At 52.4% G+C, this 115343-nt stretch carries 106 protein-coding genes (2 of these 106 only partly in view); 68 read left to right on the top strand and 38 right to left on the bottom strand.

All coding sequences use genetic code 11. The features are described from left to right. A protein-coding gene (locus ACO064_RS00940) for a DNA/RNA non-specific endonuclease (protein WP_421825554.1) crosses the window boundary here: on the bottom strand, positions 1-909 show its 5' portion. 159 nt of this gene lie to the left of the window's left edge; only the first 909 of its 1068 coding nucleotides appear in the window; the start codon lies at positions 907-909; its stop codon lies beyond the left edge, outside the window. A 107-nt stretch (positions 910-1016) separates the two neighbouring features. Between ACO064_RS00940 and ACO064_RS00945 the strand changes: the two genes are divergently transcribed. The 3 genes from ACO064_RS00945 (at position 1017) to ACO064_RS00955 (ending at position 4009) form a co-directional block, all read left to right on the top strand. After that, positions 1017-2252: an NAD(P)/FAD-dependent oxidoreductase gene (locus ACO064_RS00945; protein WP_421825555.1), complete on the top strand. Its 1236-nt coding sequence runs from the start codon at positions 1017-1019 to the stop codon at positions 2250-2252. 117 nt (positions 2253-2369) lie between these two features. Beyond that, the gene (locus ACO064_RS00950; protein WP_421825556.1) at positions 2370-3185 is read left to right on the top strand and encodes a purine-nucleoside phosphorylase; all 816 of its coding nucleotides are present in this window, start codon (positions 2370-2372) and stop codon (positions 3183-3185) included. A 98-nt stretch (positions 3186-3283) separates the two neighbouring features. Further along, entirely contained in the window at positions 3284-4009 is a 726-nt protein-coding gene (locus ACO064_RS00955) for a hypothetical protein (protein WP_421825557.1), read from the top strand. Positions 4010-4076: 67 nt separating this feature from the next. Here ACO064_RS00955 and glgP read toward each other — a convergent pair whose 3' ends face one another. Both glgP and ACO064_RS00965 read right to left on the bottom strand, forming a co-directional pair. Further along, positions 4077-5735 carry an alpha-glucan family phosphorylase gene (glgP, locus tag ACO064_RS00960; RefSeq protein WP_421825558.1) on the bottom strand — a complete coding sequence of 553 codons (1659 nt, stop codon included), beginning with the start codon at positions 5733-5735 and terminating at the stop codon, positions 4077-4079. 135 nt (positions 5736-5870) lie between these two features. Beyond that, entirely contained in the window at positions 5871-6197 is a 327-nt protein-coding gene (locus ACO064_RS00965; protein ID WP_421825559.1) for a tetratricopeptide repeat protein, read from the bottom strand. Positions 6198-6393: 196 nt separating this feature from the next. Between ACO064_RS00965 and ACO064_RS00970 the strand changes: the two genes are divergently transcribed. The 5 genes from ACO064_RS00970 (at position 6394) to ACO064_RS00990 (ending at position 11071) form a co-directional block, all read left to right on the top strand. Then, on the top strand, positions 6394-7131 hold the full coding sequence (locus ACO064_RS00970; protein ID WP_421825560.1) for an electron transfer flavoprotein subunit beta/FixA family protein: 738 nt from the start codon (positions 6394-6396) through the stop codon (positions 7129-7131). A gap of 147 nt (positions 7132-7278) precedes the next feature. Then, on the top strand, positions 7279-8241 hold the full coding sequence (locus tag ACO064_RS00975) for an electron transfer flavoprotein subunit alpha/FixB family protein (protein WP_421825561.1): 963 nt from the start codon (positions 7279-7281) through the stop codon (positions 8239-8241). 113 nt (positions 8242-8354) lie between these two features. Further along, a complete protein-coding gene (locus tag ACO064_RS00980; protein ID WP_114408903.1) occupies positions 8355-8951 on the top strand; it encodes a bifunctional nuclease family protein in 597 nt (198 codons plus the stop codon). Positions 8952-9015: 64 nt separating this feature from the next. Further along, the gene (locus tag ACO064_RS00985; protein ID WP_421825562.1) at positions 9016-10749 is read left to right on the top strand and encodes a glutamine--tRNA ligase/YqeY domain fusion protein; all 1734 of its coding nucleotides are present in this window, start codon (positions 9016-9018) and stop codon (positions 10747-10749) included. Between the two features lie 118 nt (positions 10750-10867). Next, positions 10868-11071: a hypothetical protein gene (locus ACO064_RS00990; protein ID WP_114408901.1), complete on the top strand. Its 204-nt coding sequence runs from the start codon at positions 10868-10870 to the stop codon at positions 11069-11071. On the opposite strand, the gene ACO064_RS00995 is transcribed toward ACO064_RS00990, so the two are convergent. Beyond that, on the bottom strand, positions 11072-12040 hold the full coding sequence (locus ACO064_RS00995; protein WP_421825563.1) for a YihY/virulence factor BrkB family protein: 969 nt from the start codon (positions 12038-12040) through the stop codon (positions 11072-11074). Between the two features lie 250 nt (positions 12041-12290). On the opposite strand from ACO064_RS00995, the gene ACO064_RS01000 reads away from it, so the two are divergent. From ACO064_RS01000 to ACO064_RS01010, 3 genes are all read left to right on the top strand, one after another. Then, on the top strand, positions 12291-12761 hold the full coding sequence (locus ACO064_RS01000; RefSeq protein ID WP_138991601.1) for a Dps family protein: 471 nt from the start codon (positions 12291-12293) through the stop codon (positions 12759-12761). 127 nt (positions 12762-12888) lie between these two features. Continuing rightward, on the top strand, positions 12889-13185 hold the full coding sequence (locus ACO064_RS01005) for a nucleotidyltransferase family protein (protein ID WP_150874523.1): 297 nt from the start codon (positions 12889-12891) through the stop codon (positions 13183-13185). 204 nt (positions 13186-13389) lie between these two features. Continuing rightward, the gene (locus ACO064_RS01010; RefSeq protein ID WP_421825564.1) at positions 13390-14454 is read left to right on the top strand and encodes a hypothetical protein; all 1065 of its coding nucleotides are present in this window, start codon (positions 13390-13392) and stop codon (positions 14452-14454) included. A 5-nt stretch (positions 14455-14459) separates the two neighbouring features. Here the strand turns inward: ACO064_RS01010 and ACO064_RS01015 are convergent, their stop codons facing one another. From ACO064_RS01015 to ACO064_RS01035, 5 genes are all read right to left on the bottom strand, one after another. Continuing rightward, positions 14460-16325 carry a CocE/NonD family hydrolase gene (locus ACO064_RS01015; protein WP_421825565.1) on the bottom strand — a complete coding sequence of 622 codons (1866 nt, stop codon included), beginning with the start codon at positions 16323-16325 and terminating at the stop codon, positions 14460-14462. Between the two features lie 340 nt (positions 16326-16665). Next, positions 16666-19086, bottom strand: coding sequence for an ABC transporter permease (locus ACO064_RS01020; protein ID WP_421825566.1), 2421 nt, complete (start codon positions 19084-19086; stop codon positions 16666-16668). 109 nt (positions 19087-19195) lie between these two features. Beyond that, positions 19196-19480 carry a winged helix-turn-helix domain-containing protein gene (locus ACO064_RS01025; protein ID WP_421825567.1) on the bottom strand — a complete coding sequence of 95 codons (285 nt, stop codon included), beginning with the start codon at positions 19478-19480 and terminating at the stop codon, positions 19196-19198. Between the two features lies 1 nt (position 19481). Beyond that, the gene (locus tag ACO064_RS01030) at positions 19482-20060 is read right to left on the bottom strand and encodes a hypothetical protein (protein ID WP_421825568.1); all 579 of its coding nucleotides are present in this window, start codon (positions 20058-20060) and stop codon (positions 19482-19484) included. A gap of 18 nt (positions 20061-20078) precedes the next feature. Then, complete coding sequence (locus tag ACO064_RS01035; RefSeq protein ID WP_421825569.1) at positions 20079-20594, bottom strand: hypothetical protein; 516 nt, start codon at positions 20592-20594, stop codon at positions 20079-20081. 230 nt (positions 20595-20824) lie between these two features. Between ACO064_RS01035 and ACO064_RS01040 the strand changes: the two genes are divergently transcribed. Next, positions 20825-21151 (top strand): ArsR/SmtB family transcription factor, encoded by a 327-nt coding sequence (locus ACO064_RS01040; RefSeq protein ID WP_421825570.1) that lies wholly within the window; start codon positions 20825-20827, stop codon positions 21149-21151. On the opposite strand, the gene ACO064_RS01045 is transcribed toward ACO064_RS01040, so the two are convergent. Next, entirely contained in the window at positions 21145-22608 is a 1464-nt protein-coding gene (locus ACO064_RS01045; RefSeq protein ID WP_421825571.1) for a leucine-rich repeat domain-containing protein, read from the bottom strand. The genes ACO064_RS01040 and ACO064_RS01045 overlap by 7 nt on opposite strands. Positions 22609-23221: 613 nt before the next feature. Between ACO064_RS01045 and ACO064_RS01050 the strand changes: the two genes are divergently transcribed. The 8 genes from ACO064_RS01050 (at position 23222) to ACO064_RS01085 (ending at position 32913) form a co-directional block, all read left to right on the top strand. Continuing rightward, a complete protein-coding gene (locus ACO064_RS01050; RefSeq protein WP_421825572.1) occupies positions 23222-23611 on the top strand; it encodes a BlaI/MecI/CopY family transcriptional regulator in 390 nt (129 codons plus the stop codon). Then, entirely contained in the window at positions 23598-25496 is a 1899-nt protein-coding gene (locus ACO064_RS01055) for a M56 family metallopeptidase (RefSeq protein WP_421825573.1), read from the top strand. Before ACO064_RS01050 ends, ACO064_RS01055 begins: the two co-directional genes overlap by 14 nt. A gap of 352 nt (positions 25497-25848) precedes the next feature. Further along, on the top strand, positions 25849-27228 hold the full coding sequence (locus tag ACO064_RS01060; protein WP_421825574.1) for a glycosyl hydrolase: 1380 nt from the start codon (positions 25849-25851) through the stop codon (positions 27226-27228). Beyond that, positions 27228-28088, top strand: coding sequence for a sugar phosphate isomerase/epimerase family protein (locus tag ACO064_RS01065; RefSeq protein WP_421825575.1), 861 nt, complete (start codon positions 27228-27230; stop codon positions 28086-28088). Before ACO064_RS01060 ends, ACO064_RS01065 begins: the two co-directional genes overlap by 1 nt. A gap of 120 nt (positions 28089-28208) precedes the next feature. After that, entirely contained in the window at positions 28209-29354 is a 1146-nt protein-coding gene (locus ACO064_RS01070; protein ID WP_421825576.1) for a Gfo/Idh/MocA family protein, read from the top strand. Next, complete coding sequence (locus tag ACO064_RS01075) at positions 29351-30121, top strand: 3-ketoacyl-ACP reductase (RefSeq protein ID WP_421825577.1); 771 nt, start codon at positions 29351-29353, stop codon at positions 30119-30121. Before ACO064_RS01070 ends, ACO064_RS01075 begins: the two co-directional genes overlap by 4 nt. A 124-nt stretch (positions 30122-30245) precedes the next feature. Continuing rightward, positions 30246-31550 (top strand): Gfo/Idh/MocA family protein, encoded by a 1305-nt coding sequence (locus ACO064_RS01080; protein WP_421825578.1) that lies wholly within the window; start codon positions 30246-30248, stop codon positions 31548-31550. 118 nt (positions 31551-31668) lie between these two features. Further along, on the top strand, positions 31669-32913 hold the full coding sequence (locus ACO064_RS01085; RefSeq protein WP_421825579.1) for an MFS transporter: 1245 nt from the start codon (positions 31669-31671) through the stop codon (positions 32911-32913). A 141-nt stretch (positions 32914-33054) separates the two neighbouring features. On the opposite strand, the gene ACO064_RS01090 is transcribed toward ACO064_RS01085, so the two are convergent. Next, the gene (locus tag ACO064_RS01090; protein ID WP_421825580.1) at positions 33055-33600 is read right to left on the bottom strand and encodes an acyl-CoA thioesterase; all 546 of its coding nucleotides are present in this window, start codon (positions 33598-33600) and stop codon (positions 33055-33057) included. A 200-nt stretch (positions 33601-33800) separates the two neighbouring features. On the opposite strand from ACO064_RS01090, the gene ACO064_RS01095 reads away from it, so the two are divergent. The 5 genes from ACO064_RS01095 to ACO064_RS01115 all read left to right on the top strand — a co-directional run bounded on the left by ACO064_RS01095 (position 33801) and on the right by ACO064_RS01115 (position 36578). Continuing rightward, positions 33801-34250, top strand: a complete 450-nt coding sequence (locus tag ACO064_RS01095; RefSeq protein WP_421825581.1) for a DUF2147 domain-containing protein — start codon at positions 33801-33803, stop codon at positions 34248-34250. A gap of 128 nt (positions 34251-34378) precedes the next feature. Next, the gene (locus ACO064_RS01100; protein WP_114408876.1) at positions 34379-34564 is read left to right on the top strand and encodes a CsbD family protein; all 186 of its coding nucleotides are present in this window, start codon (positions 34379-34381) and stop codon (positions 34562-34564) included. 360 nt (positions 34565-34924) lie between these two features. Further along, positions 34925-35311, top strand: a complete 387-nt coding sequence (locus ACO064_RS01105; protein WP_421825582.1) for a hypothetical protein — start codon at positions 34925-34927, stop codon at positions 35309-35311. A 33-nt stretch (positions 35312-35344) separates the two neighbouring features. Further along, entirely contained in the window at positions 35345-35530 is a 186-nt protein-coding gene (locus tag ACO064_RS01110) for a hypothetical protein (protein WP_421825583.1), read from the top strand. 133 nt (positions 35531-35663) lie between these two features. After that, positions 35664-36578: an EamA family transporter gene (locus ACO064_RS01115; protein WP_421825584.1), complete on the top strand. Its 915-nt coding sequence runs from the start codon at positions 35664-35666 to the stop codon at positions 36576-36578. A 95-nt stretch (positions 36579-36673) separates the two neighbouring features. On the opposite strand, the gene ACO064_RS01120 is transcribed toward ACO064_RS01115, so the two are convergent. Beyond that, positions 36674-37435, bottom strand: a complete 762-nt coding sequence (locus ACO064_RS01120) for an SDR family NAD(P)-dependent oxidoreductase (RefSeq protein ID WP_421825585.1) — start codon at positions 37433-37435, stop codon at positions 36674-36676. A gap of 188 nt (positions 37436-37623) precedes the next feature. Between ACO064_RS01120 and ACO064_RS01125 the strand changes: the two genes are divergently transcribed. The 4 genes from ACO064_RS01125 (at position 37624) to ACO064_RS01140 (ending at position 42344) form a co-directional block, all read left to right on the top strand. Continuing rightward, on the top strand, positions 37624-38700 hold the full coding sequence (locus ACO064_RS01125; RefSeq protein WP_421825586.1) for a sensor histidine kinase: 1077 nt from the start codon (positions 37624-37626) through the stop codon (positions 38698-38700). 127 nt (positions 38701-38827) lie between these two features. Next, positions 38828-39895 (top strand): sensor histidine kinase, encoded by a 1068-nt coding sequence (locus ACO064_RS01130; protein WP_421825587.1) that lies wholly within the window; start codon positions 38828-38830, stop codon positions 39893-39895. Between the two features lie 170 nt (positions 39896-40065). Next, the gene (locus ACO064_RS01135) at positions 40066-40608 is read left to right on the top strand and encodes a gluconate 2-dehydrogenase subunit 3 family protein (RefSeq protein ID WP_421825588.1); all 543 of its coding nucleotides are present in this window, start codon (positions 40066-40068) and stop codon (positions 40606-40608) included. 32 nt (positions 40609-40640) lie between these two features. Beyond that, complete coding sequence (locus ACO064_RS01140) at positions 40641-42344, top strand: GMC oxidoreductase (RefSeq protein ID WP_421825589.1); 1704 nt, start codon at positions 40641-40643, stop codon at positions 42342-42344. A gap of 360 nt (positions 42345-42704) precedes the next feature. Here ACO064_RS01140 and ACO064_RS01145 read toward each other — a convergent pair whose 3' ends face one another. From ACO064_RS01145 to ACO064_RS01175, 7 genes are all read right to left on the bottom strand, one after another. Beyond that, positions 42705-43562, bottom strand: a complete 858-nt coding sequence (locus ACO064_RS01145) for a dienelactone hydrolase family protein (protein ID WP_421825590.1) — start codon at positions 43560-43562, stop codon at positions 42705-42707. Positions 43563-43687: 125 nt separating this feature from the next. Further along, the gene (locus ACO064_RS01150; protein WP_421825591.1) at positions 43688-44380 is read right to left on the bottom strand and encodes an NUDIX hydrolase; all 693 of its coding nucleotides are present in this window, start codon (positions 44378-44380) and stop codon (positions 43688-43690) included. A gap of 515 nt (positions 44381-44895) precedes the next feature. Then, complete coding sequence (locus ACO064_RS01155) at positions 44896-46551, bottom strand: sodium/sugar symporter (RefSeq protein ID WP_421825592.1); 1656 nt, start codon at positions 46549-46551, stop codon at positions 44896-44898. A 107-nt stretch (positions 46552-46658) separates the two neighbouring features. Next, positions 46659-47357 (bottom strand): L-ribulose-5-phosphate 4-epimerase, encoded by a 699-nt coding sequence (locus ACO064_RS01160; protein ID WP_421825593.1) that lies wholly within the window; start codon positions 47355-47357, stop codon positions 46659-46661. A 13-nt stretch (positions 47358-47370) separates the two neighbouring features. Beyond that, positions 47371-49014: a ribulokinase gene (locus tag ACO064_RS01165; protein ID WP_421825594.1), complete on the bottom strand. Its 1644-nt coding sequence runs from the start codon at positions 49012-49014 to the stop codon at positions 47371-47373. A 114-nt stretch (positions 49015-49128) separates the two neighbouring features. After that, positions 49129-50628, bottom strand: a complete 1500-nt coding sequence (gene araA, locus ACO064_RS01170) for an L-arabinose isomerase (RefSeq protein ID WP_421825595.1) — start codon at positions 50626-50628, stop codon at positions 49129-49131. Between the two features lie 223 nt (positions 50629-50851). Next, entirely contained in the window at positions 50852-52105 is a 1254-nt protein-coding gene (locus ACO064_RS01175) for a DEAD/DEAH box helicase (protein WP_421825596.1), read from the bottom strand. A gap of 198 nt (positions 52106-52303) precedes the next feature. Here ACO064_RS01175 and ACO064_RS01180 point away from each other — a divergent pair, with 198 nt between their 5' ends. Genes ACO064_RS01180 through ACO064_RS01190 form a run of 3 tightly spaced genes read left to right on the top strand, consistent with a single transcriptional unit; the run spans position 52304 to position 54531 of the window. After that, positions 52304-53461, top strand: a complete 1158-nt coding sequence (locus tag ACO064_RS01180) for a serine hydrolase domain-containing protein (protein WP_421825597.1) — start codon at positions 52304-52306, stop codon at positions 53459-53461. A gap of 34 nt (positions 53462-53495) precedes the next feature. Beyond that, a complete protein-coding gene (locus ACO064_RS01185) occupies positions 53496-54023 on the top strand; it encodes a DinB family protein (RefSeq protein WP_421825598.1) in 528 nt (175 codons plus the stop codon). Positions 54024-54045: 22 nt separating this feature from the next. Then, positions 54046-54531, top strand: a complete 486-nt coding sequence (locus ACO064_RS01190) for a VOC family protein (RefSeq protein WP_421825599.1) — start codon at positions 54046-54048, stop codon at positions 54529-54531. Positions 54532-54842: 311 nt separating this feature from the next. Here the strand turns inward: ACO064_RS01190 and ACO064_RS01195 are convergent, their stop codons facing one another. The 3 genes from ACO064_RS01195 to ACO064_RS01205 form a co-directional block, all read right to left on the bottom strand. After that, on the bottom strand, positions 54843-55907 hold the full coding sequence (locus tag ACO064_RS01195; protein ID WP_421825600.1) for an NADH:flavin oxidoreductase/NADH oxidase: 1065 nt from the start codon (positions 55905-55907) through the stop codon (positions 54843-54845). A gap of 177 nt (positions 55908-56084) precedes the next feature. Then, a complete protein-coding gene (locus ACO064_RS01200; protein ID WP_421825601.1) occupies positions 56085-56420 on the bottom strand; it encodes a hypothetical protein in 336 nt (111 codons plus the stop codon). Positions 56421-56829: 409 nt separating this feature from the next. Then, positions 56830-58299: a M48 family metalloprotease gene (locus ACO064_RS01205; protein WP_421825602.1), complete on the bottom strand. Its 1470-nt coding sequence runs from the start codon at positions 58297-58299 to the stop codon at positions 56830-56832. 245 nt (positions 58300-58544) lie between these two features. Here ACO064_RS01205 and ACO064_RS01210 point away from each other — a divergent pair, with 245 nt between their 5' ends. Continuing rightward, positions 58545-59690 carry a redoxin domain-containing protein gene (locus ACO064_RS01210; RefSeq protein ID WP_421825603.1) on the top strand — a complete coding sequence of 382 codons (1146 nt, stop codon included), beginning with the start codon at positions 58545-58547 and terminating at the stop codon, positions 59688-59690. A 170-nt stretch (positions 59691-59860) separates the two neighbouring features. Here the strand turns inward: ACO064_RS01210 and ACO064_RS01215 are convergent, their stop codons facing one another. Beyond that, entirely contained in the window at positions 59861-61945 is a 2085-nt protein-coding gene (locus ACO064_RS01215; protein WP_421825604.1) for an ATP-binding protein, read from the bottom strand. An 11-nt stretch (positions 61946-61956) separates the two neighbouring features. Next, on the bottom strand, positions 61957-62358 hold the full coding sequence (locus ACO064_RS01220; protein WP_114409469.1) for a response regulator: 402 nt from the start codon (positions 62356-62358) through the stop codon (positions 61957-61959). A gap of 170 nt (positions 62359-62528) precedes the next feature. On the opposite strand from ACO064_RS01220, the gene ACO064_RS01225 reads away from it, so the two are divergent. Further along, complete coding sequence (locus tag ACO064_RS01225; RefSeq protein WP_421825605.1) at positions 62529-64235, top strand: IlvD/Edd family dehydratase; 1707 nt, start codon at positions 62529-62531, stop codon at positions 64233-64235. Between the two features lie 330 nt (positions 64236-64565). Here ACO064_RS01225 and ACO064_RS01230 read toward each other — a convergent pair whose 3' ends face one another. Beyond that, entirely contained in the window at positions 64566-65501 is a 936-nt protein-coding gene (locus ACO064_RS01230; RefSeq protein WP_421825606.1) for a sugar phosphate isomerase/epimerase family protein, read from the bottom strand. A 201-nt stretch (positions 65502-65702) separates the two neighbouring features. Here ACO064_RS01230 and ACO064_RS01235 point away from each other — a divergent pair, with 201 nt between their 5' ends. Beyond that, a complete protein-coding gene (locus ACO064_RS01235) occupies positions 65703-66272 on the top strand; it encodes a DUF4126 domain-containing protein (RefSeq protein WP_421825607.1) in 570 nt (189 codons plus the stop codon). 11 nt (positions 66273-66283) lie between these two features. Here ACO064_RS01235 and ACO064_RS01240 read toward each other — a convergent pair whose 3' ends face one another. Both ACO064_RS01240 and ACO064_RS01245 read right to left on the bottom strand, forming a co-directional pair. Next, positions 66284-67363: a dipeptidase gene (locus ACO064_RS01240; protein ID WP_421825608.1), complete on the bottom strand. Its 1080-nt coding sequence runs from the start codon at positions 67361-67363 to the stop codon at positions 66284-66286. Positions 67364-67418: 55 nt separating this feature from the next. Then, positions 67419-68135: a membrane or secreted protein gene (locus ACO064_RS01245; RefSeq protein WP_421825609.1), complete on the bottom strand. Its 717-nt coding sequence runs from the start codon at positions 68133-68135 to the stop codon at positions 67419-67421. 275 nt (positions 68136-68410) lie between these two features. Between ACO064_RS01245 and ACO064_RS01250 the strand changes: the two genes are divergently transcribed. Then, the gene (locus ACO064_RS01250; protein WP_421825610.1) at positions 68411-68719 is read left to right on the top strand and encodes a GNAT family N-acetyltransferase; all 309 of its coding nucleotides are present in this window, start codon (positions 68411-68413) and stop codon (positions 68717-68719) included. A gap of 22 nt (positions 68720-68741) precedes the next feature. On the opposite strand, the gene ACO064_RS01255 is transcribed toward ACO064_RS01250, so the two are convergent. Continuing rightward, positions 68742-69635 (bottom strand): sterol desaturase family protein, encoded by an 894-nt coding sequence (locus ACO064_RS01255; RefSeq protein WP_421825611.1) that lies wholly within the window; start codon positions 69633-69635, stop codon positions 68742-68744. 233 nt (positions 69636-69868) lie between these two features. Here ACO064_RS01255 and ACO064_RS01260 point away from each other — a divergent pair, with 233 nt between their 5' ends. The 8 genes from ACO064_RS01260 to ACO064_RS01295 all read left to right on the top strand — a co-directional run bounded on the left by ACO064_RS01260 (position 69869) and on the right by ACO064_RS01295 (position 79590). Next, complete coding sequence (locus ACO064_RS01260; protein ID WP_421825612.1) at positions 69869-70426, top strand: outer membrane beta-barrel protein; 558 nt, start codon at positions 69869-69871, stop codon at positions 70424-70426. Between the two features lie 124 nt (positions 70427-70550). Further along, complete coding sequence (locus ACO064_RS01265; RefSeq protein WP_421825613.1) at positions 70551-71582, top strand: threonine aldolase family protein; 1032 nt, start codon at positions 70551-70553, stop codon at positions 71580-71582. Between the two features lie 104 nt (positions 71583-71686). Continuing rightward, positions 71687-73282 carry a GNAT family N-acetyltransferase gene (locus ACO064_RS01270; protein WP_421825614.1) on the top strand — a complete coding sequence of 532 codons (1596 nt, stop codon included), beginning with the start codon at positions 71687-71689 and terminating at the stop codon, positions 73280-73282. 102 nt (positions 73283-73384) lie between these two features. Continuing rightward, a complete protein-coding gene (locus ACO064_RS01275; RefSeq protein WP_421825615.1) occupies positions 73385-75316 on the top strand; it encodes a sialate O-acetylesterase in 1932 nt (643 codons plus the stop codon). 154 nt (positions 75317-75470) lie between these two features. After that, positions 75471-76157 (top strand): NUDIX hydrolase, encoded by a 687-nt coding sequence (locus ACO064_RS01280; protein ID WP_421825616.1) that lies wholly within the window; start codon positions 75471-75473, stop codon positions 76155-76157. 195 nt (positions 76158-76352) lie between these two features. Then, the gene (gene xylA / locus ACO064_RS01285; protein WP_421825617.1) at positions 76353-77684 is read left to right on the top strand and encodes a xylose isomerase; all 1332 of its coding nucleotides are present in this window, start codon (positions 76353-76355) and stop codon (positions 77682-77684) included. 81 nt (positions 77685-77765) lie between these two features. Continuing rightward, positions 77766-78623: a transketolase gene (locus tag ACO064_RS01290; RefSeq protein WP_421825618.1), complete on the top strand. Its 858-nt coding sequence runs from the start codon at positions 77766-77768 to the stop codon at positions 78621-78623. Between the two features lie 10 nt (positions 78624-78633). Next, entirely contained in the window at positions 78634-79590 is a 957-nt protein-coding gene (locus ACO064_RS01295) for a transketolase family protein (protein WP_421825619.1), read from the top strand. Between the two features lie 64 nt (positions 79591-79654). Here the strand turns inward: ACO064_RS01295 and ACO064_RS01300 are convergent, their stop codons facing one another. Beyond that, positions 79655-80521 (bottom strand): glycerophosphodiester phosphodiesterase family protein, encoded by an 867-nt coding sequence (locus ACO064_RS01300; protein ID WP_421825620.1) that lies wholly within the window; start codon positions 80519-80521, stop codon positions 79655-79657. 55 nt (positions 80522-80576) lie between these two features. After that, on the bottom strand, positions 80577-81980 hold the full coding sequence (gene fumC / locus ACO064_RS01305; protein ID WP_421825621.1) for a class II fumarate hydratase: 1404 nt from the start codon (positions 81978-81980) through the stop codon (positions 80577-80579). A 157-nt stretch (positions 81981-82137) separates the two neighbouring features. Between fumC and parS the strand changes: the two genes are divergently transcribed. The 3 genes from parS to ACO064_RS01320 are packed head-to-tail and all read left to right on the top strand — an operon-like array spanning position 82138 to position 83668. Then, a complete protein-coding gene (gene parS, locus ACO064_RS01310; protein WP_421825622.1) occupies positions 82138-82578 on the top strand; it encodes a type II toxin-antitoxin system Xre/ParS family antitoxin in 441 nt (146 codons plus the stop codon). Positions 82579-82593: 15 nt separating this feature from the next. After that, on the top strand, positions 82594-83043 hold the full coding sequence (locus tag ACO064_RS01315; protein ID WP_421825623.1) for an RES family NAD+ phosphorylase: 450 nt from the start codon (positions 82594-82596) through the stop codon (positions 83041-83043). A 7-nt stretch (positions 83044-83050) separates the two neighbouring features. Further along, on the top strand, positions 83051-83668 hold the full coding sequence (locus tag ACO064_RS01320; RefSeq protein ID WP_421825624.1) for an exonuclease domain-containing protein: 618 nt from the start codon (positions 83051-83053) through the stop codon (positions 83666-83668). Here the strand turns inward: ACO064_RS01320 and ACO064_RS01325 are convergent. The 6 genes from ACO064_RS01325 to ACO064_RS01350 all read right to left on the bottom strand — a co-directional run bounded on the left by ACO064_RS01325 (position 83657) and on the right by ACO064_RS01350 (position 92040). Further along, positions 83657-84622, bottom strand: coding sequence for an AAA family ATPase (locus ACO064_RS01325; RefSeq protein ID WP_421825626.1), 966 nt, complete (start codon positions 84620-84622; stop codon positions 83657-83659). The two genes, ACO064_RS01320 and ACO064_RS01325, sit on opposite strands and share 12 nt — an antisense overlap. Then, entirely contained in the window at positions 84619-85287 is a 669-nt protein-coding gene (pnuC, locus tag ACO064_RS01330; RefSeq protein WP_421830974.1) for a nicotinamide riboside transporter PnuC, read from the bottom strand. The genes ACO064_RS01325 and pnuC overlap by 4 nt, the downstream gene beginning before the upstream one ends. Further along, positions 85284-86087 (bottom strand): exodeoxyribonuclease III, encoded by an 804-nt coding sequence (locus ACO064_RS01335; RefSeq protein WP_421825627.1) that lies wholly within the window; start codon positions 86085-86087, stop codon positions 85284-85286. The genes pnuC and ACO064_RS01335 overlap by 4 nt, the downstream gene beginning before the upstream one ends. Positions 86088-86368: 281 nt before the next feature. Next, positions 86369-89266 (bottom strand): leucine--tRNA ligase, encoded by a 2898-nt coding sequence (gene leuS / locus ACO064_RS01340; protein ID WP_421825628.1) that lies wholly within the window; start codon positions 89264-89266, stop codon positions 86369-86371. Positions 89267-89398: 132 nt separating this feature from the next. Further along, the gene (locus ACO064_RS01345; RefSeq protein ID WP_421825629.1) at positions 89399-90970 is read right to left on the bottom strand and encodes a PQQ-dependent sugar dehydrogenase; all 1572 of its coding nucleotides are present in this window, start codon (positions 90968-90970) and stop codon (positions 89399-89401) included. After that, the gene (locus tag ACO064_RS01350; RefSeq protein ID WP_421825630.1) at positions 90967-92040 is read right to left on the bottom strand and encodes a plastocyanin/azurin family copper-binding protein; all 1074 of its coding nucleotides are present in this window, start codon (positions 92038-92040) and stop codon (positions 90967-90969) included. Before ACO064_RS01350 ends, ACO064_RS01345 begins: the two co-directional genes overlap by 4 nt. Before the next feature lie 207 nt (positions 92041-92247). Between ACO064_RS01350 and ACO064_RS01355 the strand changes: the two genes are divergently transcribed. The 13 genes from ACO064_RS01355 to ACO064_RS01415 all read left to right on the top strand — a co-directional run bounded on the left by ACO064_RS01355 (position 92248) and on the right by ACO064_RS01415 (position 105284). Then, a complete protein-coding gene (locus ACO064_RS01355; protein ID WP_421825631.1) occupies positions 92248-93423 on the top strand; it encodes a S8 family serine peptidase in 1176 nt (391 codons plus the stop codon). 131 nt (positions 93424-93554) lie between these two features. Next, positions 93555-94613, top strand: a complete 1059-nt coding sequence (locus tag ACO064_RS01360; RefSeq protein ID WP_421825632.1) for a sulfite exporter TauE/SafE family protein — start codon at positions 93555-93557, stop codon at positions 94611-94613. A gap of 95 nt (positions 94614-94708) precedes the next feature. Then, positions 94709-95902: a trans-sulfuration enzyme family protein gene (locus ACO064_RS01365; RefSeq protein WP_421825633.1), complete on the top strand. Its 1194-nt coding sequence runs from the start codon at positions 94709-94711 to the stop codon at positions 95900-95902. Between the two features lie 104 nt (positions 95903-96006). Beyond that, the gene (locus ACO064_RS01370) at positions 96007-96183 is read left to right on the top strand and encodes a UPF0175 family protein (protein ID WP_421825634.1); all 177 of its coding nucleotides are present in this window, start codon (positions 96007-96009) and stop codon (positions 96181-96183) included. A 300-nt stretch (positions 96184-96483) separates the two neighbouring features. Further along, positions 96484-97587 (top strand): Gfo/Idh/MocA family protein, encoded by a 1104-nt coding sequence (locus tag ACO064_RS01375; protein WP_421825635.1) that lies wholly within the window; start codon positions 96484-96486, stop codon positions 97585-97587. 66 nt (positions 97588-97653) lie between these two features. After that, positions 97654-98367, top strand: coding sequence for a phosphoadenylyl-sulfate reductase (locus ACO064_RS01380; RefSeq protein WP_421825636.1), 714 nt, complete (start codon positions 97654-97656; stop codon positions 98365-98367). Positions 98368-98452: 85 nt separating this feature from the next. After that, positions 98453-99370: a sulfate adenylyltransferase subunit CysD gene (gene cysD, locus ACO064_RS01385; RefSeq protein ID WP_421830975.1), complete on the top strand. Its 918-nt coding sequence runs from the start codon at positions 98453-98455 to the stop codon at positions 99368-99370. A gap of 17 nt (positions 99371-99387) precedes the next feature. Continuing rightward, a complete protein-coding gene (locus tag ACO064_RS01390; protein WP_421825637.1) occupies positions 99388-99675 on the top strand; it encodes a nucleotidyltransferase family protein in 288 nt (95 codons plus the stop codon). A 31-nt stretch (positions 99676-99706) separates the two neighbouring features. Continuing rightward, on the top strand, positions 99707-100105 hold the full coding sequence (locus ACO064_RS01395; RefSeq protein WP_421825638.1) for a DUF86 domain-containing protein: 399 nt from the start codon (positions 99707-99709) through the stop codon (positions 100103-100105). A gap of 1 nt (position 100106) precedes the next feature. Next, complete coding sequence (locus ACO064_RS01400; RefSeq protein ID WP_421825639.1) at positions 100107-101360, top strand: sulfate adenylyltransferase subunit 1; 1254 nt, start codon at positions 100107-100109, stop codon at positions 101358-101360. Between the two features lie 214 nt (positions 101361-101574). Next, a complete protein-coding gene (locus tag ACO064_RS01405) occupies positions 101575-103764 on the top strand; it encodes a nitrite reductase (protein WP_421825640.1) in 2190 nt (729 codons plus the stop codon). 70 nt (positions 103765-103834) lie between these two features. Beyond that, positions 103835-104584 (top strand): uroporphyrinogen-III C-methyltransferase, encoded by a 750-nt coding sequence (gene cobA / locus ACO064_RS01410; protein ID WP_421825641.1) that lies wholly within the window; start codon positions 103835-103837, stop codon positions 104582-104584. A gap of 130 nt (positions 104585-104714) precedes the next feature. Then, positions 104715-105284 carry a precorrin-2 dehydrogenase/sirohydrochlorin ferrochelatase family protein gene (locus ACO064_RS01415; protein ID WP_421825642.1) on the top strand — a complete coding sequence of 190 codons (570 nt, stop codon included), beginning with the start codon at positions 104715-104717 and terminating at the stop codon, positions 105282-105284. On the opposite strand, the gene ACO064_RS01420 is transcribed toward ACO064_RS01415, so the two are convergent. Continuing rightward, positions 105281-105616 (bottom strand): hypothetical protein, encoded by a 336-nt coding sequence (locus tag ACO064_RS01420; protein WP_114409507.1) that lies wholly within the window; start codon positions 105614-105616, stop codon positions 105281-105283. The two genes, ACO064_RS01415 and ACO064_RS01420, sit on opposite strands and share 4 nt — an antisense overlap. Before the next feature lie 135 nt (positions 105617-105751). Between ACO064_RS01420 and ACO064_RS01425 the strand changes: the two genes are divergently transcribed. Both ACO064_RS01425 and ACO064_RS01430 read left to right on the top strand, forming a co-directional pair. After that, positions 105752-106168 (top strand): OsmC family protein, encoded by a 417-nt coding sequence (locus ACO064_RS01425; protein ID WP_421825643.1) that lies wholly within the window; start codon positions 105752-105754, stop codon positions 106166-106168. A gap of 162 nt (positions 106169-106330) precedes the next feature. Then, a complete protein-coding gene (locus ACO064_RS01430; protein WP_421825644.1) occupies positions 106331-107125 on the top strand; it encodes a thymidylate synthase in 795 nt (264 codons plus the stop codon). 4 nt (positions 107126-107129) lie between these two features. Here ACO064_RS01430 and ACO064_RS01435 read toward each other — a convergent pair whose 3' ends face one another. After that, the gene (locus tag ACO064_RS01435; protein WP_421825645.1) at positions 107130-107414 is read right to left on the bottom strand and encodes a 2TM domain-containing protein; all 285 of its coding nucleotides are present in this window, start codon (positions 107412-107414) and stop codon (positions 107130-107132) included. A 143-nt stretch (positions 107415-107557) separates the two neighbouring features. On the opposite strand from ACO064_RS01435, the gene ACO064_RS01440 reads away from it, so the two are divergent. From ACO064_RS01440 to ACO064_RS01465, 6 genes are all read left to right on the top strand, one after another. Further along, positions 107558-109252, top strand: coding sequence for a helix-hairpin-helix domain-containing protein (locus ACO064_RS01440; protein ID WP_421825646.1), 1695 nt, complete (start codon positions 107558-107560; stop codon positions 109250-109252). Between the two features lie 114 nt (positions 109253-109366). Continuing rightward, the gene (locus ACO064_RS01445) at positions 109367-111769 is read left to right on the top strand and encodes a TonB-dependent receptor (RefSeq protein WP_421825647.1); all 2403 of its coding nucleotides are present in this window, start codon (positions 109367-109369) and stop codon (positions 111767-111769) included. 69 nt (positions 111770-111838) lie between these two features. Continuing rightward, a complete protein-coding gene (locus ACO064_RS01450) occupies positions 111839-112870 on the top strand; it encodes a DUF4249 domain-containing protein (RefSeq protein ID WP_421825648.1) in 1032 nt (343 codons plus the stop codon). A 69-nt stretch (positions 112871-112939) separates the two neighbouring features. Continuing rightward, positions 112940-113962: a glycosyltransferase family 9 protein gene (locus ACO064_RS01455; protein ID WP_421825649.1), complete on the top strand. Its 1023-nt coding sequence runs from the start codon at positions 112940-112942 to the stop codon at positions 113960-113962. Between the two features lie 17 nt (positions 113963-113979). Beyond that, positions 113980-114852, top strand: coding sequence for a carbon-nitrogen hydrolase (locus tag ACO064_RS01460; RefSeq protein ID WP_421825650.1), 873 nt, complete (start codon positions 113980-113982; stop codon positions 114850-114852). 8 nt (positions 114853-114860) lie between these two features. Then, positions 114861-115343: the 5' end (the start) of a hypothetical protein gene (locus ACO064_RS01465; protein WP_421825651.1), read on the top strand. The gene runs 1188 nt beyond the window's last position; 483 of the gene's 1671 nt are visible here — the first part of the coding sequence; the start codon lies at positions 114861-114863; the stop codon falls past the right edge of the window.

The following is a 115343-nucleotide window of genomic DNA, read 5'->3' on the forward strand; positions in this document are numbered from 1 at the left end:
GTTTTTCATCAGAAAAGCAATCATGCGGATGTCGGGGTTGTTGCAATACAGGATCACTTTGTAGTAATATTCCGGAATGGCGACCTGGTTTTTCTTGCCGATGGTCGGTAGTCCGGGACGTAAAACCGGACCCGTCACCACATACAGCCCTCTGTCGCGCAGCGCCCAGACCCGCACCTGTTCTTCCAGTTTTTTCCAGATGCCCCGGTTAAAATCCGGTACCTGCGGACTGATGTTGCTCATGTAAAACGTCTGCTGCATCATCTCCTTCGAAAACTTGAAGTCGCCAGCCGGAGCCAGGTGACCGCGGTCGTAGCCCGACCGGGTATAATCCGACGACAGCGCCGAGCCGGTTTCGACCAGCGGATCGGGCTGAAACTGCTCATTTTTCCGGTCGGCATCGCCCAGAATTTCGTCTTCCAGCAACGGATACGACACCCAATCGGCCTGTTCATATTCTTCCCGATAGCGCAGCGTATAGCCGTCGTGCCGAATAATGGCGTCGGTGGGCTGGAAAGCGGGCAGCGTAAAATCAACGGCTTTTTCAAAATCGAATAGCTTCTTCCGGTCACTTTTTTTCGGAACCACCAGCGCCGACCTTCCCTCCGACCGCGCTTTTTCCAGCATCGAGCGGTCGTCACTCGCTTCGGTATCGGTATTGTCGGTGGCAACTTCCGGCGTGGGTTCGGGCGCTTTATAGGGATTCCCCTGCGATTCATGGCGGGGCGATTTGATGCCCACCAGACTTTTGACATCGTTCCAGAACGCCACAACGGGCTCAGTCCGACCACCGTAGTGGAGAAACAGCCCAATCAGAAAAAAGACAAACAACAGCAGCAGCGTATTGCCACGCAGCCGAAATCCGCGCTGGTGATAGCGTCGGGTACGAAAAGACGAACGAAAAAACATGGTGCTAAGTTACGAATACAATCCAAAGAGAACTGACGATAATTGTTACCGAATACAAGATAAAGGTTATTAATTTTGTCTTTCTTGCCCACTCCCAGTTGAACCGCATGCCAACCTTAAAAATTGTCGTTATCGGTGGAGGTGCTGCCGGTTTTTTTGGCGCAATCACGGCCGCCGAAACTTTTCCGGATGCCGACATCACCTTACTCGAAAAAAGTAAAGCCGTACTGAACAAAGTCCGAATTTCGGGCGGTGGACGCTGTAACGTCACCCACTCGTGTTTCGATAACCGCAAACTGGTTAAAAACTACCCGCGCGGGGAGACTTTTCTGCGGCCGCTTCTCAAACAGTTCGATGCCACCGCCACCGTAAATTGGTTTGAGAGCCGGGGTGTCCGCCTGAAAACCGAAGCCGACGGCCGAATGTTTCCGGTTACCGATTCGTCAGAAACCATCATTTCCTGTTTACTCCAGGAAGCCGCCCGGTTAAAAATCCGGATACGAACCAGTTGCGGAGTCAAGTCGATCACCCGCCCGGATGACCAATGGCAGATCGAAACCCTGACCGACGAAACCCTCCTGGCTGACCGCATTCTGGTGGCCGTTGGCGGTTATCCGCAGGCGGTTTCCTACGGCTGGATTCCGGGACTGGATGAGCCCGAAAAGGAAACGCTCGTTCCGCCGGTGCCGTCGCTGTTTACGTTCAATACTCCCGACAATCCGTTGCTGACACTGGCGGGGGTTGCGGTGCCGGACGCCGTCATCCGCATTGCCGGCACGAAGCAGGAACAACGCGGGCCGGTGCTGATTACGCACTGGGGTTTCAGCGGCCCGGCGGTGTTGCGGCTTTCGGCCTGGGCCGCGCGCGATCTGGCGGAGGTGCAATACCGGCACGAAATCCGCATCAACTGGCTCGGTGCCCTGAACGAAAACCAGGTTCGGGAACAGATGCAGGCATTCCGGCAGCAACATCCGAAAAAACAGGTGGCGACGCAATCGCTCTTTGGCTTGCCCGCCCGTTTATGGTCGGCTCTGGCCACGGAAGCCGGTATTTCGCAAACCGAACGCTGGTCCGACCTACCCGCCAAAGCTCAAAACCGGCTCATCAACCTGCTGACCAACAACACCCATGCGGTTTCCGGGAAAAGTACATTCAAGGAAGAATTTGTGACCTGTGGCGGCATTGCCACCGACGCCATCAAGCCCGAAACGCTCGAAAGTCGGACGCAGCCGGGACTGTTTTTTGCGGGCGAAGTCCTGAACATCGACGGAATTACGGGCGGTTTTAATTTCCAGAATGCCTGGACCACGGGCTATGTCGTGGGGAAAAATATCGGATTGTAAGCGTCATTTGTGTTAGAAATTATTAGAAATATCGATCCGCTTTTCGCCCCGTCCTTCAGGGGAACGGGGCAGAAAGCGAAAGTCTTTTTTTAAAGCCTGTTCGAACAATAACCCCTTATGATTGAACCGATTCTGAAAGCCGTCGACCTCATCCAGTCTCTTTATACCGCTCAGCCCACCGTTGGCATCATTCTCGGCACCGGTTTGGGAGCCCTTGCCAACGAAGTAGAAATCGACGTGGCCATCCCGTATGCAACGATTCCGGGTTTTCCGCTCTCCACCGTCGAATCGCATTCCGGCCAGTTGATTTTCGGCAGTTTGTCGGGAAAACCGGTAGTCGTGATGCAGGGACGGTTTCACTATTACGAAGGCTATTCGATGCAGCAGATTACCTTTCCGGTGCGGGTGATGAAGTGGCTGGGCATCAAAACCCTGCTGATTTCCAACGCCAGCGGGGGACTGAATCCGGCGTTTCGGGTAAGTGATCTGATGTTGATCGAAGACCACATCAGCCTGCTGTTGCCCCAGAATCCGCTGACCGGCAAAAACCCGATTGAATTCGGCGACCGGTTTCCCGACATGAGCGAGCCCTACAACCCGGAACTGATCCGGCAAGCCGAATCCATTGCGAAAAAACTGGGTTTCCCGATTCAGAAAGGCGTGTATGTCGGCGTGACCGGCCCGCAGTTGGAAACCAGAGCCGAATACCGGCTGCTCCGCCAGTTCGGTGCCGATGCCGTCGGGATGTCGACCATTCCAGAGGTGATCGTTGCGCACCAAATGGGCCTGAAGGTGTTCGCCTGCTCGGTCATCACGGATTTGTGCATTCCTGAAACACTCGAAAAAGCCAGCCTGCCGAAGATTCTGGCCGCTGCTGCCGGGGCCGAACCCCGCCTGACGGCCTTGATGAAGGAACTGGTGGCAGGTCTTTGACGGGTGTTTTTTTGGGTAACAATGCCTTTTCGACACCATAGCGACCACTTCGTCGTTACTATATCAGTTTCAAGTGTTTATTTCTCTGTCGCAGGAAAATGCCAACGCTATCGCTCCCCCAGGTACTGGGAAACCATAACGTTTATAAAAACGAATCAGAACAGACCCTGACGGTTTTTGCGGAACTGTATCTCTACGGGTCCGTTGCTTCGGACGATCTTGCCCAGCGAATTGCCTACAACGTCGGACGAGTCTGGGACCGACCCGAAATCATTCTGTCGCTGGATGAAACGGATTACCTCATCCGGTTTCAGGTGAGCGGTTTTTACTGCGAAGACCCGCGGCCGCTGCTGCACAAAAACCGCGACTACAAAAAGCTGTTTTTCCGGATTGAAACCGAAACCGACAACCCACTGGGCGGTATTTCCTATATGGATGGCCGCAATAGCAACACCGGCTTTTTCCGGCTCGACAATGTTGGTTTCGAAGGTTCGACCACCGAAGCCCACGAAGTCGGCCACGGCTGGGGGCTGGTTCCGGGAACCCCCGACGGCCACCCGCTCGACCTCAACCTGATCGGAAAAGGCCAACCCGGCATCATGTATCCCCGCGGAACGCTGGTCGATCCTCAGTACCAGTGGAACCCCTCGGCCCGGCCCGGCGAGTTTGGCGGAACGCTCAAACCGGACAAACGGGTCGTCACCCTGGAAGACATTGCCATGCTGGGTCTCGACCAACTGGATTATGACTGGCAGGGCCGCGCCCGACTGGGCGGTTTGACGAATGTCTACCACGAAGGGCAGTCATCCTTGCCGATTGCCTGATCGGATACCCTGTCAGCGCCGGGCCGTCGATACGGTCAAAGACCCTGACAGGGTATCCGATCAGGCATCAATACACTTTTTCGTAATATTCCGTTGCCATGCGGTTCGAGTTGAAAAACGCGTTGACGTCGTTCATGCTTTGCAGCGTCAGTCGCTTCCAGTCAGCCGGTTTTTCGTAGTAGAGCGGCATGATTTCGTGTTCCAGTTGATCGAAAAAGTGGTTCCGGTCGTGCGCATCCCGTTCTTCGGGCGACAATCCGGGTTGGGCCACCGGCACGATGAACGCGTTTTTCTGATGCTCGGCAAACTCGCAAATCCAGCCGTCGAAGGTCGAGAAGTTGATTCCGGCATTCATGGCCGCCGTCATGCCGCTGGTGCCGGAGGCTTCGCGGGTCACCACGGGCGTGTTCAGCCACAGGTCCGCTCCGTCTTTCAACTGCTTCGATAACGCCAGTTCGTAACCCGTCAAAACCGCCATGTTTTTGTGTAGGTGACTCCGATACACCAGCGAATTGAAAATGTGCGTAGCGCTTTCGTCGGTCGGATACGGTTTTCCGGCCCAGATGAACTGAATGGGGTATTTGGGATGATTCATCAGGTGATGAAACCGCTCGTCGTCCTGCACCAGCAGATCCGGACGCTTGTACCCCGCAAACCGCCGGGCCCAGACGATCGTCAACACCTCCGGGTCGAACAGTTTGCCGCACTGATCCGCTACAGTTTTGAAAAGGGTCGATTTCAGGCTTTTTTTGCGTTCCAAAACAGCCTTTCCATCATCCTTTTTTCGGGCTTTTTCGAGTGCTTCGTCGGCCCAATACCGCTGATTCTGGGCGTTGGTGACGTGCGTTATTTCCGGAATGCCGCTGTACGAACCCCACAGATGCCGCGACACTTCGCCGTGCAGTTTCGAAACCGCATTGGCTTTCCGGCTCAGTCGCAATGCCGCCAGCGAGTGATTGAACACATCATCTTCGATACCGGTTATTTCGCGCACGGTTTCCAGCGGCACCTTCCCAAAGAAACTCATGACATTCAGTTGGTTGATGTCATGCTTCTCGTTGCCGGCCTCTTCGGGGGTATGGGTCGTAAAAACCATCCGTTTGCGAACTTCCTCTGCGCTGCCGTATTTCTGGTAGAGGTGAAAAGCCGCTGACACCGCGTGGGCTTCGTTCAGGTGATACACATCCGGTTCGTACTTCAATTCATCCAGCAGTTTTGCCCCGCCCAGGCCCAGCACCATACATTGTGCGATTTTAGCCGACGTAATGCTGTCATACAACCGGTGCGTGATGGAGCGGGCCAGCCAGTCGTTGCCTTCGATGTCCGTGGTCAGAAAAAACATCGGAACCGTGTCGAAGTGTTTGGGATTCAGGTAATACGCCTTGACCCAAACCGGCGTGTGGTGGACATCGATGGTAAATTTGATGTCGGTATCTTCCAGAAAACTGTAGATTTTTTCCCGGAACAGCACATCCATCGCGTTGTCGGTTTTGCGGGTCTGGTCATAATACCCATATTTCCAGAGCATGCCGATGCCGATCACATTCTGCTTCAGTTCAAAGGCACTCCGCATGTGCGATCCGGCCAGAAAACCCAGTCCGCCTGAATAGGTTTTGAAAGCCTGGTCGATGGCAAACTCCATCGAAAAATATGCAACGGATTTCTTGAATCGGGGATCAAATTCGTACGGGTGGCGAAACGCCTGGGGCAAGTTCGATTGGGTCATTCGGTTAAAATTTGGATGGGAACACGGATTGAACGTATCAAAACGGATTTTAATCTGTGTTCATCCGTTCAATCCGTGCTCCCATCCCGTTTAAATCGTTTTTAGTGCAAAGATATTCAAATGATTAACGTATTGTCAGTAATCGTCATCATCCTGAAACGCCCGATAGGCCCGGCTCAATTCCTGAAATGCTTTTTCATTTTTTTGCGCACGGGCCAGTTCAATTCCCTGCTGGTAGGTTTCCTCCGCTGCTGGCCGGTTTTCCTGTTCGGCATAGAGCGCAGCCGCATGGTAATAGGTTGGCAAATAGGATGGATGTTGTTCAAGTAACTGCTGGAAATACTGCAGAGCCTGAGCGGGTTGCTCATCCCGGTATTCCATCGCCAGGGCGTAAACATTGAAAGGATCTTCGGGTTGTTCTTCTATATAGTGAAGCAACAGTTGAATTCGAGTGTTATTCATAGGGATATAGTTTACGGTATACGGTTTTCAGTTTACGCCGGGCCATTGCTCCGGTGTTGACGCGTTCTGTCCGGCTTGCGTCAGACACCGTAAACCCCAAACCAAAAACCGAACACCAAATATTAGTATGCACGCATACGTTTTATTTAGGACAAGTTTGTATTTTTGCCGCCATCACCTCTAAACCACAGACAACATGAAGATTTTAGTGTGTGTCACCAGTGTTCCGGACACGATCACCAAAATTACCCTCACGGACAACAATACCAAACTCAATAAAGCCGGTGTGCAGTTTATTACCGGCCCTTACGACGATTATGCCCTTTCGCGGGCCGTCGAGTTAAAAGAACAACTGGGAGGCACTGTTACGGTTTTGAACGTGGGCGAAGCCGACGCCGATCCGGTGATTCGGAAGTGCCTTGCTATTGGTGCCGACGACGCTATCCGGGTCAATGCCGAGCCAACGGACGCCTATTTTGTGGCCGAGCAAATTGCCGCCATTGCCAAAGAAAACCGCTACGACCTGATTCTGATGGGCCGGGAGTCCATCGACTACAACGGTGGTCAGGTCCACGGCATAGTGGGCGAAATGCTGGGACTTCCGTCCATCTCGCCGGTTATGAAGTTAGCCATCGACGGTTCAACGGCCAAAATCACGCGGGAAATCGAAGGTGGTCACGAAGAACTGGAAGCCGGTTTGCCGCTGGTGCTGGGCTGTCAGGAACCAATTGCCGAATGGAAAATCCCGAATATGCGTGGCATCATGAGCGCCCGAACCAAACCGCTCAAAGTGGTGGAACCCTCTGGCAAAGACACCCTCACCCACATTGCCAACTACGAACTCCCCCCCGCCCGCGGAGCCTGCAAAATGATCCCCGCTTCGGAAGCCGAAACGCTGATCAAATTGTTGCGAACGGAAGCGAAAGTGATCTAAATGAAGAGTTATTACACAGAGTTGATCAGGGGACATCAAAGGTTATCAGAGAAAAAAAACTCTGATTGACCGCCGGGCGGCCCCGTCTGATTTTCTCTGATCAACTCTGTGTGATAACCAATTCCCAACCTTTAAAGCCATACTAATATGTCAGTTTTAATTTTTGCAGAACTCGATGAAGGTGCGTTGAAAAAATCATCGCTCGAAGCCATATATTACGGTTCAAAAGTAGCCGCCCTCACCGGCACATCCGCCACCGCCATTGTCCTGGGCGAAGGCAACGCCGACGAACTGGCGAAAGCCGGGCGGTTTGGCGCGACCAAAGTGCTGCACGCCAGTGATGCCCAACTGAACGAAGGCAACGCCATGGCCTACGCCAGTGTGGTGGCCGAAGCCGCCAACCAGGAAGGAGCCGACGTCATCGTGCTGACGAAATCATCCCTGGCCGATTCGATGGCAGCCCGGCTGGCCGGAAAACTGAAAGCCGGACTGGCAGCCAACGTGATCGAGTTGCCGGATGTGAGCAGCGGTTTTCGGGTTAAACGCAGTATTTTCACCGGGAAAGCGTTTGCCTTCACCGAATTGACGGCGGAGAAAAAAATTCTCGCCATCAAGAAAAATACCATTACGCCGGAAGAAACCGAAGCCACGGCGACAGTTGAAGGGTTCAAACCGGCTCTGAATGACACCGATTTTGCCGTTAAGGTGACCAAGGTTGAAAAAGCCACCGGCGACATTCTGCTGCCTGAAGCAGATCTGGTCGTTTCGGCCGGGCGCGGACTGAAAGGCCCGGAAAACTGGGGAATCGTCGAAGATCTGGCAAAGGCACTGCACGCGGCCACGGCCTGTTCCAAACCGGTTTCGGATCTGGACTGGCGGCCCCACCACGAGCACGTCGGACAAACCGGCATCAAAATCAGCCCGAATCTCTACATCGCCTGCGGCATTTCCGGTGCCATTCAGCATTTGGCCGGTGTGAACTCATCGAAGGTCATTGTAGTTATCAACAAAGACCCTGAAGCACCGTTTTTCAAATCAGCGGACTATGGCATCGTCGGCGATGTGTTCGAAGTGTTGCCCCGGCTGACGAAAGCGGTACAGGAGTTGTAATTTGGGGCGTTGGGGCGTTTAGCGGTTGTCGAATTGGGGATTTTTTAGTTTCTGGTGAAAAAACTCCTAAACCCTCCAACCGCTAAACTCCCAAACTCTATTAACTTTGCGCCGTGGAGAAGATTAGACTTGAAATCTTAGGTTTGTCGCCCAGCCAATCGCAGTCGGGTTCATTTGCATTGGTATTGGGAGAAGAATATGGGAACCGCCGGTTGCCAATCATCATCGGTATGTTTGAAGCTCAGGCCATTGCCATCGAGATCGAGAAGATTGTGCCCAACCGACCGATGACCCACGACCTCTTTAAATCATTTGCTGACAAATTCGGCTTTACGGTTCGCGAAATCGTGATTTCCGACCTGCGGGAAGGGATTTTCTTTGCCCGGATCGTTTGCACCGACGGCACGCGGGAAACCGTTGTCGATGCCCGCCCGTCCGACGCCATCGCGATTGGCATCCGGTTTAACGTTCAGATTTACACCTACGAATCCATCCTTTCAGAAGCCGGCATCACCGCCAGCGTCACCGACGAAAGCGAGGAACAGGAAGAACTGGTTCCCCAGCCCGCGTCCCGCTCGTCCCGCTCGTTGACCGAACAACTCAAGGATATGACGCACGACGAGTTGCAGCAATCGCTGGACGAAGCCCTGAAAAAGGAGGAATACGAAAAAGCCGCCAAGATTCGGGACGAAATGAGCCGTCGTAATTAGTCTTCCTTTTGCCAAAGCCAACCGAAGGCTGTAAATTAGTACTTTCACCCCTGATTCAAGCGGTATGCCTGAAGTACCCAACGATACCAATAACCGTATTTCCAACGAGTCGGAACGCCGGAGCGATGCCCCTGCGGAACGTTCGCTGAATTTTATCGAGCAAATTGTTGAAGAAGATAGGGCCAGCGGTAAAAACGGAGGCCGTGTTCACACGCGTTTTCCGCCCGAACCCAACGGCTATTTGCACATCGGTCACGCCAAATCCATTTGCCTGAACTTTGGTCTGGCGGATAAATACGGCGGAAAAACCAACCTCCGCTTCGATGACACCAACCCCGTAACCGAAGATACCGAGTACGTTGAGTCGATCAAAGCCGACGTCCGCTGGCTGGGTTTCGAATGGGAAAATGAGTTTTATGCTTCGGATTATTTCGATCAGCTCTACGCTTTTGCCGAAAATCTGATTCAGAAAGGCTACGCCTATGTCGATGACTCGACGGCAGAAGTGATTGCTGCTCAGAAAGGTACACCCACAGAACCGGGAAAAGACAGCCCGTATCGGACGCGGTCGGTGGAGGAAAATCTGGATTTGTTTCGTCGGATGAAAGCCGGGGAATATCCGGATGGAGCCAAAGTGTTGCGCGCCAAAATCGATATGGCCTCGCCCAACATGCACTTCCGCGACCCGATCATGTACCGGATCAAACACGCCCATCACCACCGGACGGGCGATGCATGGTGCATTTATCCGATGTACGATTTTGCCCACGGGCAATCGGATTCCATCGAGCAGATTACGCACTCGCTTTGCACCCTTGAGTTTGAAGTTCACCGGCCGGTTTACGACTGGTATATCGAGAAACTGGGAATTTTTCCTTCCCGACAAATTGAATTTGCGCGGCTGAACCTGACGTATACCGTCATGAGCAAGCGGAAACTGCTGCAATTGGTCAACGAGGGCCACGTGAATGGCTGGGATGATCCACGGATGCCGACCATTGCCGGGATTCGCCGTCGCGGCTACACCTCCGCCAGCATTCGGGAGTTTGCCGACCGGATCGGGATTGCGAAACGCGACAACCTGATCGACGTGGGCCTGCTCGAATTCTGCATTCGGGAAGAACTGAACAAAACCACAACGCGGGTGATGGCGGTGGTCGACGAAAAACCGATCAAAGTGGTGCTGACCAATTATCCGGAAGGCCAGGTCGATGAAGTGGCGATTGAAAACAACCCTGAGGACCACGAGAGCGGCCACCGCAACGTGCCTTTTTCGCGGGAACTCTACATTGAGCGGGATGATTTTCTGGAAAATCCGCCCAAAAAATACTTCCGGTTGTCGCCCGGCGGCATGGTCCGGCTCAAGGGTGCTTACATCATCAAATGCGAGGAAGTCATCAAGAATGATGAAGGGGATATTGTAGAACTGCGCTGCATATACATTCCCGAAAGCCGGAGTGGTTCCGATACGTCGGGCATCAACGTGAAAGGGACGATTCACTGGGTTTCGGTGGCGCACGCCGTCGAAGCCGAAGTGCGGTTATACGACCGGCTTCTGACGAGTGAAGATCCCTCATCGGAAGACCGTGACTTTAAGGAGTTTATCAATCCAAAGTCGCTTGAAATAGTCCGGGCTTACGTTGAACCTTCGCTAAAAACCGCCCATGCCGGGGATCGTTTTCAGTTTATCCGCAAAGGCTATTTCTGCATCGATCCGGATTCCACCACCGACAAACTGGTTTTTAACCGGACGGTGACGTTGAAGGATACCTGGGCGAAAGAGCAACGAAAATCATAAGGTTTACGGTTTTCAGTTTACGGTTTTCGGTGGCTGACGCATTCGAACCCGCACGCGTCAGCCACCGAAAACCGTAAACTGAAAACCGTAAACTTAGCCCAACCAGACTTCTACCCCTATGACTCCACAACAGGAAAAACTACAGCAGGACGCAGCCGAGGTGATGGAAAAACGGATGCCTTTTTTGAATAAAGAGAAGAAGCATACCATAACCGTTGAACCGGACGCGTCGGATTTGACCATCGACGGTTTGGACGATGAGGAAGAAACGATTGTAAAGGAAATTCTTCGAAAAGAATACGGGTATACGGACCTGAACTGATTAGTCTTCTTTGACGGGTTCGGTGTTTTTTTGCGGGGGTAACGTTCGGACTTCCCGCTCTTTTTCCTGCTGTTCGACATACACCGCATACTCGGCAGGCTCGATTTTGATGCCGTAATGTTCCGCGTAAACCTGTGTGAACTCCGCCCCGAAATACAGGATGGCGGCCGTATAATAAATCCAGACCAGAATGACGATTAGTGATCCAGCGGCCCCGTAAGTGGAGCCGGTGCTCGTGGTTTCGATGTAGAGCCCGATCAAATACCGCCCCAGCATGAAGAGCAAAGCGGTAAAAATAGCCCCCCAGCGAATGTCTTTCCAGGCAATTTTCGCATCCGGCAGCACTTTAAAGATCACACCGAATAAAACCGTGATGACGCCAAAGCTGATGAGGAAGTTGAGCACTTCCACAAAAATGACGGCCAGCCCCGGAAAATGCCGGGTGAGTGTGTCGCTCAATGCCAGAATGATTCCGTTGACGATCAGCGATACGACCAGCAAAAAACCCAGACTAACGATCAGCGAGGACGATAACAGCCGGTCTTTCAACAATTTCACCCATCCCCGTTTCGGTTTGGCCTTCACCCGCCAGATCAGGTTGATCGAATCCTGAATTTCAACAAAAATGCTGGTGGCACCCAGAATCAGCGTAAAAATACCGGTGACCAGGGCCACGTTCGTTTTTCCGGAAAGCTCCACACTTTTGATCATTTCCTGGATCTGAATGGCCGCCTGGTTACCGACCAGACCATTGATCTGCGAAAAAACCTGCCCCCGGATGGCTTCCTGGCCGTAAAAAATACTGGTAATTGAAATCAATAAAACCAGCAACGGTGCCAGGGAAAAAACCGTATAATAGGCCAGGGCGGCACTGAGCTTTAATCCCCGGTCGTTCATGAAACCGTTGAAAGTCCCCAGTAAAAGCGTCCAGGCGTCGGAGAAGAGTTTTTTGAATTTTAATTGTGCCATATCGTCGGTGGTGGATTTCAGAAGTAAGAGCTGAGAAGTAAAACCAGAGACCAACAAACACCACTCATCTCCTTCTTTTGCCACTTCTTCTCTCCCACTTCTCTTGTCTTTTTTCTTTACCCTTAGTCTATTCTAAACCAGAACGGTAACGCGTTGTTTGGGTCTTCCGATAAACAAACCGACATTTTTGGTGGTTTTAGAAGAGGCCGCTGAAAGAAATCGGCTCTCTCATTTATAGACATCACACAACATGAAACTCAACATTGGTCTTGATCAGGACACCCTTAAACAAGTCAACGAACTGCTGAACGCCCTTCTGGCCGATCAGCATGTGTTATACATCAAAACCCGGAAATACCACTGGAATGTGAGCGGGCCGAGCTTTCTGGAATACCACGAGTTTTTTGAGAAACAATACACGCAGCTTGAAGCCGCCATCGACGAAGTGGCTGAACGCATCCGTACGCTGGGCGGCCGTCCGCTGTCGACGATGGAGGATTTCCTGAAACACACCAGTTTAAAGGAAGACAAAAGCAGCGAAGTGAAAACCGAAGATATGTTCAAACGGCTGCTGGACGATCACGAACAATCGATCCGCGAACTGCGGGAAGACGTCAGCAAGTGCGAGGAACTGGAAGACGCCGGTACCGCCGACTTCCTGACCAATCTGATGGAAGAACACGAAAAAATGGCCTGGATGCTGCGGAAATATTTGTCATAACCCCCCGGCTTCGGAGAAAAACCCCGGTTTCCTGACGGATGCCGGGGTTTTTCATTGGAGGAAACCATTCTAGTGAGCGAACTATCCGTGTATTTTGTTATTTTTGGTAAATACGATTTCCATGAGTATGGTAACGACTGTTAAATCGACATTGGCGGAGGCCCTTCAACCTTACTTTTCTCAACAACCCGTTGTGCGTGTCTATTTATTTGGCTCTCTTGCCCGCGGAGAAGAAAACGAGGACAGTGACATCGATTTACTAGTCGAGTTTGCGAAAGGAGCTACTTTGTTTGATCAAGCTCGAATTTCCTGGCAATTGGAAGAATTACTAAACCACAAAGTTGACGTCATTTCCGAAAGCGGGGTTGCTTCCACAATCCGCCCTTTCATCGACCAGGATCGGATTCTAATTTATGAAAAGTAGTCTTGGCGATCGACAATCCAACCTGAATGAAGTACATTGTCTTTTCATGCCAATCATCCTGATCTGAATATCCCTTACTGCCAGATGCTTTACCATTCCCTTAATCGTTTTACCGTTTCCTAATTAATTCCGTTTCCCAGACGAAAAAGAAGGTAGATTGTACCGATCATACCGGTATGACTTCATCCTAACTCCTTCAAAGCCATGTGGAAACGTCTCGCCATCGTTGCTTCGACTCTTCTGATTCTCACGGTTATTCGTTGCACACCCACGCCACATCAGGTTCCGAATGACTCGCTAAAAGTCTGGCTGGTGGGACTGGATGGAAAAACCCTTCTACTCGATCAGAAATCGGCTGAGTCCGTTCCCCCACCACCGGTTAAAGCAGATAAGAACGGGGTTTATTACGGTACCCGGTTCGCCCTCAGCCCGGAGCAATTTTCCCGCTTAAAACAGGCCAAAAATCCGGCGGTTATCCGGGTTCTCTACGGCGAAAAAGATCAGTTTCTGAGGGCCGAAGCCTTCCCGCTTTCGCAGCTTCTCAAAGAAGGCAATATTGATTTGCCCGACGCCCAGCTCATTTTGCCCAAAGCCGTTCAGATTGATTATCAGGTGCTGGACTACCCCACTCCACTGACGTTGCCGATGCTTATTCAGGAAATAGATTTCCGGAAATATCCGTGGAATGCCTACGGAAGGCTTATCATCCGTCTCCCGCATCGGTTCGTGTGCTACTTTACCACCACCTCCCCCTGCGAACTGGAACGCTGCCTGCGGTATCCGCCGGAATTCAATTTTGAAAGCATCGAAATCCTGGCCAATGCCGGTCCGGCCGTCATCAAAACGCTGACCTCCGCCGATTGTGCCGTTACCCTGGCAGCCTCTCAGGCCTTCAGAACGGCGGGCCCAAGTGCCACCTTTAAAATCCGGGCTACACTCAGACGGTTGCGCGCGGCCCCGGCAAGCCCGGTATATTCGTTCCGCTATTCCAGCTCATCTCTGCCCTCGCGCCTGGAAGCCTCGAACCTGGTAAGCGTCGATTTATCCAGTCTGGCAACCCTGGCAGTTGGTGCCACCCAAACCGTTGATTTTGAGCTAAACTGGGTTCTTCCTACGGGCATTGGGGCCAAAGATTTCTTTATCGTCAACAATGCCACCTACGACGCGATTGTGGCCAAAGGCGGTTGCACCACCCCCAACACCATGCAATATTACGCCGAAGACCGGTTTCGGTTCAATCTGAACGGAGCCGTTGGCGGCTGTTTGTAAAGGCGTTACTCCACCACCCGAACTTTCAAAAAGCTGCTGCCATACACCCGGTGGGTGGCTTTTTGAAAGTCGGCTTCGCTGGCGTTGTGGATGTTGGGAACAAACTTCTGCGGGTTGCGGTCGTAGAGCGGGAACATCGTGCTTTGCACCTGCACCATGATGCGGTGCCCTTTTTTGAAGGTGTGCAGCACATCGATCAGTTCATAATTGACGGCGGTAATTTCCCCCGGCTTAAACGGTTTGGGTTTCGTTTTGTCTTCCCGGAACTTGCCCCGAAATGCGTCATGCCGGATCATCTGCTGAAAACTGCTCATCTTCTCGTTTTTGGCGGTATTGGCGTTGTCCTTCGCGTCCCCCGGATATACGTCGATCAGCTTCACCATCCAGTCGGCATCGGTGCCGGTGGTCGAGACCTTCAGATTGGCTAACATATTCCCCGCCAAGGTAACGTCTTTGTCCAGTACGTCGGTCTGGAACACCAGTACATCGGGTCGGCGGGCGGCAAAACGCTGGTCTTCCACCATATAATCGCGGTTCATGTCGAGCGAAATGGTTTCGGTAAACGGCACGGGTTTCGCCGGATCGGAGACAAATTCCGAAAAACCGGTGTTGCTTGCCGGAGCCTCAAACGCCAGTTTTCCACCCGGCAACAGATACAAACTCTTTTCGACGGCGGCTTTGGGTGGCCAGGCATCGAAGCTGCGCCATTGGTTCGTTCCGGTTTCAAAAACCTGGGCTTCGGGAAATTTGGCGTCACCCTCCCCTTTCAGGAAATAGGCAAAGAATTTCCGCTCAATGTTTTCCTGAAAATACGGCCCGGTTTTTTCACCAAAATTCACACTGCCCAACTGCTCACCCGTGTCGTTCCAGCCGCCATGCGTCCACGGCCCGGCCACCAGAATGTTGTAAATGCCGGGATTCTGTTTTTCAATGGCCGAATAGGTTTTGAAAATACCGTGTAAATCCTCGGCGTCGTACCAGCCACCGACAATCATGACCGCGTGTTTGATGCCTTTCAAATGCGGCAAAATATTCCGCGATTGCCAGAATTCGTCGTAATTCGGATGCGCCAGATTGCCGTTCCAGTACGGATCTTTGCCGCCGTATAATGCCGGTTTCTGCGAATTTTTCATCGGGCCGAGGTTCAGAAAGAATTCATACCCGTCTTCGGTGCCGTAGTTAAACTCGGTCGTAGCTACGGTTTTCGTCGGTTTTCCGTCCGTCCGGTTCGTAAAATAGGGGTAGAAATTGAAGTTATGCGGAATCAGAAAAACGCCGTTGTGGTAGCTGTCGTCCCGCCAGAGATCAGCCATCGGAGCCTGCGGGGAAGACGCGACCAGCGCCGGATGCCCGCTTAACGCCCCGACTGAGGCATAAAAACCGGGATAACTGATGCCCCACTGCCCGACTTTTCCGTTGTTGTTCGGAATATTCTTAATTAGCCAATCCACCGTGTCGTAGGTGTCCGTGCTTTCGTCCACGTCGGTTTTGGCCTTCTTATTGGGAATCTGTGGGGTCATTTCCTGAAAAATGCCTTCACTCATCCAGCGACCCCGAACGTCCTGATACACAAAGATGTATTTATCCTTCATCACAAACTCGGAAGGACCAAACCGACGGGCCGGAAACTGATCCGCGCCGTAAGGTCGGCAGGAATATGGCGTCCGTTGCATCAGAACCGGGTACTTCTTTTCGGCCGAAATGTCTTTCGGCACATACACCGCCGTGAAAAGTTTGACCCCGTCGCGCATCGGAATCTGGTATTCAACCTTCGTATAATTTTCTTTGATGAAAGGATTGGCAGCCGGAGCCTGCGCAAAACTGCCAACGGAAAGGGCCAGGAAACAACCAATCAGAAATTGTATTTTCATAAAAGGACCCACGGATTGAAGTCCGTGATTTTCTAGTGTTTGTAGTGTAATCAATCCATAACCAAGCACGGACTTCCTGATTTAAATAAAATAACCGCCGATGTAAATTTTACCAGCCCACTGCCGCTCTGGCGGCCCCGTTTAGCTGTGGGTAAAGCGAAAAAGCCCCCCCTGCTACCAGAACCGTTTTAACGGTTTCGTCTTCCGGCAAACCGTTAAAACGGTTTCATCTGGATTCGGTTTCATCTGGATTTTCCCACAGCTAAAGCTGTGGGCTGATAAGCCAAACTCGTAATCCGGCGGTTTTTTGGTTTAAATCAACGAGTCCGTGAGTACTTTCCTATTCATTCTGCAACGACTGCGTGGGGTTGGCCAGAGCCGCTTTTACCGTCAGGTAGCTGATGGTTGCCAAGGCGATCACCACCAGAATCAGCATTGGAACCAGCCAGTGAATCGGGTTCAGTTCAATCCGAAACGCGTAGACCGACAGCCACTGCGTCATCAAATACCACGAAACCGGAATCGCCAGCAGGCCCGCCAATAGCAACAAGCGAACGGATTCCCAGGCCAGCAACCGCAACACGCTGGCCACCGACGCGCCCAGTACTTTCCGAACACCGATTTCTTTGGTTCGCCGGGCCGTGCTGTAAGACGTCATCCCGAACAACCCCATGCAGGCAATCAGAACGGCCAACGACGAAAACAGAATGAAGGTACGGCCAAACTGCCGGTCCTGCCGGTATTGCTGGTTGAAAAAATCGTCCAGAAAAAAGTAATCCATCGACGATTCCGGAAAAAACCGCCCCCACACGGTTTGCACTTTTTCGACCAGCCCATCCACCTGATCGGTACTGATTTTCAGCGAATAAAAATCCGTCGGCAACCAGCGGTAATCGGGGTCCATGAACAGAATCAAGGGCGTGAATTGCTTCTGGAGCGACTGCTGGTGGTAATCTTTCACAACGCCAATGATCTCGTTGGGCCGGTCGTGGGTCGATTCCAGCAGCACTTTTTCGCCGATGGCCTGTTCGTTGGACTGAAAACCGAATTGCTTCACCGCCGATTCGTTCAGCACCAGCCCCAGCGAATCGGCGGGGCGGTTGCGGTCGAACGAGCGGCCCGCGACCAGCTTCAGATCGAAAGTTTTGATAAAATCGAAGTCGATCATCAGCATTTCATACAGCCGGTCGGCGCTGGGTTCTTCGTGCAAACGACGGTTGGCCAGCATCTGCCCCACCTCCTTGCCCGGAACCGCACCCGAACCCGTCACCTCCGTTATGCCCGGAATGGCCTTCAATTCGTTTTTCAGCGTCTGGGTTTTCTGGCTGTAGTTCTCGGTTTTCACCGGTGCTTTCAACACCAGCACCTGATCGACCCGGACGCCCAGATTCTGGTTCATCATGAACGACAGTTGACGCCAGGCGACAAACGTGCCCACGATCAACACCATCGAAGCGGCAAACTGAAACACGACCAGTCCTTTGCGCAAAAACGCTCCGCTGCCCGTAAACCGGTATTGCCCTTTCAACGCCAGCGCGGGTTTGACCTGCGACAGCACCAGCGCCGGATAAATTCCGGAAATGGCCACACCAAACCAGAATATCAAGGCAAAAAGACCGTACTGGCCGGGTTCCGACCAGTCGAATGAGGAATTTTGCAGATCCAGAAAGACGGGCAAAACAAAATGAGCCACAAATACCAAAAGAATCGCAAGCACCAGCGCCAGCCCGTTGAGCAGCAGCGATTCGAACAAAAACTGAAACACCAGCAGGGCCTTGTGCGAGCCAACGGTTTTCCGAATCCCGATTTCTTTAGCCCGATCCATCGCCCGGGCGGTCGAGAGGTTGATGTAATTGACCCAGCCGATAATCAGGATCACGAAGGCAATGGCCGACAGAAACTGAACCGCCCGCCGGTTTCCTTTCACCTCGATTTCGTTCTGCGTAGCCGGATTCAGGTGAATGTCGTGCAGGGGAACGAGGTCAATGGCCCAGACGTGGTCGCGAAGGGCTTCGGCGGTTTTGTATTTTTCGGACAAAGCCGGAAACTTGGCGATCACCTTTGCGGGGTCGGTCTGCGGACGAAGCCGCACGAAGGAATAGCTTTCGTGCTGGTACCAGAAATCCCAGTTCCGCCGGTTCGAGGTAGTCCACGACAGCAACATGTCGAACTGCATGGTGGAGTTGGACGGCAAATCGGCAAAAACGCCCGTTACCTGGCAATGGTAGGAACTGGCGATGGTACTGACATCCAGGTATTCCCCCAGTGGATCAGTGTTGCCAAAATACCGCCGGGCCGCCGACTCCGAAATCACGATCGTGTTGGGAGACGCCAGAAAAGTGTTACGATCGCCTTTGAGAACCGGGTAGTTGAAAAACGTAAAAAAGTTGGTATCGGCAAAACAGACGTGGTTCTCCCGAAACTTGGTTTCTTCTTGCCGCACCACGCGGGTCGAACCACGCCAGGCAATGCGGGTGTAGGTTTCAATTTCCGGAAAGGCCTGTTTCATGGCCGGCACATAGCCGTTGGAGCTGGTGGCCCAATGATCGGTTTCGACACCATTCTTGAAAAACACGCTTTCGACCCGGTAAATCCGCTCGCCATCCGGGTGAATCCGGTCGTAGCTCTGTTCAAAGCGGACGTAACCGGAAATGAGCAGGAAAGCCGCCATGCCAAACGCCAGACCGGTGACGACGATGCCGGTGTAGACTTTATTGCGGAGAATGGTTCTAAAAACAACGGTACAGTAGTGTCGGAGCATTGGCCGGAACGGGAGGAAAAGGATTCCAGAACGCTGGAATCGCCTGTTTGTTCTGTAAAGTACAAATTAATGAGAGAAAAAAACGCTGACGCCCGACAAAAGTTGAAGGTCATTTTTTGATGTATTTTTCCAGCGCGTTCACGTAATTTTCAAAAGCCGTAAGGCCCAAACCCGTAATTTTACACAGGGTTTGGGGGAAATTATCTTTATAGCCTTTTGTCACTTCAATGTATCCCGCGTCTTTCAGTTTTGTAATCTGAACGCTCAGATTACCCGCCGTGGCCCCGGTTTTTTCGCGCAGAAACGTAAACTCCGCTTCCTGAACGCTGATCAATAAGGACATCACGGCCAGACGCAACTGCTGGTGCAGCAAGGGATCAAGTTCATCAAACATCTCAGTTCCTGTAATTTAACCGCAGCAAATGCCCGGGAATGATGTAGCTGCAGGTGACGGCTAATCCAAGTAACAACAATTGGTATTCAAACGGCACGAAAAAAGCCACAATGGCAATTGGCCAATTCAGGGCACCCCCAATGATCAACGGTTTGAAACGCAGGGCTCCACCGGACACGAAAGTCCCGATGCCGTACAAAAGGATTAAAATCGGGTACGTTTTCTCCATCCCGAGTTTAGGCATGAAGGCCAGCAGGATGATGATCGAAACGATAAAAGCCGCCCATAAATAGGCCATAAATTCACCAATGTAGGTTTTAACCGGTTGCCGTTTCACCATCCGGCTGACAAAAACCGCATTGATGATCCCCGCAATCGGCATCGTGGCCCAGGGCAGATACGGGTACGCAAAAGTAGTCATGGTCATCAAAAGGTAATGCGTCACACTGGCAAATAACACCAGCCAGCCCCACATCAGATAGAGGGTGCCGTCGTCCTGGATGGTTTTTTTGGCAGAATCGATCATGGCATGAATCACCCGAAGGCTTTCCTGTTCGTTCATTCGCGGTTCGGTTTCCATTCGTTTTCAGGGAGTTCGTTATTTTAGTTTGTCTAAGGTCATTTCAAAATTTTGATACCATTTCTGGCCGTCCGGACTGTATTCACCGATTTCGTGCCACTGCCCTTTTTCGTTCAATTTGATGGTGTACCGGATTTTTCCGCGCTGAACATCAAATCCCCATTCCAGCCAGTTATCCCCTTTCACGTCCAGATAGGCTTCTTTGGCATTGCCCTCGGCGGTATAGGCTTTCATCGAATACTTCCGGTTTAGGGAATCATAAGCCGCAACCGCCAGTGCCTGAAACACCACCTTGTCCTGCTCCCGACCCGTTCCTTCGATCAGCAGCACCCTTTTGTTAAGTTTAAATTGCACATGCTCCGACTGAACCAGGTTCAGCTCTTTTCCCCGGCCGACTATCGCCTTCGCCGGACCTTTCCACTGCCCTTCCAGGAAACTCAGTTTTTGCATCGCATCTCCCGTTTGCGCATACGTCCGGAAGGTGGACATCACTAAAAAAAGCAGCAACACCAATGAAAGTACTAAATTTTTCATGATAAAGTAGTTTATATTGTAAACTAAGTCGGTAAAAATATATCCCGATGCGGGACTGTGGCACAAACATAAAGTAGTTTATAATATAAACCAAATAGCGGCAATAAAAATTATCCGAAATTGCTACTCCTGACCAAAAGTGAATTATTTTTAGCCAATTGATCGTTGTAATAGCAATTAGTGTATATACATCGTTTCATGGCCCATTCGCCAACTGGAAGAAAAACCGCATGAAGCAGTACCAACATCCCACCATCGACCAGATTACCTTAACCGGTATTTTACACGCGCTAAGCGATCCGGTGCGGCTGAATTTTGTGCGAAGTCTGGATCAGTATGCGACGGAGCAACGCTGCGGGGCCATTGCGACGCCCGTTGCCAAATCGACGATGTCGCACCATTTACGGGTTTTACGCGAGGCTGGCATCATTCGTACCCGAACCGAAGGGACGCAATGTCTGACTTCCCTCCGACTGGACGAATTGGAAACAAAATTTCCGGGTGTGGTGAAATCCGTTCTGAGTGCTGTCGATCAGGCCGAGTCCGTTTCTCAATAAAACACCTCCGTTTTGTTGCCTTCCAACTGTTTGATCAGGTTGGCAGAAACGGTTTTTTGCTCGCTGACGGGATTGCCACGGACGAAAAGCTTTTTAAGCGTTTGAATCCGGGTCAGGCTGGAAGGCAGGTCGGTCAGGCGATTGTGACTCAGGTCGAGTTCTTCCAGATAAGGAAGTGTCAAAACCGGGTCGGGAACCGTGACAAAGGCGTTGTGACTGACATCCAGAATCCGTAGATAATAGAGTTTCTGAAGGCTCGCGGGTAAACTGCCCAGAAAATTATGGTGCGTATACAGCACCTGAAGTTTCCGCAACCGGCCCAGATTTTCCGGCAAAGTGTTTAGTTTGTTGTTGGAAATGGCCAGTTGCTGGAGTCGTGGCAAGCGGCAAAGGCGCTCCGGCAGCGCGCGTAAGTTGTTGTAATACAGATCCAGAACTTCCAGTTGGCGCAACCGGCGGATTTGATTGGGCAGCACATTCAGCTTCGCCTTATACAGATTCAGGTCTTTGAGTCGGCGCAACCGGCGGAAAGGGGCCGTATTGAGACCTCCCGAAAAATCATTCAAACCGAGCCAGAGACTTTCCAGCCGCCGGTTGCGGGAAACGGATTTCGGAATCGCCGTGATTTTGGTCGACTGAATATTCAGAATTTTTAAATGTTTGTTGCGGGCCACGTGCAGGCCCTCGTTGCCCAGCGGGTTGCCGGAAACATTAAGTTGCTTCAGGGTCGGAATCAGAAACACTTTTTCGGGAATCACGCTCAGGCTGTTAACACTCAAATCCAGAATTTCCAGTTTCGGAAACCGGTAAATCACCTCGGGCACCTCCTTCAGTTCCAACGTGTTCAATACCAGATTTTTGACGGTATCCGGACGGGCGGTTTTCTCCGCTTCCGCCAGCGTAGTCATAATCCCCGGCCCTTTTCGCAGTTTGCGTTTGGAAGGCAGTTTACCTATCGCCAGTGCGGAGGAAAACCGGTACGGTTTGTCCCCGGTGACGGGGAAACGATAGGTCGAAAACCAGGGGCACAAAACCGGGTCGATTCGCTCTTTCAACCGGAGTGTGGCCATGCTGTCGGAGCGCATAACGGAGAAATTCCGGCCCACTTCATAAAAAACCCGGTTGAGGGAGCCATCGGGGTTGGCATACAGGTTGACGATCAGGTAGCAAGTGGTGTCCTGCAGAACGTTGGCCTGCTTAAGCATCTGGTTGAAGTCTTTCCCAAACTGCTCACTCAGTTCATGCCATTTTTTTTCGTTCGGCTCCATTTCATCAACCGTCCGAAAACCGGGCTGGCGGGTTCGGAAACCCGGATCAATGATCGTTTGCGCCAGAACGTATTCTTTCGCCAGCTTTTTAGAAGCCGCATCGTGCTCCGGTTTGGTCAGGCAAACGGTTTGAGCCGACAACGTCCCGGAGATCAGGATTCCGGCGAATATGACGAGGTAATTTAACATGAGAAAAAGCCTTTAACGTATCGTTTAGGTGAACAACGGTAAATATAGTTGAATTATTGACATCTTCTACTTTTTTACGGTTATCACACTGAAAGTCGTTGCGAGCAGATTGAAACAAGGCCATTTTTAAAAGCAAAGAGGGCTTGTCCAGAAACGGACAACTTTCCGTACCAAACCGGACAGCTGAGTGAGGGAATGGAATGAATGTCTATTGGTAATCTAGCCCACATTTTCATTCTCCCGCAGCCCTTCGACCTGCCCCGCTAGGGGCTCAACAGCGAAGCGTCGGTAGCACAAAGCCAGGAATCCTCCGCCAGCGTGCCGATAGGTACGCGACCCACCGCCAGTTTAATGCGAATTGTCGCGTACCTATCGGCACGCTGGCGTCAAAAATAATCCCATTTTCTACCGACGCTGCGCTGTCCAATCCCTGCGGGACAAATAACCCGGATCAAATACGGTTTTCTATTTTAACATTTATTACGAAAACTTTCGTATCAAAAACTTGACTTCTACGAAACGATTCGTATATCTTTGTTACGAAATAGTTCGTAGGTCTGAATTCGTTGTCGACAACCGCGCAAACTACCGTTTCGAACAGTAAACAAAAACCATGAAACCAACCGAATCTGAACTGGAAATCCTGCAGGTGCTTTGGGCGAAAGGCCCCAGCACCGTGCGACAGGTGAACGAACACCTGAGCCAAACGCGCGACATCGGGTATACCACGACCCTGAAACTGATGCAGATCATGCACGAAAAAGGACTCCTGAGCCGTACCGAAGAAGGCCGTTATCATGTGTATCAGGCCCTGATTGGGGAAGAAGAAACGCAGCAGCATTTGCTCGACCGGTTTGTCGACACGGCTTTCCGGGGTTCGGCCATGAAGCTGGTGATGCAGGCCCTGGGCAACAGCAAGGCCACGCCCCGGGAACTCGAAGAATTGCAAAAACTGATCAACCAACTGAATCCCGAAAACAACGAACCAAATGAACAACTTTAACGTGTTTTCAGAACCCTTTACAACTGCGCTGGGCTGGGCGTTGGTGCACACGCTCTGGCAGGGAACTCTGCTCGTGGCGGCAGCCGCTCTGGCGTTGCGACTGACCCAAAACCGCCCGGCGTCGGTGCGCTACGGCATCGGCATCGGAACGCTCTCTTTGCAACTCCTGGCTTTCATGGCAACCTTCTGGCTGGGTTACGAACCAGTCCGAACCACCCTGTCAATCCAGGGCGACCGGCAAACCGCCATTGTGCGGGATTTGTCCTTCACCAGCGATTGGTCGGCTCAACTGATGAACTGGCTTCATCCGCATTTGCCCCTGCTCGTGACAGTCTGGTTTTTGGGGGCGGTTTTGCTCATGGTGCGGTTGTTGGGCGGTTGGGTGTTCGTCCAGCGATTGACGCGGAGAAATAACCGTCCGGCACCGGAAGCCTGGCAGACGTATGTGCAGAAGGTGGCCGATCAGCTTGGCATCATGAAGGCCATCCGGCTGGTGGAGTCGGCGGAAATAGCGGTGCCGATGACCATTGGCTGGCTAAAACCGGTCATTCTAATTCCCGTCGGTTTGCTGGCCGGTTTGTCGCCCCGGCAGGTCGAAGCGGTGCTGGTCCACGAACTGGCGCACATCCGGCGGTATGACTACCTGGTCAATCTGGTGCAGTCGGCGGTCGAGATTGTTTTGTTTTTTCACCCCGCCATCTGGTGGCTCTCGGCCCGGGTTCGGGAAGAGCGGGAGCATTGCTGCGACGATGTGGCCATTCAGTTGCGCGGAGAACGGGCCAGTCTGGCGCAGGCGCTGGTGCAGATCGAGGAACGTCGGCAGGCGCTTGCTTCGACGCCCACGCTGGCGATGGCTTTTGGTGCCCGCAGGCCATCCCTGGTGCAGCGCGTAAAACGGGTCATTGGCGTGCGTGAACTACCATCGTCCAAACCGAACGGGTTACTGGCAGTGGGTTGTCTGGTGTTGCTCGCCGGTTTGGTAACGGGCCAGCGTGTCGATCGTCCGGCGAACGCCAGCCGTGAGCATGGAGACACCAGGATGATCAATGCCTGGCATTCGGATACGAACCTCCAGCGGTCGGTTCCGGAAGAAGTCAGCATCAAGGTCGTTGAAAAACCGGAACCACTTTCCCTTTCAATCGATACGGATGCGGTTGACCCTGCAGTGCGCATTCGGCTGGAAACAGAACTCGATCATCACCTGGAACAGGTAGAACGGCTGGGGCGCGAAATGGAGAAAATTCACCTGCCCATGCTCCAGCTTGAGAAGCAACTGGAGTTGGAAACCAAACTGGAGCATCTGACCGATCAGGAAATGGAAAAGGTGAACCAGCAGATGGCAAAGCTCCAGTCATTGACTTCAGGACACCTGCGGCTCTTCACCGATTCAATGGCGACTTTTTCGGCGAAAATAGCGGGTATGGCCGAAAAGGCGAGTCTTCACGCCACTGAAGTCCTCCGGTTGCAGGAGAAAGTGCTCCAACTGGATTCAGTGCCAGCCATTGCGCCGGTTCCCGCTGCGCCCTCTCGTCCTGCCCGGATACCCAAACCGGCGGGTGTAAAAGGGCAGTATTGGTACAACGGCAAACGCTACAACCGTCCGGAAGACATGCCGAAAGCACCCAATCCACCGGTTCCACCTGCTCCCGCTGACGCCCCTGATCTGCCAGCAGCGGCAATGGCTCCAGTCCCACCCATTCCACCGGCAGCCCCACCGGAACCACCTGTTCCGCCCGCACCGGCAGAAGGGGATGAAGTCACCACCTGGTCAACGACAGGAGGAAACGTAATACATATCAAAACGAAAAACGCTCAAAAAGAAAAGGCCACGAAACCGGCCAGTCCAGCCAAAGCGAAAACCGCTCCGAAAAAACAGGAAGAGTAGAAAAGAAGAGCGGAACCATTACCGCCAGGCCCCTGAAAAAGTAGACCCCGCTCCCGGCGCACTGCTTTTTCAGGGGCCTTGTTTTAAATTAAATCGAACTATGAGCTGATGCCCTTGCCTAATCGTCGTTTGAGTGCCAGCGGCACGTAATGTTAATAGCAAATGGCTATTCTGAGCACTCCGGCACGCCTGGAGTGCTCAGAATAGCCATTTGCTATTAACATAGGACCCCTCCGGGGTCAATAATCTCATAGTTCACGTTAACTTATTTCCGGCCAAACCGGTAATTCCCGACCCATCCTGTCTTTTACCCGTAGTTCAATGGATTTCCTTCCGTTTCCAGTATCGACCAATGATTCAAATCAACTACGGCCTTCAACCGGCTGACTTCACCACCCGACTCAAGCAGTTCTGGGATTTATCCGCCCAAAAAATTAACCTGATCGACTCCCATTACGATACCGCCAAAGGGTCACCGGTTTTTACGGTGCAGGGACACTACACCACCCGCGGCTGGACCGAGTGGACGCAGGGCTTCCAGTTTGGCTCCTCCATCCTCCAGTTCGACGCCACCGGCGACACCCATTTTCTGGAAACGGGGCGGCAAAAAACACTCGGCGTCATGGCCCCCCACATCAGCCACATTGGTGTTCACGACCACGGATTCAACAACGTAAGCACCTACGGCAACCTTTTGCGGCTGATGCGGGAAGGCAAAGTGGAATTTGACGAGTGGGAAAAGAATTTCTACGAACTGGCCCTCAAAATTTCCGGAGCCGTGCAGGCCAGCCGCTGGACGACCGTCAAAACCGGCGGGTTTATTCACTCCTTCAACGGGCCGCATTCGCTTTTTGTCGATACCATCCGTTCGTGCCGGGCCGTTGTGCTGAGCCACAGCCTCGGTCACGTTTTCCAGGGGGAAGGCGATGTAAAAATCAACCTGCTCGAGCGGGGATTGGAACACATGAAAGCGACGGCCGAATACTCGGTTTTTTACGGCGAAGGACGCGACATCTACGATCTGTGGGGCCGCACAGCGCACGAAAGCGTTTTCAATACCAAAGACGGCAATTTCCGTTGCCCCAACTCCCAGCAGGGCTACACCGGGTTTACGACCTGGACACGCGGCCTGGCTTGGGCCATGTGCGGTTTTGCCGAGCAACTGGAATACCTGAATACCCTCGATGACGTGGATCTGGAACCGTTCGACGGACGGCAGGTGGTAGAAACGTATTTGCTCAAAGCCGCCCGCGCCACCTGCGACTTCTACATCGAACACACGCCGATCGACGGCATTCCGTACTGGGATACCGGCGCACCGGGTTTATCGCAAATGGGCAATTACCTCGAACGCGCATCCGATCCGTATAATGATTTTGAACCGGTCGACAGTTCCGCAGCCGCTATTGGGGCACAGGGATTGCTTCGTCTGGGTAAATACCTGACCGAACGGGGCGAAACCGAAAACGGCTCACGCTACTGGCAAGCGGGATTAACGGTGTTAGACTCGCTCTTTAAAGAACTGTATCTGAGCACGGACCCCAACCACCAGGGACTGATTCTGCATTCGATCTACCACCGGCCCAACGGCTGGGATCATGTTCCGGCTGGGAGCAAAATTCCCTACGGTGAGTCGAGCATGTGGGGCGATTATCACGCCCGCGAGGTTGCGTTATACCTGCAGCGCGTGGTCAATAACGAACCGTATTACACCTTTTTCGGAGCCCTGTGATGAGCACAACACCAATAGCGGAGTCATTTGGGGAACCGGCATTCCGGGATTTTTCAAAATTGTGCATTCACACCATCACCACCCGGCCCTGGGCCATCGAGGAAGCCGCAAAGCACTATTCCCGCTCGGGCATTGGGGGAATTTCGGTGTGGCGGGATGCACTGGCAAACCGCAACATTCGGGAAATCAGCCAATTGCTGCGAGATTATAATTTATCGGTGGTCTCCCTCTGTCGGGGCGGTTTTTTTCCGCACCTCGAAGCCGCTGGCCGACAAACCGCCTTGGACGATAACCGCCGGGCCATCGACGAAGCCGCCGAACTGGGCGCGCCCCACGTCGTGTTGGTGTGTGGTGCCGCACCGGGCCAGTCCCTGACGGAATCCCGCAAGCAAATCCGGGACGGTATTGCCGCGCTGCTGCCCCACGCCGAAGCCAATGGCGTTCGGCTGGCGATTGAACCTTTACATCCGATGTATGCCGATAACCGCTCGGCTGTCAACACGTTAGGGCAGGCCAATGACATGGCCGAGGAGCTAAATTCTTCCTATGTGGGCATCGCCGTCGATGTCTACCATTTGTGGTGGGACCCCGATCTGGAACAGGAAATCGCGCGATGCGGTAAAAACGGGCATCTGTATGCTTTCCATATTTGTGACTGGAAAACCCCGACACTCGATTTGCTCAATGACCGCGGACTGATGGGCGAAGGCTGCATCAATATCCGGCAGATCCGGTCGTGGGTCGAAGCCGCCGGTTTTTCGGGGTTCAACGAAGTCGAGATCTTCTCAAACCGGTATTGGGCGGAAGATCAGGCAGAATTCCTGGAAAAAATTAAACACGGGTATTTGTATCATTCGTAAAATAATTGCCCCTAAATCCCCTAAAGGGGACTTTTTGCATCCTGGTAATTCTGGGTCCAAGTCCCCTTTAGGGGATTTAGGGGCAAAACATTCAACCATCTTTTAGCCATTTATTGAAAAGTGAAAGAACACAAAGTCGGTATTATCATGAACGGCGTAACCGGCCGGATGGGTACCAATCAGCACCTGATGCGTTCCATTGTTGCCATCATCAAACAGGGGGGCGTGAAGGTTGGACCGGACGAGGTGATCATGCCGGACCCTATTCTGGTGGGGCGCGACGTCAATAAACTGGAAAAATTGTGCCAGCAGTCGGGCATACAGAAAATGACGACCAACGTCGATGAAGCCCTGGCCGATCCCCATAACATCATTTATTTCGACGCCCAGACGACGGGCCGCCGGGCCGAGGGTGTTCGCAAAGCCGTGGCCGCCGGGAAACACGTTTACTGTGAAAAACCGACCGCCGTCAGCACCGAAGTGGCCCTGGAACTGTATGAACTCTGCAAAGCCGCCGGTTTGAAGAACGGAGTCGTGCAGGACAAGCTGTGGTTGCCCGGTTTGCTAAAACTGAAACGCCTGATGCAGAACGATTTCTTCGGAAAAATTCTGTCGGTTCGGGGCGAATTCGGCTACTGGGTGTTTGAAGGACACTCCATTCCGGCGCAACGGCCTTCGTGGAACTACCGCAAGGAAGACGATGGCGGGATCATTGTCGATATGCTATGTCACTGGCGCTATGTGCTTGACAACGTGTTTGGTAAAGTAAAATCCGTATCTTGTCTGGGTGCGACCCACATTCCGGAGCGCATCGACGAGCAGGGAAAACCGTATGTCTGTACCTCCGATGATGCCGCCTATGCAACCTTTGAACTCGAAGGGGGCGTCATCGCTCAGTTTAACTCGTCCTGGACCACGCGCGTTCGTCGCGATGATCTGCTGACGTTGCATGTCGACGGCACCAAAGGCTCGGCGGTGGCGGGTTTGCGGGAATGCTACATTCAGCATTACGGCAACACGCCCAAACCGGTCTGGAACCCCGACATCGAGCAGCCCATCAAGTTTTTTGAAGGCTGGGCCAAAGTGCCGGAGCAGGAAGTCGCCGAAAATGCTTTTAAAGTGCAGTGGGAGCTGTTTTTGAAACACGTCGTGAAGGACGAGCCATTCCCGTGGGATTTGCGGGAAGGTGCTAAAGGCGTTCAACTGGCCGAAAAAGGCATCGAAAGCTGGGAAAAACGCTGCTGGGTCGACATTCCGGAACTATGAAGAAAGTAGCATTTGTAACCGGGGGAAGCCGGGGAATTGGATACGGGATTGCGGAACACCTGGCCAAAGCCGGTTTCGATCTGGCCATCAACGGCGTACGGCCCGAAGAAGCGGTTGGGGAGGCTCTGGCTGGTCTTCAGACCCTGGGGGCTGAGGTCATCTATTGCCAGGGAGATATTGCGTCGAAAGAAGACCGCGCCCGCATGCTGGAACAAATCAAGGCCCGTTTTGGTCGGCTGAATGTATTAGTAAATAACGCGGGGGTTGCGCCGAAAGAACGCCGGGATATTCTGGAGGCAACCGAGGAAAGTTTCGAATACGTGTTGTCGACCAATTTGCAGGGAGCCTACTTTCTGACCCAGGCCGTAGCCAACTGGATGATTGCACAAAAGGCTGATCAAACGGATTTTACGGGGTGTATCATAACGATTTCCTCGATCTCATCGACGGTTATTTCGGTGAACCGGGGAGAATATTGTATTGCCAAAGCCGGACTCAGCATGGCCACGCAATTGTTTGCTGCCCGACTGGGTGAATTTGACATCCCGGTTTTTGAAGTACGACCGGGCATCATCCGCACCGACATGACGGCGGGGGTTGTCGGGAAATACGACAAACTGATCGACGAAGGGCTGACGGTTCAGAAACGCTGGGGTTTTCCCGACGATGTGGGCCGGGCCGTGGCGGCTTTAGCCCGTGGCTACTTCCCGTATTCAACCGGACAAGTCATCATGGTCGACGGGGGCCTGACGTTGCCTAGACTTTGAGTTATTACACAGAGTTTATCAGAGGAAACCAGAGCTTATCAAAGGTTTTTTTTCTCTGATAAACTCTGATTTACCCTGATAAACTCTGTGTAATAATTTTTTATTTTCCTAAACCTTCCCATACATGAAAAACCAATCCGATTCCCGGAGGACTTTCCTCAAAACCGCAGCCACCGGCTCCCTGGCCGTGATGGGGTTGCCTACCCTGATTCCAGCCCACGCCTTTGGTGCCAACGACCGCATCCGGGTCGCGGTCATCGGCGTCAACGGACGCGGGAAAGACCACATTTCCAATTTCTCCAAACTGCCAAACGTCGAGGTCGCCACACTCTGCGACGTCGATAACGTGGTGTCGGCCCAGCGTGCGGCTGATTTCGAGAAAACGTATTCCCGGAAGGTGAAAACAGAACAGGATCTGCGGAAGGTGTATGACGACAAAAACATCGACGCCGTCAGTATTGCCACGCCCAACCACTGGCACGCCCTGGCGGCCATCTGGGCGTGTCAGGCCGGAAAAGATGTGTACGTCGAAAAACCGGGTACACACAACCTGCGCGAAGGCAAAAAACTGGTGGAAGCTGCGGCCAAATACAACCGGATTGTGCAGCACGGCGTGCAATTGCGCAGCTCGACGGCCATTCAGGAAGCCATTAAACACCTCCGCGACGGGTTGATCGGGAAAGTTTACATGGCCCGCGGATTGGTCTACAAATGGCGCCCCGACATTGGCAATCAAGGCCCCAGCGCTGTTCCGGCGGGTTTGAACTGGGATCTGTGGCAGGGACCCGCCAAAGCGCGCGAATTCTCCAAAAACTACGTTCACTACAACTGGCACTGGTTCTGGGACTACGGCAATGGTGACATTGGCAACCAGGGCATCCACGAAACGGATTTGGCCATGTGGGGGCTGGACGTCGGTTTTCCGGAAGAGGTGACGTCGGCAGGGGGCAAATACCTCTGGAAAGATTGCAAGGAAACGCCGGAATTGCTGACATCCACCTACAATTATCCCTCGCAAGGCAAAGTAATCCAGTTTGAAGTGCGGCCGTGGATGACAAACCGGGAAGACGGCGTGGAAGTGGGCAACCTCTTTTACGGCGACAAAGGCTATATGGTCATCAATGGCTACAACGATTATAAAACGTTTTTGGGCAAAGAACGGACGCCCGGCCCGGCGGGTCATGCCGGGGGCGACCACTACCTGAACTTTATCGAAGCGGTTCGGGCGCGCGACAAATCGAAGCTGAACGGCCCGGTTGAAACCGCCCACTTAGCGTCGGGTCTGGCCCACATCGGTAACATTGCGTACCGCCTGGGTCGCACCCTGAAATTTGATCCGAAGAAAGAAGAATTCATCAGCGACTCCGAAGCCAATTCGCACCTGAGCCGTCAATACCGCGCACCGTACGCGCTGCCGAAGCAAGTATAATTTACGGTTTACGGTATTCGGTTTACGGTTTACGGTGGGCTGTCGCATTTATAAGCACGCGTCAGCCACCGTAAACTGAAAACCGTAAACCGTAAACGATAAAACTGAAACCGAAAAAATGATTGAGCAACCGAAACCCCAACAAAGCCTGAGTAAACAATTGCTTCAAATTCCGGTGCTGGTGGCCGCGCTGGGCTATCTGGTGGACATGTACGACCTGTTTCTATTCAGCGTCGTGCGGGTTCCGAGTCTGAAAGCCATCGGTGTGCCTGACGACCGGCTGCTTCCCGACGGCATCATGTTGCTAAACTGGCAAATGGCCGGGATGCTGCTGGGCGGTGTTTTCTGGGGCATTCTGGGCGACAAACGGGGGCGGCTTTCCGTGCTCTTCGGGTCGATTCTGATTTATTCACTGGCGAACATCGCCAACGGATTTGTCGATAGTCTGCCGATGTACGCGGCTCTGCGGTTTGTGGCCGGAGTGGGTCTGGCCGGTGAGTTGGGTGCCGGTGTCACACTGGTAACCGAAGTGTTGCCGAAGCAGATTCGCGGATATGGCACCACCATTGTGGCTACGATGGGTGTTTTAGGAGCCATTATGGCGTATTTTGTGGCCGATCTGTTTGCCTGGCGAATCTCGTATTTCGTGGGGGGCGGACTTGGTTTGATGCTCCTGGTGCTGCGGATGAACGTGTTCGAATCCAAGATTTTTGAAGTGGTGAAAGAACGTCAGGTGAAGCGCGGTGATTTGATGATGCTGTTCAACAACCGGGAGCGGTTTCTGAAGTACATTCAGTGTATTCTGGTCGGTTTGCCCATCTGGTTTGTTGTCGGCATTCTGGTGACGTTTTCGCCGGAATTTGGTCAGGCGATGGGGTTGACCGAACCGGTGGTGGCCGGAAAAGCCGTCATGCTCACGTTTACCGGTCAGGTTTTTGGCGACATTGCCAGCGGACTGCTGAGTCAGTATTTCAAAAGCCGCAAAAAAGTCATCGGTAGTTTCATCGCCCTCTCGCTGATTTTCGTGCTGGTTTATCTGCTGGCGCCCATGAAAGACCTCTCGATGTTCTACCTCGTTTGTGTATTCCTCGGCGTTGCCAACGGCTATTGGGCGCTGTTCGTGACCATTGCCGCCGAGCTTTTCGGAACCAACCTGCGGGCTACGGTGGCCACCACGGTTCCCAACTTTGTGCGGGGGGCAGTGATTCCGTTAACGTCCCTGTTTGTTTACGGAAAAGGCCAGGTTGGAACACTGAATAGTGCGCTTGGGGTTGGGTTGTTGACGGCAACACTGGCTTTTATTGCGCTGTACTTTATGGAGGAAACCTTCAAAAAGGACATGAATTATGTAGAAACGGACTAGAGCCTCCAGTTTTTTGGGGGCAGTCTTTCCGGTATTTTTTACCGCATGGAGTTGGACGCAAACCACCGGATCCTTTGAGAACGGTCGGCTGGCTGTGCCGGATGTAGCGAATGATAAAGCCGTTATCATCCGGGCTTCTCTCTAATCTCCTCCGCTCTCGCCTTCCATTTTTTCCTGCACCAGTTCTTCCTTGATCTGCCGGATCCGGTCGTTGAAATTCAGGTTGTGGAAATCGACGTCGCGTACACAAATGGCCGCCAGGAATGCCATGACGTCGGGATCGTGGGGAATTCGGCGACCCGTAACAACGCTGACATACTTAGAAGTCATCCACAGTACATTCTTCAACTGTCGGCCGGAATCGTCGGTCATGTAATACTCCGTGACAATCGTATCGTCGCTGACGTAGATGATGCGGGATACAATCCGAAGCCATTCATTGACCATGGCCGGACGGACGTAGGCAATCTGGTGCTGGTAAACGACCCAACTCGTCTTGTATTCACGAAACAACTGCGCCGGGCTGAAGTTATACTGGGTAGCCACCTGGTCTTCGCGGGCGTTGAAATAGTAGTCGAAATACTTCGCGTTGTTGAGGTGCTGCAACGGATCACAATCCTGAAAGCGGACAATGGTGCGCGATTCCGTTTCGTGCGGGTAAGTTCTGGTTGGATCGAGTTTGATCATAGCGTGGTGGTCACTGATGGACTTTTTGGCAAGTTAGCATGCAAAACCCGGTCGCAACGCAAAAGCAGCCGCCGGATTCTGGCCTGCAAAAATCAGTGTAATTCCGCAAACCAGCGTAATCCGGTAACACACATTTTTAATTATTTTTACGTTCTAGTCAGAACACTGGCCAACGTTTCCATCAACATCTTAAAAATCGAATGAAGTCGTTTTCTTTTCTCGTTCCCCTTCTTCTGCTCGCCCACTCGCTAACCGCATTGACGCCCCAGTTTAATCCGGATGCGGTGGTAGGCACCTGGCTCAACGGCACCAAACAGGGGCAGATCCAGATTTACAAAAAAGGCAACCAGTACTACGGGAAGCTGGTGTGGCTGCGGGAACCCAACAACCCCTCGACCGGAAAACCCAAAACCGACCTGAAAAACAGCCAGGCAACGCTGCGTTCCCGGCCACTCATGGGGCTGGATGTGATGCAGGGCTTTGTACACGATGGCGGTAAAGTCTGGGAAGATGGTCACATCTACAACCCCGAGGACGGCAAAGAGTACAGTTGTAAGATGACGTTAAAAAATCCCAATACGCTCGACGTGCGGGGGTATGTCGGCATTTCGTTACTGGGCAAAACCCAGACCTGGACCCGCGTGAACTAATGATCCCGGTGATAATGCGGCTTATTTTTGCTTCGAAACCTCAAACATTTTCCGCATGTCGCCGGTTTATACTGCATGATTCTTCTGAATCATGTACTAGATCACTCACGTTATAACGATTATCAATCATGAACGAGACAACCCTTAAAGGCGGATGGAATGAGTTGAAAGGCAAAATCAAACAAGCCTATGGTGATTTGACCGACGACGATCTGACGTATGCAGAAGGCAAGGAAGACGAAATGTGGGGCAAACTCCAGCAAAAAACCGGGAAGACGAAAGACGAAATCCGGAAGGCTGCTGCCGACCTGTAATTCATACGAGTATCCGAATTGAAAACGCCGGAAGCCACAAGCTTCCGGCGTTTTCGGTTGACAGGGCTTTATATTCTTTGGCTGAGCAGTTTCCCACAGGAAGTAAACCGGGAAAAACAATGGTCAATTGGTGGTAGACCGAACGAAATACCGTGTTTGTGTTTTGGATGATACTTTCTAATTTCCAGACACTGAGTACACTACTTCCGGATGACGGGCCGCCACCGGAGTTTTATTTAATAAGGCCACCGAAATGCGCGTTACTTTTTGGGGGATGTGACATCTAAATGGGTGACGAAGCGGCACAAAAGAATTTCCGGCCCTCCGTTACCTGTCACAAACCAAAACTCCGTCCACTGAATGAGTACCTATCAAAGCCCTAATCCACTAATTCATTTGAACAACCTGTTGCCCGAATGGGGCCAGGCGGCCGACGAAATCTATCACAATTATCACTTTCTAAACCACGCCCTCAGCCAAACCGACCGCCTGCTCATCCCGGAAGAAGCATTGACCAAACTGGCAGGGCTCAAAGCGGCTCTGGTCATGACCCTGGCCCGACTGATTCAGGATTTACCGCCCTCCACGCATCGCGTTTCCAATGAAGCTGTTGATTCCATCAGCCGATTTAACGCACACATCAACACATTAAAAACCGTTAATTTACAGACAGACACCACGTTTGACGACTTGCTTCAACAGCACCCGCCTTTGAAGAACTGGTTTGAATCAACCGTTCACGAATAAATTGCTGATTTTCTCCTCTAAATCCACGAAATAATGAACGATACCGTCTACGTAACTGAATTGCTCCGGCGTCTGAAAACCACCGACGATCCTACCCTCTTCGACACGCTGTTTACCTTATATATTTACCGATACCGCCAGGTTCTCAGTAACAGCGTCCAGTTTACGGTCGTCGAGAAGGCTCCTTTATCGCTGTATACGACCGGAAGCGACAACTAAACCATTCGTTAATCCCTTTTTCATTCTGACTATTATTAAAATTAATCACTTCCATTAAAAAAATTTGCGGTTCATCTCTGGAAATATTTCTATTCCTTTGGTGTTGTAAAAACAACCAAGAGAAAAGTGAGTAATGAATCCGGTCTACGTTAATAAAGTACAGCCTTCGCGCCTGACGCTTTGGATGGCCCTGATCTCCGTGTACGTTTTGTGGGGATCGACCTACCTTTTTGTTCATTTCATGACCGAGAAGATGCCGCCCCTCTATATGGCATCTTTGCGGCTCAGCACGGCGGGGCTGATTTTATTCCTGTATGCCCGGCTGACCGGCACCCCCGTTCCGGCACCGAAGCAATGGCTGTCGGCCGGAATCATCGGGGTTTTGCTGCTCACGATTGCCAACGGCAGCATGTCGGTTGCGCTGCAATACGTGCCATCCAGCATTGCCGCGCTGCTGGCCGCGCTGGTTCCGCTGTTCATTATTCTATTTAACTGGGTGGGTTTCGGCCACATCCGGCCCACCAATTTATCTCTGGCGGGTCTGGTACTCGGGCTGATGGGGGTTTCGTTGCTGGTGCAGCCTTCCGGTTCCGGGATGGTGTCGACGAACAATACCTGGATAGGCGTTGCTCTGATCATGGTGGCGAACGTCTCTTGGGCGGTCGGCACGCTGCTTTCTTCCCGGCTTTCGCTTCCTTCGCAACTGATTTCCAGTGCCATCCAGATGCTGGTGGGCGGTCTGGTGCTGTTCCTGCTCAGCATGATCACAGAAAACGTTACGCTGACGAGCATCGGACATGCGCCGGTAAAAGCCATTGGATCGCTGGTTTACCTCATCATTTTCGGCTCCATCATCGGTTTTTCGTCCTTTGCGTGGCTGGCCCGGAACGCCCCCCCGCAACTGGTTTCGACCTATGCCTACGTCAATCCGGTGGTGGCCATGCTGCTGGGATGGGCTTTCGCCGGTGAAACCCTGAACGCGTATTCCATCCTGGCCGCTCTGATTATTTTATCGGGTGTGGTATTGATTACCCTGGGCCGGAAATAAATGATTTGCCCCAACCCCCTGAAGGCCGGGCGGCCGGTGCCGGGCTTAAAAAACGGCGGATTCAAGCGTCCTTCAGGGGGTTGGGGACCAACCGATCATTCAACCGGTGGCGGACTCACCGCCGTCCAGCCGCCGTCGACCACCAGGCTCTGGCCCGTAATGTGGCGCGATTGGGGTGAAACCAGAAACAGGGCGGCATTGGCAATATCATCGACGGTGGCGGGTCGGCCCATTGGAGTAATCCGCGACCAGATCGGCACATAGGTTGGATCATCGAGCGTTCGCTCGGTTTGGGTTGCCCCCGGAGCCACGGCATTGATGTTGATTCCGCAGGGCGACAGATCGAGGACGAGGTTTTTGGCCAGCATCTCCAGCGCGGCTTTGGTCATGCTGTAGGCAGCCAGTCCCGGATGCGCCTGATGGCCCGTAACGGACGACATCAGCAAAATGCTGCCTCCTTCGTTCTGGCTCCGCATCTGGCGGGCCGCCCGTTGGGTCAGGAAAAAGCTTCCCCGCAGGTTCAGATCAACCACTTTTTGGAAGGCATCGGGCTGGTAATCGAAGAAATCACCGAAGATGGTAATGCCGGCATTGGCAACGACGATGGTCAATTTGCCGAATTCAGCCACCGCTTTATCGACCATTCCCTGAATAAAGGCGACGTCGGAAGCATCGCCGGGATAGGCTAAACAGCGGCCGCCTTCCTGCTGAATGCGGTCGGCGGCTTGCTGAGCCGCAACCTCATCGAGGTCATTGAGTAAAACGGAAGCACCCTGGCGGGCAAGCTGGCGGGCAATGGCAAAACCGATGCCGATGCCGGCGCCCGTTACGATGGCAGTCTGGGTTTGGAAAGTCATGAAAAAATGCCGGTGGCAAAAAGGTTGCTGCAAAGATGCCCCAAATTTGAAAAAAAAGGCAACCTTCCGGCCGAATACTGTTCAAATCTCGCATCCATTCACTTCTTTTCCGGATTGAAGCATCCTGTAAAAAACCGTACCTTTGGACGAAAAATCAGCAAAACCGATAGCCCCGACGGCTTTTTCGAATGATTCAAAGGTCTCCCCGCCGATTGACTCCTTTCTTCTCCCGCTGGGAGCTTTGGTACCACATCCTGATGATGCCGGTGTTGTTTCCCGTCGGCAATTATTATTTCATTGGCCCCCGTTATTTCAGCGACGTTCGGGTGTTTTTGTTGGGTACAACGGTGGTTTTCGGACTCTACTGGCTTTCGGTCATCACTCTGACGCTGGCCGTTCGCGGGGTGATTCGCCGGTATCCCGACGTGCTCCGGGCCACGCACCGCACCCTGGTGATGCTGGCGGTTGTAGGCCTGATTACGGTCGGATTAGCGGTTTTGGATGTGTTCATCTACAGCCTTTTCCCCCTCCTTAATGTCCCGTTTACGTGGGATGCCGTCCGTCCCATTCTGATTTTGGGGCTCATTTTCGATCTCTGTTTTTGTGTGGCGCTGAATGTTTTTTACACCTACAACCAGTGGCACCGCGACCAGACCGAAAACGAGCTTCTCCGGCAGGCCACCCTTCAACACCAGCTCGACTCGCTGAAGATGAAAATAAATCCGCATTTTCTCTTCAACAGCCTTACCTCGCTGTCGTCGCTGATCGGGGAAGACCAGAAACAGGCTGAGCAATTTGTCGACCAACTCTCGAAGGTCTACCGGTATCTGCTGCAGGCCAACACCCACGAACTGGTCAGTTTGCAAACCGAACTGGACTTTGCCGGACAGTATTCGGCCTTGTTACAAACCCGCTACGGCCCGGCCCTGCACATCGCCCTGCCAGCCGATCCGAATTTCCCCGACACGCAGCTTCCTCCGCTAACACTCCAGCTTTTGATCGACAACGCGATTAAACACAACGTCATGAGTGTCACGAAACCGCTGTCGATCCACATCGAAATGCTCCCCAACAGGCGTCTGCTGGTTCGGAATACGCTCCAGCGAAAATCGGTTAAAATGGATCTTTCGCAGGCCAGGCTGGCTACCCTGATGGCTAAATACCGGCAATTGGGTCTCGAAGAGATCCGGGTGGAAGAAACCGGAACGCATTTTGAAGTATCGCTGCCACTGCTGCGTTTTACGCCCCCACACAACGCCCCCTGATGTCTGCGAAATTTTCGCAATTCATCCCGTTTTTTTCGCAATTCAGGCGGTCAATCAAGCAATTTACGCACTATCTTCGGGTTCCGTTCATTCAAAATCAGTAGATTAAGATGAACACGGTCGGTTTATGAAGTCATTTATTTTCAGCTTGTTTCGTCGTTTTCCGCGTCTTCGGAAACAGAGCCAGTGGCACTTTTTGCTGCTGTTTCCGTGGTTCATCCCGCTTATTTCTTACTGGGTGGTAGGTGATCGCTATCTGACTCACCTGGGGACTTTTCTGTGGGCCACCTTCCTGAACCTGACCATTGGCAGCCTCTGTTTGTTCACCCTCGACCAGTTGACCCAGTGGGTGATTCAACGGTATCCGAACCTGGGCCAGACCTGGCAGCGCGTCTGGCGATTGCTGCTGGTATTTGTGCTCGTAACACCCTGCTTCGTTCTGGGGGGGATTTTCATCTATGAAACGTTCCACTTGTTTGGATATCACCACAATCCGGCCGCCACCGGGCAAATCCTGCTGCTTAATCTGGCGGCTAATCTGGTGTCGGTCGGTATCGATGAAAGCGTTTACTCGCTGAATAAATGGCGCGAGAACACGCTGGAAAAGGAGCAGTTGAAGAAGGTCAATCTGCAAAGTCAGTACGAAAGCCTGAAAAGTCAGGTCAATCCGCACTTTTTGTTCAACAGCCTCAATTCGCTGTCGTCGCTCATTGCCGACGAACCTGACCGGGCCGAGGAGTTTGTCGATGAAATGTCGAAAGTTTACCGGTATCTGCTCCAGACAAACGAAGGCGAACTGACTACCCTGGAAACCGAAATGACGTTCATCCAGTCGTATTTTCATTTGCTTAAAACCCGCTATGGTGCCGGTATTCGCCTGGAAATAGTGATTGCCGAGCCATTTCTTGCCTACCAGCTTCCTCCATTGACGTTACAGATGCTGGTTGAAAATGCCGTCAAACACAACGTGATTCACGCCAGCAAACCGCTGTTGATCGAGATTAAAACCACGCAGGTCGGTCGGTTGGTGGTTCGGAACAACCTCCAGCAAAAAACCGGGCGGGTGGCCTCCAACCAGGTGGGGCTTTCCAATATTCTAGCCAAATACCGCCTATTGTCCCAAAGCGACCCGATTGTCACCTCCGACAGTTCTCATTTTACCGTGGCCCTGCCGCTGATGCCCCCACAGTCCTGACAACGGTAACAGTCCCGAAAGTGGCCTGACAGCGCTGAAATAAACGAAATCCCGAGCCGCTTCACCCCTTCTTTTAAACCCCGGTGAGTAAACCGGAAACATTCCCTGCTTTCCCCAATAGTAGCTCCAATCTTGCTTTTTACCAACTCTCTATTAAATTGATCCAAGTAATGTCTACTCCTTTCATGCCTCGCCGGGAGGCTTTGCAACGACTGGCTCTACTGGTAGGGGCCACCTTATCGCTTCCGGTTCAGGCCGCCCTCCGGGGCGAACCCACCGCCGGGGTTCCCCTGATCTTTTCGGATGCTCAGCAAAAACTCATGGCCGATCTGGCGGACATTATTCTCCCAACCACGGATACGCCCGGCGCGAAAGCTGCGGGGGTTCATCAGTTTATCGGACATGTCATCGGCCATTGTACGGCCCCGGCCCAGCAGGATTTGTTTCTACATGGACTGCAACAAACCGACGCCCTGAGTCAGGCGGCTTTCCAAAAACCGTTTTCACAACTCGGCATCCCGGAACGAACGGAGATTGTCAAACAACTAACCCAGCACGAAAAGCCCTTTTTCCTCATCTTTCGCGAACTCACCATCGTCGGTTATTTTACCTCGGAAGCCGGAGCCACCCAAACCCTGGCCTACCTCCCCGTTCCGGGCCGGTTCCAGGGCGACGTTCCTTTAAAACCGGGTCAGAAGGTTTGGGCCTTGTAAACGAACAAATTGCTCCCTATCAGTAAACTACTATGAATCTCAACATCGATGCGGTAAAAGCCCAAACCTACGACGCCATTGTGATTGGTTCCGGGGTCAGCGGTGGCTGGGCCGCCAAGGAATTGACGGAGAAAGGATTACGGGTCCTGATGCTGGAGCGGGGACGTCCGCTCGAACACGTAACGGGCTATACCGAGGCCCTGAAAGCGCCCTGGGAAATGCCGGAAACAACCCGGCTGGGCGATCTGGCCCTGAAATACCCGCAGGCTCCGCCGGATGCTGCGAAAACCGTTCCGACCTATTGGATGCCCGGTGCCGACGCATCCTACCGGCAGGAAAAACCGTTTCGCTGGCTGCGCCCCGACATCGTGGGCGGCAAATCCATCATGTGGGGGCGGCAGTCGTACCGGTTCAGTGACATTGATTTTGAAGCCAATGCCAAAGAAGGCATCGGCATCGACTGGCCCATCCGCTACAAAGACATTGCCCCCTGGTATTCCTACGTGGAGAAATTCGCAGGAATCTCGGGCGAAAAACTGGGGTTGCCCCAACTTCCCGACAGTGAGTTCATTGCTCCGATGGATATGTTTCTGGTCGAGAAAGAGGTCCGGAAAAGCATTGAGAAAAACTTTCCGGGCCGGGTGATGACCATCGGACGGACTGCCAATTTATCGGAAGCGCAGAAAGTCCACGTTGACAACGGGCGGTCGCCCTGTCAATACCGAAACCAGTGCATTCGCGGATGTCCGTACGGCGCGTATTTCAGCACGCAGTCCTGTACGCTACCCCCCGCCGTCAAAACCGGCCGACTCACCCTCCGGCCCCATTCGGTAGTGACCGAGGTGATTTACGACGCCCAAAAACAACGGGCCTCCGGCGTTCGGGTAAAAGACGCGCAGACGTTGGAAAGTCAGGAGTATTTTGCGAAGGTCATCTTTGTGTGTGCCAGTGCCATGGCCTCCACGGCCCTGCTCATGAACTCGGTTTCTGACCGGTTTCCAAACGGCCTGGGCAATGATTCAGGGCAACTGGGCCACAATCTGATGGACCACCACTTCCTGATCGGGGCCAATGGACAGTGGGAAGGCGGACAGGATCGGTATTATTACGGACGACGGGCCAACGGTATTTACATTCCGCGATACCGCAACATCGGCTCGGACAAACGCGATTACCTGCGCGGTTTCGGGTATCAGGGCGGTGGCGGTCGGCAGGGCTGGCAGCATCAGGTGGCCGAGCTGGCTTTCGGGGCCTCGCTGAAAGAGGAACTCACCAAACCGGGGCTTTGGAACATGGGCCTGATCGGGTTTGGTGAGCAACTGCCCGAATACAAAAACCGGATGTGCCTGGATAAAAGCAAACTCGATCAATGGGGAATGCCGATGCTGGTCTTTGACGCGGAAATCGGCGAAAACGAGAAAAAAATGCGGGTCGATATGCTCAACGATGCGCAGGAAATGCTCGAAAAAGCCGGGTTGATCAACGTGAAAACCTACGACCGGGGCTCGGTCATCGGCCAGGCCGTCCACGAAATGGGAACCGCCCGCATGGGCCGGGACCCCAAAAACTCGGTGCTCAACGGCAACAACCAGATTCACGCGGTCAAAAACGTGTTTGTCACCGACGGTGCCTGCATGACCTCATCGGCCTGCGTCAATCCGTCGCTGACCTACATGGCGCTTTCGGCCCGTGCCGCTCATTTTGCCGTTCAGGAATTGAAAGCGATGCGGATTTGAACAAAATACGTTGATCCGTTTTAGTGTTTTCATTAAAGAGCAATCCATGTTTTGCCCCGTCAGGGGCTCCACAGCGCAGCGTCGGTAGACGAATGGAATTTTACCGCCATTCAGCGTGCCGATAGGTACGCGACCGTTGCGGTGAATGGTTACGTACTTACGGCACGTTACGCGAGAAACATTGCCCGGATTGCTACCGACGCTACGCTGTTGAACCCCTAACGGGGCAAACAATTAGGCTACAACTCCTGTAAAACCGGGCTACAAATGAAAAATGATGAATAAAAAATGTAAAGTGTTGGAATGCGCCAGCCTACTTTTACATTTTTCATTCATCATTTTTTATTTATTATTCATATTTCACCCCAGTTTTTCCTTAAATAGCGCAATGGTGCGGCCCCAGGCGAGTTTGGCAGCGGCTTCGTTGTAGCGCGGCCCGGCGGTGTCGTTGTGAAAGGCGTGTTGCGCACCTTCGTAGACATACAACTGATACGGCACATTCGCTTTCTTCAGGGCTTCCTCGTAGGCAGGAATCCCCGCGTTTACCCGTTCATCCATCCCACCGTAATGCAGTTGAACCGTTGCTTTGATTTTCGGAACATCAGCAACGTCGGGCTGGCGACCGTAGAACGGAACGGCGGCTTTCAGATCGGGGTAATTAACCGCCAACTGGTTTGACATGGCGCCACCCCAGCAAAAACCGACGCAACCGAGTTTGCCGTTGCTGTCGGGGCGACTTTTCAGGTAATCCAGGCCTTTCAGGAAATTCTGCTTCGTTTTTTCCGCATCCAGCTTCCCAAACAACTCCCGCATCTGCGTTTCGTCGGTGGGCGTCCCTCCGGCGGCCGAGAGGGCGTCGGGGGCCATCGCCAGAAAACCGGCCAGCGCGAGTCGGCGGGTGACGTCCTCAATGTGCGGATTCAGACCCCGGTTTTCGTGAATGACGACCACCGAGCCGTATTTTCCATTCGCTTTCGGACGCGCCAGATAGCCTTTCATGGTGGTGTCAGAACCCGGATAGGTGACGCGTTCGGCCATGATCCGGTCATCCTGACCCGCAACGGTTTGCGCCTGGGCATAATTAACTTCCAGGGTTGATAAAACCGCCAGGGCTGCGGTCATGCCGCCGGTCAATTTGGCCAGTCGCGACAGAAAAACATCCCGCTTCAGCGGTACGTGAGTATACTCGTCAAATAAATTGATGATACGCTGATCCATGAGTCAAAGGTTTAGCAGGAAAGATACAAAATAGTTTACGGTATTCAGTTTACGGTTTACGGTGGCCAATCTATTGGGATGAACGCGTCAGCCACCGTAAACGGAAAACCGCAAACCGTAAACGCTTATTTCAAATCAAAACTGCTGCCTTCCTGAAAGAGTTTCTGGTACAGATCCTGATCGAACTGGTAGTAAAAGGCCCCTTTTCGGGAAGAAAGTTTGTCTTTTTCGTTCAGTCTCACCAGCCACTCCATCGAGTTGAGCCGCTTGCTGAAATTGCGGTGATCGAGCGGCTGGTTGTTAATCGCTTCGTAGAGACTGCGCAACTGGGGAATGGTAAATTTCTCTGGAAGCAATTCAAAGCCAATCGGTTGGGTGCGTGCCCGTCGCCGAAGCCGGGCCAGGGCTTTCTCCACCATGTCGTTGTGATCGAAAATTAAATCCGGTCGTTGGGAAACCGGAAACCACCTGGCATTGTGCGAATCGGCGAGGTCTTTGTTGTACTGGTCGGTGCGAATGAGGGCGTAGTAAGCAATCGAGAGCGTACGGGCCACCGGATCGCGCCGGACTTCGCCGTAGGCATACAGTTGTTCCATGTAAACGCCGGTCAAACCCGTCAGGGTTTCCAGAATCCGTTCGGCGCCTTCGTCGATGCTTTCGTCACTTTTCAAAAAACCGCCCATCAGCGACCAGTTGCCCTGCTCGGGTTCAAACCCCCGCTTGATCAGCAACAGTTGCAGTTCCTGCTGATCGAATCCAAAAATAATGCAGTCTAAAGCTACAAAATGCTTTTCGTGCTGGTCGTATACAATTTCCATTCGACGTACCCGCGGACTTTAGCCCGTGAAATCCTTACAATGATAGATCTTAACCTTACTATTAATGTAAACTATGATACTAAATGGTTGATAATTAGCCAAATAAGCGTCATAGGTACGGTATGTTTGCAGCAAAAATACCACCCAAATCCTTCCTGCCTTATGTACATAACCACCGCTAGTACTAAGGGCACGCGGGTCCTATCAATCAGACACTTTTTCTACAAACATTAATATCATGGTACGCGTAAATAGTAAGGGTTTCACGGATTTTAGTCCGTGGGTATGTAATATTAACGCAAACTGTGAGGTTATTGACCCCGGAGGGGTCCGATGTTAATAGCAAGTCGGTGTTTTAAGAACTCCAGGCGTGCCGGAGGCACGCAACTAAGCCTATATTGCGTACCGCTGGCACGCCTGGAGTTCTTAAAACACCGATTTGCTATTAACATTACGTGCCGCTGGCACTTAATCAACTGTTAGGTAAGGGCATCATCTCATAGTTCGCGTTAATATTAATAAAATACCGAAAATACCAAAAGTACCAGTCCGGTAATGACCGCAGCACCAACCAGAAACGATTTGGATACCTTGAACCAACCGGCTTCCACCGCGAAGGCTTTCGGCGAATCGTTGCCTTTCGATTCGAGCAGACTGATCACGACCTGAAGAGCGACACACGCCCAGAAAACCAGCCCCATCCGGTTCAGAAACGGAATGTCCGTCGCATTGAATTTCAGGTAAGCCGACAGCGGAATGCTCAGTAACGCAGCCGCCAGCGCCCCGTTGGAGGTGGCTTTTTTCCAGAAAAAACCGAGCAGAAATATCGCCAGAATGCCCGGCGAAATAAAACCGGTATACTCCTGAATGTATTCGAAACCTTGCCCGAAATTCTTCAAAAACGGACTGATTGCCAGAGCAATGAGGAATGAAACGACAATGGCAATCCGCCCCCGCCACACGGTTTGTTTTTCGGTCAGGCTGGTGTTGAAAAACTTACGGTGAATATCGAGCATGTAAATCGTCGCGATGCTGTTGGCTTTCCCGGCCAACGACGCGACAATGGCCGCCGTGAGTGCCGCAAACGCCAGCCCTTTCAGGCCCACCGGAAGGAGGTTGAGCAAAACCGGGTAGGAATTGTCCGGTTTCACAATACCGCCTTCGGTAATGCCCCGAACAATCGCCGGTTCGGCGTTTTCCTGAAACAGCACATAAGCGGCCAAACCGGGCAGCACCACAATCAAGGGCATCAGGATTTTGAGAAATGAGGCAAACAGCAGACCGTTGCGGGCGGTGTTGAGGTCGGCCCCTAAAGCGCGTTGCGTAATGTACTGATTACAACCAAAATAGTTAAAATTGACGATCCACTGGCCGCCGATGACAAACATCATCAAACCGGGCAGTTGGGTGTAGGCATCCGTAAAACCGCCCTTTCCGTCGTGAACCTGGTACTGCCCCTTGCTGAAAATCATGTGCATGTGGTGGTCCGCTTTTTCGCGAATCAGGCCCAGTCCCTCAAAAACACCCGCGCCGGTTCCGACCCGGTCAGACAGCAGATCGAGAGCCAGATAGGTGGTGGCCAAACCGCCGACAACCAGACAAACGACCTGAATCACATCCGTGTAGCCAATGACTTTCATACCGCCCAGCGTGATGAAAACCGCAAAAACCGTTAGAAAAACGGCGCAGGTCATAAACCCGAAACCGGTCATCTTTTCCAGACTCAAAGCCCCCAGGTAAATGATGGACGTCAGGTTGACGAGGATGTACAGCAGCAGCCAGAAAACTGCCATGATCGTTGCCAGCCGCCCATCGTAGCGTTTTTGCAGAAACTGCGGCATGGTGTAAATCTTGTTTTTAATGTACATCGGCAGAAAATACACCGCAATGATGATGAGCGAAAAACCGCCAACCAGTTCATACACCGAAATCGCCAGACCGAGTTGAAACGCCTGCCCGCTCATGCCAATGAACTGCTCCGCCGAGATGTTGGAAGCAATAATCGACGCGCCGATGGCCCACCACGTCAGGGAACCTTCGGCCAGAAAGAAATCTTTGGAGTCGGCAGTTTGCTTGCCTTTGTGGGTGTATACCCAGTAGCCGTACACCGCAACGATGACGAAGTAGATGAGAAAAATGAAATAGTCAACCGATTCGAGTCCGAGGGTCATGATTGCGGGAAGGTTTAGGGGTAAACCCAGACAGCGGTCGAAGACCCTTTCTGCGGTTGAATTGGAGCCATCAAAACCGCAGACAGGGTCTTCGACCGCTGTCTGGGTTACTGTCCGTAATACGCGTCTTTGCCGTGTTTCCGGAAATAGTGTTTGTCAATCAGGCTTTGCTTGATGCGGGGCGTGTCGGGGTTGATGGTCAGCGTGAGGTAGGCCATTTTGGCGAGTTCTTCCAGAACTGTCGCGTTGTAAACGGCTTTCGCCGGATTTTTCCCCCAGGCAAACGGCCCATGACAGGCCACCAGCACCATCTCGACTTCGCTGGCCGAGAGGTTTTGTTCCCGAAAAACGTTCAGGATCTGGTTGCCGGTTTCGTGTTCGTAATCACCCTGAATCATGGCATCGGACATCACCTCCGTCACCGGAATGGAAGCCACCAGATGGTCGGCGTGGGTGGTACCCAGATTCGGAATTTCGCGCATGGCCTGCGCCCAGGCGACGGCATAGGTGGAATGCGTGTGGCAAATTCCGCCGATGGTTTCGAAATGGCGATAGAGCAAGGTGTGCGTTTTGGTATCGGACGACGGCCGCATTTTTCCTTCCACCAACTGGTTGTCCAGATCCACAATGACGATGTCGTCGGGCGTCAGTTCGTCGTACGGAATACCGCTCGGTTTGATGCCCACCACGCCCGCTTGCCGGTCGATTCCGCTGACATTGCCGAAAGTGTAAATCGCCAGCTTCTGCCGGGGAATTTCCATATTGGCTTCGTAAACCGCTTCTTTCAGGGATTGATATAAGCTCATAAACGACTGGGTATTAACTTTTTTTCTCAATAAATCCGCCCAAACTCAAATACCGCTCGTAAAGCACATCATACACGGCGGCTCGTTCGAGACGGGGCGTATACACCGCATCGAAAGCGGAAGCCATCGCTTTTTGGGCTTCGGCGAAGGTCGGGTAAATACCAGCGGCCACAGCGGCACACACGGCGGCTCCCCGGGCGCAGCACTGGTCGGATTCGGCCACTTTAATCGGTACGTTCATGACGTCCGCCAGCGTTTGCATGACGAAGGCCGACTTCCGGGCCACCCCGCCAATGGCAATGACCTGCTGAATCGGGACGCCTTCTTCCACAAACCGTTCGGCAATCCGACGTGCGCCATACGCTGTGGCTTCGACCAGCGATTTGAAAACGTGGGCGGCACTACTGCCCAGATTCAGACCGGAAATAGCGCCTTTCAGCGTGTGATTGGCATCGGGCGTCCGACGGCCGTTCAGCCAGTCGAGGGAGACAATGTCGGTTTCCTGGACCGGTAGTTGACTGGCCTGTTCGGACAGATGGGGTAGCAAGGCGGCTTGCAGTGCCGGTATCGACCTCGCCTGACCCTGTTGCGTTAACAAGCTCGCAACGGGTTCCAGAATGAGCCTCGTAAACCAGGCGTAGAGGTCGCCAAACGCCGACTGCCCCGCTTCCATCCCGAGCATGCCCGGCACGATGGAGCCGTCAACCTGTCCGCAAATGCCGCGAATCAGCAAATGGCCGACGTCTTCGGAAGGCGCCATGAGCATGTCACAGGTGGAAGTTCCAATTACTTTTACCAGGGCGTAGGACTCAATATTGGCCCCAACCGCTCCCATGTGCGCATCAAAACCGCCAACACCAATGACAACCGTAGTCGGAACACCCAGCTTTTCGGCCCATTCCGCCGAAATCGTGCCCATCGGCTCGTCGGACGTGTAGGTGTGGCGAAAGAGATGGTCGCGCAGTCCCGCCAGCAGCGGATCGAGCATAGTTAGAAATTCTTCGGAGGGCAATCCTTCGAACTCTGCGTGCCAGAGGGCTTTATGACCAGCCGCCGTCCGGCTCCGTTTCAGCGTCAGTGGGTTGGAGTTGCCGGTCAAAACCGCCGAGATCCAGTCGCAGTGTTCGATCCAGGAAAAAGCCGCCGGTCGGATGGATTCATCGACCCGCAGCGTCCGCAGGATTTTGGACCAAAACCACTCGGAGGAATAGATTCCGCCTACGTATTTCGTAAAATCCGTATCCCAGCGGTGCGCCAACTGGTTGATTTCTTCCGCTTCCTGGTTGGCCGTGTGGTCTTTCCAGAGAATGAACATGCCGTTCGGATTGTCGGCAAACTGGGGAAGCAAGGCCAAAGGTGTCCCGTTTTCATCGACCGGGCCGGGCGTCGATCCCGTCGTATCGACCGAAATTCCCCGGATGTCGGCAATCACTTCCGGCGAAACCGCACGTAGCGCGCTCCGAACCGATTGCTCCAGTCCTTCCAGATAATCGAGCGGGTGTTGCCGGAACTGCGAACGGGCGGGGTCACAATAGGCACCGGTTTTCCAGCGAACGTATTCATGAACACCGGAAGCCAATTCGTCGCCGGTTTCGGCATTCACCAAAACCGCCCGCACCGAGTCCGTTCCAAAATCGACCCCAATAACGTATGGCATAATGAGTGATGAGTTATGAATAATGAGTTATGAATGATGAACGATGAATTGGCTGACGCGTTTGTTTCGCTTGCGTCAGCCAATTCATCGTTCATCATTCATAACTCATCATTCTTAATGCTTTAAGTGATAATATGCTTCATTCCAGCGCAGTTCCTGTTTGAAAGCGTGGATGCGGGTTTCTTCATTAATCAGTACGTATTCGACACCCGCGATTTCGGCGAAATCTTCCATGTATTCGGAAGAAATCGCTTTGCTGAAAACCGTGTGGTGCGCGCCCCCCGCCAGAATCCAGGCGGCTGCAGCTGTTTTCAAATTCGGTTTGGCGTCCCACAACACGCGGGCGACCGGCAGTTTAGGCAGCGGTTTTTCCGTTGAAACGACATCGACCTCATTGACGATCAGCCGAAACCGGTTTCCCATATCGACCACCGACGCGTTGATGGCTGCGCCGGGTGCCACATTGAACACCAGCCGAACCGGATCGGATTTGCCGCCAATCGACAGGGGGTGAATTTCGCAGGACGGTTTTCCATCGGCAATCGATTCATCGATTTCGAGCATGTGCGCGCCCAACACCCGCTGGCCGTTGGGCGACAGGTGGTAGGTGTAATCTTCCATGAACGAACTGCCACCCGGAAGCCCCGCTCCCATCACTTTGACGGCCCGGCCCAGTGCCGCCGTTTTCCAGTCGCCCTCGCCCCCGAAGCTGTAGCCATCGGCCATGAGCCGTTGTACGGCAATTCCGGGCAGTTGATTCAGGCCGTGCAGGTCTTCGAAAGTATCTGTGAATCCTTTGATTTGGTGATCGTCCAGAAAACCGCGTAAGCCAATTTCGATTTTGGCAGCATCGCGCAACGAATCGTGGCGTAACCCGGCTTTTTGTAGTTCGGCAACCAATTGGTACCGTTGTTCATATTCGCTTACTAATGTATTGATTTCCTGATCGGTTACCTGGTTGACATACGCTACCAGATCACCGATCCCGTAGCCGTAAACCGCATAGCCAAACTTGATCTGGGCTTCCACCTTATCCCCTTCCGTGACGGCCACTTCGCGCATGTTGTCGCCAAACCGGGCAAACCGGGCGCCCTGCAAATCGTGCCAACCGGCGGCCACCCGGGCCCAGACGTTGATACGTTCGTGCACTTCGGTGTCTTCCCAATGTCCGACAACCACCTTGCGTTCCAGGCGTAAGCGGGCGTTGATGAACCCGAACTCCCGGTCGCCGTGCGCCGACTGGTTGAGGTTCATGAAATCCATGTCGATAGTTTCCCAGGGAATGTCGCGGTTAAACTGGGTGTGGAGATGCAGCAGCGGTTTCCGCAAAATCTTTAGCCCGTTGATCCACATTTTGGCCGGCGAAAACGTGTGCATCCACGTCATTAAGCCAATGCAGTTGGGGGCGGTGTTGGCTTCCAGGCAGAGCTTGTAGATTTCATCCGGACCGGTCAGAACGGTTTTGAAAATAACCCTGACCGGAATGCCCGACGACTGGTTGAAGGCATCGACGATGGTCCGGGAATGTTCAGCGACCTGTTTGAGGGTGTCTTCACCGTATAAATGCTGGCTGCCGGTAACAAACCAGACTTCTAAATGGTCAAAAGAAATCATTGGCGAATGGGGTGTTGAGGTAGCCTTTCAACGATCGATCAGGCTTTGGTGGGCAAATATAAATAATAAATGTATTTTTTACGTTTATGGAAAGAGAAAATTTATACTGGGAATAATCCAGTGCCTGGAAGCGGTGTTTGGAGAAATCAAGGCGTTTTCATTTCGAAAAGGCATAAAAAAACAGGAATGCGACTCCTGTTTAATATTTGCAGTAAATGATCCGTCAGGCGGGTCGTTCCGAGCGCCCCCCACTCCCTTTTGAGCGGTTGGATGGCCCTTTCCGGGGGCCGGGCCGTTTTTTTCGTGGTGGGAAAGCCGCACTTTTCGCCGGATTGTATTCCAGCGTTTCACCCAGATGGGCGGGCAACGGGACCTTGGTTACCGGCACACCCAGTAAGCGTTCAATGGCCGCAAATTTCCGTTGTTCGGTTTCGCTGATAAACGTGTAGGCTATCCCGGTAGTTTCGGCGCGGGCTGTTCGACCAATCCGGTGAACGTAATCTTCGCCGTCGTGGGGAACGTCGTAGTTGATAACGAGGTCGATGTTGTCGATGTCAATCCCGCGCGACAGGATATCGGTTGCCACCAGAATTTTCAGTTTCCGGCTTCGGTAAGCCAGCAGAACCTGCTCCCGTTCATTCTGTTCGAGGTCGGAGTGAATCGCTTCGGCGGCAAAACCGGCCTGTTTCAGTTCGCGGGCCAGTTGCTTGACGTTTTCTTTTCGGGAACAGAAGATGAGCACCGACGGAAAATTGTGCTCTTTCAACAGATATTTAACCAGTGCAATTTTCTGTTTCTGGTATATCACAAAAGCTTCCTGTACAATCTTGGCCGGTGGTTTCGAGAGGGCCAGCGTAATCTCTTCCGGGTTGTGCAGAATTTTCCGCGCCAGTTCCCGAATCTTGGGCGGCATGGTAGCCGACAGCAACAAGCTCTGCCGTTTAGCGGGCAGGAAGGAGATGATTTTCACAATATCACCGTGAAAACCCATGTCCAACATACGGTCGGCTTCATCCAGAATCAGGTATTGCAACTGATCAATTTTAGCATACCCCATGTTCAGGTGACTGATCATGCGGCCCGGCGTGCAAATCACAATATCGGCACCACCCGCCAGGGCCTGCCGCTCCGTGCTATAGGAAGCTCCATCGCCCCCGCCATAGACAGCAATCGAGCTGACCGAGGTGAAATAGGAAAAGCCTTCCAGGTTCTGGGCAATCTGAATCGCCAGTTCGCGGGTGGGTACAATGACGAGGGCCTTAATCTGGTCATCAGGACCAGCCGTCGTTATTTTGTGAAGAATGGGAAGCAGGTAGGATGCGGTTTTGCCAGTGCCGGTTTGGGCCGAGACAATAAGATCTTTACCAGCCAATATGAGAGGGATAACTTGTTCCTGTACAAGTGTAGGCGTATCGTAATTCATGGCGTCGATACCTTCCATCAACCGATCATCGAAGCCAAAGTCTGAGAATTTCAAGCTAAAAAACTAATGGTTAAGTGTAGATTTTGGTCAATATAACACTATTTCAGACATTAAAGCAAATTCAATGCGGATGTCAGGTCCGATTTCACTCCGTCCGGTCCTTCTTCTTTTCCTCCGATTCGCTTACATTGCTGAACAAACCGTACATTCAGCTTCCCAATCCCATCGGGCCATTCGGTTGGCCTAGACCGTATGATTCGTCTCAAATGTTCCGTTTTTGCCGTCCTGCTGGCATTTTCATCCTGCCAACGTCCTGCTCAACAAGCGGTTACCCAGGCATCGGCTTATTACCCGGCTCCCGGTGATGCGTGGGAACGTCGAAAACCGGAGCAGGTGGGCCTGGATGCGGCTTTGCTGCAACAGGCCGTAACCTTTGCCCAACAGCAGGAAACGAAGCAAATGCCGCGCGATTTTTCGACGCAGGAAGAAATATTCGGCACCCTGTTGGGGCCCATTCCCTCGGATCGCGCCCAAACCAACGGTTTGATTCTCAAGCACGGGTATATTGTAGCGGAATGGGGCGAAACCGGACGGCCCGATCCAACCTACAGTGTAGCCAAAAGTGTGCTTTCCACGATTCTGGGCCTGACCATTGACCGGGGCCTGATCAAAGATGTTCATGATCCAGTGGCAAATTCCATTCAGGATGGCGGGTATGACTCCGAACAAAATCGCAAAGTGACCTGGGAACACCATCTTCGGCAAACCAGCGAGTGGGAAGGCGAGTTGTGGGGGAAGAAACACGATTTTGTCGGAACGGCAGCTTACGGACGCGGAGAGCGAAAACCGCGAACCTTGCAAGAACCCGGCACGTTCTACGAATACAACGACGTGCGCGTGAACCGGCTGGCGCTTTCACTACTGCAATTATGGAAAAAACCGTTGCCCAATGTCTTGAAAGACGAAATCATGGACCCGATTGGGGCATCGAACACTTGGCAGTATGTGGGCTATCCGAACGCGCGGGTGAAAGTAGACGGAAAAATGATGTCGTCGGTCAGCGGTGGAACGCGCTGGGGCGGTGGTCTCTGGATCAACACCCGCGACGAAGCCCGGCTGGGGTATCTGGTGTTGCGAAACGGTCGCTGGAATGATCGGCAACTGGTTTCGGCCAACTGGTTTAAGGAGTCGGTCAAAAAGGGGCCAACGGGTCAGGATTACGGCTATTTGTGGTGGCTCAATACCGAAAAGAAAGCCTGGCCCAATGCCCCGGTAACGAGTTTTGCCGCCATTGGGGCTGGCTCCAACATCATCTGGATTGACCCTGAACATGATCTGGTGATCGTCTGGCGGTGGCACAACGGCAACCCCGATGAATTGATCAAACGGGTTCTGGCGGCCGTAAAGTAAACTTCATTCATCCACACCTACTCAACAAGCAAATATGTCTAATCCAAAGCCTGAAGTCTGGCAACGTGGCCCCGTCGCCGGTATTCCCTCCCTGCTGCAACCCGTCGCCCACGCCTTGTTGCAGGCGCGGGAAGAAGTCGATGCGCTGATGAAAGATTTTCCGGGCCGCTATCTGTGGCAAAAACCAGCCGGTGTGGCGTCGGTCGGATTTCATTTACAGCACCTGACGGGTGTGCTGGACCGGCTCTTTACTTACGCCCGAAACGAGGGTTTGTCACCTGAACAGCGCGCGTGGCTGGCTGCGGAAGGCAAGTCGTTCGAGTCCGAAAATCCGGTTCTGGAGTTAATCAACCGGTTTAACAGCCAGGTCGATCAGGCACTTCAGCAACTGGCAGACACCGACGAACAGACGCTGACCGATTTCCGGGGCATTGGCCGGGCGCAACTTCCCTCCACGGTTCTGGGCCTGTTGTTTCATTCCGCCGAGCATACGCAACGGCACGTTGGGCAACTTTTTGTAACGGTTCGCGTGTTGCTTACCTATCCAAAACCGGATCATTAACGGACCTCTTTACCCCACTGACATGGCCTATACCATTCCCGATCAAACCCGCATCGGACACGTTCACCTGAAAGTTGCCAACCTGGAGCGCGCCCTGGGTTTTTACTGCGATCTGCTGGGCTTTACGCTCGTAACGACTTACGGAAAAGATGCAGCTTTTATTTCGGCCGGTGGCTATCACCACCACATCGGTTTAAACACCTGGTACAGCAAAGATGGCCCACCGGCCCCGGTTCGCAGCGCAGGACTGTTTCATACGGCCATCCTGTACCCGACCCGCCGGGATTTATCCGTTGCCCTTCGGCGTCTGGTCGAAGCCAGCTATGGCATCACCGGAGCCTCGGACCACGGCGTTTCAGAAGCCATTTACCTGAATGACCCCGACCAGAACGGCGTTGAATTATACTGGGATCGCCCGCGCGACGCGTGGCCCTTGAAACCCGACGGTTCGCTGGAAATGTATACCCGGCCGCTGGATCTGGAAGCGTTGCTGCGGGAGTCGTTATGATAACTAACCCCCAACCCCCTAATTGATTTAAACTAAATAACCGCCGGATTCATATTTTGGCTTATTAGCCCACTGCTTTAGCTGTGGGAAAAACGAAAAGTAACCCCTGCTTACAAAACCGTTTTAACGGTTTTGCCGGACCATGAAACCGTTAAAACGGTTTCATAATGACTCGGTTTTACTTCAATTTTCCCACGGCTAAAGCAGTGGGCTGGTAAATATTTACTTCAGCGGTTATTTAGTTTAAACCAATAAGGTTTTTTTACATCCGCTTTCTTAGCCACCTTTAGGGGGTTGGGGGTTATGTGTCTTTACTTCGCACGCACGTATTGGGGTGGCCACGGCGTTTCAGCCCCCAGCTTCTGGGCCGCATGGAGTGGAAAATAAGGGTCGCGCAGGAATTCACGGGCCAGCAACACCAGGTCGGCCTGACCGCTCTCCACAATCTCATTGGCCTGTTCGGGCGTGGTGATTAAGCCTACTGCCCCCGTCAAAACTCCGCTTTCTTTTTTGACTTTCCCGGCAAAGGGAACCTGATAGCCGGGACCCAGCGGAATTTTGGCACCCGCCACATTGCCCCCCGTCGAGCAGTCGATCAGGTCAACGCCTTTGTCTTTCAAAACCGTCGACAACGCCACTGAATCGTCGGGTGTCCAGCCGCCTTCGGTCCAGTCGGTAGCCGAAATCCGGACAAACAAGGGGTAGTCTTCCGGCCAAACCGTCTGCACCCGTTCGATCAGTTCGAGCAAAAACCGGATGCGGTTTTCGAACGAACCACCGTAGTGATCCGTCCGGTGGTTGCTGAGGGGCGACAGAAATTCGTGTACCAGATAGCCGTGGGCGGCATGAAGCTCGATGACTTTGAAACCAGCCTCCAGCGCCCGGCGGCTTGCGGCCACAAAATCGGCGATTATTTTCTCAATGGCTTCGATCGTCAGTTCCAGCGGAACCGGCTCGGCCTGAATGAACGGAATCGGGCTGGGCGCAACGGTTTGCCAGCCCCGTTCGGAATCCGGAGCAATGAACTTGCCGCCATCCCAGGGCCGGTTGTGGCTCGCTTTTCGTCCGGCATGCGCCAGTTGCATGGCCGGAACAGCACCGTGGGCTTCGATGAAAGCCGCAATGCGTTTCAGATTGACCAGGTGCTCGTCTTTCCAGATACCCAGATCGTCGGGCGAAATCCGGCCTTCCGGCGAAACCGCCGTAGCTTCCGTCATCACCAAACCCGCCCCACCCACGGCCCGGCTGCCCAGGTGAACGAGGTGCCAGTCGTTGGCAAAACCGTCTTCACTGGAATATTGACACATGGCCGAAACCGCAATCCGGTTTTTCAATTGAATACTACGGATGGTTAACGGACTGAATAAGTTTGGCATGATGCTTTATGATTGTATGCTTTTTTAACCAACACACCACCCAAGGAGTTCTAAAAACCAGCGATTTTTCATATGCACGATCACCGCGCGACACCCGCCAGGTTTTCAAAACCTGGTGGGTGTACTCCTCCAATTGCCCGGCAACGACTTTCTATTACATCAGTAAGGTGCGCCCAATCAATCATGAATCTGAAAAAGAGGACGCTGAAGAATATCGGATTGCAACTGGGCTTCGCTTGGTACCCAGTGATCGTCCCGGTTTCGCAGGTTCTGGGCAATGGTAATCATCTCATTGCCCACCTTGCCCTGCTCCTGCAACGTCAACTGATCAAATTTTTGCTGCCGGATGGGTTCCCAGTAAAAAAGCTCGGTTTTATCGTCGTAAATGCCTAGAGGAACCTTTTTTTTCTTTGTAAACAGTTTCCGTAGTTCGGTATCAGCTTCAGCGTGGGTTTCACAAAGAATATGGTGGTATTGTTTTTTAAATAGATATAGAACTGAAAATCGTTTCATGCTGATGAAAGTTGGTGAGAAGTGGTTCGGCTGATGATCGAATCCAAAACCAATTGGGGATCATCTATCGCTTCCGGGTACTGGCTTCGTATGCTTTTGGGAAGGGGGTCAGCCGGTTGTGTCCCGGAAATGCTGACAGGAGGCTCAATTTTGGATAAATAGAATATGGCAGCCTCAATGCCGGTGTAGTATATATTGTAAATGTATTAACTAATTCGCAGATCGACAAGCAGTTCTTGAAAAGATTATAGTAAAAATATATAAAATTTTAACCAAGTAAATATAATTATTCTACTATATTTTTTATCCAGACAGCGGTACCGAGCCGATTGATTGCAACAGCAGAACTTCCGTCTGATGACTCCGAATTCCGTTTTGGGAACAGGTTCATCAGACGGAAGCGGTAATATTAGCGTCCGATAATTTTAACGAGGGTACCCTGTGCCACCTTGTCGTCGGGACGCAGGCTGTTGAGAACGCCCAGTTCTTCGACGCGATTGGCCGGCATTCCCAGCGCCCCCATCACTTCGCGAAACGAACCTGCACGGGACACCGTCCGAACCTGCACGCGTTCGGGTTTGCGGTTGATCTTTTCCTGATCGGTCAAAGCCCGGAAGTTCTCGGCCACCGGACGGAATGAACGGTAGGCCTTTTCAAAATCGCCGGCTGCCGACAGGCCATGCAGGGCATACACGGCGTTGTTGTACTGAATCAGCCAGGTACCGATTTGCAGGGCGGTTTTGGGGTCCTGCTGTTGCTGGGGTTGTCCCTGTTGCTGCTGGGGTTGTTGCTGCGAAATCAGTACGTAAGCGGGGTTGCCGTTGATGGTGGTACGGTTACTTTCAAGCACTTTTAAACCGAGTTCCTGCACCAGCGTCTGGGACGCTTCTTCCAGCGAATTCCCTTTGGCCAGCATCAGAATCATGGCTGATTTTCCATCTTTGGGAGCCATTTGAAATTGAGACGGCGAATTCTGGTGCTGCCAGCCCCGGGGTACCGGAAATTGAAACCGCAACTCCGGATGGTAGAACATGTCGTTCTCGACAAAACCTTGTTTGGGATCTTCTCCATAGAGAATGCCGTCAATCATCCGCAGATACCGTTCGCGCTCCACCTGATAGGTCGCTTTGTTCTGTGCCTGATAGGCCGTGGCCATCTCCTTCACTTTCCGGTTGCGGTCGGCTGGATCGGGGTGCGTCGACATAAAATCGGGCACCTGCTGCCCCGCATTGTCGGAAATACGCTTGATGGTGCTGAAAAAATTAGCCATCTGGTTGGCATCATATCCAATCTTACTCGAATATTCCACGCCAATTTTGTCCGATTCTGACTCGTGATCCCGGCTGTATTTCATCAAAAACAGGCCCAGACCCTGTTGCAATGCTTCCAGGTTCTGGCCCAGTTGCGGCACCAGAATGGCCCCACCGATCATGCCGATGGTTCCCAGCAACTGGGTAGTTTGCTGCCGGGCCGAGTGCCGGGCTGTGATGTGCCCGATTTCGTGCCCCAATACCCCGGCAAACTCCGCTTCGTTGTTGAAGTGAGCCATGATGCCCCGCGTGAAATATACGTAACCGCCCGGTACGGCAAAGGCGTTGACGACCGGCGAATCGACGATGTAAAATTGGTAAGGCAAATCGGGCCGGTGCGAAATTTTGGCCATCTCTTTGCCTTTCAGGTTGATGAAATCGGTCAGTTTTTTATCGTCGTAAAGCCCCATCGTGGAAACCACCGAGGGGTGGGATTCCTTACCGATAGCAATTTCCTGTTCCGTCGACATCAACGACAATTCGCGTTTTCCGGTTACCGGATTGCGGGAGCAGGCAGAAAATACAAACAGGGTACCGACGAGTACGAGGTTGGAAAATGTTTTGTTCATACCGATGGAGATGGTTTCTTTTCTTATTTTTGAGTTTTTCGGCCCTCCACCAAGGGTTAATCACCCTGAAGCAGAGGTTATTTCAACATGAACCAACAACGCCCCCCCTTTTGTTTTGGGATCGGGCCAATCTATTTTAAAAGGTAATTTTTCCGCATAAGTAACATATTAACATAAATTTTGCGGTGACGACGTATACACATGGCGCCTTTGGCTGACGTCGTTCGCTTAAAAACACCTGAATCATGAAATTCCTGTTCGCTAGTTTGATGTTGTGCCTTTTTTTTGTCGACGGTTTTGCACAGTCGAAGTCTGATAAAAAAAAGGCAAAGCAGCCTGTATCGGGCGGTTATACGATCACCGGCACCTTAAAAAATGCTGCCAATCGGAAAATCATTCTGACCGAAAACTCCTTTTACAAAACCAGGCAGCAGTCCGATACCACCACGGCGAATGCCAAAGGGCAATTTGCTTTCAAGGGCAAACTGGATGAGGCCACGTTTTTCAGCCTCAGCGTTGCGGGCAAAACCAGCCCTCAATACTTTTTTCTGGAAAACTCCCCCATCACCATCACCGGGAATGCCGATTCACTCTGGGCGGTCAATATCAGCGGCTCGAAGGAAGAAAATATCCGGCAGAAAATCCAGCAAATGATGATGGACACCGCCATTGGTAACCGCTACAAACGCGCCGAACTGAAGTACACCAATGCCCGGGCGGTCAATGATGTCAATGGGATGAAAGCTGCCATCAAAGATCGCGAGCAGGCCGTTGCGCAGGAACTGGTGCGGGTTAAAAACATCATTTCAACCTATTCGTCGTCCGCCGTCGGGGTGAATGTCCTCAGCGTGCTGATGAGTTTGGGCGATCTGGCCGGAGCCGATAGTCTGCTGACGATCATGGAATCGAAGGAAATTGGGAAAACCGCCCAGGCGAAATATTTCCGGCAGCAGATCGACGTCATGAGCCGATTGAACATCGGCAGGGTGGCCCCGGAATTTGCGCAAACCGACACGCTGGGCCAGGTGGTCAAACTTTCTTCTTTCAAAGGCAAATACGTCCTCGTCGACTTCTGGGCAAGCTGGTGCGGCCCCTGCCGCGAAGAAAACCCCAATCTGGTGGCCACCTACCAGGCGTTTAAGGATAAAAACTTCACGATTTTTTCCGTTTCCCTCGACAACAACCGCCAGAACTGGCTGAATGCCATTCGCAAAGACAACTTGACCTGGTCGCACGTGAGTGATTTGAAAGGCTGGAAAAATGAAGTGGCGCAGCAGTACGGCATCAACAGCGTTCCTGCCAACCTCCTGGTGGACCCCACCGGAAAAATCGTAGCCCGCAATTTACGGGGTGAAGACCTGAATAAGAAAATCAGGGAGTTGATTCAGTAACGGTTTACGGTTCACGGTTTACAGTTCACGGTTTACAGTTCACGGTTTACAGTTCACAGTTTACAGTTTACGGTTTACGGTTTACGGTTTACGGTTTACGGTTTACAGTGGCTGACGCATACATAAGCGCGCGTCAGCCACCGTAAACCGTAAACTGTAAACCGTAGAAATTACCGTTTCACCGGCAGGTAGATGTGGAAAGTTGTGCCTTTGTCCAGTTCACTTTCGGCCCGAATGATGCCGCCGTGGTTCTCCACAATTTTGCGGCACAGGGCCAGGCCAATACCGGTGCCACTGTAGGACTTGCGATGGTTCAGCCGTTGGAAAATTGTAAAAACCCGTTCAGCATAGGCCTGCTCGAAGCCAATTCCGTTGTCTGTAAACTGAATGTGGACGTAGTCAAAACCCGGATTTAATCCGCGTTCCCGAGCCAGGTCGGTCGGCCGGAAAGCCTGTGAAGCAATGACGATGCGAGGGTCCTTCACGGAGAATTTGAGGGAATTGCCCATCAAATTCGAAAAAAGCTGGATCAACTGCATCGGTATTCCCTCGATCACCGGTAGCCTGTCGCGTTGAATCGTGGCCCGTTTCTGTTGAATCAGTAACTCAAAATCGGTTTCGACATCTTCCAGAATCTGATTGAGGTCGGTTTCGACAAAGGGGTCGGCGTTGGTCGACAAACGGGAATAATTGAGAACGGATTTGATCAGTTCGGCCATGCGCTTCGCCGACGTACTGATTTTAGTCAGGTACTGACGCGCAGCTTCTTCGTCATTCAGATTAGCCTGGAGCAGTTCCGAAAACGATTGAATTTTGCGCAGCGGCTCCTGTAAATCGTGGCTGGCAATGTAGGCAAACTGTTCCAGTTCATGGTTGGTTTTGATCAACTCCTGGTTGCTCCGGTTCAGTTCCTGCGTTCGCTGTTGCACCATTTGCTCCAGTTCGCTCGCCAGCAAGCGAAACCGCTCCTTACTTTCTTCCAACGCCTTCTGCACCGCTAGCTCAGGGCGCAAATCCCGCATCACTGCCCCGATTGCCAGGGGCAGGCCCGTGTTCCGGTCGTCGACCCGCAGGCAGTTATTATACAGCGGAATGGTCTCCCCGGTTTTCACATTCCGGGCGGCAAACCGACCCGACCAGCGGCCCGTCCCCATGACTGACGGGATAATTTCGGCGGCCACGAATTCAAATTGCTCCGGCGTATGCAAATCCGAGATCGGAATCAGCGAAACATCCTGATCACAGTCGATGCCCAGCAGTTCTTTCCCGGCCTTATTGATGTATGAATTGGTGCCATCCAGTTCCAGAATGGACATCAGATCGACGCTGTTTTCAACCAGTGTCAACAATTTATGCTGTTCTTCCCGGCCCCGAACCTCCTCCGTGATGTCCTGCAAGGTTCCGTTAAACCGATAGGCTTTTCCCGACTCATCAAAAAACGCCTTGCCTTTCGCCTTGACAAACCGCTCCCCTTTATCAAGGCGGTTCACAATCGTATACTCAACGTCATACTGTCCCGGCGAACCCGGTTGCAGAGCTGCCTGTATGGCTTCGGCAACCTGCTGCCGGTCTTTGTCAGCGATGATATCCAGGGCCATCGACAAATCGATTTCGGCATCGGGAGCCAGCCCAAACCACGATTTTAGCCGGTCATTTCCCGTAAAGCGGTTTGTGGCTGGATTCAGGTCCCAGGTCCCTAATTCAGCCGCATCGATCGCAAACTGCAATTGATCTTTGCTTTCCTCCGCTCTTTTTAGGGTCACAATCTTCTCCGTTGTTTCCGTACAGGTGACAAAAACCCCGCCCACGGCACCCGATTCCACATTGACCGGGCTGTAACTAAAAGTCCAGTATACCTCTTCGATGCCGCCGTTCCGGTAAATGGGAAGCAGTTGGTCTTCGCGCCAGATGGCTTCACCACCACCCATCACCTGGTCGATCATCGGTTGGATCGACGACCAGATTTCCGGCCAGATTTCACCCCCCCGCTGTCCCAGAGCTGTAGGATGTTTGCCATTGACACCCAGGCTGGGCCGAAAGGCATCGTTATAAAAACCGATCAGTTCAGGCCCCCAGAACAGAAACATCGGAAACTTGGAATGCAGGATGATGCTCAGCGTCGTCCGCAGGCTTTGCGGCCAGTTTTCGATCGTACCCAATGGGGTTTTCGACCAGTTGAACGAATGGATCAACCGGCCCATCTCGCCCCCACGGGCGAGAAACTGGGAGGCAACAGGCAAGGTTTTAAGTTCCATGTAAAGCTCCTTCAAGCCATCGGCTGATTGAACAACAGTTTAGCCAAGCGGGTGGTCAGGGTTGAAATGAGGGGTGGTTTGGTCAAAAAATCGGTTGCTCCCAGGGCTTTGGTTTCGTGAATATCTTTGGGTTCCGACGACGTAGAATAAATGATGATGGGAATGTGTTCGATGCGGGCAATTTTCTTCAATTCCATCAAACACTGCTTTCCGTGCATCCGGGGCATGTTCAAATCCAGAAAAATGAACTGGGGCATAAACGCATCTTCCTCGCGGAGTTTTTGGATGGCTTCCCCACAATCGTCAGCCACCACACACGTCAGCGTTGGATCCACTTTTTTCAAAGCCAGCGTAAATAATTCCTGATCGTCTTCGTCATCGTCGATCAGAAAGCAAGTAACGGGTGAGTTCATTCCATAAACCAATTGAGTAATCTTGCGAAGATATTAAACTTATTGATGAAATGTGCAAAGGCCTTCATTTACCAAAAACTTTCTAACTTACTGCCCCAAATGATCCGATAACTCAAATTTCAGTTCCTAAAAGTCACGAAATCCTTCACTCACTAACCTCCAATTCAACAATGTACCTTCGTTCCCAAGAATGGTTTGGCCGCACCGGCAAAGACGGTTTTATCTACCGGGCCTGGATGAAAAACCAGGGATTTCCACACCATCTATTTGAAAGTAAGCCCGTTATCGGCATCTGCAATACGTTTTCGGAATTAACACCCTGCAACGCTCACTTCCGCGACCTGGCCGAAGCCGTCAAGCGGGGCGTGTGGGAAGCCGGTGGTTTTCCGCTCGAATTCCCCGTCATGTCGCTCGGCGAGTGCCAGATGAAACCGACCACCATGCTGTTCCGAAACCTCGCCAGCATGGACGTGGAAGAGTCGATCCGCGGCAATTCGATGGACGCCGTCGTGCTGCTGTGCGGTTGTGACAAAACCACGCCCTCGCTGGTGATGGGCGCCTGCAGCGTCGACATTCCCACCCTCGTGGTGTCCGGCGGACCGATGCTGGCCGGTAAATACAAAGGCCGCAACATCGGCACGTCGGACCTCTGGCGGTTTGCCGAAGCCAACAAAAAGGGTGAAATGTCGCAGGAAGAATTCGTGGCTGCCGAAGCCTGTATGGCCCGGAGCCAGGGTCACTGTGCTGTGATGGGAACGGCCTCCACGATGGCCGCGATGGTCGAGTCGCTGGGGCTGGCCTTGCCCGACAATGCTACGATTCCGGCGGCTGATTCGCGCCGGAAAGTGCTGGCCCACATGGCCGGGATGCGGGCCGTTGAGCTGGTGAAGCAAAACATCCGTCCGTCCGATATTCTCACCCGCCAGGCCTTCGAAAACGCAATCATGGTCAATGCGGCTCTGGGTGGATCAACCAATTTCATCATTCACCTGACGGCCATTGCCGGACGGATGGGTGTACCGCTGTCGATCGATGATTTTGACAAACTATCGGCCCAAATTCCATTGCTCGCCAATTTGCAGCCTTCCGGGGAACATTTCGTGGAGGATTTATTTTACGCCGGTGGCCTGCCCGCCATCATCAAGGAATTGCGGCAGTTTCTACACAATGACGCCATGACGATCAATGGCCGGACGCTGGGCGAGAACAGCCTGGCAGCCGAATGTTACAACCGGGATGTGATTGCGTCGGTGGCCGAACCGTTCAAACCGGAATCGGGCGTGGCCATTCTGAAAGGAAACCTGTGTCCGAACGGGGCGGTTTTGAAACCGTCGGCGGCTTCTCCCGAACTCATGCAGCACACGGGCCGGGCGGTGGTTTTCGAGAACATCGACGACTATAAAAAGCGCATCGATGACCCGGAACTGGACGTCGATCCGTCGTGTGTGCTGGTACTGAAAAACGTGGGACCGAAAGGCTATCCCGGTATGCCCGAAGTGGGCAACATGCAGCTTCCGGCCAAAATTCTGGCGCTGGGCGTTCACGACATGGTGCGAATTTCGGATGGTCGGATGAGCGGCACCGGTTTTGGAACGGTGGTTCTGCACGTTTCGCCGGAAGCGGCCATCGGCGGCAATCTGGCCCTGGTTCAGGATGGCGACCTGATTACGCTCGACGTTGAAAACCGCCTGCTGAATCTCCACGTCGATAATGAAGAACTGGCCCGGCGGCTGACCCATTTCAAACCCATCGACCTCGGCTACGAACGCGGCTACACCCGGATGTATATCCACCATGTTCTGCAAGCCCACGAAGGCGCCGACTTCGACTTCCTGCAAGGCGGTTCCGGGCCGGTGGTGAAGCGGGACTCGCACTGAGTTGTGAATCAGAGTTTATCAGAGGACATCAAAGTTTATCAGAGAAAATTGATTTAACGCGAACTATGAGATTATACCCTTGACTAACAGTTGTTTAAGTGCCAGAGGCACGTAATGTTAATAGTAAATCGGTATTTTAAGAACTCCAGGCGTGCCGGAGGTACGCAACTAAGCCTTTATCGCGTACCTCCGGCACGCCTGGAGTTCTTAAAATACCGATTTACTATTAACATCTGACCCCTCCGGGGTCAAGAATCTCATAGCTCACGTTAATTTAAACTCTGATTACCTCTGATGTCCTCTGATAAACCCTGATTAATAACTCAATTTTCAAACCCCCTCAGCCACTTTTTTCATTTTCTCCAACCCGGTTTTCGCCACCAGCAGTGCGTCCTGCGCGTAGTAGTTCTTGTTGAAGAGTTCGAGTGACAGCACGATCGTTTTGCCGGGCGTTTTCAGTTGCTTGAGCGTGTCACGAACCGGCCCAATGCCATCGCCCGGATACACGCGGTCGGCATCCACGATGGTTTCGCGGGGCGGATTCGCGGGGTAATCGTTCAGGTGGAAAACCTCGATGCCGGGTTTGCCCACCAACGGCAGGCTGGCAGGACTGGAACCGCCTTTATACAGGTGGTAAATATCCAGCAGCACCCGCGCCGACGGGTGTCCGCTCTCGACGGCGATAAACATCACCTCGCTCAGTTTATTCAGGTTTTTGGAACCGCCCCACAATTCCAGTTGCGGCACCACGCCCGTTTTATCACCCAGTTCCAGAATTGTCCGGTAGCGCTCGGCGGCTTTCCGCAGGTCCAGACCGGGTTGCTGGGTCGCTCCCATCGGCGGTGCTGCGGTGCGTTTGCAGCCAATCTGCGCCAGCAATTCCATTTCCTGCTTCAGTTGTTCCACGCCTTTGGTCCGGGTGGTTTCATCATCCACAATCCACTGCGCAAACCCGATGGCGTTTTCAACTTTGATTCCCAGATCACCCAGCAATTTGCGGACATCGGCGACAGTATGGGTTTTCAGGTATTCCTGAAAGGAGTTCATCCAGATTTCGACCGAGCGAAAACCGGCTTTCGAAGCCACTTCCAGTTCTTTCACAAAACCGAGATTTTGCCCCCGGATGGTGCTCATATTCAGCGCAAACGTAAACGGCGGGGGATCTTTTACCACTTCGGGTGAGGAATGGGCTAACAACGTTGAGGGTGACATAACGGCTCCACCAGTCGTGGCGGCTAAGGCAGCAAGGGTCTGACGACGGTTCATGAAAGGTTTGGGAATAAGAACGTTTTGGAGCGAAAAATACGGAATTCCTGAGATTAAACGGCCTCCCGCGTTAAGATTTCGAGCCGGATTTGTACTTTTTTGATTTTGAATGCAGAGCAGTCGCCCGGAATTTTCAGTTTTCAGGCTTGTCTATTGGCTCCCTTCTCCTATCTTTCATCCCGGATTACGACCCACGTCAATATGGAATGGATTCTCAGTTTTTGCCTGGGCATTGCCTTAAGTGCCTGTTGCGGTTTTCGGATTTTTGTTCCGATGCTTGTCTCCAGCCTGGCCGTCAAGATCGGCTGGATCGCCGTCACACCCGGTTTTGAATGGCTGGGTACCTGGACTGCGTTCTTTTTACTGGCGACTGCCACCCTCATTGAAATCGGGGCGTATTACATTCCGTGGCTCGACAATGCGCTGGATACGGTGGCAACGCCGGTTGCGTTCGTAGCCGGTGCCATCCTGACGACTTCATTTGTCGCCATCGACGAGCCGGTTTTGAAATGGGGATTGGGCATCATTGCGGGCGGAGGAACGGCGGGGCTGATTCAGGCCGGAACCAGTCTGCTGCGCATCGGTTCGACGGCCACGACCGGCGGTTTGGGCAATCCGGTGGTCGCCAGTGCCGAAAACGTCGCATCCTTCGGACTTTCATTTCTTGCGGTTTTTCTGCCGCTCCTGGCCGCTTTCGTGGTTCTGGCCATTTTCGTGTTCCTCATCCGCCTGATGCTCACCCGAAAAAGGCAGCCCCGCCAGCCAGTTTGAATTCCACAGGTTCAACGCCAGGCATTCCGCAGAAACCGCAGCCAGTTTTTGTAAAAGATGTTTTCAATATCGTCCTGAGCATAGCCGCGTGCGGCCAGTAATCCGGTCAATTTCTGCAAATCGGCGATGGTATCCAGGTCGGTAGGCGACTGTTCGGTGCCATACGTTCCATCCAGATCACTGCCGATGGCGATGTGCTGGCTGCTGCCGGTGAGCTGGCAAATGTGGTCGTAATGCTCGATGATGGTTTCGATGGTGATGCCAAAATCCGCCGGATTGCTGGTTCGCTGCGTAAAACCGGGTTTCATCATCCAGGCATCGAAGCACCCGCCGATCACCCCACCGCGTTCGGCCAACTGAAGAATCTGGTCGTCGGACAACTGGCGCTGGTGCGGAACGAGCGTCCGGCAGTTGTGGTGACTCGCCCAAACCGGGCCTTTGAAAATTGAAAGAGCTTCAGAAAAGCCTTCGTCGGTCAGGTGCGTTGCATCCAGAATCATGCCCAGCCGATCCATTTCCACCACCAGTTCGCGACCCAGGGGCGTCAGCGGACCGCTCAAACCGGTGCCGGGTGCATAACGACCCGTGCTGTAATGCGCTGGTCCCAGGGCTCTCAAGCCATAGGCGTAGGCTTTTTCCAGATACGACAAGTTTACCAGCGAATCGGCTCCTTCCAGACTCAGAATGTAGCCCACCGGTTTTTTCTCGTTCGGAATCGATGCATCGAGCCAGAGAGCAACGTGCTGATCGAGTCCGGCGCGGTCACGAATTTGAATCATCTCCCCCGCGTCCTGCATGGCTTCATACCACGCCCGCTGCGCCTGGGTCATGGCCCAGGCCTGGTGGGGCGAATTCCAGCCCGCGCCGGGCAGATTGCCGTTGCTCTGGTTAAACCGGGCGATTTGCGTGGCGACTACGAGGCCAATGTCACCCCGGCGGAGATCGGGCAGTGAAACCGTACCTCTGGCGCGGTCAATTTTATCGGTCATGCCCGCTTCCACGTCCCGGATTTCGTGGGCCGACAGCCGGTAATCGCGGTTCCATTCAATGGCATTCAGGGAAATATCCAGGTGGGCATCAATCAAAAACATGGCAGGTACTTTTCAGTAAAAAGGGGCAGAAACGGTTTTCTGCCCCAAGGTAAGCTTATTTTTCGCGGCTCCAAACTTCGCTGACCTTTCCGCCGGTCGAGCTTTGCCCCCGGTGATACCAGTCATTTCCCTTCAGTTCAGCCTCGAAGGGCAGGGAGCGGCCCACGCGGTTGTTGTCACGAGAGAAAAATTCCAGTTTTTCGGTGTATTTGCCGTTCACAGCGGTGTATGTCCCCCCTCCTGTTCCCATAAACTGTTTGGTTTCGGGATTGATGGCAGCCCACTGAAACCGGTTTCCGGTCAGGAGTTTCAGGGTTTTCCGGGCGGTGCGCGGGCGGGTTTTCAACTGTCCGTTGTCGTCAATATTGCCCGTTATGCGCCATAAACCGGCCATGGGGGTTTGGGCGGTCGGCGTGTCGGTGCGTTCGTAGGTATCGGTTCCGTCGTCGGTTTTCACAACCAGGCGGTTGTTTTTAAACGAATCGATGGTCAGCGTTTGGGTGGTTCCAACCTGTGTGCTGTCTTCGGTATTGAATTCGTAGGTGATTTTCAGTTGCTTGCCATCGGTTTGATACGTTCCGCCCTGCGCCCCCAGAAAGCGGCCGTTTTCGTGAAAGGCCCCCATCATATAGCCCTCCGAAAGTACAAAGTCGACCGTGGCACCACCACTATCGGTCAGCCGCCAGGAACCGGCCAGCGAGGGAACAGATTGGCGGGAAGCGGTGGCCATCCACAACACCAGCAAAAGAGCAAATACGGTTTTGATTTTCATGATTTGAAATGGTTAGGGATTTAGATAGGAACGCGGATGGGGCGAATTGAACGGATCAAAACTGATTTTATCAGTGCAAATCCATTCAATCCGCACAATCCGCGTTCCTATCCAGAGCGTTAATTTCAGGAAAACCGTCGATTATGGCAAGATAATTTTCAAAGCCTGAGACACTAATTGATAAACAGTCCTATTTTCCTCATAAATTACCATAGAATCGTAACATATCACTTTTTCAATGGTTACCTACGTACAAAACCTAAAAACCCCTCATCATGAAAACTCAGGAAAAAGCGGTTTCCATCAATCGGGCGGAAAATCGCTTTGAACTCGAAAATTATGGACAGCTCTCTTTTATCGCCTATACCCCGAAAGACGAAAAAACGCTGGTGCTGACGCATACGGAAGTACCCTCAAGGCAGGAAGGTGCTGGCTTGGGCTCCCAGTTGGTGGAAGGTACGCTGGAATACATCGACAAATTCAACTTAAAAATAATCCCATCCTGCTCATTTGTAGCCGCTTACATCAAAACTCATCCGGAATACAACCGCCTGATCAGCCAGGACTATCGGAAGAAAGTGTAAATCGCGCCCCGGGCATCTGTTTTTATGACCTTTTAGAATTCCGGTTTTCCGGAAGCGAAGCGGCTTTACGCAACTGCCGGGTGGTTTTGCGGGAGCCATCGTGACTCCAGCCCGGTGGGCCGAACACATACCGCATGGCCTGTCGAAAAGAACCTGATTTAGCCACATCCCGGCAAATGTCTATCCATTCGTGAAACGCAATCCGGACGGGGTTGTGGGTCTCGATATTTTTAGACAGCCCGTAGGTAGGTCGTTCCTCTTCCGGTTGAAACGTGCCGAAAAACCGGTCCCAGATGATCAGCACCCCGGCGTGATTTTTATCCAGGTATTTCAGATTCGAACCGTGGTGAACGCGGTGGTGCGAAGGCGTATTGAAAACCGCTTCGATGAAAGACGGAAACCGGTTAATGTATTCCGTATGAATCCAGAATTGGTATAACAGACTGATTGACTGCATGGTCAGCACTGCAACCGGATGAAAACCGAGCAGCGGCAACAAGATCCAGAAAACAAACGCCCCGCTCAGATTGCCCGTCCACGTTTGCCGGAGCGCCGTTCCTAAATTGTATTTCTGCGACGAGTGGTGTACCACGTGGGAAGCCCAGAAATACCGGCTGCTGTGGCTGATCCGGTGAAACCAGTAGTAACTGAAATCGTCGGCAAAAAATAACACGACCCACGCCCACCACCGGGTCATATCGACGGTAAAAAACCGGTATTCATACACCAGCGCATAGGCACCGTACACGATAACCTTACCCAGCAATCCGGTGATGACATTGCCAATGCCCATCGACAGACTGCTCAGTGTATCCCGGGTTTCATAATAGTCTTTCTGTTGAACCGCCGTGACCACGACTTCCGTCAGCAGCAGAAGGACAAACCCCGGAATGGCGAAATGAATCAGATCATCCATGCCTGTTACTTAAAACCAAGAAAGACGGATTCGGCTTTCCTCTAATCATTTCTGCAAATCCAGTGCCGGATTCGTAACAGACGAAACCGGCGCTCCACCCTCCCAACCGCCCGCATATCGCGTTTTTGCGCCGTTTAAACCGTTTTTTTTCGAAAAATGTAACTTTTAAAAATTTCTACGTCTCAACGTAAACCCTTCGAAAAAGGGTGTCATCTTACAACCAGACACAAGAAATGAAAAAAGTAGTAATAAGTTTGCTGGTTTCAGCCATGAGCGTAGCCGGCGTTTATGCCCAGAAAAATACGGTATTGGTGTATGGATCGATCAAAGCCGAATCGCAAAAGACCAGCGAGAGCAATAAGGTCAATACCTTCGGTTTTTCACCTGCGGTGGGTTACCAGTTTACCGACAACTGGACGGCCGGCTTGTCGCTTTCGACCGAAAGTTGGAAAACCACCACGAACGCCGTCGAGTCGAAAACCTCGGCCTTCGCTGTTGGCCCCTTTATCCGGTATGCCGTTCCCCTTTCGGATATTTTCGCCCTCTATGGCCAGTTTAACGCCGATATTCTCTCAGGTAAAACCGGTGGCATATCGGCAAACGGGTTTCGTGGCACTTTCTTCCCGGCAATTGGTGTTAACATGAAAAATGGGTTTGCGTTAAATTTTAGCTTCGGCGGTTTGAGCTACGCATCCCTCAAACCCAAGGGCGCTTCTGAAAGCACGACGAATTTTAAATTTGATTTTGGCAGCGGGGCGTCGTTTGGAATTTCGAAAAACTTTGGTTTATAACGATATAAGTGAGAGTAGAGTAGTATTTGTTGTTACTGTTTTAGAAAGCCGTCTCCTTTTTAGGGGACGGCTTTTTTGTTTTCTTTGTAAGTTGTGTACAACCGAAAAATTTTCCTGACAGGCTATGCCGATCGATTTACGAAGTGATACCGTTACCAAACCCAGCCCGGCGATGCTGGAAGCCATGTTTACCGCCGAAGTGGGCGACGATGTGCTGGGCGACGACCCGACGGTGCTGGCCCTGGAAGCAAAAGCCGCCCGGTTGTTCGGGATGGAAGCGGCCCTTTTCTGCACCTCCGGCACGATGACCAACCAACTGGCGATTCGCACCCACACCCGCCCGGGCGACGATGTGATTTGCGACCAGCTTTCGCACGTTCACCTCTACGAAGGCGGGGGCATCGCCGTCAACGCGCTGGCGTCGCTCAGTCTGGCGCAGGGCGAACGCGGCAAACTGACACCTGAGCTGGTTCGCGATCACATTCAGCCCGATGATCTGCACAAGCCGATTACACGACTGGTCTGTCTGGAAAATACCGTTAACAAAGGCGGGGGCTGTTATTACACCCTTCCCGAAATTGCCGCCATCCGGCAGGTATGCGACGAACACGGGTTGAAACTGCACCTCGACGGCGCACGCTTGTTCAATGCGCTGGTCGAAACCGGGGAAAGCCCGGAAGCCTACGGTCAGCTCTTCGATTCGATCAGCATTTGCCTGTCCAAAGGGCTGGGTTGTCCGGTGGGGTCGTTGTTGTTGGGGAAGGCGGAGGTGATCAAACAGGCCCGTCGCTACCGGAAACTGATGGGCGGTGGCTGGCGGCAGGCCGGTTATCTGGCTGCTGCGGGCATCTACGCCCTCGACCACCACGTAAACCGCCTGAAACTCGATCATGCCCGCGCCCGAAAAATAGGTCAGATGCTGCTGTTGTTGCCCGAAGTGGAAGAAATTTATCCCATCGACACCAACATTGTCATTTTTCGACTGAACCAGAACATCTTAGCCGCCGATTACGTTGCAGAATTAGGCCGCAAAGGAATTTTAGCCGTTACCTTCGGAAAACACCTGGTCCGTTTCGTCACACACCTGGACTTTACGGACGAGCACCTTTTAAGTTTAGAAGAGAAAATTAAAGAAGGGGTTGTTACACAGGGTTAATCAGAGGAAATCAGGGTTAATCAGAGTTTTTCTCTGTTTACCTCTGATTAACCCTGATTTCCTCTGATTAACCCTGTGTAACAACTTCACAATACGACCGCATTATGCATATTCAAACCAGAACACTACAGAAATCCGATTACGCCGACCTGAAGGAGTCGATGATCGAAGTCTACAGCGGCATCGGCGGGGATTATTGGGAAAAGAACCTCATCGATAAACTGCTGAAAATCTTCCCGGAGGGCCAGTTCTGCGTGGAGGTCGACGGCAAGGTCGTGGCCTGCTCGCTGGCGATCCGGGTGAAGTACAGCGATTTCGGCGACAACCATACGTATGAGGAAATAACCGGTAATTACAGTTTCGACACGCACAATCCAAAAGGCAACTGGCTGTATGGCATCGAGTTGTTCGTCCACCCCGAATACCGGGATTTGCGGCTGGGACGACGGCTATACGACGCCCGCAAGGAACTTTGTGAGTCGCTGAACCTGAAAGGCATCATGGCGGGCGGGCGAATTCCAAACTATGTACGCTATGCCGGCGAAATGTCGCCCCGCGAATTTATCGCCAAAGTAAAGCAGAAGGAAATCTACGACCCCACGCTGACGTTCCAGCTTTCCAATGATTTTCACGTCAAGAAAGTGCTGCGCGGGTATTTGCCCGGCGACAGTGAATCGCTGGAATACGCGACCTTGCTGGAGTGGAACAACATCTATTACGTCGACGAAAAGAAGAAAAAACCGCATACCAACGCCATCATCCGGTTGGGCGTTGTGCAGTGGCAGATGCGGCTTTTCCCAAACATGCAAGCCTTGCTCGATCAGGTCGAATTTTTCGCCGACTCCGTCAGCGACTACAAAGCCGACTTCCTGGTTCTCCCGGAATTTTTCAATACGCCACTGATGGCCGATTTCAATGACCTGCCCGCACCGGTTGCCATTCGCAAACTGGCCGAGGTGACGAATGAAGTGCGTCAGCGGTTGTCGGAACTGGCCATTTCATACAATGTCAACATCGTCGGTGGCAGTATGCCGTTGATCGACGAGGGGAAACTTTACAATGTGGCTTACTTATACCGGCGCGACGGTTCATATGAAGAATACCGGAAAATTCACATTACGCCGAATGAAGTCCGGCATTATGGTATGGTGGGTGGCAGCGAAATCCGGACGTTCGACACCGACTGCGGCAAGATCGGTTTGCTGATCTGCTACGACGTCGAGTTCCCGGAACTGAGCCGGATTCTGGCCGATCAGGGTATGCAGATACTGTTTGTTCCCTTCCTGACCGACACCCAGAATGGCTACAACCGGGTGCGGCATTGTGCGATGGCGCGGGCCATTGAAAACGAATGTTACGTGGCCATTTCGGGCTGCGTCGGCAACCTGCCCCGGGTGGCCAACATGGACATCCACTACGCCCAGTCGGCGGTATTCACGCCTTCCGATTTTCAGTTTCCCAACAACGCCATCAAAGCCGAGTCGACACCCAACACCGAAATGGTGCTGATTACCGACGTCGATCTGTCGCTGCTGACCGAGTTACACGAACAAGGCTCGGTCCAGATTCTGAAAGACCGCCGAACCGATTTGTACGACATTACCGTAAAACGCTCGGCCCGGACGAAGCCGGAAAAGAAAAAGGAACTTTCGAACGAAGAAGACCTGCGGGTTTTGCCTCCGGTGATTGTGGTAAACTAACTGCTCGACCTCACCGTGCTGATGCCGCCGTTTCAGTTGAAAACGGCGGCATTTTTATGGCAAACTTTTTATCGTTGCTACAGAATTGATCGAACCTAACCCATGAGCGTAAATACAAAACAAGTCCTGAATCTCCTGACGGTTGTTTTACTGGCGTCGGTCGTGTGTTTCGGGCAGGTGCGCGTACCCAAACTCATCAGCGATGGCATGGTGCTCCAACGCGACGCCCCCCTGAAGATTTGGGGATGGGCGAAACCGGGCGAAAAAATTTCCGTCCGTTTTAAAAACCGCAATTACAAAACCGTCACCGATGCCTCCGGTCAATGGCAGATCAGGCTGCCCGCCACGCCGGCGGGCGGCCCCTTCACGATGGATATTGTGGGAAGTTCCCGGCTGACGCTCCGGGATATTCTGGTTGGCGACGTCTGGTTTTGCAGCGGACAAAGCAACATGGTGCATCAACTCAACATCCATGACGTCACGTATGCAAAAGAAATTGAACAGGCCAACGACTCCCAAATCCGGCAGTTCTGGGTGCCCACGCTGACGAACCTGCAAAAGCCCCAAAGCGATCTTCCGGCCGGACAATGGAAAGCCGCCGTGGGCGAAGACGTCAGGGCTTTCTCGGCAGTGGCTTATTTTTTCGCTAAAAAACTGTATGCAACCTATAAAATTCCCATTGGCATCATCAACGCCAGTGTCGGCGGGACGCCCATTGAAGCCTGGACGAGTGAAGAAGGATTGGCCAGCTTCCCGGCGATGAAAACCACCATCGTGAAGAACAGAGACACGACGTATTTCAATCACCAGAACCGGAAACCGTCTGCGCCTGCAATACAACCTGAGGATGTCGGGCTAACCGCCACCCCCAAATGGTCTGACGTTTCGTATACGCCAAAGGGCTGGCGACCGATCAACATTCCCGGTTATTGGGAAGATCAGGGGCTGAAAGACTTGAATGGCATCGTTTGGTATCGCAAGGAAATCGACGTACCGGCTTCAATGACCGGCCAGCCCGCCAAAGTCTTTCTGGGTCGCATCGTGGACGCCGACGAACTGTATATCAATGGAAAACCGGTCGGAAAAACGACGTATCAATACCCCCAGCGCCGGTATAAACTACCGGCTGGTGTCCTGAAAGCCGGGAAGAATGTGCTGGTCATCCGGGTCACCAACACGGCGGGGAAAGGTGGTTTTGTTCCCGACAAACCTTACTGCCTTTTTGCCGGTACCGACACCCTCGATCTGAAAGGCACCTGGCAGTATAAGGTAGGCGTGGCCTACCGGCCCCCTGCTGGCGTTTCCGGGGGCGGAATCAGTGCGCAAAATCAACCCACCGCCTTGTATAATGCGATGGTGGCTCCGGAAACCAACTACGCCATCAAAGGTTTTTGCTGGTATCAGGGGGAAAGCAATGCCGGTCGTCCTGAAGAATACGCTACGCTGTTACCGGCCTTGATTTCGGACTGGCGACGGCACTGGAACCAGGAGACGCTACCCTTTCTGTATGTTCAGCTACCCGGTTTTATGGACTACAATTACCTGCCCTCTGAGAGCCATTGGGCGGTTTTGCGGGAAGCTCAGCTCAACGCTTTGAAGGTGCCTAACACGGGTATGGCCGTGGCGATTGATCTGGGCGAGTGGAACGACATTCACCCCGACAATAAAAAAGACGTGGGCGAACGGCTGGCTCTGGCTGCCTTGAAAACCGCTTACCACGAAAACCTGGTTTCTTCCGGCCCGATCTACCAATCATCGGCGATTGAGGGGAATACAATCGTGGTCAGCTTCACCCATACCGGTGGAGGATTGGTTACGCAGGACGGGGAAACACCCGGAGACTTTGCCATTGCGGGCAGCGACAAAAAATTTGTGTGGGCGAAGGCCCGTATCCAAAATGGCCAGGTGGTGGTCTGGAGTGATGAGGTGCCGGAGCCCCGGTATGTGCGCTATGCCTGGGCCGATAACCCCGTGAATCCCAATCTGTATAACCGGGAAGGATTACCGGCTTCTCCCTTTCGAACCGACCGTTAAAAGCAAATGAATGACCGAAAAACGGGGCAGTTGGTGACCGAAATTGGATCAGCCAGTGATTGTCATGGCGGAACGATGTGTTTGGCAAACCGTAAAAATGAGATGAATTCCCTACTTTCGCCTTTATTCGAAACCGCCGGCTTTTCAACGACTCATGTTAGACCAATATAAACAGCAACATCCGTACTTAGTGGCTCTGGATTCCATCATCTTCGGTTTTGACGGGGAAAGCCTGAAAGTGTTACTCGTCAAACGCGGCATGGAAGAGCGTACCTGGTCGCTGATGGGTGGATGGCTGCAACCCGTTGAAAGCCTCGAACAGGCAGCCGCCCGCATCTTGTTCGACCTCACCGGCCTGACCAACGTATACCTGGAACAGTTGCACGCTTTCGGTGACCCGCACCGCGACCCCATTGTCCGAACGGTTTCGGTGGCGTATTTCTCGCTGGTAAAAGTGGCTGATTATGAATCAAAAATTACGGAGACTTATCAGGCCCGCTGGTTTTCGATCTATAATTTGCCGCCTTTATTATTCGACCACGGCGACATGGTCGACTTGGCCATCAAACGGCTACGCTACAAAGCGGCCCAGCATCCCATTGGTTTCGAACTGCTGCCTGAGAAGTTTACGATTCCCCAACTCAAAAAGTTGTATGATGCCGTCTACAACACCGAATTTGACAAGCGAAACTTCAGCCGGAAAATCCTCTCGACGAACCTACTCATCAAACTGGACGAAAAGCAGAAAGGGTTTTCCCGGAAAGGGGCCTATTTCTACCAGGTAGATCAAACCAAATACCAGCAGGCCACCGACGCCTTTTTAAATTTTATACCCACCTAGCTAAAATTTCCAGTCAGCGGGATCATCTCGCGGAGCACAACACCTGCTCACTTTACGGCCAGTTACGGGGGGAGTTCAATAAAAAAATAGTAGGTGTCGTTTTGACATTTATAAAATAAGTGTCAACTTTACACCATTAGAAAATTTCCGTTGAAATCAGATCGAATTCAAAACCGCTTAACCAGTTTACAAACCATGTCAACCATCACCCTGGGCGACCGGGAATATTTCCCCGGCATTGGCGCCATTGCCTACGAAGGCCCCAAATCCAAGAATCCGTTAGCGTTTAAATGGTATAATCCGGATCTCATGCTGGGTGGCAAAACGCTGCGGGAGCAACTCCGCTTTGCCATTAGCTACTGGCACACCTTCTGCGGAGCGGGCGGAGATCCATTTGGCCCCGGCACGCGGATTTTTCCGTGGGATCAGGATAGCGACGCCAACGTGCGGGCGAAACTGAAAATGGACGCGGCTTTTGAGTTTTTCACCAAAATCGGAGCGCCGTATTATTGTTTCCACGACATCGACCTGGTGGATGAAGGCCCATCGGTCAATGATTACGAAAACCGCCTGCAGGCCATTGTCGACTACGCGAAGCAGAAGCAGTCGGCCAGTGGTGTCAAACTGCTGTGGGGTACGGCGAATGTGTTCTCGAACCCGCGCTACATGAATGGCGCATCGACCAATCCAGATTTTGCGGTCTTGGCCTATGCCGGAACCCAGGTTAAAAATGCCATTGATGCCACCATCGCACTGGGTGGCGAAAACTACGTGTTCTGGGGTGGCCGGGAAGGTTACATGTCCCTGCTGAACACCAACATGAAGCGGGAAGTCGAGCACCTGGCGAAGTTTCTGACCATGGCCCGCGATTACGCCCGCCAGCAAGGTTTCAAAGGCACCTTCTTCATTGAGCCGAAACCGATGGAACCCACGAAACACCAGTACGATTATGACGCGGCTACGGTTATTGGTTTCCTGCGTCAGTATGGCTTAGAAAATGATTTTCAACTGAACATCGAGGTTAACCACGCGACTTTGGCCGGGCATACCTTCGACCACGAATTGCAGGTGGCGGCTGATGCGGGAATGTTGGGCAGCATCGACGCCAACCGGGGCGACAACCAGAATGGCTGGGATACCGATCAGTTTCCGATCAATCTGTATGAACTGGTTGAAGCGGCTCTGGTAATTCACCAGGCGGGAGGCATCAAACCCGGGGGAATCAACTTCGACGCCAAAGTGCGCCGGAACTCCACCGATTTCGAGGATTTGTTCATTGCCCACATCAGCGGTATGGATGCGTTTGCCCGTTCGTTTATCGTGGCGGATGCCATTCTGAAAGAGTCAGATTATCTCAAATTCCGGACAGAACGGTACAGTTCTTTCGATGGCGGCCCCGGAAAAGCGTTTGAAGAAGGCAAACTGACGCTGGAAGATCTGCGCAGCTACACGCTCGAAAATGGGGAGCCAACGGCTCGCAGTGGCAAACAGGAATGGCTGGAGAGCCTCATCAATCAGTATATTTAATATTTTCCCTATTTGCCACGCAGGTCCCATGTTTTTGTGGCCTGCGTGGCGGATATAGAGATGATCCTAAAAGATAAATGCATGGAAACGAGTGAATTAGCAAAAGTCGCTTCGCAGGTACGCCGGGATATTGTCCGCATGGTGCATGGCGTCGCATCCGGGCATCCGGGTGGTTCGCTGGGGTGTACGGACTTACTGGTGAGTCTGTATTTTCAGGCCATGAACCTGAAAACGGATGATCAGGGTTCCGTCGTGTTTGATATGAGCGGTTCGGGCGAAGACCTGTTCTTTTTGTCCAATGGTCATATTTCGCCGGTGCTATACTCCGTGCTGGCCCGCCGTGGTTATTTTCCGGTTTCCGAGCTGGCGACATTCCGCAAACTGAATTCCCGGTTGCAGGGCCACCCCGCAACGGCGGAACACCTGCCCGGAATCCGCATTGCTTCCGGTTCTCTGGGGCAGGGACTTTCGGTAGCGGCTGGTGCGGCCTATGGCAAAAAAATTCGCAACGACTCCCACCGGGTCTACTGTTTGATGGGCGATGGCGAGCAACAGGAAGGGCAAATCTGGGAAGCCGCAGCCTTTATTCCACACCGCAAACTGGATAATCTGATTGCCATTATTGATTTTAACGGACAGCAGATCGACGGCCCGACCGATGTGGTTCTTAACAACCGTGACCTGGGTGCCAAATACGAAGCATTCGGCTGGACAGTGCTCCACATGGACGGCAATAATCTCGAAGAAGTGGCATCGACCCTGAAAGCCGCTCAAGAGGCCGGTGGCCAGGGCTCTCCCGTTTGCATCATCATGAAAACGGAAATGGGACAGGGCGTTGATTTCATGATGCACACCCACAAGTGGCACGGAACGGCTCCCAACAACGAACAGCTCACCGCAGCCCTGGCTCAACTGGAAGAAACCCTCGGCGACTATTAATCCTGACCACATGAAAACCTACACGTTTACCGAAAAGAAAGATACCCGTTCCGGTTTCGGCGCGGGCATGGCAGAACTGGGCCGCTCGCATCCGGATGTCGTTGCTCTCTGCGCCGATCTGGTGGCTTCCCTTAAACTGGACACGTTCATCAAAGAAAATCCCGACCGGTTTATCCAGTGCGGGATTGCCGAAGCCAACATGATCGGGGTTGCCGCCGGTCTGACGCTGAATGGCCTGATTCCTTTTGCAACCACCTTTGCCAACTTCGGCTCAAGCCGGGTGCTGGACCAGATTCGTCAGGCGGTTGCTTATTCGAACAAAAATGTTAAAATCTGTGTCTCGCACGCTGGGCTGACCCTGGGCGAAGATGGCGCAACGCACCAGGTGCTGGAAGACATCAGTATGATGAAAGCCCTGCCCGGCATGACCGTGATCAATCCCTGCGATTTCAACCAGACCAAAGCCGCCACCATCGCCATTGCCGATTATAAGGGGCCGGTTTACCTCCGGTTTGGCCGTCCCGTTGTGCCCAACTTTACCCCCGCCGACCAACCGTTTGAAATTGGAAAGGCCATTCTGCTCAACGAAGGTGCGGATGTATCCATTTTTGCCACCGGGCATATGGTCTGGCAGGCCCTGGAAGCCGGTAAGCTGCTGGCCGAACAGGGTGTAGAAGCCGAAATCATCAACATCCACACCATTAAACCGCTGGACAAAGAGGCAATTCTGGCATCGGTTTCGAAAACGGGTTGTGCCGTAACGGCCGAAGAACACCAGATGAACGGTGGTTTGAGCGATAGCGTGGCGCAGGTCCTGGCGCTGAACCATCCGGCTCCGCTGGAAATGGTGGCCGTCAACGATTCGTTCGGCGAAAGCGGAACACCGGAGCAACTGATGGAAAAATACGGATTAACGGCGGCTTCGATTGTGGCCAAAGCGCTGGCGGTTATCCAGCGGAAAAAGTAATCATGGGTCCTGATCCGGGTCGTCGTGAAAAGCCCGGATCGGGACGCGCTCAGCCGGAGGTTGGTTATTTTACCGCCTGATAGACCTCCAGCGGCCGGTCCGTCGACATCACATCCGCGCCATTTTCGGCAAACTTTTTATAGACCTGATCGCCTTTCGCAGCGGCCTGTTTGTCCAGATTGCCGAGCGTTCCGAGAATGCACGAAATGCCTTTTTCGTGCAAAAACCGGTACAAGTTGGGGGTCGGTTCTTTCACACCCACAAACGCCACCATGTTGCGGTCGGGAATGCCGAGGTCGTGGAGCCGCTGGTAGTCTTCTTCTTTCAAAATAGTGACCGACAACATCAGATTCGGGTCAAGGCGGTAAACCTCAGCGGCTTGTGTGGCATTGTAGGTGATCACCACCGAATAATCAGCCGCGCCCGTCCGCCGAACCATCTCGACGACTTTGGCAAACGGCACGTTTTTCTTGACATCCAGGGTGTAAATCACCTTGCCTTTCCCCCACCGCAGCACCTGCTCCAGCGTCGGAATTTTGAAGTTCGTCACATTGCCGAAATTGTCTTCCAGGCGATACTGCTGCGTTTCTTCGTAGGTTTTCCCGATGAGTTTACCGGTTCCGGTCGTCGTCCGGTCAAGGGTTTGGTCGTGCATCATCACCAGCACACTGTCGCGGGTCAGGTCAATGTCGCATTCGATAATCACGGGCAGTTTTTCGGCCAGATAAGCAAACGATTCGATGCAATTTTCGGGGTAGCCTTTGATATCGCCCCCACCCCGGTGGGCACTGATCATGGCGGTTCTGCCGGGGGTGTATTTGAAAAAAGTCGACAAGCCACCCGCCGGAACGCGGTAGGTGTTGAGGACGGTTTTGGGCGCACAACCGGTTAGTAAACCGATCGTAAAACCAAGCCATAAAATTCGTTTCATGTTGTGAAGTGGGCATACACCGGTCAGGTTTTGAAAACCTGACCGGTGTTTATTGCTATACATCAATGGTACCAACCATCTCTTCCGGTTTTACCCATTCGTCAAACTCCGCTTCCGTCAGGTAGCCCAGTTTGATGGCGGTTTCTTTCAGTGTGCTGCCTTCGCGGTGGGCGGTTTGGGCAATTTCGGCGGCTTTGTAGTACCCGATTTTGGTGTTCAGAGCCGTCACCAGCATCAGCGAGTTGTTGACGTGCTTCCGGATATTTTCTTCAATCGGCCGAATCCCAACGGCACATTTGTCGTTGAACGACACACACACATCCCCGATCAGCCGCGCCGAGTGCAGGAAGTTGTAGATCATCACCGGTTTGAAAACGTTCAGCTCGAAGTGACCCATGGAACCGCCGATGTTGATGGCGACGTCGTTGCCAAACACCTGAGCCGCCACCATCGTCATGGCTTCGCACTGCGTCGGGTTCACTTTCCCCGGCATGATCGACGACCCCGGTTCGTTGTCGGGAATGAAGATTTCACCGATGCCCGCCCGTGGTCCCGACGACAGCATCCGCACGTCGTTCCCGATTTTCATCAGACTAGCGGCAACGGTTTTCAACGCACCGTGGGCTTCCACAATGGCGTCGTGGGCGGCCAGGGCTTCAAACTTGTTTTCGGCGGTAACGAACGGCAAACCCGTCAGGTCGGCGATGTGCTTGGCGACGTTTTCGGAATAATTCGGGGGCGTATTGATGCCCGTTCCGACGGCGGTTCCGCCCAGGGCCAGCTCGCTCAAATGCGCCAGCGTATTTTTGATGGCCCGCAAACCGTGCGTCAACTGGGAAACGTAACCCGAAAATTCCTGTCCTACCGTCAACGGTGTGGCGTCCATAAAGTGCGTCCGGCCAATTTTGACGACATTTTTAAACTCTTTCGCCTTGGCATCCAGCGTGTCCCGCAGTTTTTCAATACCGGGAATGGTCACTTCGATCAGAATCTTGTAAGCCGCAATGTGCATGGCCGTCGGAAACGTATCGTTCGAAGATTGCGACTTGTTGACGTCGTCGTTCGGGTGCAGTGCTTTCTTTTCGTCGGTCAACTGACCGCCCTGCAACACGTGGGCGCGGTAGGCTACGACTTCGTTGACGTTCATATTCGACTGCGTGCCGGAGCCGGTTTGCCAGACAACCAGCGGAAACTGATCGTCCAGTTTGCCGTCCAGAATTTCGTCGCACGCCCGCCCAATCAGGTCGGACTTCTCCTGCGACAACACGCCCGCGTCGAGGTTGGTCAGGGCTGCGGCTTTTTTCAGATAGGCAAACGCCCGAACGATTTCGCGGGGCATTTTATTGATGTCTTGCGCAATTTTGAAGTTTTCAATCGAACGCTGGGTTTGTGCGCCCCAATACACGTTGGCCGGTACCTGCACCTGGCCCATCGTGTCTTTTTCAATCCGGTATTCCATTTTGAGACAATAGACGTTAGACTTGAGACAAAAGATGCCGGCGGGTTTGCCCGGCGCTTCCGGTGGCAAAGGTAGAACACAAGCCAATAGATACGAATGGAATTTATATATTTGTCTGCCTGTTGTCAAATGACAGGATTAGGACAATCAAATAACCATGCAAATTTCGATAAAAAAAATTGTAACGGCTTTAGGCGGAGAGCAGCTTATCAAGCGTTCGGTTCGGCATGAGCTTGATTTAATGGAAATTGTCCGGGAAGGATTGCCCATGGAATCAGTCGCTCATCTCCAGAAGAATATGGGATTTACCAATAAAACGATGAGCCACATCCTTGCCATTTCGGAAAGCACTTATCAACGGCGTATCCGTTCGGGCACCAAATTGTCACAAGACGAAACAGAAAAAGCGATTTCGCTTTCTGAAGTTTTTGAAACCGGTAAAGAACTCTTCAAAAAACCGGAAGATTTCCGATTTTGGCTGGAAAGCAAAAATTATGCATTAGGCGGTGAAAAACCCATGGACTTGCTGGACTCAGCATTGGGCCGGGCACAGATTCTGGAAATTCTGGGTCGCATGAAATACGGTATTTATTCATAACGCTGAGACGATTGTATGCTTTTATATCGAATCGCGCCAACGTTATACACTGATGATTTAAGCGGAACCGGGGGACTCTACCGTTCCGGTCGCTGGCATACCGTGGGAACCCGTATCATTTACACATCAGAGCATGTATCTTTAACCATGCTGGAAACACTTGCCAACTGGACAAGATTACCGGAGGATGTTTCTCTCGTCACGCTTGAAATACCCGATTCAGCTTCCATCCGCAATCTGGAGCGCAATACGTTGCCCACTGACTGGAACTTAACCCCAGCTCCTTTCCATCTGACCGAAACTACGGAAGAATGGGTCAAAAAACGACAACACTGGCTTATGTGCGTCCCGTCAATCCACTCTCCCACCGAATTCAATTTCCTGCTCAATCCACTTCACCCGGAACATAAGACGTTGAAAGTTGTCAGTATAGAATCTATTATATTTGACCCCCGATTAAAATAATACCGCCATGCCTTTTTTAGTCCTTGACCTTGAAATGACCGGCCCGGAGCCGGATTGGAACGAAATTATTCAGGTGGGTGCCGTTCTTTTTGACGATAATTGGGTCGAAAAAGGGCAATATCTGACCAATGTGTATCCCGAAAACGAAGACGCGTTTTCGAGTTCGTCCGAGAAAATCCACAACCTGTCGCTGGCCGATCTGGAAGATGCGCCGATGATTTATGATGTGTTGCCGGAACTGGAAGAGTGGATTATCACCCAATTAGGAATTCGGAAAACCCAGACGACGACGGACAACAATCCGTATCTGCGCGACGTCATCATCTGTGGTCAGAGCGTAATCAACGACATCAATTTTCTGAAAGAAGCCTACCGCCTGGAGAAACTCAAATGGCCGTATTCCCGGACATTGATTGACCTGCACACGCTGAGTTATTTCTCGTTCCGGATTCTGAAAAAGAACAATAAACCGGTTCCGCAACGGCTAAGCCTGAAAGACATTGCCGGCCATTTCGGATTCGAACGCGAATCCGAAATTCACAACGCGCTGGAAGATGCGGTTTTGACGGCGAAGTGTTTGAAGAAAGTTTTTAAACTGGCAGATCATCTGAGGTTAGGCGAGTAACCGATCAATTTCCCCCGTCACAATCGCCCAGCGTGCGGCCCAATCGCCCGACACATCGACGTAATCAATGTTCCGTTCGGCCAGGGCGGTTTTGAAGCGGTTATACATTTCTTCCCGGCGATGGCCCAGATCGCGCAGGCCGTCGGCCACCCAGGGCACGTCGATGTTCAGCAGAAAATACCGATCATACGTAATTTGTTTTTCCAGTTCGTATAAAACCGGCGGAACCTCCTGCAAATAATATTCGGCGTATAACTCGGTCGTAATCAAATCGGTATCGCAGATCAGCAGTTTGTTTGCTTTTTTGGTTGCATCCAGAACCGCCTTTGTCTGAGCGTGCCCAATGGTCACATAGTCGTCGAGCGTCAGGTCGTTGGACGTAATCAGATCGCGGGCCACTTCCTGGACGAAAACCGTCTGGTAATGCGCGGCCAGTTGCTCTGCCAGGGTGGTTTTGCCAACGCTTTCGGAACCGTACAGACAGATTCTCTTCACAAAATACGGCCGGACCACGTCGGGAATAAAATCCCAATACCGGGCCGGTTGCTGCCGGATTTGCGTAGCCGAAACCGGCACTTGCTGCCGTTCAGGATCGAATTCAATGCAGGGCAATCCGAGGTGCTGCGACAAGGGTTCTCCATAGGCTTCGGAACAGAAAAAACCGTCGATGTCCGGAAACCGCTGTTTGATAAAATCACTCCACAAGCGGGTAGCTTCCCACAACGGCAGATCGTCATCCGAAAAATCGTCCAGAACCGACACCAACTCAATGTTGTCACGCTGGCCGAACAAGGTCCGCAGCCATGCCATCCGCCGTTCGGGATCGATCGGATCGGTGGGTGTGCAGTTCATCGAGACAATCAGGTGATCACATTGGGCAGCAGCAAACTCAATCAGCGCGATGTGGCCCCGATGAACCGGCATGAACTTCCCGAAAACCAGCCCCTTTTTCATGCTGCCGTTGTGGTATAACTGCGGTATTCGCGCGTCCAGTGCCAGGCGCCAACAAACGCGATCAGGCAATAAAAACCGTATTCGATACCCAGCACTTTCACGCCTTTTGTGAAGTACATGTATGTACTGATCAGATCGACCAGCAGCCAGACATACCAGCATTCCAGTTTCTTGCGTATCAGCAGAAAGGTCGCCACAATGCTCATCACGGTTGTGAACGAATCGAGGTACGGGAACGCGCTCGGCTGGCTGAACAAAACCGGAAACCAGGCGTGCAGGTTCTGGGCAATGGTGCCTAAAACACCCGTTGCCAACACACCGGCACCTAGCAAAAGGGCAAAGTTTTTCGTCGATAAAGGGGTAATTTTCAGCTCATTCCGACGGTCTTCTTCCCCTACTTTGGGGTGCGTCCACTCCCACCACCCCAGAACGTTGGTGATGAAAAAGAATACCTGCAAAAACATGTCGGGATAGAGTTGAATCTGGTAAAAAAGAAAGAGGAAGATGACCACACTCACCATACCCACCGGCCAGCTCCAGAGGTGAGCCCGCGCCGACAGCACCGTTGCCACCGCCCCGGTAACGGTTCCGAAAAACTCCAGGTAGCTCATCGGATACCCGAGAACCGTAAAAAAAATCGAGTCTATATCGAAAAAATCCTTCATCGCGCGACTTCGAGCCAAACCGGGCCGTGGTCGGAATGAACGGCGTCGGGCAGGTGTCCGGCGGCCACGATGCGTTCTTTGTAGGGCTCGCTGACGGAAATGTAGTCGATCCGCCAGCCTTTGTTACTGGAGCGCGCACCGGCCCGGTAACTCCACCAACTATATTCAATTTTGTCGGGATTTTTGTAGCGATACGAATCAATAAAACCGCTGTCGAACCACTTCGATAGCCACGCCCGTTCTTCCGGCAGAAAGCCCGACGAGGTTTTGTTCCGAACCGGATCGTGAATATCGATGGCGGTGTGCGCGATGTTGTAGTCCCCGACGACAATGACATTCGGGCGGGTTTGGCGCAATTCCTGAACGTATTCGAAAAAATCATCCAGAAACTGCATCTTGACGGTTTGCCGAATTTCGCCGGTTGTTCCCGACGGAAAATAGCAGTTCAGCAGCGTCAGGTCACCAAAGTCGGTGCGCAGAATCCGGCCTTCGCAGTCGTACGTCGCAATCCCGCATCCCATAATTACCTGGTCGGGCGGCAGTTTCGAAAACGTGGCCACCCCGCTGTAGCCCTTTTTCTCGGCCGCATGCCAGTGATACCGGTATCCCAACGCTTCAAACGGCAGCAAATCGACCACGTCGTGGGTGGCTTTCACTTCCTGAAAACACAGGATGTCGAACGGGTTTTGCGACAGCCATTCGACCAATCCTTTGCTCAGCGCCGACCGGATGCCGTTGAGGTTGTAGGTCAGGATTTTGACGGTTTCGCCGGAGTGATTGGGTGCGTCGGTATTGGTCATTAGACAACGTAATTTTCTAAGAGTTCTCTTTCTGCGCTTTTGCCCCCAACCCCTGAAGGGGCGCGGACATCGCTTCATCCGGATGGCTCGGCGTCAAAGGATCCCGGCCTTTGCTTCGACCCCTAAAGGGGCGCAGATGTCGATTTGTCCGGATAGTTAGACGTCCCAGGTTCCCTTTGCCCCCGACCCCTAAAGGGGCGCGGACGTCGCTTTGTCCGGATGGCTCAGCGTCCGTGCCCCTTTAGGGGTCGGGGGCAAAGGCCGGATTTAGTGACAAGTTGTTAAATCACCACGTTTACAATCCGCTTCGGCACCACCACCACTTTTTTCGGCGTTTTTCCTTCCAACCACTTCAAAACCACCTCATTCGTCAACACTTCTTTTTCGATATCCGAAGCAACGGTATCGACTGAAAACGTCAGCGTCGTGCGGACTTTACCGTTGATTTGCACCGGGTATTCGATGGTGTCTTCCACCAGAAAAGCCGGATTGAAAAGCGGGAATTCGGCGTAGCTTAATGTACCGGCTTCGTTGCCCAAAGCCGCCCAGAGTTCTTCCGTGATGTGGGGGGCAAACGGGGCCAGCACCACGACCAGTTCCTGTAAAACCGCCTTTTTATTGCACTTCAAGGCCGATAATTCATTGACACACACCATGAATGCACTCACCGAGGTGTTAAACGACAGATGCTCAATGTCCTCCGCCACTTTCCGGATGGTTTTGTGCAACACTTTCAATTCGGCGGGGGTCGGTTTTTCGTCGGTCACCAGCCAGCGACCGGGGCGGGTTTCCGTCGGTTCTTCATAAAACAACCGCCAGAATTTTTTCAAAAACCGGTAAACGCCGTCGATGCCGTTCGTATTCCACGGTTTGGCGTCGGTCAGCGGGCCGAGGAACATTTCGTAGAGCCGCAGCGTGTCGGCACCGTAGCGTTCCACAATCGTATCGGGATTGACGACGTTAAACTTCGATTTCGACATTTTCTCGATTTCAACTCCGCAGATGTATTTGCCATCTTCTAAAATGAATTCAGCGTTTTCGGCAAAATCCGGACGTGTTTTGATAAAAGTCTCAACATCCAGCACATCGTTTTCTACGATGTTGACATCGACATGCAAGGGTGTCACGTCATATTGGCCCTTTAAACCGTTGGAAACAAAAACCGGTATTTTGCCTTCACCAACCGATTCTTTCAACCGATACACGAAATTCGACCGCCCCAGAATCATGCCCTGATTCACCAGTTTCTTAAACGGCTCTTCTTCCGGCACATAGCCCCGGTCTTTCAGGAACTTGTTCCAGAACCGGCTGTAGAGCAAGTGGCCCGTTGCATGTTCGGAACCGCCCACGTACAAATCCACATCGCGCCAGTAGTCGATGGCTTTTTGATCGGCAAATTCCTGTTCGTTTTGTGGGTCCATGTAGCGGTACCAGTACCAGCTCGAACCCGCCCAGCCGGGCATGGTGCTCAATTCGTATTCATATTTTTCTTCCCCTTTAGGGCCGGGGTCGCGAACGACTTGAGGGGCATATTTCCAGCCTTCCGCACGCGCCAACGGCGGTTCACCGGTTTCGGTGGGCAGGTATTTATCGACCGGCGGCAATTCCAGCGGTAAATCCTGTTCGTCCAGCAGATACGGAAGACCGTCTTTGAAATAAACCGGAACGGGTTCACCCCAATACCGCTGGCGACTGAAAACCGCATCGCGCATCCGGAAATTGATCTTGGCTTTCCCAATGCCGTGTTCTTCCAGAAACTTGACCAAAACCGGCACGGCTTCCTGATAGGTCAGGCCGTCGATGATTCCGGAATTGATATACCGCCCTTCTTTGGTATTATCCGCCTGTTTATCAATGTCTTTCTGACCATCCAGAATGGGAATGATCGGCAAATCGAAGTGTTTGGCAAACGCCCAGTCGCGCTGATCGCCCGAGGGAACCGCCATGACGGCCCCGGTTCCGTAGCCCGCCAGCACGTAATCTGCCAGATAAATGGGGACGCGTTCGCCGTTAAACGGATTGATGCAGTAGCTGCCTGTAAACACGCCTGAAACCGTTTTGGCATCGGCCATCCGGTCGCGCTCGGAGCGCATTTTGGCGGCCGTAACGTACGCATCAACAGCCGATTTTTGCGCCAGCGTCGTCAATTCCGCCACCAGTTCATGCTCCGGTGCCAGCACCATGAACGACACGCCAAAGATGGTATCCAGGCGTGTTGTAAAAACCTTTATGGTTTTCGGTTCACGGTTTTCGGTTTTCGGTAACCCTTCCGGATCACCTTCCGTAAACTGAAAACCGGAAACCGGAAACGCTACTTCCGCCCCGGTCGATTTTCCGATCCAGTTGCGTTGCTGTTCTTTCAGCGAATCAGACCAATCGACGGTGTCCAGTCCGCGCAATAACCGGTCGGCATAAGCCGTAATCCGCATCATCCACTGGCGCATCAGTTTCTGCTCGACCGGATAACCGCCCCGTTCCGACACCCCATCCTTCACTTCATCATTCGCCAAAACCGTACCCAGAGCCGCACACCAGTTCACGACCGCATCGGCCACGTAGGTCAGGCGGTATTTCAGCGTGATTTCGTATTGCTCGCGTCCCGATTTGGCGTTCCATTCTTCGGCAGTAAAATGGGGCACATCGTCGTCGGACACGGCCTGAATTCCGTAGGTACCCGCGCTTTCAAATTTGGCAATCAGGGTTTCGATGGGTTCGGCCTGATCGGTTTCTTTGTTATACCAACTGCGGAATAATTCCATAAAAATCCACTGCGTCCATTTGTAAAATTTCGGATCAGACGTGCGGACTTCGCGGCTCCAGTCGAAACTGAAACCAATATTTTTCAACTGCTCGATGTAGCGGGTCGCATTTTCTTCGGTTGTAATCGCCGGATGCTGACCGGTTTGAATGGCATATTGCTCGGCGGGCAGACCAAACGAGTCGAAACCCATCGGGTGCAGCACGTTGAAGCCTTTCAGCCGTTTGTAACGGGTAACAATATCGGAAGCAATGTATCCCAGCGGATGGCCGACGTGCAGACCGGCGCCCGACGGATAGGGAAACATGTCGAGAATGTAATATTTGGGTTTTGAAGCGTCGTTTTCGGTGCGAAAGGTGTGTTTTTTCTCCCAGAACGCCCGCCAGTTTTCTTCAATCTTTTTGTGGTTGTATTCAGACATGAATGAAAGCGTTTTTATTAAAGAGTTATTACACAGAGTTTATCAGAGGAAATCAGAGATACACAGAGTTTTTCTCTGATTTCCTTTGATAAACTCTGTGTAATAACTCAATACCGCAAAAGTAGGATTTTCTTATGGATTCGCCTGCGTATTTCTCTGAAGTCGGTTGAGGGTGTAGCAAACCAGGTGATTCAGAAGGTTCTGCTGGGTGGTAGAGCGGAGTTTGCCCAGTTCGAGTTCGTAGATGTACCCGGCTTTGAGTTCCGCCAGTTTCAGCGTCACGGTTTTCCCATCGGCCGAGAGTTCGGCATTCGAAACCGCCACGGGCTGTAGGTCGAACTGCTTGGAGCCGTAGGCTTCATGGTATTCGTAATAATAGCGCTTGAACTGAAAATTAGCGACTTGCTTCGCCGTGGCAGCATCGAGTGGCTGCGTGAACGTCAGCGCAAAACCGGTCGGCGTCAGTTTCATGTCGGCCAGTTCGAGCGGCACTTTCCCCTTCCAGCGAACGTGCTGAATGCCCCGGTCGCCCGCCCAGCCGTGGTCGGTCTGGCCAATCCACAGGCTGCCATCGGCCGCAAAAGCCAGCCGGTTATTTCCTTTCCGCAAGCCACTTCCGACCAGAAACGGCGCACAGGCACCCTGAATATGCCCATCGACGGTTTCGAGCATCAGCCGAACCAGATACGGATGATTCATCTCGCCAACCAGCATTTTCCCGACAAACGGCCCAAACTTGCCACCGGTATTGTCCAGCACTGGCTGCGTCGGAGAATCCGCGATCCGGCTGTGGGGAAAAGCCACACTCTCGACCGTCCTGAGGCTGTCCAGCATTTTGACCGGCAATTTGCTGGGCGTAAGATGTGGAAATCCTTCTTTCCACAACAGGCTCGCCGGATGGCCATAGTGTTTTCCTTCCTGAACGTGATACAGCTTGCTTGTTCCCAACCAATCACCCTGATTATCAGAAGCAAACAGATTCCCATTGGCATCAAACCCGATGCTGTTGGGCGACCGAAAACCGCTGGCATACGGGTGCAGTTTTCCGTCGGGTGTCAGTTTCATGATCCAGCCCCGGTATGGTACCGCCGAATACATCCGGCCCGGTCGGCCCAGGGTGTCCAGTTTCCCGCGTACTTCCGGGAAAATTCCGGCTCCGTTCGACGCACAATTCAGGGCAATGAACAGATTTCCCTGTTTGTCTTTGACGGGACCAAAGGCAAATTCGTGGTAATTGCCAGACAGCCCAAAATCATCGGTCACAGTCAGGTATTCATCCGCCACGCCGTCGCCGTTGGTATCTTTGATGCGGGTCAGTTCCGGGCGTTGCATCACCAGAATCTCGTTGTTGCTGATGGCCATAATCCCCAGCGGATCATGAATCCCTTCGGCAAACAGCTTCCAGGTTTTCGTTTTGGGGTTATACATCATGATTTCCCCCCGGTGAAACCCCGCGACAATCCGGCCATCGGGCATAATCGCCAGACCATCCGTTTCTGCCGTCAGCCCTTTGGGCATCTGAATGGTTTCCACCTCGTAATAATCCGTAATCGTATCGGCGGGGAAGTTTTTTGATGGGAACGCAGATGATACGGATAGAACGGATAAAAACAGACAAATTAAAATCCGTTTAATCCGTCCAATCCGTGTCAGCGAGCGTCGCCCCGACCGTGTTCCTAGCAAACTCATAATAGTCGTTTTCATTCCGCAGTCATCGTTATCGTGAAGTTCCTCGTTCCGACCGGCAGGCGCACCATGCCGTCCTGAATTTTGCCCACCGACGGACGGTATTTGACGCCGTCGCCGGGTTTACAGGCAAAATAAACCGGTCCGGAAACCGCCCCCAGACTGAAATGCCGCACCAATCCCCGCCCCGTCGGCAACGGTTTGATCATCTCCCGAACTTCGATTCCATTCACGGTGTACCGAAATTCCGGGTAGCGGTTGATGAGTTTGTAGCCTTTAAAATGCACTTCCGGCAGCCGGTCGGCGGTACCAAAGCGGATCGGGAAACCGCCCTGATCCCGAAAATAGACGTCGCCGACCACGTGCGTCGGTTTTTTACCGTTCCCATCCCAGTGGTCGCTTTGGTCGATGAACCCTCCCGTCCAGGCGTAGCGCAACCGGCAAGCTCCGGCATCCCAGCAATACGCCTGTTTGGGCGTTAGTCCGACGGCAATCGACGCGGGGCCGGAGTCGGGCATGAAGGTGCGATACACCGCCGGGTATTTCAGGTCGTACGGATGGTCGGGCATGTGTCCGGCATGACCAGCCATATCGTCTTTGCGGTTGGCCGCTACGTTGGGATCTTTGTCCAGCGGGGGAACCGTTGCGGGCCGACGGGTGACGTAAATGACGCCATACATCACAAAACCGTGGCCGGGATAGGTGCAGACGTAGGAGTAAATCCCATCCTGTGACAGCACAAAGCTGATTTTTTCCGATTTGCCCGGTTCGACCGTTGCCGTGTGCGCCACCACATCCGGCGTGCGGGGAACATAATTGAGTTTGACGGCCTGATCGCCGAGAGCCAGCGACGTATTGACCACCCGCAACCGCGAATTGGGCAGCGTAACCACCAGGTTGTGAGCCATGTCGTCGTAATTATCGAGGGTCAGATGGACCCGGGTGCCGGGGCGCACCACAAAACGCGGAACATCGTACTTCAGGCCTTCGATGGCCCGAATTGTCAAGGTTGTATCCTGAGCAAGGGCTACCGGAATTTTTAGGCCGCAAAGTGCAACGAAAAGCACTACAGCTGCGTATTTTCTCATGAGGGAAAAGTATAGGAAAAAAAGCAAATTAACGGCTTTTTCTACTAATCTGGTTTCATTTTTGCAAAATCGCAACCGCATGAAACCGGGTACAATTTTCGATTTTTCCATTCGTTAATTAATGAGGTCTTTTCACTGTAACTACATGAATCTTATCGATCTACCGCTACTTTTTTCATTTCCCGGCTTTCTTAGAAATCAATTCGTATGCGGTGGACATTTTTATCGACTTGTTCTGTCAATGTCGCAATTCTTACTCTATTAATCGGTTGTCAGTCTGATCAGGACGCCATTGGGCCAGCGGGCGACTGCCTGGTTCAGTCATCCGTCACCAACGGGCAGGCCATTGCCGGTTCGTATATTGTAACGTACAAATCCACGGAGAACTTACCGGTTGCGCCGAATGCGCGGGTTGGAGCCGCCGTTCAACAACTTCTGACCCGCCACGGCCTGAACGATCCGAATGCACAGGTGTTATTTTCCGGCGAATCGACCGGTTTTCTGGCGCATGTGAGTGCAGCCGAAGCTGAAACGCTGAAAGCCGACCCCTCCGTCGAATTGGTTGAACCTGACCGGATTATCTCTATTTGTAGTTGCGTCGATGTGGCCGTCACCTCCACCTTAACCTGGAATGTAAAGCAAACCGGCTACGGACGGGGCGATCTGAATCCCGACAAAACCGCCTGGATTCTCGACACGGGTATCGATCTGGATCATCCCGACCTGAATGTCGACACGGGCCGGAGCCAATCGTTTCTGACCGGCAAAACCGCCGATGATGAGAATGGCCACGGAACCCACATTGCCGGCATTATCGGTGCGCTGAACAATAATATAGGCGTAACCGGTGTTGCTTCGGGCGCCACGCTGGTGGCCCTGCGGGTGCTGGACAATGAAGGCGAAGGCAAATTGTCGGCACTGGTTCAGGCGGTTTCTTACGTCAATACCAATGGCAAAGCGGGCGATGTCGTCAACATCAGCATCGGTGGCGAAGGGACATCGGCGAGTCTCGAACGGGTTATTAAACAGGCTGCTGACAAAGGAATTCTATTCGCGATTGCCGCGGGGAACGAAGGAGAATCCGCCGAGAAATACGCACCGGCCAATGTCAATCACGCCAATGTCTTCACGGTTTCGGCCATGGATCAAAGCGGCAATTTTGCTTCGTTCTCCAATTTTGGCCCGACGGTCGACATCTGTGCCTATGGTGTTCGAATCACGTCAACGTATTTAAACGGGCGATATGCTTCCCTTTCCGGCACCTCGATGGCGTCTCCGCACGTGGCCGGTTTGCTGCTCATCCGGGGGCGCACCATTCCGACCAACGGCTTTGTCAAGAATGATCCGGACGGAACCCCAGATCCAATTGCCGGGGGTGAATAATCGGGGGTGTTTCTTGTTTTAATCCAACCTATTGCCCACCTTTGCACTCAAATTCGATTTTTACGGCGGCATTTCTTGATGCCGTTTTTCATGAGAAGAATTCTCTACTAACTATATATAGCTAATTACCTATGCAATCAATCTCAGCCTCCGACTCTTCGCCAGAAGCCTCTCCCCCCGTCGGGCTGAACTTAAATGGATTGAAAATTACGGTTCAGGGGGAATCGGCGGCTGAGCAGGTGAAAGCTTTGCGTCAGGCGTTTCCGGAATCCGAAATTGACCTGATTCCCGACGTTCCTCCACGTTCTATCCTGCTTCGCCGACGCAACCGGACCGAGATTGCCATTTATATTTCGTCGGCATTGGCCCTGATGATTGTCGGGCATCTGCTGTTCAGTTACCTCACGCTCGACCGGCTGACGCTGGTCATGGACTCTCTTGAACTCAACAATGATTTCTGGTATTATCTGGCGGGCGGTTTTATAGCCCAGATGATCGACGGAGCGCTGGGGATGGCTTACGGCGTAACGGCTTCGACGCTCCTGCTGACCGTGGGTGTGAGTCCGGCGGCTGTCAGCGCCAGCGTTCACAGTTCCGAGATTTTTACCAGCGGAGTTTCGGGTTATATGCACCTGCGGTTTGGGAATGTCAACAGCAAACTCTTCAAAGCCGTCCTGATTCCCGGTGTCATCGGTGCCTGCATGGGTGCCTATCTGCTGGTGTCGCTGGAACAATATTCGGTGTATATCAAACCGGCGGTTGCGGTTTACACGGCCGTTTTGGGCGTATTGATCATCCAGAAAGCCCTGGCGAAACGCATCAAGAAAAAGCCCATCAAAAAAATCGGGTTGCTGGCCTGGTTTGGCGGAACCATGGACGCCATCGGTGGCGGAGGCTGGGGGCCTATCGTTTCCTCCACTTTGATTGCCAGCGGACGGCATCCGCGTTACACGATTGGGTCGGTCAATCTGGCCGAATTTTTCATTTCGTTATCCAGTTCACTCACATTTGTTACCCTCATCGGTCTGACGCACTGGCAAATCATCATCGGTCTGATCCTCGGCGGTATGATTGCCGCCCCCATTGCCGCCCTCCTTTCGACCCGTTTGCCGATAAAAGCCATGATGATTATGGTCGGCGTTGTCGTAATAATCGTAAGTTTGCGGAATATTTTTACAGTATTATTCTAGAGAGATAAGAGGATAGACAAGAGAAGAAAGACGCAAATCTACCCCTGCAATTTCTTTACTCTCTTGTCTCAACTCCCTTGTCTACATTTCCATTCATGAAAAGACAAACGAAAGCCATTCGGATCCAGACGAAGAAATCGCAATACCGCGAACATTCGACGCCTTTGTTTTTGACTTCCAGTTTCACGTTTGAAAGCGCGGAGCAGGGAAAAGCCTTGTTTGAGGAAACCGAAGAAGGGAACATTTACTCCCGCTTCTCGAACCCCAACGTAACGGAATTTGTCGATAAGGTGTGTATGCTTGAGAACGCCGAAGCCGGCATTGCGACGGCAACCGGTATGGCTGCGGTTTTTGCCAGTATGGCGGCTTTGCTGAAATCGGGGGATCACATCGTGGCCTGCCGGGCGTTGTTCGGCTCGGCACACCAGATCATTTCGCAGATTCTGGTGAAGTGGGGCATCACCTACACCTATGTAGACGCCGACGCATCAGAAGCAGACTGGGAAGCGGCCATTCAGCCCAACACCAAAATGGTGTACCTGGAAACGCCCTCGAATCCCGGTCTGGAACTAGTCGATCTGGAAATGCTGGTTCGTTTGAAAAAGAAATACGGTTTTATTCTGAACGTCGACAACTGTTTTGCCACACCGATTCTGCAAGCGCCCCTCGATCTCGGTGCCGACCTCTCGGTTCATTCTGCCACCAAATACATGGATGGGCAGGGACGTGTGCTGGGTGGCGTTATCGTCGGCTCGGAAGAATTGATCGCGCCAATCCGGTTTTTTGCGCGGCATACCGGCCCGTCGATGTCCCCGTTCAACGCCTGGACGCTGTCGAAAAGCCTGGAAACGCTGGAGCTTCGGATGGATCGTCATTGTGCCAACGCCCTGAAACTGGCACAGGCCCTGGAGCAACACCCGGACGTCCATGCCGTGAAATACCCCTTCCTGCCCTCCCATCCGCAGTATGAACTGGCGAAACGGCAGATGGAAGCCGGTGGTGCCATCGTCACGTTTGAGGTAGAAGGCGGTTTTGAACGCGTGAAGTCCCTGTTTGAATCCTTGAAAATTGCCTCACTTTCTTCTAACTTAGGGGATACACGGACGATTGTGACGAATCCATTTACGACGACGCATTCCAAACTAAAACCGGACGAAAAAGCCGCTTTGGGCATTACGGAAGGTTTGATTCGAGTGTCGGTCGGTCTGGAAGACGCAGATGATCTGGTGGAAGATTTTGAACAGGCGGTTCGAAAGTCGGCGGAAGTGCTGCAATCGGCAGCGCAATGAATTTTTGCAGTTGAGTTTCGAGTTATACGTTTAAATAACTGAACGATGAAAACGCTAACGATTAATCTGCCCGATAGTCTTGTATAGAAGAATTTGAAGCTAAAATGCTTTTTGCTGGTCAATTGCACGAAAAAGGCAAGGTATCGCTCGGGCAAGCGGCTGATATTGTTGGCATCAGTAAACGATCCTTTATAGAGATTATGGGACGGTTTGGGTTTAGTGTCTTTAATTATTCTGTGAAGGATTTAGAACTGGAAATCAAAAATGCGCTTGGATATTGATGGCACGATATGCGCTGTAAAACTATTTATCAAGACAACGCGAACTATGAGATGATGCCCTTGCCTATCAGTTTTTTAAGTGCCAGCGGCACGTAATGTTAATAGCAAATGGGTATTTCAAGAGTTCCTGGCGTGCCGGAGGTACGCGATATAGGCTTAGTTGCGTACCTCCGGCACGCCTGAAGCTCTTGAAATACCCATTTGCTATTAACATCGCACCCCTCCGGGGTCAACAATCTCACAGTTTACGTTAAAAGAGTAATTTATATGAATTGATTCTTGAAGAAGCCGGAGAATAACATGCGAATTTCACTAGTCTTCTTTCTGTTTGTGATGACTTTAAGCTCACAAAGTAGCGCCCAGACCACCAAAAAACCGCTCCGCGTTGGGGTGGTGGGTTTGGTGCATTCGCACGTCGGCTGGATTTTGAACAGGGCGAAAAAAACCGGCGACCCGGATATTGAGGTGGTTGGCATTGCCGAACCCAACCGGGAAGTTGCCGAGCGGTATATGCAACGGTACGGTTTACCGATGAGCCTGGTCTATTCGACGGTGGAGGAAATGCTGGACAAAACCAAACCGGATGCGGTAACGGCCTTCAACGAGATCAGCAACCACATCAACGTCGTAAAACTCTGTGCCCCACGCGGCATTCACGTGATGGTGGAAAAACCGCTGGCGGTCAGCATCGATCAGGCCCGGCAGATGGAAGCACTAGCCAAAAAGCACAAGATTCATCTGTTGACCAACTACGAAACCACCTGGTATGGCAGCAATCACAAAGCGTACCAGATTGCCGTAAAAGACGGCGCCATCGGCCCGATCCGCCGGATTGTCGTACACGACGGCCACGATGGCCCCAGCCGGATGAACAAGGAATTTGTGGCCTGGCTGACCGATCCGGTTACCAACGGCGCCGGGGCCTTGTTCGATTTCGGGTGCTACGGCGCCAATCTGGCGACCTGGTTGCTGAAAGGGGAACGACCGACGACCGTCAGTGCCGTTACCTTGCAGATCAAACCGGATGTGTACCCCAAGGTGGACGACGATGCGACCATTGTGCTGACCTATCCCAAAACGCAGGTCGTTATTCAGGCGTCTTGGAACTGGCCGTTCAGTCGCAAGGACATGGAAGTCTACGGCGAAACCGGGTATGTGTTTACGCTCGACGGTACGCGAATGCGGGTTCGGCTGAAGGAAGACAAAACCGAACAAACGGCGGAAGCGGCCAAAACCGATGCGCCGGTTACCGATCCGTTCGACTATCTGGCGCAGGTGGTGCGGGGTGAAACTAAATCCGTCGATGATTTGTCATCGTTGCAAGTGAACATGATTGTGATGGAAATTCTGGATGCAGCACGTCGCTCGGCCAAAGAAGGAGGCAAACCCATCGCCTTAAAATAGGATAACTATAGCTTACTATAAATTTTGCGGACCAAACGGGGTGACCCGCGCAATCCGTCGGTAAATATGATCGCGGAACCTTCCTATACAATCGACAGCCTGGCGGAACGCCTGGCGGGCAAGAGCGAAGTTGAAAGCCTGCAAACGCTGGCCGAATTATTTCCCGGCCAGGTGGTTTTTTCATCCAGTCTGGGCTACGAAGACCAGGTGATTACGGACATGATCCTGGCTAATAACCTGCCCATCCGGATTTTTTCGCTGGATACCGGCCGAATGTTCAATGAAACGTATCAGGTTTGGCAGAAAACCAACAGCCGGTACGATACCAAAATTGAAGCCTACTTCCCGAAAGGCGAATCGGTGGAGAAACTGCTGAACGAAAAAGGACCGTTCAGTTTCTACGAATCGGTCGAAAACCGGAAAGAATGCTGTTTTATCCGAAAGGTGGAACCGCTGAACCGGGCACTGAAAGGCAACAAAATCTGGGTGACCGGTATTCGCGCCGAACAGTCGCAAAACCGCCAGACGATGACGCAACTGGAAGCCGATGAGGCCCATCAGTTGATCAAGTTTCACCCGCTGATGAACTGGTCGTTTGACGAAGTGAAAGCTTATGTGCGCCAGCACAATGTGCCGTACAATCCGCTTCACGACCGGGGTTTCGTGTCGATTGGTTGCCAGCCCTGCACCCGCGCCATTCAGGAAGGCGAAGACTTCCGGGCCGGTCGCTGGTGGTGGGAAGATAATTCGAAAAAGGAATGTGGTTTACACGCAAAATAACCTCTGATGTTCTCTGATAAACTCTGTGTAATAACTTTTTAATTGTTACACAGAGTTTATCAGAGAACATCAGAGGGAATCAGAGATAAAAATGAGTACTTACAAACTTGATTATTTAGATCAACTTGAATCGGAAGCGATTCAGATTATGCGTGAAGTGGCCGGCCAGTTTGAGCGGCCTGCGCTGTTGTTTTCGGGTGGAAAGGATTCCATCACGCTGGTGCATCTGGCCCTCAAAGCCTTCCGCCCCGGCAAATTCCCGTTTCCCCTGGTTCACATCGACACCGGTCACAACTTTCAGGAAGCCCTCGATTTCCGGGATTGGCTGGCCGAAAGTCTGGGCGAAAAGTTGATTGTTCGCTATGTGGAAGATACCATCCGGGAAAAGAAACTGAAAGAACCGACGGGCCGGAACGCCAGCCGGAATGCCCTGCAAACGTTTACCCTGCTCGACACCATCGAAGAATTTGAGTTCGATGCCTGCATCGGTGGGGCCCGGCGCGACGAAGAAAAGGCCCGCGCCAAAGAACGCGTCTTTTCCGTCCGTGATGAATTTGGTTCCTGGGACCCCAAGCTCCAGCGGCCGGAATTGTGGAACATTTACAACGGCAAGATTCACAAAGGTGAAAATGTGCGGGTGTTCCCAATCTCGAACTGGACCGAACTGGACGTCTGGAACTACATCAAGCGGGAGAAAATCGACTTGCCGAGCATTTATTTTGCCCACGAACGCGAGTTGATTCTGCGCGATGGCAAGCTGCTGGCGACGGCCAAAGGCGTGATTCAAACCGAAGAAACGGATCAGATTGTGACCCGGCGGGTTCGTTTCCGGACTGTTGGCGATATTTCCTGTACGGCAGCGGTTGAATCTGACGCCGATACGCTGGAAGCCGCCATTGCCGAAATTCAGGCCACCCGCATCAGCGAACGGGGCGAAACCCGGATCGACGATCAGGTGTCGGAAGCCGCGATGGAAGACCGGAAAAAGGGTGGGTATTTTTAAGCGTAAAATACAAAACTATGCAACCATTTGACTTTCAATCATTTCAAATGTATTTGCGTACCAATCAAATTTTTGACCGGTTTGGTTTAGGTCGAATTGGGGTTTTTGGCTCATTTGCCCGAGGGGAGAGTTTTCAGGATATTGATGTAATTGTTGAGGATGACATTCCCTATCAACAATTGATTGAGTTAAAAAATACCTTGCAGGGTGATCTACACATTCCCATTGATGTCATGCTGAAGCGATATGCTGAGCCCATTATTCTTCATAGGGCAATGAAAGACGTAAAATATGCGACCCGGTAGTAACAACGATCTGGTCTATTGTCTTCGAATTTTGGAAGCCATCGGAAAAATCAAACTTTACGCGAGTGCATACACCGACCCGTTTGATTTCTTTGAAGCCGATGACCAAAAAGATTTTAACGCCAGTCTGCTTCAATTACTTCACATCGGCGAACAAGCGAACCGGTTCAGTGAAGAGACAAAGCAAATCAATGAAGATGTTCCCTGGCAACAAATCAGAGCATTTCGCAACATCATCGCACATGATTACATTGGGGTTGACAAACTGATTGTTTTTGAGACGATTCAGGTTCGATTGCCTCAATTAAAGCAACAGATCGAGCAAATAATACGGGACCTGTTGCTAAAAAAGGTATTTGATCCGGCTGAATACCAACTCTCAAAGGAAAGCCGCTATTACAAACACATTGATTTCGATACAATTGTCTAACATGGACTTACTCAGATTTATTACCGCAGGTAGCGTCGACGACGGCAAAAGCACGCTGATCGGCCGCCTGTTATACGATTCAAAATCCATTCTGGCCGACCAGATGGAAGCCATCGAACGCGCCAGCAAAAGCCGCGATGATGGTGAAATCGACCTGGCTTTACTGACCGATGGTTTGCGCTCGGAACGGGAACAGGGCATCACCATCGATGTAGCATACCGGTATTTTCAGACCACGAAACGCAAGTTCATCATCGTCGATGCGCCGGGCCATATTCAGTATACCCGCAACATGGTGACGGGGGCTTCCAACTGTCAACTGGCGGTGGTGCTGGTCGATGCCCGTCACGGCGTGGTGGAACAGACGCGTCGGCACTCGCTGATTGCGTCCATGCTGGGCATTCCGCACCTCGTGGTGGCCATCAACAAAATGGATCTGGTTGGGTATTCGCAGGATGTCTACTCCAACATCTGCATCCACTACAACGAACTGGCGCAAAAGCTGAACGTTGGCGAGGTGACCTATATTCCCCTGAGTGCGTTAAACGGTGATAATGTGGTCGATAAGTCGGCCAATATGCCGTGGTATGAAGGCGAACCGTTACTCAGCCACCTCGAAACCGTCGTACTCGATCAGGATGAAAACCTGACCGATGCCCGGTTTCCCGTTCAATACGTAATCCGGCCACAAACCGCCGAACTGCACGATTACCGCGGGTATGCCGGCAAAATTACCAGCGGTATTTTCCGCAAAGGCGACGCCGTAACGGTTTTGCCGACCGGCGAAACCTCCACCATCGACGCCATTGAAATTGCCGAAACCCATTACGACGAAGCCTTTGCACCGATGTCGGTTGTGCTGCATCTGGCCGATGATGTGGATGTAAGCCGTGGCAATCTCATCGTGAAGTCGGACAACCAGCCGATTGTGAGCCAGAACGTCGAAGCGCTGCTGTGCTGGATGGATGCCAAACCGCTGAAAGTAGGCAGCAAATACACGCTCCAGCACGGTACGTTCCGGACGCGTTGTGCGGTGCGCGAGATTGTGTATCAATTGAACGTCAACACCTATGAAGAAATCGAAGACGTGGAAAGCCTGAAACTGAACGACATTGCCCGCGTCATTCTGAAAACGGCAAAACCGGTCAGTTTTGATCCGTATGGCAAAAACCGGGTCAATGGTGGCGCAATCCTGATCGATGAAACCTCGAACGTTACTGTGGGTGCGTTGATGTTGCAGGGGGAAGTGGCGTAAGCGATGCGCAAACCGTTGATCGCGGAATCGATCTACCTATAACCGCAGGGAATGACCAATAATAAAAAGTAGGCCTGTTTACGACGGGACAGGAACTGATAAATGAGTACATTTGTATGTAAACCATACATAAAAGTGCCGGAATAGCTTCCGGCCTTTTATTCAGAATATTAGTCTTTTAATTCTATCGACTATCTCACTAAAGCAATAAATCATGTCCGTTCAATTCACCGATAACGTCAGCGCAGCCGCAAAACGCGATATTCTGGTTCTACAGGAAAAAATTGGCAGTTTTGCTTCCGGCGATATGGCCGAAGAAAACTTTCGAAAATTTCGTCTGGGGCGCGGGGTGTATGGCCAACGCCAGCCGGGGGTGCAAATGATCCGGATCAAGTTGCCTTACGGACGCATCACAGCGGATCAGTTAATTCGAATTGCCGATATTTCCGACAAATACGCAACCGGAAACCTGCACGCAACCACGCGGCAGGACATCCAGTTGCACTTTGTCAAACTGGCCGACACGCCCCAACTTTGGTCGGACCTCGAAGATGCCAAAATTACGCTGCGGGAAGCCTGTGGCAACACCGTCCGGAATGTGACCGGTTCGGCCAAAGCGGGCATCGACCCTGAAGAACCGTTCGACATCACGCCCTACGCCTACTCCATTTTCGACTATTTGCTCCGCAACCCGATTTGCCAGGAAATGGGCCGGAAGTTTAAAATTGCCCTGTCATCGAGCGAGAAAGATGCCGCTTACGGCTATATGCACGACGTCGGCCTGGTGCCGCGCATCGATGAAGAAGGCAAACGGGGCTTTAAGGTCATGGTCGGTGGCGGTTTGGGCGCGCAGCCTTACATGGCCGAAACCGCATTTGAATTTCTGGAAGAAGACAAAATCATTCCGTTTATTGAAGGTTGTATCCGCGTTTTCGACCGCTACGGCGAACGGACCCGGCGGCACAAAGCCCGGATGAAATTCCTGTTGCAGGACATTGGTCTGGAAGAATTTCTACGCCGGGTGGAAGAAGAACGGCTGGCGTTGAAGAACAAAACGTATGCAATCAATACCGATCTGGGTGGGCTTGCTGGTCCAGATTTGCAATCTGGACTTACGTCTGCTTCGGATTTAAAATCCGCGACAGAGAGCATCGGGATTACAACGGGGTCGCCGGGCGAACCCGACGCGCCGTATCAGGCTTGGTTAAAAACCAACGTTTTCGAGCAGAAACAAAAAGGCTGGTACGCGGTACAGTTGCGCGTTTTGTTGGGTGACATGCATTCCGACAAAGCCCGCGCTCTGGCGTCTCTGGTGAAACAATATGCCGGTGACGACATTCGCGTGACTGTCAATCAGGGGTATCTGCTGCGGTTCGTGAGTCCCGAAAACCTGCCCGCTCTGTATGCCGGGCTGGATACGCTCGGACTGGCAACACCCGGTTTTGACTCAACCGCCGACATCACCACCTGTCCCGGAACCGACACCTGCAACCTCGCCATTTCGAGCAGCTATGGGATTACGCGGGTACTCGAAAAAATGATGACCGCCGAATTTCCCGATCTGATTTACAACAGCGACATCAAAATCAAGATTTCGGGCTGCATGAACGGTTGTGGACAGCATTCGGTGGCCAACATCGGTTTCCACAGCAGCTCAGTCAAAAACGGTGCTTACGTCATTCCAGCCTTGCAGGTATTGCTCGGCGGTGGTTTCAATGGCAAGGGCGAAGGGCTTTTTGGCGATAAAGTCGTTAAAATCCCGACCAAACGCGGCCCCGACGGACTCCGGATTTTGCTGAACGATTACGAAACCAACGGATTCGAAGGCGAATACTACAGCGACTATTATGCCCGTCAGGGTAAAAATTACTTTTACACGTTACTGAAACCGCTGGCTGATCTGAAAACCCTGTCGCAGGAAGACTATACGGACTGGGATCATACCGAACAGTTTGTGACCGAAATCGGAATCGGCGAGTGCGCGAGTGTCATGATCGACCTCGTGGCCACGACCCTGACCGAAGCCGCCGAAAAACTGGGCTGGGCCAATGAAGCCTTCCGCGAAAGCCGCTGGGCCGATGCCATCTACCACGCCTACAACGTGTTCATTACGGGGGCCAAAGGCAGTTTGATGACGAAAGAAATCAACACCAATACCCAGCACGGTGTCGTCAGCGATTTCGACAAAAACTTCATCGGCGAATCCGGTTTTCATACCGAAGAAGGTGGCTTCAAAGCCCTGGTATTCAGCATCAATAAAAATGAACCGACGGAGGAATTCGCACAGTCGTTCATTGCCCAGGCTGAGTCTTTTATCGAGAACGTGAAAGCGTACCGCGAACGCCAAATTGAACAGGACGGCCTGCCGCAACTGCGGGAACTGGTTATTGCGAAAGACAGCTAAGAATGATGAGTGAAGCGTTAAGAATTAAGACGGAGCCGCCCCTTAACGCATCACTCTTAACTTATTTCAAATGAAATTAACGTTGGTAGGTGCGGGTCCGGGTGATCCGGATTTGATAACTTTGAAGGGGGTGAAGGCGTTGCAACAGGCCGATGTGGTCATGTACGATGCGTTGGTACACCCCGATTTACTGGACTATTGCAAGCCGGATGCGCTGAAAGTGTACGTTGGCAAACGTTTGAACGAATACTCGTGTACGCAGGAAGAAATTAACCCGCTGATCGTGCATTATGCCCAGAATTACGGTCATGTTGTTCGGCTGAAAGGGGGCGATTCGTTCATTTTCGGGCGCGGGTATGAGGAGATGGAATATGCCCGGCAATTCGGCATCGAAACCGACGTGATTCCGGGTTTGTCGAGCAGTTACGCCGTGCCGGCACTGGCGGGTATTCCGCTCACTACGCGGGGTGTCAGCGAGAGTTTCTGGGTGGTCACCGGTACGACCAAAACCGGACAACTTTCTCAGGATCTGCACCTTGCCGCCCAATCGACGGCAACTGTCGTCATTCTGATGGGTATGCACAAGCTGGCCGAAATCATGACGGTTTTTGGCAACTGTGGCAAAGCCGAATTGCCGGTTGCCATCATCCAAAACGGTTCACTCACGGAAGAACAGGTGGTTGTCGGAACGGTTTCGACCATTGTGGAGCAAGTGGCTAGCTCAAAAATCAGCTCCCCGGCCATCATCGTCGTTGGTGAAGTAGCGCGATTGCGGGAGTTGCAGTTGGCTGATTTACAGCAGGCTATTGCGAGCCACTGATCCAATTACTTTTACATTTAGTATTTATCATTCTACATTTATTATTAAAAGATAATTTAAAATGTAAAATGATAAATACTGAATATAAAAGTGGGTTGCGTTACAGCTTTTTTTGCTTTTCTCCCCATCCATGAACACGCTCTTCCCCATTTTCCTGAAGATTGAGAATCTGCAAACACTGGTGGTGGGTGGCGGTTATGTGGGGCTGGAAAAAGTGACGGCGCTCCTCTCCAATGCCCCCAACGCGCCGGTTACACTGGTTTCGCCCGAAATCCGGCAGGAAATTGTAGCTCTGGCCGAACAACACGCCAATCTTCACCTGATCTACGACGCCTACACAATCAACTATCTGGATAACAACGATTTAGTCATCGTAGCCACGAATGATAAAGCCGTTAATATTCAGGTTCAAACCGATTGCAAAAGTCGCCGGATTCTCGTCAATGTGGCCGATACGCCCGATTTGTGCGATTTTTACCTGAGTTCGGTCGTTAAGAAAGGAGATTTAAAAATTGCCATCTCGACCAATGGGAAATCGCCGACCTTTGCCAAGCGGTTTCGGGAAGTGCTGGAGGACATCTTGCCGGACTCCCTGCAGGAAACCCTCGACAACCTGCAAGCGATCCGAAACCGCCTAAAGGGTGATTTTCAACACAAAATGGAGCGGTTGAACGAGATTACAAAGGTGATGAAATCCTAAAACCGGGGTAGCAATTCTGCCAGATTGAGTGGTTCTTTCCGTAAAATAAAGACGTAGATCAACCCGGCCAGAACCAGATACATCGCAATCAACCACTTCTTTTTCTGCTCAAACTCGGCCGGGTGATGGTAGTAATCATAATACATTGAGGCCGAAAGGGCAAGCACCATCAGGAAGAAAGAGAACACCGCACAATCCGTCCGGTACGCCACCAAATCGTGCATAAAACGGGCCCCCATCACAATGTAAAGCAGCCAAAAACCGAACCCGGCGCGGTATAGGTAAACGCTGAACCGCCGGTCGTTTTTTAAATCAAAGAGTCGGTCCGACATGATTGTCAGGAATTTATTCGAGTGAAATTACGTAATTTATAAGAAACAAGCAATTTTGTAACGGGTCCGTATACCACTAACGAAAAAACCATGCCAAGTGAGCAATCAAATATCCAATCTCCCAAAGTAAAAACCATGAAAGTGGAGTTGAATCGCGTTGATGATGCATTCCACTTTGAAGCAACCGGGGTTTCTGATGTTCCCATTCACATCGACGGTGCCGTCGACATCGGCGGGCACAACGCCGGAGCGCGGCCGATGGAGATGTTGCTGATGGGGCTGGCCGGCTGCAGTGCCATCGACGTCATTCTGATTTTGAAAAAACAGCGCCAAATAATCGAGGATTTTCGTATAACCGTCGAAGGACAACGGCCCGCCGATGTGACGCCCGCACCTTTTCAGTCCATCCATTTGCACTACATCCTGAAAGGCGAGCTGGATGAAGACAAGGCGCGCCGGGCCATCGATCTGTCGATGGACAAATACTGTTCGGCGACGGCCCAGCTTCGTCCGACGGCTAGCATCACGTATTCGCTGACGATTGAAAAATAAAAATAGACGAGAGAGGATAGACAAGAGATGTGAGAAAAACCGGACGTAAGTAATCAGATTTCGAACGCTTTGTCTTTTTTCTCCTGTCTCACCTCTTTTGTCCGGAATCTTTTATCTCCCGAAAGGCTTTTTAACCCGAAAGCCTTTTTTTATTTTGGCATTATGAAACAATACCACGACCTGCTCCAGCATATTCTGGCCAACGGCACCCGTAAAACCGACCGAACCGGAACGGGAACACTCAGCGTTTTTGGACACCAGATGCGGTTTGATTTACAGGAAGGTTTTCCGCTCGTTACGACGAAAAAAATACATTTGAAGTCGATTATTCATGAATTGCTGTGGTTTATCAAGGGCGACACGAACATCGGGTACCTGACCGAACACGGGGTAAAGATCTGGGACGAATGGGCCGATGAAAATGGCGAACTGGGCCCGGTATACGGCAAACAATGGCGAAGTTGGGAAGCACCGAACGGCCAGCTTATCGATCAATTGCAGGATGTTCTGAAGCAACTGAAATACCGCCCCGACTCGCGCCGGATGATCGTCTCGGCCTGGAATCCAGCCGACGTTCCCAACATGGCCTTACCGCCCTGCCATGCGTTGTTTCAGTTCTATGTCGCTGAAAATCAACTATCCTGCCAGTTATACCAACGCAGTGCCGATGTATTTCTGGGGGTTCCGTTTAACATTGCTTCCTATGCGCTGCTCACCATGATGATGGCGCAGGAATGTGGCTACGAAGCGCACGAATTCATTTGGACGGGCGGTGATACCCACCTGTATCTCAACCACCTGGATCAGGTTAAGATGCAGCTTTCCCGCGAACCACGCGATTTACCGGTGATGAAACTGAATCCGGCGGTGAAGTCGATCTTCGATTTCAAATACGAAGACTTCAAGCTGGAAAACTACGATCCGTATCCGGCCATCAAAGCACCGGTAGCGGTTTAACGGACTACAGGCCGTGGGTCCGTTTGAGTTTTTCATATTCACGTTCAGCCAGGTTTTTTTCGTTAAAACCGTGGTAAACGCTGAAATAATGGGAGATTAAGCCGATTCCCCAGCCCAGTGTGGTCCAGATAGGCCACGGGTAGGTGCCCCATTTCTCCCGAAAAACCAAAAAGATAACCAGCCAGATCAGCCAAAGAACAACATTGACAAACAGATAAGTCCGCAGATGCATTTTAAAGCCGGCACGGGCTTTAGCCTGCTTCCAAAGATGAGGGTCGCGTGTGTCCATGAAGGGGTCTACGAGTGTTGGGAGAATTAAGTTAGTGAGATTCAACCCATAATCCATGCGTTAGGCCAACTTTCTTTTGCAGCGGGACTATAAGAAACCCTATTTGAAATCCTGGTAACAAAAACCGCCCTTTATCCGACACCATGACCAACACCGAAATTATCGATATTCTGGAACTGACGGCCAAACTGATGGAACTTCACGACGTGGATGCGTTCAAAACCCGGTCGTTTCAGGCAGCCGCTTTCAACCTCGACAAGATCAGTGATGACCTCACCAAAATGTCGTTTCCGGAACTGCTCAAGTTGCCGGGCGTTGGTAAATCTGTAGCCGGAAAAGTATTGCAGATTATCGAAACCGGACGGCTCCAGGACCTCGACGATCTGCTGGCCCAAACCCCCGAAGGCGTGCTGGAAATGTTTCGGATCAAAGGCATCGGTGCCAAAAAAATCCGGGTTATCTGGCGCGACTTCGGAATCGACACCATCCGGGATCTGCGGCTGGCCTGCGAAAGTGGTGAAATTGCCAAAATCAAAGGGTTCGGCGAAAAAACACAGCAGGCCATTCTCGAATCACTGGCTTTTCTGGAAAACCAGTCCGGCAAACTCCGTATGGACAAAGCCGAAGCCTTGTCGAACATGCTGCTGGATGTATTTGAAAAGGAGTTCAGCCGCGTGGAAGTGGCCGGGCAAATCCGCCGAAAAAGCGAGGAGGTCGACACCGTTCAATATGTTGTCAGTACTCCCGATTCGATTGCCGCTTTTGAATATCTAAATTCCCTCTCCTATCTCGAACAGAACGAAATCGACTCTTCGCCTTTCATCTGGCGGGGGCAAGCGAGCGGTTACGACGTTCAGATTGAGATCATTACCACCCCGTCCGGCCGGTTTGAAAACCAGTTACTGACGCATTCGGCAGCCGAAAAACACCTGACGACCACCGGCACATCGGGCCGAACGTTGTTACAAACCAGCCGGGCGTTCCCGGCCGAAGTCGAAGAAGCAGTATATGAACGGGCCGGACTGCCCTTTATCGTGCCGGAAATGCGTGAGGGCGGTTTTGAGTTCGACTGGGCGCAAACCCACTCGCCCGGCGACCTTGTAACCTGGGACGCGCTGCGCGGTATTCTCCACAACCACAGCACCTATTCTGACGGCAAACACTCGCTCGAACAGATGGCGACCTACTGCCGGGAGCTGGGATTTTCGTATTTCGGCATCGCCGACCACTCCCAATCGGCCACGTATGCCAAAGGGCTGGAACCGTACCGTGTGCAGCAACAGCACGAAGAAATCGACCGGCTGAATGCGCAGTTCGGCGGTTCGTTTAAAATTCTGAAAGGGATCGAATCCGATATTTTGGGTGATGGTTCGCTGGATTACAGCGACGACCTGCTAGCCACGTTCGATTACGTCGTGGCATCGGTGCACTCCAATCTGTCGATGACCAGCGAAAAAGCGACGGCCCGGCTGATCAACGCCATTCAAAATCCTTACACAACGATTCTGGGACACCCGACGGGTCGTTTGTTGCTGGCGCGTGCGGGCTATCCCATCGACTACAAAGCCGTCATCGATGCCTGCGCTCAACACGGCGTCGTGATCGAAATCAACGCCAGCCCCTGGCGGCTCGATCTCGACTGGCGCTGGATTCAGTATGCCGTGAATCAGGGCGTTATGCTGAGCATCAATCCTGATGCGCACGAAATGCCCGGTTTTCACGACATGCACTATGGCGTCGCGGTTGCCCGAAAAGGCGGTTTAACCAAAAGCATGACGTTTAATGCCCTCAGTTTAAATGAAATAGAAGTGCATTTGCAGAAAAGAAGGCGTCAGTAGCCGGTTTCGGTAACGATCAAATAACGAATGTAATTTTAATCCTAAGTTTATTCGTTATTTACTATTCATTATTTGATCTTTACAAAACGAAACCAATTTTACAACCTGACCTACATGCGATTTTTCTACTTCACCTTTGTGTGCAGTTGGCTTATCCTGTTTGCTGCGGCAGCCCAGCCCAAAACCGACCCCTCCAATCATTCCCTCACGGGCTACGTTCGCGACGCAATCACCAAAAAGCCCATTCAGGGCGTCACGGTTTTTATTACCGAAAACCGCCGGGGCGTTAACACGAGTCGCGACGGTTTTTTCGTCATTCCCCTCCCCGGCGGCACCTATAACGTCAAATTTACCCACATCGGTTTTCGGCCACAAACGCACACCATTGTCCTGAATAAGACGGTTCTGACGGAAATTTTGCTGGAAGACGACTCCAAAGATCTGGAAGAAGTAACCGTCACAACCGAAGCGCCCGACCGAAATGTAAAGAAAGTAGAGTTGGGCGTCACGCAGATGTCCATCAAAACCATCAAGCGCATTCCGGCTTTTATGGGGGAAGCCGACGTGGTGCGGAGTCTGCTGCTGCTGCCGGGCGTCACCACCGTGGGCGAAGGGGCTCCCGGCATCAACGTTCGGGGGGGCAGCACCGACCAGAATCTGGTGTTGATGGACGACGCGCCGATTTTCAATTCGAGCCATCTGATGGGTTTTTTCTCGGTGTTCAATCCCGATATTGTCCGCGACGTTACGCTCAACCGGGGCGGTATTGCGCCGAGTATGGGCGGGCGGGCGGCTTCGGTGCTCGACATTCGGGTGAAAGAACCGGAGATCGATAAACTAACCGTGAACGGCGGGATCGGGATCGTTGCCAGTCGTTTAGGCCTTGAGGGACCGTTGTTTAACAAAAAACTGTCCTTTCTGCTGGCCGGGCGGGCGTCGTTCAATGACTTTCTGTTTAAGCTCATGCCCCGCAGCATTCGGGAAACGAAAGCGAATTTCTACGATGTAACGACCAAATTAAAATTTCAACCCAATGAAAAACACACCGTTACGTTCACAGGATATGCGAGCCACGACGAATTCAAACTGGCGTCCGATTCCCTTTCGACCGTAGAAGTCAATGCGTCCTCCACGGTTTTTGAATACCGAACCGTCAATGGAACGCTGAAATGGAACTACTTCATCAACGACCGTTTCAATCTGACCACGACCGCCATCTACAGCCAGTACCGCCCCGAAACGTCGGCTCCCGATCCGGCCAATGCGTTCCGGCTCACCTCGGAAATTTTGCACCGCCAACTGAAAGCCGACCTGAGTTATGCCGCCACGCCCAACCACCAGTTGCAGGGCGGCATCAGCCTGATCGATTATTACCTCCAGCCCAACAAACTCGTCCCCGGTTTTCAATCGAACGTGCTGCCGAAAGCGATGCCCATCGAACGGGCGTATGAACTGGCGGTTTATGCCCAGGATGAATGGAAAGTGAATGAAGCCTTTTCCATTCTGGGCGGGATTCGCTATTCCCAACTGCTGAACCGGGGACCGGCCAGCGTTCCCATTTATCAGGAGGGCGTTCCCCGCGAACCCGAAACGACAACGTCTTCCACCGCCCACGCCAAAGGACAGATTTATCACCAGGCAGGCGGCATCGAACCTCGTCTGGCATTGCGCTGGACCGTGGCCGAAGGTCAGTCCATTAAAGCGGGTTACAACCGCCTGCGGCAATACATCCACCTGATTACCAATACGACAGCCGCGCTGCCCGTCTCGCGCTGGAAGTTGAGCGATTCGTTTGTGAAGCCCCAAATTGCCGACCAATGGTCGGTGGGCTATTTCAAAAACACGGCCGGAAATGCGTTTGAAGCGTCGGCGGAAGTGTATTACAAAACGTTGCAAAACGCCATCGATTTCAAGGATGGAGCAGAATTGGTGCTCAATCCAACCCCCGAAACCGAGCTGTTGCAGGGAACAGGCCGGGCCTATGGGCTGGAAACCCAACTCCGCAAAAACAAAGGTCACTGGATCGGCTGGGTCAGTTACACCTACTCCCGGTCGTTATACACCATCAACGGGCCTTTCCCGGAAGAACGGGTGAATAATGGTCTCGAATATCCCACCAACTTCGACAAACCGCACACGTTGAATGCGATGACGACCTTTCGGCCCAACAGCCGGGTGAATGTGTCGTTTAATTTCACGTACAGCACCGGCCGGCCCGTGACCCAACCCTACGCCCGGGCCCGTGTCAACGGCATCGTCGTTCCCATTTATATAAACCGAAACCAGCAGCGGATTCCTGATTATCACCGGCTGGATTTTGCCGTCGAGTTCAACCAGAATCCAGCCAAAAAACGGCGGTGGGAACGGAGCTGGGTCTTTTCGATCTACAACGTTTACGCCCGCAAGAATGCCTATTCGGTATTCTTCAAGGTCAATTCAGCGTCGCTGTCCGATGGCTACAAATTGTCGGTGTTCGGATCGGCCTTCCCGTCGCTGACCTACAATTTCAAGTTCTGATTCGTTATGAAAAGCCTGACTACTACTGTTTTTTCTTTACTGCGGTTTTGCTCTTTCCCCTTCGTCTTCTTGATTTTGGGTCTGGTCAGTTCGTGCATCAGTCCCTATCAGCCGGATACCCAATCCATCGGGCGGGCGTTGGTGGTGGAAGGATTGATCACCGACCAGCCGGGGCCTTATGCCGTCAACCTCACCCAAACCGCCGACTACACCTATTCGGGTTTGAATCTGCTCGTGAGTGGTGCCACCGTTACGCTGTCCGACAATGCCGGGAATCGGGAAGTATTGAGGGAAGTCAGCGCAGGTTATTACCAAACTGCGGCAACCGGCATCCGGGGCACCGCAGGTCGTTCGTATAAAATCGCCATCCGCACTTCCGACGGAAAACAGTATGAATCTTCTCTGGAAGTATTGAAAACCGCCCCGCCGATCAGCCAACTGCGTTACGAATACCAGTATAATACGGCCTCCTTCGAAAACGACAAACGGAACACCTGGGCGGTTTATCTGGACACCAAAGACCCGGAAACAACCGGCGATTATTACCGTTGGGTCTGGAAAAATTACGAATTTACGGCAGCCTGTCTGTTGAGTCCCAACATCAATTCGGAGGGGTACTACCTTGGGTTACCCTGCTGCACGGATTGCTGGGACATTAACCAGTGCTACAGCAACTGCATCAACATCAGTTCCGACGCGGCCATCAATGGCAAAGCCATTAGCCGTCAATACATTATGAGTGTCCCGTTTACGTCGCGCGGTATGTATTACATGGAAGTGGAGCAGCAATCGATCAGTCCGGGGGCTTATCAGTTTTTCAACAGTGTCAAAAAACTGGTCAACAACACCGGCGGTTTATTTGATGCGGCTCCGGCCGCCGTCGGCGGAAATATTAAATGCACCAGTAATCCAGGTGAAGTCGTTTACGGGTATTTTGGGGCTGCCGGGGTTAGCGTTATGGCGTTGAAAGTCGATCGTTCGAAAGATGCCATCGGTGTTCCAAACGGCAAGAATGTCCTGCTCGATAACCTGGCGCCCTGCCTTGCCTGTGAAAACAGCATCTACCGAACCCCCAACAAACCGCGTTTCTGGGATCAGTAGCTTCCCATTCGCACAGGTTTTACACCTTTCCTTCAAATATCTCCCGGCCATATTGTAAATTTGGCGGCAATGCGTACCACCCCTGCCAAGTTTCTGATTATCCGGTTTTCGTCCATCGGCGACATCGTGCTGACGACGCCGGTTATACGTTGCCTGAAACAACAGGTTCCGGGTGCCGAAATCCACTATTGCACCAAGCGATCCTTCCAGCCCCTCATCGAATCCAATCCGTATGTCGACAAAGGAATCTACCTGGATGGAAACCTGAACGACCTCATCCGCCAGCTCCGAACCGAGAAGTATGATTACATCATCGACCTGCACAACAACCTCCGCACCCGCATCATCAAACTGCGGCTAGCCGTTCCGTCGCGTAGTTTCGATAAGCTGAACTGGGAGAAATGGCTCTATGTTCGGTTCAAATTGAACACCATGCCCCCCCTCCACATTGTCGACCGGTATTTGAAAACAACGGAGTCATTCGGCGTGGTCAACGACGGAAAAGGTCTGGATTACTTCATTCCTTACAAAGACATCGTCGAACCGGAATGGTTTCCCATCACCCACCGCCGGGGATTTGTCGCCTATGCCATTGGTGGTCAGCACAGTACCAAAAAACTCCCGGTGGCGCGCATGATTGAATTGTGCCGAAAAATCAATTACCCGATGGTATTGCTGGGGGGGAAAGAAGACGCTGCCGCGGGCGAAGAAGTCCGTCAGGCTTTGGGCGACAAACTAATTTACAACGCCTGCGGAAAATACAACCTGAACCAGTCGGCTTCGATTCTCCAGCAGTCGGCGCTGGTTTTTAGCCACGATACGGGATTGATGCACATTGCGGCCGCCTTCCGAAAAAAAATCTACGCGATCTGGGGCAACACCACGCCACAACTGGGCATGTACCCCTACAAAACCAATTTTGTTTCGCTCGAAAACAAACTGTTGCCCTGTCGTCCTTGTTCTAAAATAGGCTACGACCAGTGTCCGAAGGGTCATTTCAACTGCATGAACGAACTGCGGTTCGATTTTGACCTGAAAGAACTGAAACGGGGCCCCGGGCCTTCCACGCGAAGAACCGGCCCGGAACGTTAATCCCATTGAATCATCACATGTCAAAAAAAGTAAACATTGGCCTGGTGCAGATGGCCTGCTCGGCCGACCTGGACGCTAATCTCGAAAAAGCCATCGCCGGCATTCGGGAAGCAGCCGCCAAAGGCGCACAAATCGTGTGTCTGCAGGAATTATTCCGCTCGCTGTATTTCTGCGACGTGGAAGATCACCACAATTTCAGTCTGGCCGAAGCCATCCCCGGCCCCACCACCGAACGGCTGGGAGAAATTGCGCGGGAAACCAATACCGTTGTCATTGCGTCGTTATTTGAAAAACGGGCCGCCGGTTTGTACCACAACACAACCGCCGTCCTGGATGCCGACGGCACGTATCTGGGCAAATACCGCAAAATGCACATTCCCGACGACCCCGGTTATTATGAAAAGTTTTACTTCACCCCCGGCGATCTGGGCTACAAGGTGTTTGAAACGAAGTACGCCAAAATCGGTGTCCTGATTTGCTGGGATCAGTGGTATCCGGAACCGGCCCGCATTACGTCGCTGATGGGTGCCGAAATCCTGTTTTACCCCACCGCCATCGGCTGGGATACGGAAGAAACCGATCCCAAGGTAGATGAGGAACAATACAGCGCCTGGCAAACCATTCAGCGCAGCCACGCCATTGCCAACGGGGTTCATGTGGTTTCGGTGAACCGGGTCGGGCAGGAAGGGGGCCAGAAATTCTGGGGAGGGTCGTTTGTGGCCAATCCCCACGGCACCCTGCTGTATCTGGCTCCTCATGAAGGAGAAGTCACTCACGTTCAGGAAATTGATTTGAGTTTAACCGACAAATACCGTACAACCTGGCCCTATTTCCGTGACCGGCGAATCGATTCGTACCAACCCATCACGAAACGCTATTTGGACGAATGACCAACCGTATGAAGCTTTTTCTGATTTCTTTAGTAGTTGCACTAGCCGGGTTCGGTTTATGGTACAATCGTTCAATCAGTGGCCCCGAGCCGGTCATCGTGCCCCATCAGGGTGCCTTACCCGCCCAAACCGCCTTGACCCCAACGCCCCGGCAATCCTTTACTCCCACCACCCGCAAAGGCTACTGGAATCCGGATGTTGTCGGGGATTTCACGCTCCCCGCCACCAAAACCGTGACGTTCAGCGGTGCCGGGCGCAATCTGCATGTCGAGCAGGATTGGTCGAAGCTGTTCCGCCGGGGCTTTTCGTCTGTCGACAAAACCCGGATGTCGCCGGACGAATACCGCAGTGAATGGAATCCCAAACCCCAAGGCTGGACCAGTCGGCTGAAACCGTCGCAACGGGCACTGACCATTGGGCAGGGCTACATGGCCGGAGCACCCTTTAACATCGAATGGTCGCGGTCGGGTGATAAAGCACCGGAAACCTGG

The sequence above is a fragment of the Larkinella sp. genome (assembly GCF_965227735.1).
Lineage (GTDB): Bacteria > Bacteroidota > Bacteroidia > Cytophagales > Spirosomataceae > Larkinella.

Excerpts from the sequence above, each read along its gene's own strand:
- ACO064_RS01300 (WP_421825620.1), bottom strand. The coding sequence starts at position 80,521 with ATGAAACGAATTTTATGGCTTGGTTTTACGATCGGTTTACTAACCGGT.
- ACO064_RS00945 (WP_421825555.1), top strand. The coding sequence starts at position 1,017 with ATGCCAACCTTAAAAATTGTCGTTATCGGTGGAGGTGCTGCCGGTTTT.
- ACO064_RS01460 (WP_421825650.1), top strand. The coding sequence starts at position 113,980 with ATGTCAAAAAAAGTAAACATTGGCCTGGTGCAGATGGCCTGCTCGGCC.
- ACO064_RS01250 (WP_421825610.1), top strand. The coding sequence starts at position 68,411 with ATGAAAACTCAGGAAAAAGCGGTTTCCATCAATCGGGCGGAAAATCGC.
- xylA (WP_421825617.1), top strand. The coding sequence starts at position 76,353 with ATGTCAACCATCACCCTGGGCGACCGGGAATATTTCCCCGGCATTGGC.
- ACO064_RS01140 (WP_421825589.1), top strand. The coding sequence starts at position 40,641 with ATGAATCTCAACATCGATGCGGTAAAAGCCCAAACCTACGACGCCATT.
- ACO064_RS01255 (WP_421825611.1), bottom strand. The coding sequence starts at position 69,635 with ATGGATGATCTGATTCATTTCGCCATTCCGGGGTTTGTCCTTCTGCTG.
- ACO064_RS01220 (WP_114409469.1), bottom strand. The coding sequence starts at position 62,358 with ATGAACTCACCCGTTACTTGCTTTCTGATCGACGATGACGAAGACGAT.
- ACO064_RS01045 (WP_421825571.1), bottom strand. The coding sequence starts at position 22,608 with ATGTTAAATTACCTCGTCATATTCGCCGGAATCCTGATCTCCGGGACG.
- ACO064_RS01365 (WP_421825633.1), top strand. The coding sequence starts at position 94,709 with ATGAAAAGACAAACGAAAGCCATTCGGATCCAGACGAAGAAATCGCAA.
- ACO064_RS01440 (WP_421825646.1), top strand. The coding sequence starts at position 107,558 with ATGACCAACACCGAAATTATCGATATTCTGGAACTGACGGCCAAACTG.
- ACO064_RS01335 (WP_421825627.1), bottom strand. The coding sequence starts at position 86,087 with ATGACCAATACCGACGCACCCAATCACTCCGGCGAAACCGTCAAAATC.
- ACO064_RS01280 (WP_421825616.1), top strand. The coding sequence starts at position 75,471 with ATGTTAGACCAATATAAACAGCAACATCCGTACTTAGTGGCTCTGGAT.
- ACO064_RS01355 (WP_421825631.1), top strand. The coding sequence starts at position 92,248 with ATGCGGTGGACATTTTTATCGACTTGTTCTGTCAATGTCGCAATTCTT.
- ACO064_RS01415 (WP_421825642.1), top strand. The coding sequence starts at position 104,715 with ATGAACACGCTCTTCCCCATTTTCCTGAAGATTGAGAATCTGCAAACA.
- ACO064_RS01150 (WP_421825591.1), bottom strand. The coding sequence starts at position 44,380 with ATGGAAATTGTATACGACCAGCACGAAAAGCATTTTGTAGCTTTAGAC.
- ACO064_RS00970 (WP_421825560.1), top strand. The coding sequence starts at position 6,394 with ATGAAGATTTTAGTGTGTGTCACCAGTGTTCCGGACACGATCACCAAA.
- parS (WP_421825622.1), top strand. The coding sequence starts at position 82,138 with ATGCAAATTTCGATAAAAAAAATTGTAACGGCTTTAGGCGGAGAGCAG.
- ACO064_RS00995 (WP_421825563.1), bottom strand. The coding sequence starts at position 12,040 with ATGGCACAATTAAAATTCAAAAAACTCTTCTCCGACGCCTGGACGCTT.
- ACO064_RS01025 (WP_421825567.1), bottom strand. The coding sequence starts at position 19,480 with ATGTTTGATGAACTTGATCCCTTGCTGCACCAGCAGTTGCGTCTGGCC.
- ACO064_RS01290 (WP_421825618.1), top strand. The coding sequence starts at position 77,766 with ATGGAAACGAGTGAATTAGCAAAAGTCGCTTCGCAGGTACGCCGGGAT.
- ACO064_RS01130 (WP_421825587.1), top strand. The coding sequence starts at position 38,828 with ATGAAGTCATTTATTTTCAGCTTGTTTCGTCGTTTTCCGCGTCTTCGG.
- ACO064_RS01085 (WP_421825579.1), top strand. The coding sequence starts at position 31,669 with ATGATTGAGCAACCGAAACCCCAACAAAGCCTGAGTAAACAATTGCTT.
- ACO064_RS01245 (WP_421825609.1), bottom strand. The coding sequence starts at position 68,135 with ATGAAAATCAAAACCGTATTTGCTCTTTTGCTGGTGTTGTGGATGGCC.
- ACO064_RS01050 (WP_421825572.1), top strand. The coding sequence starts at position 23,222 with ATGAAACCAACCGAATCTGAACTGGAAATCCTGCAGGTGCTTTGGGCG.
- ACO064_RS01000 (WP_138991601.1), top strand. The coding sequence starts at position 12,291 with ATGAAACTCAACATTGGTCTTGATCAGGACACCCTTAAACAAGTCAAC.
- ACO064_RS01165 (WP_421825594.1), bottom strand. The coding sequence starts at position 49,014 with ATGCCATACGTTATTGGGGTCGATTTTGGAACGGACTCGGTGCGGGCG.
- ACO064_RS01040 (WP_421825570.1), top strand. The coding sequence starts at position 20,825 with ATGAAGCAGTACCAACATCCCACCATCGACCAGATTACCTTAACCGGT.
- ACO064_RS01375 (WP_421825635.1), top strand. The coding sequence starts at position 96,484 with ATGCGAATTTCACTAGTCTTCTTTCTGTTTGTGATGACTTTAAGCTCA.
- ACO064_RS01160 (WP_421825593.1), bottom strand. The coding sequence starts at position 47,357 with ATGAGCTTATATCAATCCCTGAAAGAAGCGGTTTACGAAGCCAATATG.
- ACO064_RS01065 (WP_421825575.1), top strand. The coding sequence starts at position 27,228 with ATGAGCACAACACCAATAGCGGAGTCATTTGGGGAACCGGCATTCCGG.
- araA (WP_421825595.1), bottom strand. The coding sequence starts at position 50,628 with ATGATTTCTTTTGACCATTTAGAAGTCTGGTTTGTTACCGGCAGCCAG.
- ACO064_RS01390 (WP_421825637.1), top strand. The coding sequence starts at position 99,388 with ATGCAACCATTTGACTTTCAATCATTTCAAATGTATTTGCGTACCAAT.
- ACO064_RS01270 (WP_421825614.1), top strand. The coding sequence starts at position 71,687 with ATGCATATTCAAACCAGAACACTACAGAAATCCGATTACGCCGACCTG.
- ACO064_RS01060 (WP_421825574.1), top strand. The coding sequence starts at position 25,849 with ATGATTCAAATCAACTACGGCCTTCAACCGGCTGACTTCACCACCCGA.
- ACO064_RS01180 (WP_421825597.1), top strand. The coding sequence starts at position 52,304 with ATGATTCGTCTCAAATGTTCCGTTTTTGCCGTCCTGCTGGCATTTTCA.
- ACO064_RS01100 (WP_114408876.1), top strand. The coding sequence starts at position 34,379 with ATGAACGAGACAACCCTTAAAGGCGGATGGAATGAGTTGAAAGGCAAA.
- ACO064_RS01210 (WP_421825603.1), top strand. The coding sequence starts at position 58,545 with ATGAAATTCCTGTTCGCTAGTTTGATGTTGTGCCTTTTTTTTGTCGAC.
- ACO064_RS01350 (WP_421825630.1), bottom strand. The coding sequence starts at position 92,040 with ATGAGAAAATACGCAGCTGTAGTGCTTTTCGTTGCACTTTGCGGCCTA.
- ACO064_RS01055 (WP_421825573.1), top strand. The coding sequence starts at position 23,598 with ATGAACAACTTTAACGTGTTTTCAGAACCCTTTACAACTGCGCTGGGC.
- ACO064_RS01125 (WP_421825586.1), top strand. The coding sequence starts at position 37,624 with ATGATTCAAAGGTCTCCCCGCCGATTGACTCCTTTCTTCTCCCGCTGG.
- ACO064_RS01445 (WP_421825647.1), top strand. The coding sequence starts at position 109,367 with ATGCGATTTTTCTACTTCACCTTTGTGTGCAGTTGGCTTATCCTGTTT.
- fumC (WP_421825621.1), bottom strand. The coding sequence starts at position 81,980 with ATGGAATACCGGATTGAAAAAGACACGATGGGCCAGGTGCAGGTACCG.
- ACO064_RS01035 (WP_421825569.1), bottom strand. The coding sequence starts at position 20,594 with ATGAAAAATTTAGTACTTTCATTGGTGTTGCTGCTTTTTTTAGTGATG.
- ACO064_RS01120 (WP_421825585.1), bottom strand. The coding sequence starts at position 37,435 with ATGACTTTCCAAACCCAGACTGCCATCGTAACGGGCGCCGGCATCGGC.
- pnuC (WP_421830974.1), bottom strand. The coding sequence starts at position 85,287 with ATGAAGGATTTTTTCGATATAGACTCGATTTTTTTTACGGTTCTCGGG.
- ACO064_RS01225 (WP_421825605.1), top strand. The coding sequence starts at position 62,529 with ATGTACCTTCGTTCCCAAGAATGGTTTGGCCGCACCGGCAAAGACGGT.
- glgP (WP_421825558.1), bottom strand. The coding sequence starts at position 5,735 with ATGACCCAATCGAACTTGCCCCAGGCGTTTCGCCACCCGTACGAATTT.
- ACO064_RS01110 (WP_421825583.1), top strand. The coding sequence starts at position 35,345 with ATGAACGATACCGTCTACGTAACTGAATTGCTCCGGCGTCTGAAAACC.
- ACO064_RS00985 (WP_421825562.1), top strand. The coding sequence starts at position 9,016 with ATGCCTGAAGTACCCAACGATACCAATAACCGTATTTCCAACGAGTCG.
- ACO064_RS01275 (WP_421825615.1), top strand. The coding sequence starts at position 73,385 with ATGAGCGTAAATACAAAACAAGTCCTGAATCTCCTGACGGTTGTTTTA.
- leuS (WP_421825628.1), bottom strand. The coding sequence starts at position 89,266 with ATGTCTGAATACAACCACAAAAAGATTGAAGAAAACTGGCGGGCGTTC.
- ACO064_RS01080 (WP_421825578.1), top strand. The coding sequence starts at position 30,246 with ATGAAAAACCAATCCGATTCCCGGAGGACTTTCCTCAAAACCGCAGCC.
- ACO064_RS01235 (WP_421825607.1), top strand. The coding sequence starts at position 65,703 with ATGGAATGGATTCTCAGTTTTTGCCTGGGCATTGCCTTAAGTGCCTGT.
- ACO064_RS01425 (WP_421825643.1), top strand. The coding sequence starts at position 105,752 with ATGAAAGTGGAGTTGAATCGCGTTGATGATGCATTCCACTTTGAAGCA.
- ACO064_RS01005 (WP_150874523.1), top strand. The coding sequence starts at position 12,889 with ATGGTAACGACTGTTAAATCGACATTGGCGGAGGCCCTTCAACCTTAC.
- ACO064_RS01265 (WP_421825613.1), top strand. The coding sequence starts at position 70,551 with ATGCCGATCGATTTACGAAGTGATACCGTTACCAAACCCAGCCCGGCG.
- ACO064_RS01135 (WP_421825588.1), top strand. The coding sequence starts at position 40,066 with ATGTCTACTCCTTTCATGCCTCGCCGGGAGGCTTTGCAACGACTGGCT.
- ACO064_RS01200 (WP_421825601.1), bottom strand. The coding sequence starts at position 56,420 with ATGAAACGATTTTCAGTTCTATATCTATTTAAAAAACAATACCACCAT.
- ACO064_RS01455 (WP_421825649.1), top strand. The coding sequence starts at position 112,940 with ATGCGTACCACCCCTGCCAAGTTTCTGATTATCCGGTTTTCGTCCATC.
- ACO064_RS01020 (WP_421825566.1), bottom strand. The coding sequence starts at position 19,086 with ATGCTCCGACACTACTGTACCGTTGTTTTTAGAACCATTCTCCGCAAT.
- ACO064_RS01370 (WP_421825634.1), top strand. The coding sequence starts at position 96,007 with ATGCTTTTTGCTGGTCAATTGCACGAAAAAGGCAAGGTATCGCTCGGG.
- ACO064_RS01380 (WP_421825636.1), top strand. The coding sequence starts at position 97,654 with ATGATCGCGGAACCTTCCTATACAATCGACAGCCTGGCGGAACGCCTG.
- ACO064_RS01360 (WP_421825632.1), top strand. The coding sequence starts at position 93,555 with ATGCAATCAATCTCAGCCTCCGACTCTTCGCCAGAAGCCTCTCCCCCC.
- ACO064_RS01230 (WP_421825606.1), bottom strand. The coding sequence starts at position 65,501 with ATGAACCGTCGTCAGACCCTTGCTGCCTTAGCCGCCACGACTGGTGGA.
- ACO064_RS01190 (WP_421825599.1), top strand. The coding sequence starts at position 54,046 with ATGGCCTATACCATTCCCGATCAAACCCGCATCGGACACGTTCACCTG.
- ACO064_RS01240 (WP_421825608.1), bottom strand. The coding sequence starts at position 67,363 with ATGTTTTTGATTGATGCCCACCTGGATATTTCCCTGAATGCCATTGAA.
- ACO064_RS01195 (WP_421825600.1), bottom strand. The coding sequence starts at position 55,907 with ATGCCAAACTTATTCAGTCCGTTAACCATCCGTAGTATTCAATTGAAA.
- ACO064_RS01145 (WP_421825590.1), bottom strand. The coding sequence starts at position 43,562 with ATGGATCAGCGTATCATCAATTTATTTGACGAGTATACTCACGTACCG.
- ACO064_RS01420 (WP_114409507.1), bottom strand. The coding sequence starts at position 105,616 with ATGTCGGACCGACTCTTTGATTTAAAAAACGACCGGCGGTTCAGCGTT.
- ACO064_RS01115 (WP_421825584.1), top strand. The coding sequence starts at position 35,664 with ATGAATCCGGTCTACGTTAATAAAGTACAGCCTTCGCGCCTGACGCTT.
- ACO064_RS01430 (WP_421825644.1), top strand. The coding sequence starts at position 106,331 with ATGAAACAATACCACGACCTGCTCCAGCATATTCTGGCCAACGGCACC.
- ACO064_RS01435 (WP_421825645.1), bottom strand. The coding sequence starts at position 107,414 with ATGGACACACGCGACCCTCATCTTTGGAAGCAGGCTAAAGCCCGTGCC.
- ACO064_RS01325 (WP_421825626.1), bottom strand. The coding sequence starts at position 84,622 with ATGAAAAAGGGGCTGGTTTTCGGGAAGTTCATGCCGGTTCATCGGGGC.
- ACO064_RS01315 (WP_421825623.1), top strand. The coding sequence starts at position 82,594 with ATGCTTTTATATCGAATCGCGCCAACGTTATACACTGATGATTTAAGC.
- ACO064_RS01095 (WP_421825581.1), top strand. The coding sequence starts at position 33,801 with ATGAAGTCGTTTTCTTTTCTCGTTCCCCTTCTTCTGCTCGCCCACTCG.
- ACO064_RS00955 (WP_421825557.1), top strand. The coding sequence starts at position 3,284 with ATGCCAACGCTATCGCTCCCCCAGGTACTGGGAAACCATAACGTTTAT.
- ACO064_RS01405 (WP_421825640.1), top strand. The coding sequence starts at position 101,575 with ATGTCCGTTCAATTCACCGATAACGTCAGCGCAGCCGCAAAACGCGAT.
- ACO064_RS01155 (WP_421825592.1), bottom strand. The coding sequence starts at position 46,551 with ATGACCCTCGGACTCGAATCGGTTGACTATTTCATTTTTCTCATCTAC.
- ACO064_RS01030 (WP_421825568.1), bottom strand. The coding sequence starts at position 20,060 with ATGGAAACCGAACCGCGAATGAACGAACAGGAAAGCCTTCGGGTGATT.
- ACO064_RS00975 (WP_421825561.1), top strand. The coding sequence starts at position 7,279 with ATGTCAGTTTTAATTTTTGCAGAACTCGATGAAGGTGCGTTGAAAAAA.
- ACO064_RS01400 (WP_421825639.1), top strand. The coding sequence starts at position 100,107 with ATGGACTTACTCAGATTTATTACCGCAGGTAGCGTCGACGACGGCAAA.
- ACO064_RS01075 (WP_421825577.1), top strand. The coding sequence starts at position 29,351 with ATGAAGAAAGTAGCATTTGTAACCGGGGGAAGCCGGGGAATTGGATAC.
- ACO064_RS01320 (WP_421825624.1), top strand. The coding sequence starts at position 83,051 with ATGCCTTTTTTAGTCCTTGACCTTGAAATGACCGGCCCGGAGCCGGAT.
- ACO064_RS01260 (WP_421825612.1), top strand. The coding sequence starts at position 69,869 with ATGAAAAAAGTAGTAATAAGTTTGCTGGTTTCAGCCATGAGCGTAGCC.
- ACO064_RS01205 (WP_421825602.1), bottom strand. The coding sequence starts at position 58,299 with ATGAACAAAACATTTTCCAACCTCGTACTCGTCGGTACCCTGTTTGTA.
- ACO064_RS01295 (WP_421825619.1), top strand. The coding sequence starts at position 78,634 with ATGAAAACCTACACGTTTACCGAAAAGAAAGATACCCGTTCCGGTTTC.
- ACO064_RS00965 (WP_421825559.1), bottom strand. The coding sequence starts at position 6,197 with ATGAATAACACTCGAATTCAACTGTTGCTTCACTATATAGAAGAACAA.
- ACO064_RS00950 (WP_421825556.1), top strand. The coding sequence starts at position 2,370 with ATGATTGAACCGATTCTGAAAGCCGTCGACCTCATCCAGTCTCTTTAT.
- ACO064_RS00990 (WP_114408901.1), top strand. The coding sequence starts at position 10,868 with ATGACTCCACAACAGGAAAAACTACAGCAGGACGCAGCCGAGGTGATG.
- ACO064_RS01015 (WP_421825565.1), bottom strand. The coding sequence starts at position 16,325 with ATGAAAATACAATTTCTGATTGGTTGTTTCCTGGCCCTTTCCGTTGGC.
- ACO064_RS01185 (WP_421825598.1), top strand. The coding sequence starts at position 53,496 with ATGTCTAATCCAAAGCCTGAAGTCTGGCAACGTGGCCCCGTCGCCGGT.
- ACO064_RS01215 (WP_421825604.1), bottom strand. The coding sequence starts at position 61,945 with ATGGAACTTAAAACCTTGCCTGTTGCCTCCCAGTTTCTCGCCCGTGGG.
- cobA (WP_421825641.1), top strand. The coding sequence starts at position 103,835 with ATGAAATTAACGTTGGTAGGTGCGGGTCCGGGTGATCCGGATTTGATA.
- ACO064_RS01345 (WP_421825629.1), bottom strand. The coding sequence starts at position 90,970 with ATGAAAACGACTATTATGAGTTTGCTAGGAACACGGTCGGGGCGACGC.
- ACO064_RS01105 (WP_421825582.1), top strand. The coding sequence starts at position 34,925 with ATGAGTACCTATCAAAGCCCTAATCCACTAATTCATTTGAACAACCTG.
- ACO064_RS01010 (WP_421825564.1), top strand. The coding sequence starts at position 13,390 with ATGTGGAAACGTCTCGCCATCGTTGCTTCGACTCTTCTGATTCTCACG.
- ACO064_RS01090 (WP_421825580.1), bottom strand. The coding sequence starts at position 33,600 with ATGATCAAACTCGATCCAACCAGAACTTACCCGCACGAAACGGAATCG.